Here is a 112,073-nt window from a genome sequence, read left to right on the forward strand (position 1 = left end):
CGAAGCACTCGTCCTCGACCACGAGAAGCCGAAGCCGATCGGGCCTCTCCTGTCCTGACATCGCCTGGTCCCCGCCTCGGCCGGCGCATCCCGCACGGACGCCGCCCGAAGGCACACCATCACGACCGGGCCGGCTCAGGCCGCGAGCTCGGCCACCACGGCGTTGAGCACCGGCGCGCCCCTCGGAGTCGCGGCGAGGCGGCCGTCGACCTTTCGCGCGACGAGCCCGGCCGCGACCAGCCCGGCGATGCGGTCCGGGTCGAGGGGGCGGCCCTTGAGGGCGGCGTAGCGAGCAGGGTCGATGCCCTCGCGCAGGCGCAGGCCCATCATCAGGAACTCGTCGGCCTGGTCGCCCGGGCTCAAGCGTTCCGTCTCGACGATGCCGTGGCCCTCGCCTTCGGCCTTCGCGAGCCAGGCTTCCGGGTTTCGCTCGGTCGAGGTACCGGTGCGGCCCTCGGGGAGCACGAGGCGGCCATGGGCGCCGGGGCCGATGCCCACATATTCGCCGTAGCGCCAATAGAGCAGGTTGTGGTGCGACTCAGCGCCCGGTCGGGCGTGGTTCGAGATCTCGTAGGCCGGCAGGCCGGCGGCCTCGCAGACCTCCTGCGTCACGTCGTAGAGGATCCGCGCGGTGTCATCGTCCGGCACGGTGAGCTTGCCGGCGGCGGCGAGCCCGTAGAACGGCGTCCCCTCCTCGATGGTGAGCTGGTAGAGCGACAGGTGCTCCGCCGCCCGGGCGATCGCCCCGCGCAGTTCCGCCGCCCAGGCCTGCGGCGTCTGATGCGGGCGGGCATAGATCAGGTCGAAGGAATAGCGCTCGAAATGGGCGGCGGCGGTCTCCACCGCCCGCATCGCCTCCTCGGTGCTGTGCAGCCGGCCGAGCGTCCTCAGCGAGGCGTCGTCGAGGGCCTGGACCCCGAGCGAGACCCGGTTGACCCCCGCCGCCCGGTAGCCGCGGAAGCGGCCGGCCTCGACGCTGGTCGGATTGGCCTCCAGCGTCACCTCGACGTCCGGCGACACGCTCCAGGCGCCCGCCACCGCGTCGAGGAGCGCACCCACCGTCTCCGGCTCCATCAGCGAGGGCGTACCGCCGCCGAGGAAGATGCTGGTCACGGTCCGCCCCGGCGCGAGGGCGGCCGCGTGGGCGATCTCGCGCGCGAAGGCGGCGCGCCAGCGCGCCTGGTCGAGGCGCCCGTGGCGGACATGGCTGTTGAAGTCGCAATAGGGGCACTTCGCGGCGCAGAAGGGCCAGTGCAGGTACACCCCGAAGCCGACGTCACGGGTCGGATGATCGATCATCGGGCGGATGTGAACGGCTTGCGCCTGCGGCGCAAGGGGCTGACGCGTCAGACCGGCAGGCCGTGATGCCGCCGGGCGATCAGGCATTCCGGGTCGCCGGGCTCGCAGGTGCGGCAGACCTCGGGGCGCACTGCGTAGACCTTGCACGCCACGCGCTCGCCGACCTTGCCGTCGAGGGCGCTGCACCGCTCGCCCTCGCAGCGCATCCGCCCGGCCGGATCGTCGATGTAAATCTCTGGAATCCGGGCGATGTCGGCATCGTCCTCGGTGCTGAACCGGGGCCATTCCGCCGAATAGGCGCAGCAGGCGCCGCATTCCTGGCAAACGAACGTGTCCGGATCGGCCGGGCTCACGGACTCACGCCCGGCGCCGCCGGCGGGATCGGGCGCGGGCGGCCCTCGTCGTCGATCGCCACGAAGGTGAACACGCCGACCGTCACCTTCTCGCGCGTCTGCGTGCGGAAGCGCCGGGCCCAGGCCTCGATCTGGATCCGCATCGAGGTCCGGCCGGTGGCGACCACCTGGGTGTAGACGCAGAGCACGTCGCCGACCCGAACCGGCCGCAGGAAGGTCATGCCGTCCACCGCCACCGTAACGACGCGTCCTTGCGCCCGCTCGACCCCGGCGATGCCGCCGGCCTGGTCCATCTGCGACATCACCCAGCCGCCGAAGATGTCGCCGTTGGCGTTGGTGTCGGCCGGCATGGCGATGGTCCGCACCGTCAGGTCGCCCTGCGGCCGGGCCGCCTCTTCGGTCGTCGCGTCGGTGGTCATGATCCCCGCTGCCCCCCTTTGCCCCTGGTCTCCGGCGCGAGCATAGGGCATCGAGGCGGCGGAGCGCGAGCGCCCCGATTCGAAGGCCCCGCGGTTTCTTCGTCCCGCGGATGGACCTAGTGTCGGCGGCACGCCATCAGCCGGAGGACGCATCATGATCCAGGGCCATCCCACCAGCGGCGCCGAAGCCGACCGCGACTGCCCGGTCCCGCTGGCGACCCTCGGGGAGATCTACCGGGCCGAGCCGGAGGACCTGCCGGACCTCCTCGACGCCCTGCCGGTGGAGACCCGCGCCAAGCTCGCGGGCTACCTCTACGCCAAGAGCCACACCCACAAGCTCGGCCTCACCGTCGCCCGCACCTGCGGCAAGGACGACCTGGTGAAGGCCTTGGGCGAGATCGGCGCCGTGGTCCACGGCCAGGCCCACCTGCCGCCGCCGAAACCCGTCCAGGCCGCCCCGGCGGCGCCCCAGACCCGCAAGATCAGCCTCGGCGGGTCGGGCACGAAGCGCAGCTTCGATTGATCGGCGGTTCGATCGGCACGATAAAATACGGGACTCCACTCGCGACCTCATCCTGAGGTGTCAGTCGATCGAAGATCGACCGACCTCGAAGGAGGGCTCCAGGGATTGCCGTGGTCTCCGGAGCCCTCCGTCGAGGCTGCCGCAAGCGGCAGCACCTCAGGATGAGGTGGTGGGTCGGATCGCCGTCACGACACGGATTCCGTCCCGCACCACTCGGCGACGAACAGCGCCATGGCGGTGGTGATGCGCTTCAGCGAGGCGAGGCTGACCCGCTCGTCGAAGCCGTGGATGTTCTCGCTCTTCGGCCCGTAGCAGAGCGCCGGCACCCGGTCGTAGAGGGCATGGACCCTCGTATCGAGGTAGCCCGCGGTCATGAAGCTCTTCAGCGCCGTTCCCGTCGCCGCCTCGTGCGCTTGGGCCAGCACGGCTTCCGCCTCCGAGCCTTCCTCCAGCACGTAGCCCTCCGAGAAGAAGCCGTGGAAGGTGACGCTCGGCGGGCTGTTCGAGAGAAAGGCGTCGTCCCGGGCGAAGGCCTGGACCGCCGCCTCGATCTCGCGCGCCGCTTCCGCTGCGCTGGTCCCCGGATAGATCGCGATGCGGCAGTCGATCCGGCACCAGGCCGGCACCGAGGAGGCCCAGTCGCCGCCCTCGATCCGCCCGATATTGAGGTTGATCGGGTGCGCCTCGCCCTCGAAATGCGGGCGGCCGGCCTTGTCGGCGTTCCAGCGCTCCTCAAGGGCGCGCAACGCCCCGATCACCCGGTAGGCCGCGTCGATGGCGTTCGCCCCCGTGCCCATCTCGCGGACATGGACCGGCCGGCCCCGGACCTCGACCCGGAACCACAAGACGCCGGTATTGGCGCGCACCAGCATCTCCTCCTCCGGCTCGGGGATCAGCACCGCGTCGGCGCGGTAGCCGCGCAGATGGGTCATCAGGGCGCCGTTGCCGGTCGATTCCTCTTCCACCACCGATTGCAGCGTCACGGTGGCCGCAGGCTGGAGCCCGATGCGGCGGAGCGCGTCGAGGGCGAACAGGTTGGCGGCGTGCCCCGCCTTCATGTCGGCGCCGCCGCGGCCGTAGAGCCAGTCGCCCTCCACCACCGGCTCGAAGGGCGGGTGTGTCCAGAGGTCGGCGGGGCCTGCCGGCACCACGTCGACATGGGCCTGGAGGATCAGCGAGCGCCCCCGCTCCTCCCGCGGCCGGTGGATGCCGACGACGATCGGCGCCTCGGAATGCTCGGGACTGAACTTGGCGCCGCCCGGATGCGCCTCGATCTGCGCCCGCTCCATCGCGAAGCGGTCCATGGCGTAGCCGCGCTCGCGGAAGGTGCGGAAGACGAAGTCCTGGATCGCCTGCTCCTCGCCGCGGGTCGAGGGGAAGCGCATCAGCGCTTGCGTGTGAGCGACCTGCGCGGAAAAATTCTCGGCGATTGCGGCGACGATGCGGTCGCGCAGGGCGGGATCCAGGGGCATCGGGGGCTCCTCGAAGGCAGGGACGCCCCCTGCATAGCCGGGACGCGGCGCTGGCGCGATGCACGGCGCCGCAAGCGGGGGTGCCGGGCGATGCCGGGCTCGGGGAGCTCTCCCGCTAAGAGATTGACTCGACTGAACTTCCATTTCTACTGGAGCGCTCCGCGGCCGGGGGCGAGCCTCGCCCGTCCTGCCCGGACGGTCCCGCCGGTGACGGGCGGGCGTGGACTCGAATCCCGACGATCTGGAGCGCTCCGGCATGGCGAAGATCGTCGCTCTCCACTATTTCGCGGTCGTCACCCGCTGCACGTCGCTGCGCGACGCCGCCGCCCAGCTCGACATCCATCCCAACGTGCTGGCGCGGCACATCTCGCAGCTCGAATACTACATGAACGCGCCGCTGCTCGAACGCGGGCCGCTCGGCATCCGGCTGACCGCGGCGGGCGAGTTGCTCGCCGCCAAGCTCGACCGGACGATCAACGAGCTCGACCACGTCGTCCGGCTGATCGACGACCTGAAGGGCCTGCGCGGCGGCCTCGTCGGCGTCCACGCGGCGGAGGGCGTCGCCTCGGCGATCCTGGTGCCGGTGCTCGCCGCCTTCGCGGCCCGCCACCCGCAGGTCCGCGCCCGCCTGCGCACCGGGACCGCGAAGGAGGCGGTGCGGGCGATCGAGGACGCCTCCTGCGACCTCGCCCTGACCTTCTTCGCTCCGGCCTCCGACGCGATCGCGGTGGTCAAGCGGGTGCGGCTGCCGCAATTCATCATCGCCCCACCCGGCCATCCGGTGACGCGACGAGACGGCGCGACCTGCGCGGCGCTCGAAACCTATCGCTGGGTGCTGCCGGGACCTGAATTCGGAGTGCGCACCTTCCTCGACCGGGCGGCGGCGGAGGCCGGGTGCCGGATCTTGCCGACCTTCGAGGCCGCCTCCCTCGACCTCCAGCGCACGCTGATCGGGCAGGCCGGCGCCCTCGGGGTGCTGCCGCGCGTCGCCATGGCCGAGGAGATCGAGGCCGGCACGATGGTGGCGGTACCCTTCCCCGACACGATGCCGGTCGAGACCTTCCTCGACCTCTGCGTGCCCGCCGCCCGCCAGCCGAGCTATGCCGCCGAGCGGCTGCGTCGCGAGCTGGAAGCCGCGCTGCTCCGGGTTCGGGCCTGACGGCCCGAGGGTGCCACGAAAAGCGGTGCACCCCTCCCCCGATTTCGTCGTAGTCAGCTCAGGCTCCCTCCCGCATCCTGTGATGCGTCTGCAGCGGCATGGTCTCACGAAGACCTGCGCGGCCCCGCCTCTGCTGTCCAGAGACTTCACCTGAGCCGAATTCTTCGGCGCAACCGATCGGCTTCGGCTGTTGCGGCCGAGCTGGTCTGTCGATTGCATGGCTTGCGCGGCGGGCATCGGGCCCCGCGCCCCGACTGGATCGCCGCACGGCGACATCGCGAGGAGACAATTTGATGGCGTTTCGTCGGTCCGTTCTCGGCCTCCTCGCGGCAAGCGCGGCCCTCATCGCCCCCGCGGCCGCACCGGCGCAGACGCTCAAGGCGGTGATGCATTCGGACGTCAAGATCGTCGATCCGATCTGGACCACCGCCTACATCGTCCGCAACCACGGCTACATGATCTACGACACGCTGTTCGCGCTCGACGGCAAGGGCGAGATCAAGCCGCAGATGGTCGACACCTATACCGTGTCGCCCGACAACCTGACCTATACGTTCACCTTGCGCGACGGGCTGACCTGGCATGACGGCAAGCCGGTGACGGCGGAGGACTGCGTCGCCTCGATCAAGCGGTGGAGCGCCCGCGACTCCCTCGGCCAGAAGCTGATGACCTTCGTCGACGGGATGACCGTCGACGATGCGAAGCGCTTCACCGTCAAGCTCAAGTCGCCGACGGGGCTGCTGCTGTTCGGCCTCGCCAAGCCGTCCTCGAACGTGCCGTTCATGATGCCGAAGCGGGTCGCCGAGACCGACCCGAACCAGCAGATCTCGGACTTCACCGGCTCCGGGCCCTTCGTGATGAAGACCGACGAGTGGAAGCCCGGCGACAGAATCGTCTACACCAAGTTCAAGGACTACAAGCCGCGGCCCGAGCCGGCCTCGGGGCTCGCCGGCGGCAAGGTGGTCAAGGTGGACCGGGTCGAGTGGCTGGCGATCTCGGACCAGCAGCAGGCGGTCAATGCGCTGCTCGCCGGTGAGATCGACCTGATCGAGCAGCCGGCCTACGACCTGATTCCGCTGATCAAGGGTGACGATGGCGTCAACCTGGTCGATTACAACCCGCTCGGCCTGCAATATGCGATGCGGCCGAACCACCTGATCAAGCCCTTCGACAATCCGAAGGTGCGCCAGGCCCTGACCTACGCCCTCAACCAGACCGACTTCCTCCAGGCGGTGGTGGGCGATCCCGATTACTATAAGCCGTGCAAGGCCCTGTTCGTCTGCGGTTCGCCGCTCGCCACCGACAAGGGCATGGACGGGCTGCTCGAATCCAATTTCGCCAAGTCGAAGCAGTTGCTGAAGGAGGCGGGCTATGACGGAACGCCGATCGTCCTCTTGCAATCGACCGACCTTCAGACCCTGACCAATCTCGGCCCCGTCGCCAAGCAGCTCCTCGAGAAGGGCGGCTTCAAGGTCGACATGCAATCCTCCGACTGGCAGACCGTGGTGTCGCGCCGTGTGCGCAAGGATCCGGTCGACAAGGGCGGCTGGAACCTGATGAACACGTCCTGGGTCTCGGCCGACATCCTGAACCCGGTGATGTCGAGCTTCATGAACATGAGCTGCGACAAGGCCCCGTTCGGCTGGCCCTGCGATGCCGAGATGGAGAAGCTTCGCGACGATTTCGCCCGCGAGGTCGATCCGGCCAAGCAGAAGGTGATCGCCGAGGCCGTGCAGACCCGCTGGCGCGAGGTGGTGCCGTACATCCCGCTCGGCCAGTTCTACATCCCGATCGCCGCGCGCAAGAACGTCACCGGCATCCTGACCGCCGCCGTGCCGGTGTTCTGGAACGTCGAGAAGAAGTAGGGCGATGGCCGGCTATATCCTGCGGCGGTTGCTCGCCGCCATCCCGGTCCTGGCGATCGTCGCGGTGCTGGTCTTCCTGATGCTGCGGCTCACCCCCGGCGACCCGGCGGCGGTGATCGCCGGGGACAACGCCTCGAGCGAGCAGATCGCACAGGTGCGCCAGAAGCTCGGCCTCGACCAGCCGCTGCCGGCGCAGTTCGCGATCTGGATCGGCAACCTCCTCCACGGCAATCTCGGCGAATCGTTCTTCTTCAAGAAGAGCATCGGCGAGCTGATCCTCGGGCGGATCGAGCCGACCCTGTCGCTTGCCGCCGCCACGATGCTGATCGCGGTCTGTCTGGCGATCCCGCTCGGCGTCGTGGCGGCCTACCGGCACGGCTCCTGGCTCGACCGGATCGTGATGGGCGTGTCGGTGCTCGGCTTCTCGGTTCCGGTCTTCGTGATCGGCTACGGGATGATCTACCTCTTCTCGATCACGCTCGGCTGGTTCCCGGTCCAGGGCTACCAGCCGCTCTCCGGGGGCTTGAGCGGCTACCTGCACCGGCTGGTCCTGCCGGCCGTGACCCTGTCGGTCGTCTACATCGCACTCATCGCCCGGATGACCCGGGCGAGCGTGCTGGAGGTCCTGAACGAGGATTACATCCGCACCGCCCGGGCCAAGGGCCAGGTCGAGCGCAAGATCCTGTTTCGGCACGCCCTCAAGAACGCCGCGGTGCCGATCGTCACCGTGGTCGGCATCGGCATCGCGCTCCTCATCGGCGGCGTGGTGGTGACCGAGAGCGTCTTTGCCATCCCCGGCCTCGGCCGCCTCACGGTCGATGCGGTGCTGGCCCGCGACTACCCGACGATCCAGGCGCTGATCCTGATGTTCTCGGGCGTCTACGTCCTCATCAACCTCCTGATCGACCTGACCTACAGCCTGTTCGACCCGAGGATCCGCCATTGAGTGCCGAGCCGACTCTGCTGGCGGCCGCCGCGGCAGCGCCCCTGCCGCCCGGCCGCACCCTCGCCGCCCGCCTCGTGCGCAACCCGGTCGTCGCGATCGGCGCCGGCTTCCTTCTCCTGATGGCGCTGATCGGTGCCTTCGCGCCGCTTCTCGGCACCCTCGACCCGGCCGCGATCAACCCGGCGACCCGCAACCGCCCGCCGGGCTTCGAGCGCACGCTCCGGGCCGAGGATGGCACGGCCACGACCTATCGTCACCGGATGGGCACCGACAGCCTGGGGCGCGACGTCTACAGCCGGGTGCTCTACGGCGCCCGGGTCTCCCTCGCCATCGCCGTCTCGGTGGCGGCGCTGTCGCTCGCCATCGGTCTCTTCCTCGGCCTGGTGGCCGGCTACATCCGTCCCCTCGACGGGCCGATCATGCGGCTGATGGACGGCTTGATGGCGATCCCCGGCATCCTGCTGGCCATCGCGGTGGTGTCGCTGTTCCGGGCCGGTCTTCCGGCGGTCATCGCGGCGATCGTGGTGCCGGAGATCCCCCGGGTGGTCCGGCTGGTGCGCTCGATCGTGCTCTCGGTGCGGGAGGAACCTTACGTCGAGGCCGCGATCATGGCCGGCACCCGCCTGCCGCTGCTGATGGCGCGCCACATCCTGCCCAACACCATCGCGCCCTTGATCGTGCAGGGCACCTTCATCGCCGCCTCGGCGATCCTGGTCGAGGCGGTCCTGTCCTTTCTCGGCATCGGCATCCCGCCTGAGATCCCGAGCTGGGGCAACATCATGGCGGAGGGGCGCAACCTGTTCCGGGTCTATCCGCACAACATCCTGTATCCGGGGATCTTCCTCGGCCTGACGGTGCTCGCCGTGAACATGCTGGGCGACGGCCTGCGCGACACCCTCGATCCGAAGATGACCGGCCGATGAGCACCGCATCCTCCCCCGTTCTCGACGTCGAGAACCTCGCCATCGCGCTTCCCGGCGGCGGCGACCGGCTCCGCGCCGTCGACGGCGTCTCCTTCACGGTCGCCCCCGGCGAGATCGTCTGCGTCGTCGGCGAATCCGGCTCGGGCAAGTCGGTCACCGCCTTCTCGGTGATGGGGCTCCTCGCCAAGGTGCTGAAACCCGTCGCCGGCGCGATCCGGCTCAACGGCGAGGACGTGCTGACGGCAAGCCCGCAGCGCCTGCGGGCGCTTCGCGGCGACCGGATGGCGATGATCTTCCAGGAGCCGATGACGGCCCTGAACCCTGTGCTGACCGTCGGCGACCAGATCGAGGAAGTCCTGCGCATCCACACCGACCTCGGGGCGTCGGAGCGCCGGGCCAAGGTGCTGGCGATGCTGGAGGCCATGCACCTGCCCGATCCGGAGCGGATGCACGCCTCCTATCCCCACCAGCTTTCCGGCGGCCAGCGCCAGCGGGTGATGATCGCGGCGGCCCTGATCCTCGATCCCGCCCTTCTCATCGCCGACGAGCCGACGACGGCGCTCGACGTCACGACGCAAGCGCAGATCCTGCGGTTGATCCGCGAGATGCAGGCGCGGCGCGGCACCGGCGTCCTGTTCATCACCCACGATTTCGGCGTGGTGGCGGAGATCGCCGACCGGGTGGTGGTGATGCAGCACGGCCGCATCGTCGAGCAGGGGCCGGCGATGCAGGTTCTGGGCAACCCGCAGCATCCCTACACAAGGATGCTGATCGCCGCCGTGCCGACGATGGCGCCCGCAAGGCGGCCGCCGGTGACCGGGGCGCTCGCGCTCGAGACGGCGGCCCTCGCGAAGACCTATCGCAGCGGCGGCCTGTTCAAGAAGACTCGCGAGGTCCACGCCGCCGCCGAGGTGGCACTCCGGATCCGGCGCGGCGAGACGGTCGGCATCGTCGGCGAATCGGGCTCGGGCAAGTCCACGGTGGCGCGCTGCATCGCCCGGCTGATCGCCCCGAGCGGCGGGCAGATCATGGTCGCCGACCGGGACATCGCCCGCCTTCCCGAGCGAAAGCTCCGGCCGTTGCGCCAGAAAATCCAGGTCGTGTTCCAGGACCCGTTCCGCTCGCTCAACCCGCGCCGGACGGTGGGCGCCTCGATCGTCGAGGGGCCGGTGAATTTCGGCATGAGCCCCGATGCGGCGATGGCGAAGGCGCGGGAGCTGATGGGCCTCGTCGGGCTCGACCCGTCGGCGCTCGCCCGCTACCCGCACCAGTTCTCCGGCGGCCAGCGCCAGCGCATCGCGCTCGCCCGGGCGCTCGCCATGGAGCCCGAGATCCTGATCGCCGACGAGGCGGTCTCGGCCCTCGACGTCTCGGTGCAGCGCCAGGTGCTGGCCCTCCTCGACGACGTGCAACGGCGCTTCGACCTCGCGATCCTGTTCATCACGCACGACCTGCGGGTGGCGGCGCAGATCTGCGACCGGCTGATCGTGATGCAGCGCGGCCGGATCGTCGAGGAGGGCCCGACGGCGGAGGTCTTCGCCCGGCCGCAGGCGGCCTATACCCGCGCGCTGATCGAGGCGGCGCCTGGGCGGGAATTCGGGCGGGGGGAGCATCTTCCCGAAGCGGCTTCCGCCTGATGCAGACGAACAAGGATGAAGCACTTCCCCTCCCCCCTGTGGGGAGGGGCAGGGGTGGGGGTGGTGCCGGATAGACCTCGGCGGTGCCTTCTGCTCTACCCCCACCCCTAACCCCTCCCCACAAGGGGGAGGGGAAGCGCTTTGTCTTGAAACGATCTTCATAACAAAAACAGGACCACACCAATGACCCTCGCCATGACCTGGGAGGAATGGGCGCAGCACGATGCCTGCGGGCTCGCCGCGCGGGTGCGCGCCGGGGAGGTGACGGCGGCGGAACTCGCCGCGCAGGCGGCGGCCGGCGTGGCGCTGACCAACCCGGCGACCAGCGCCGTGATCGAGCTGTTCGACGATTGCGTCGCCGACCCGGCCCGGGACGGAACCGACCTCGACGGCGCCTTCGCGGGCGTGCCGTTCCTGATGAAGGATCTCGGGCCGACCCTCAAAGGCCGGCTCCAGGAGATGGGCTCGCTGCTGATGCGCGGCCATCGCGCCTCGTCGGACAGCCATCTCACGGGCCGGATGCGCAAGGCCGGCTTGAACCTCATCGGCCGCACCACCACGCCGGAATTCGGCGTGTGCAGCTCGGCGGAGAACCCGGCGGTCTACGTCACCCGCAACCCGTGGAACCTCGACTACACCACCTGCGGCTCCTCGGCCGGCTCGGCCGCCGCGGTGGCCTCGGGCGTGGTGCCGATGGCGCATGCCACCGACGGGGGCGGCTCGATCCGCATCCCGGCCGGCGTCAACGGCAATCTCGGGCTCAAGCCCTCCCGCGGCGTGTTCTCGATCGCGCCCTACGGGTCGGATCTCACCAGCGTCGTGTCGATCCAGGGCTGCCAGTCGCGCAGCGTGCGCGACACCGCGACCTTCGTCGACCTTTGCCGCGGCGGGGCGCCCGGCGAGTTCATGCCCTACTGGACCGCGCCCGAGCCCTACGCCACGCTGATCGAACGCGATCCGGGCCGGTTGCGCATCGCGCTCTCGCACGAATGGGGCGATTACCGCGCCGTGCCCCACCACGTCGCCGAACTGGAGCGGATCGGGCGCTTCCTCGAAGGGCTCGGCCACCAGGTCGAATGGGCGCTCCCGGCGGTCGACATCCGGGCCGCCTTCCGGGCCCAGACCACCTGCTACATCACCAACTTCGCCCAGACCATCAACGGGCTCCTCGCCCTGAAGGGCCTCGAGCGTCCGCCCGAAGACCTGATCGAGCCGATGAACATCCGGATCTGGGAGGCCGGGCGGCACGCGAGCTACGCCGAGCGCACGGCGATGCAGGCGACGTTCAACGCCACGGCGCGGGGCTTCGGCGCCTTCTTCGAGGACTGGGACATCATCCTGACCCCGATCACCGCCCTTCCGACGCCGAAGGTCGGCACCATCGAGTACCTGACGATCAGCGACGAGCCATCGGTCTACGCCTGGTTCGAGAACCTGTGGCGCAACTTCGCCTACACGCCGCTCGCCAACCTGTGCGGCCTGCCCGCCCTGTCGATGCCGCTGGCCTGGAACGAGCACGGCCTGCCGCTCGGCATCCAGGCCCAGGCGGCGCAAGGGCGGGACGGGTTGCTGCTGCAGCTCGCCGCGCAGGTGGAACGGGCGATCGGGGGGAATTGGAACGACGGGCGGCGGCCGGGGGTGCATGTCGCAGCGAAGGGCTGATGCGCCTCACGACGTAGCGAAGAAAGACCTGCTTCATCCCACCCGCGACCCCCTCCTGAGGTGTCAGTCCATCATCGATGGACTGACCTCGCAGGAGGGGTCCAGGGATCGCAGCGACTTCTGGAGCCCTCCTTCGAGGCTCAGCGATCTCCGATCGCCCGCACCTCAGGATGAGGTCGTGGGTAGGATGGACCGTTCTGAGCGAGCAGGCGTCGCAGCCGCTCAGACGGCGGCGCTCGAACCTGTCCAATCCCAGTCGATCATCAGGAGACCCAACCCGTGAAGCTCTTCATCGCCGCGCTCGGCACCGAGACCAACACCTTCTCGCCGATCCCGACCGGGCGCGCCGCCTTCCTGGACGACCTCTACGTCGAGACCGGTGCCTCGCACGGCTCGGATCACTGGTTCGCGGGCCCGATGCGGGTCTGGCGCGCGCTCGGTGAGGCCGCCGGCTACGAGATCGTCGAGAGCCTGGCCGCCTTCGCGCCGCCCGGCGGGCCGACGCGCCAGGACGTCTGGGTGGAGTTGCGCGACCGCGTGCTGGGCGATCTGCGTGCCGCCGGTCCGGTCGACATGGTCCTGTTCAACCTCCACGGCGCGATGATCGCCGACGTGCAAGACGATTGCGAGGGCGAGCTCGTCGCCGCGGCGCGGGAGATCGTGGGGCAACCGGTGACGATCGGGGTCGAGCTCGACCTGCATTGCCACCTGACCGACCGGATCGTCGCGGCCTGCGACGTGCTGCTCACCTACAAGGAATATCCGCATATCGACGTCGACGACCGGGCCCGCGACCTCTTCCGCCTCTGCGACGACACCCGGCACGGGCGCATCCGGCCCGTGATCGCAGTCGCCGATTGCCGGATGCTGGCGGTGTGGCGCACGCCCAACCAGCCCACCCGCGGCTTCGTCGACCGGATGAGCGCGGCCGAGGGGCGGGACGGAATCCTGTCCCTGTCGCTGGCCCACGGCTTCCCCTGGGCCGACATCCCGGATGTCGGCGCCAAGGTGGTGGCGGTGACCGACGGCGATCCGGACTGGGCCAAGACGACGGCCGAGGCGCTCGCCCGCGAGCTGTGGGAGATGCGCGAGGCGACCACCGACCGACTGCTGACCCTCGACGAGGCGGTGCAGGCGGCGCTCTCGCCCGAGGCCGGCGTGACGGTGCTGGCCGACGTCTCGGACAATGCCGGGGCGGGCTCGGCGAGCGATTCGACCGTTCTGCTGCGCGCGCTCGTCGAGGCCGGCGCGACCCGGTGCGCCATCGGCAGCTTCTGGGACCCGGTCGCGGTCCGGCTCTGCCGCGAGGCCGGCGAAGGCGCGCGCCTCAGCCTCCGCATCGGCGGCAAGACCGGCCCGATGTCGGGCGATCCCGTCGATCTGACGGTGCAGGTGCTCGGCATCCGGCCCGACGCGGTCCAGACCTACGGCAACGGCAAGCAGCCGATGGGCGATTGCGTGATGGTCGAGGCGGGCGGCCTGCACATCGTGCTCAACGCCTCGCGCACCCAGGTCTTCCAGCCGAGCGTGTTCGAGCAGTTCGGCGTAGCACTGACCGACTACGCCACCGTGTTCGTGAAGTCGGCCCAGCACTTCAATGCCGGCTTCGCCCCGCGGGCCGACCGCATCCTCCACGTCGCCGTGCCGGGCAGCGCCAATCCCGATTTCGCGCGCTTGCGCCTGCCGAGGGCGTCGCGCCCGCTCTGGCCGATCGTCGCCGATCCGTTCCGCGAACCGGCCTGATCCCGGCACCAACCTGAGGCCCCCGTCCGCGACCTGGTCCCAACGTCGCGGACGGGCGTGGCAGCCGACGCCGCGCGACACTCCCCATCGATCGCGCCCGCCGCATCGGCATGGCAAGATTGGCATCCCGAGAAGAATGTCGCTGTCGGATCGCCAAGTCTTGCAACGCCGTCCCAGCAATCCGCGAGACAAAACAATCCCGTTTCATTGACCGATCGAATCGAAGACGACAAGATCAAGGCCTCTCGACAAGGCGGGTACGGCGCATGGCGGCGTGCCCATTGCATGGGGCCGGCATGATGTCGCTCGACGAAGACTTCATGGACAAGCGCGCGGCGTTGGCGGCGCGGAGGGTGCGAATCGAGGCCGGCCGCATGGGCCGTTCGCGGCACGCTCGAGCCTGAGGCCCGAAAAACTCCCGCTCGAGCCGCCCGACACGCCCTCCCCTGTCCACCGGAAGCCCCCGGACGATGACGCTCCCCCACCCCACGCATCCGGAATCCCGCCGCCGCTTCCTCGCCCGCGCCGCGGCCCTGGGTCTCGCGACACCTTTCGGCCTCGTCGGCTCCCCCTCCTCGGCCGGGCTCCTGCCGGTCCCCGACCTCCCCGGCACGCCGATCTGCCGGGTTGCCGCCGAGGGGCCGGCGCCGAAAGGCACGCCGCGGCCGATCAAGCTCGCCTGGAACGCCTCGGCGATCTGCACCGCGGCCGCGCCCGTCGCCAAGGAGAGCGGGGTGTTCGCCCGGCACGGTCTCGACGTGGAGTTCGTCAATTTCGGCGGCTCGACCGAGCAATTGCTGGAGGCGATCGCCACCGGCAAGGCGGATGCCGGCATCGGCATGGCGCTGCGCTGGCTCAAGCCCCTGGAGCAGGGCTTCGACGTCAAGGTCACGGCCGGCATCCACGGCGGCTGCATGCGGCTGCTCGGCGCCCAATCCGCCGGCGCAACCAGCCTGGAATCGCTGAAGGGCAAGGTGATCGCGGTGAGCGACCAGGCCTCGCCGGCCAAGAACTTCTTCAGCCTGCTGCTCGCCAAGCGCGGCATCGATCCCGAGCGCGAGGTCGAGTGGCGGGTCTATCCGATGGATCTCCTCAACCTCGCGGTCGAGAAGGGCGAGGCGCAGGCGCTGGCCGACGGCGATCCGCGCACCTTCCTGTGGGCGAAGGACGCCCGCCTGACCGAGATCGCCAACAACCTCTCGGCCGAGTACCACGACCGCACCTGCTGCATCCTGGCGCTTCGCGGCGCCCTGGTGCGCGACGAGCGTCCGGTGGCTGCGGCGCTGACACGGGCGCTGCTGGAGGCCGGCACCCGGGTCGCGCACGATCCGGACTATGCGGCCAAGATCTATGCCGGCTATGGCGGCAAGGGCTCGGTGGACGAACTCGCCGCGATGCTGCGCAGCCACACGCATCATCACCACCCCCTCGGGGCCGAGCTGAAGCAGCAGATCGCCGCCTATATCGACGAGCTGAAGACCGTGAAGGTGATCCGCGCCCGCACCGACGCGAAGCAATTCGCCGAGCGCGTCTATGCCGACGTCCTGAGCTGAGGCGCTGCCCATGAGCGACATCGCGCTTCCCCGGGCGGAGGGCACCGTCCGGCGCCCCGCCTTCCTGCCCGCCCCTGCCTCCGTCGCGGCGTCGGCCGCCTGGTTCGGGCTCGCCGCCCTCGTGGCGCTGCCGCCCGACCTCGGCGATTTCGGCCTCACCCGCGAACTCGCCATCGGTCTCGCCGGGTTCGGAGCCCTGGTCCTGGCGGCCGGCTTCCTGCGTCCCGGCGAGGCCGGCCCGATCCACCGGATCCAGGGCTGGTCGCCCTGGCTGATCGTGCTCGCCGCCCTGCTGGGCCTATGGGAGGTGGCGACCGCCAAGCGCGCCTGGCTGCCGATGCCGTTCTTCCCGCCGCCGCAGGCGATCCTGGAGGTCTTCGTCGAGGATTACGCGCGGCTCGCCGACAGCGTCTGGCATTCCCTGCGGCTGCTGGCCGGCGGCTACGCCCTCGGGGCGCTCGCCGGCTTCACCCTCGGGGTCGCGGTCGGCTGGTCGCGGAGCGTCGGCTACTGGGTGCATCCGGTTTTGCGCTTCGTCGGCCCGCTGCCGGCCACCGCCTGGCTGCCGCTCGCGTTCTTCGTCTTCCCGTCGAGCGGCGCGGCCTCGACCTTCCTCGTTGCGCTTGCCACCGGCTTTCCCGTCACGGTGCTGACCTGGTCGGGCATCGCCGGGGTCAACAAGGCGTATTACGACGTCGCCCGGACGCTCGGCGCCCGCGAAGGCTTCCTGATCCTCAAGGTGGCGATCCCGGCGGCCCTGCCGCACGTCTTCGTCGGGCTGTTCATGGGGCTCGGCAGCTCCTTCGCGGTGCTGGTGGTGGCCGAGATGCTGGGCGTGAAAGCCGGCCTCGGCTGGTACCTGCAATGGGCGCAGGGCTGGGCGGCCTACGCCAACATGTACGCGGCGCTGGCCGTGATGGCGCTGGCCTGCTCGGGCCTGATCACCCTGCTGTTCCGGCTGCGCGACCGTCTCCTGTCCTGGCAGAAGGGCCTCGTCCAATGGTAGCCGGCCTGGTCGCCCCGTCCCGAACTCCCGCCCGAACCCCCGCCTCCGTGGCGCCCGCCCCGGTCCCGGCGGAGGGCGCCGCTCTCTCGCTGCGCGACGTGCGCCACGCCTTCGCCCTGAAGAAGGCGCCGCTCCCGGTCCTCGACGGCGTGTCGTTCGACGTCGCGCCCGGCGCCTTCGTGGCCCTGCTCGGGCCCTCGGGCTGCGGGAAGTCGACCCTGCTGCGCCTCGTCGCCGGGTTGGAGCCGCCGAACGAGGGCCGGATCGCCGTCGACGGCGCTCCCTTGCGCGGCCCGCATCCCTCCCGCGGCCTCGTGTTCCAGGACCCGACGCTCTATCCCTGGCGCAGCGTCATCGGCAACGTCGCAATCGGCCCCGAAGCCCGCGGACGCCTGAGGGCGGAACGCGGGCGCGTCGAGGAGGCGCTCGCTCTGGTCGGGCTCTCCGGCTTTGCCGACGCCTTCCCGCACCAGCTCTCGGGCGGCATGGCGCAGCGGGTGGCGCTGGCCCGGGCCCTCGTCAATGCGCCGCCGCTGCTGCTGCTCGACGAGCCTCTGGGCAAGCTCGATTCGCTGACCCGCCTGGCGATGCAGGCCGAGCTGGTGCGCCTGTGGCGGGACAAGGGGTTCACCGCGCTCCTCGTCACCCACGACGTCGAGGAGGCCCTGATGCTGGCCCAGCGCATCCTGGTCTTCTCGGACCGCCCGGCCCGGATCAGGGCCGACATCGCATGCGACCGGCCCTATCCGCGCCACCGCGAGGATCCGGGCGTCGTCGCCGACCGACGCGCCATCCTGGACCTTCTGGGCACCGCCTGATGGGCCGGAATCGAGATGATGCGGAATCCTGAAGATGACTTCCGGATTTCGTATCATCAGCCCGCGCGGCGCCTGAGCGAGGCCGCTTTCCGTATCGCGAAGCGATCGATCGGAAAGCGTATGAGAAGCCGTTCGATCAGGGTCCGGGGCGGAGTCCTAATCCGCCTCGACCCGGACCCTCGCCTCGCCCGGGTTCAGACTGGCGATGAGTCTTTCCAGCCGCGACCGGACATGCGACCGGATCTCCTCTCCGGATTGGTCCGTCGCGCTCTCCGTGAAGTCGAGCCTGCGCCGTGCTTGAACCGTCATCGCGTCGACCCTTCTCGATACAGGGGAAGCCTTACGTCTACGCCACCGATACAGCACGGGAATGAATCGGACTCATCGGAATGATGCATGTTGAATACATCAGAGGAGAGACTGACTCGATCGTCCGCCTTTCACCTCGCAGAGTGGCGGAGGTTTGTTGCGCCAGTATTACGTGCGGGTTCGCCGAATGATCGTGTCGCGCATGGGTGATCGACCACCGTCCGGATGAGGGATGTCGGTCCGCCGGATCGTGGGAGCCGGATTTTCGCATAAGTGAAGCGCCGGGCGCCGCGGTTTCCCGTCCGCATCGCGGATGCGGCAACGGTCGCCTCGCCGCCGTGACCCAGATTGACCTCGACCCAGGTTGACCTCGACCCGGATCAACGCTCGACCGCCACCAGCCGCCCGCCCGCATCCATCCGGCAGCGGACCCACTCGCCGTTGGCGAGGCTGCATCCGGTGACCGCCATGATGAATCCCCAGTGGCACACGACCAGGGTGTGGGCCCAGTCGGGATCACCCTCCATCCCGGCCCGGAAGGACGCGGTGCGCGCGTCGAACAGGTGATCCGGCTCATGGTCGGCCTCGTCCTCGGCCTCCCGCCACCAGACCTCGTCCAGGTGGTTCAGGTCGAGATGGGGCCAGGCGCGGGCGAGGTCGGTGCGGCAGGTGCCGATGTCGCAGCTCGCGCCGCGGCGCTCCCGCACCGTCGGCGTGACCAGGACGGGGAGGTCCAGGCGCGACGCGACCGGGGCGGCGGTCTGGAGCGCACGGGTGAGCGGCGAGCACAGGATGCGCCGTACCCCCTCCCCCGCGAGCGCGCGGGAGGCGGCCTCCGCCTGTTCGTGGCCGAGCGGCGTCAGGGGCGCATCGACGATGCCGGGATCGACGCCGGTGGCGTGGAAGTGGAGGTTGAACTGGCTCTGGCCATGGCGAAGCAGGATCATGACGGTGAAGGTAGGGCACCGGCGCGATTCGGCCTCGCGGCGCGGAGCCGCGCCGTCACGGCGCCGCCGCCCGATCCGGCGCCTCCGCCGCCTCGTTCCCCACCCCCGGGCTCATCAACCCGCGCAGGGTCGCCGCGAGATCCGCCATCCCTAAGCCCGCCTTCGGCAGGATCCGGTCGGCCTGGCCGGCGAGGCGGCGGCGGTCTTCCGCGGTGACGTCCTTGGCGGTCAGCACGACGACCGGGATGTCGCGCCAGTCGGGCCGGTCGCGCAAGGCGCGCAGGAACCCGAACCCGTCGAGTTCCGGCATCATCAGGTCGAGGAGGATCAGGCCGGGTTTGCGCACCCCGACCGCCTCCAGGCCGGCCAGCCCATGCTCGGCGGTCGCCACCCGCCAGCCCTCGCGGGTCAGCATGGTGGTCATGCGCTCGCGCACGTCCGGGTCGTCGTCGACCACCAGGACCGGTCCCTCGTGGATGGCGGGCCGGAAGCGCTCCATCGCCTCCTTGAGCGCCCCCCACTCGACCGGCTTGTGCAGGTAGTCGGTGGCGCCGAGCGAGAAGGCGAGGTTCTGCTCGTCGAGCACCGTCACCATGATGACCGGCGTCGCGCCGAAATCCGGGTCGGCGCGCAGCGCCCGCAGCACCGACCAGCCGTCCATGCGCGGCATCGTCACGTCGAGAAGGACGACCCGGGGGCGCAAAAGCCGCGCCTGCTCCAGGCCGGCGCGACCGTCCGCGGCGGTCGCGACCGTGAACCCGTCCCGGCGCAGGAAGCGGGCGAGGAGGTCGCGGGTCGCCGGGTCGTCGTCGACGACGAGGACGAGGTTGGAGCCGGTATCGGGACGCGCCCCGGCGGCCGCCGGCGCCTCGGGCACGACCGGGCCGGCGGGCTCGGCCGAGCCGCGCTCCTCGTAGAGCGCCGGCAGTTCCAGGGTGAAGGTGGTGCCCTCACCCAACCGGCTCTCGACGGCGATCTCGCCGCCGAGCATCTGCGCGAAGGCGCGGGTGATGGCCAGCCCGAGCCCGGTGCCGCCGAAGCGGCGGGTGGTCGAGGCGTCGGCCTGGGTGAAGCGCTGGAACAGCCGGGCCTGCTGCTCCTCGCTCATGCCGATGCCGGTGTCCGATACGGTGAAGCGCAGCCGGTCGCCGCCCTCGCGGTGCTCGCGTTCGGCGCGAAGCGTGATGGTGCCGCCCTCGGTGAACTTGGCGGCGTTGCTCAAGAGGTTGATCAGGCACTGCCGCAGCTTCGTCGCGTCGGTATGGGCCCGTCCGAGATCGTCGCCGAGGGTGAGGCTCAACGAGTTGCCCTTCTTCACCACCAGGGCGTCGACCGTGGTGGCGACCTCCCGGACGGTCTCGGCGACGTCCAGGTCCTCGGCGAAGACCTCCATCCGCTCCGCCTCGATCTTCGAGAGGTCGAGCACGTCGTTGATGAGGCCGAGCAGGTGGCGGGCATTCGCCTCGATCTTGCGCATGTCGGCGAGCAGGTTCTCCTCGCCGAGATCCTCCATCTCCTCCTGCAGCATCTCCGAATAGCCGATCACCGCCGAGAGCGGGGTGCGCAATTCGTGGCTCATGTTGGCGAGGAACTGGCTCTTGGCGCGGTTGGCCTCCTCCGCCGCCTCCTTGGCGGCTTCCAGCGCCAGCTCGGCTTCCTTGCGGGCGGTGACGTCGGCATGCGCCCCCACCCATTCGCGCACGCGGCCATCCGCCTCCAGGATCGGCACGGCGCGGCCCTCCATGTGGCGCCACACCCCGTCGTGGCGGCGGACGCGGTGCTCGATGGCGTAGAGCGCGCGCGAGGCCACCGCCCGCTCCCAGGCGTCCCGCGTCGCCTCCCGGTCGTCGGGATGGATCGCCGCCAGGAAGCCCTGGCCCGCAGCCTCGGCGGGGGCCTGGCCGGTGAAGCGGGTCCATTCCGAGGTGATCTCCCGGAAGGCGCCGTCCGGCGTGGTGGTCCATACGATGGCGGAGGTCGCCTCGGTGAGCGAGCGGAACCGTTCCTCGCTGTCGACGAGGCGGCGCTCGGCGAGTTTTCCCAGGGTCACGTCGTCCATGACGATGCCGACGCCGTCGGCCCGCTCGCCGTCGGGCCCGCCGCCGCGGCGGCGCAAGGGAAAGAAGCTCGCCTCGAAATGGCGGATGCCGCCCGGTGCGCTCGGGGCCGGCACCGCGACCTCGACATTGGCGGTGACGAGCCCGCTGTCCCGGGCCGCCGCGAGCTTCGGCCCGAGTGCGTCGCGCAAGGACGGCAGCAGCGCCCAGATCGGCGCGCCGAGATCGGCGCCGAAGCCGCGCTCGCTCATGTTGCCGAGCGCCCGGTTCATGTGACGCAGGTTCAGGTCGCGGTCGAGGAAGCCGAGGCCCACGGGCGCGTTCTCCAGGACGCTCTCCAGCAGGTCGGCCATGCGCTGGCTCTCGCGGCGGCGCATCAGGGCGAGGCGGGCCAGGAGGCCGAACGCCGCGAGCGCGCAGGCGAGCGTGACGAGGGACAGGAGCGGCGAGCGCAGAGCGTCGGCCTCGGCCAGGTGGCGCAGGTCGGTGGCGGCCCGGTCCTGGACCTCCCGCGTCGTCTCGCGCACGGCGTCCATGACGCGCTTGCCCTCCCCGGTCTGGATCAGGCTCAGTGCCGCCTCCTGGCCGCCGCTCCGGCGGGCGGCGACGACGCGGGCGGCGTAGTCCTTCTCGGCCGCGATCACGCTGCGGCGGCGCTCGCGGACAGTCCGGTCGGGCGTCACGGCGTCGATGGCGGCGAGCTCGCCGTCGATCCGGGCGAGCGCCGCGTCGTAGGGCTGGAGGTAATCCTCGCGGCCGGTCAGCACGTAGCCGCGCTGGCCGGTCTCGAGATCCTTCATGCTCGACAGCACATGCTCGCTCAGCGCCATGACCCGACCCAGCCGCTCGGCCTCGGCCCGGCTGCGGGCACCCGCGACGGTGTTCCAGCCGCCGGCCGCGACGGCCAGAGCGAGGAGGAGGAAGGCCAGCGGCGAACCCGGCAGGCGCCGTCCGGGGGCGAGGAAGCGCCAGCGTTGCGTGGAGGCGGTTGTGCTGCTCATGTCACCTTGCTCTCGCGGCTCCGAACGGGCGCCGCGTCGTCCCCGATCTTCGTCATGAAACGCCCGACCGCCGGCATCGCCCCGCCCTGCGGGCGTCGGTCCGGCGGAATTTTCACGGGAGGCGACGGAGCGCGCGGCGGAGGGCGACGGATCGCGCGGGAAGCGGTCGCGAGCGTCTACCGCCGACCTCCCTCCCCGGCGTCGAGAACCCGCCCGCGCGTCTCCGGCAGCATCCATGCCGCCACCGTGCCGACGAGGCTGAAGGCGGCGAGGTAGTAAGCCGGCGCCATGCGGTCGCCGGTGGCCGCGATCAGCCAGTTGATCGCGTAGTTGGTGCTGCCGCCGAACACCGAGACGGCGAGCGCGTAGACGATGGCGAGGCCCGAGCTGCGCACCGCGCGCGGCAGGGCTTCCGGAATGCCGACGATCACCGCCGCTGCGTTGATCGAGGACAGGGCCGAGAGCAGGAAGGTCACGGCGTAGACGGCGAGCGGTCCCGGCGCCCGCAGGAGCCAGGCGAAGGCCGGGACCGCCAGGACGAGGATCAGGGCGCGCGGCCAGATCATCACTGGGCGGCGGCCGTAGCGGTCGGCGAGGTATCCGCCCAGCAGCGGGAAGGCCACCGAGGCGAGGCCCAGCGCGATCGGCACCGCGGTCGCGACCGTCTCGCTCAACCCCAGGGTCGCGCCGGCATAGACCGGCATGTTGGTGCCGACCGCGTTCGAGACCGTCGAGGCGGCGACGACCAGGAAGGTCAGCCCGAGCAGGCGGCCGTGCTCGCGCACGAGCCGCCCGATCACCGCCCCGGTCGAGGCCGCGGCGGTCGGGTCCTTTTCGACGCCGCCGGTCTCCGGCAGGTGGCTGCGGATCACGAGGCCGACCGGCACGACGGCGAGGCCGACCAGGAACATCACCCGCCAGCCCCAGGCCGCCATGGCGGCCTCGCCGATCGTCAGCGCGAGCGCCGTCGCCAGCAGGCCGGCGAAGAGGGCCGCGCAGCCCTGGCTGGCGATCTGCCAGCTGGTGACGAAGCCGCGATGCTTTACCGGCGCCGCTTCCAGCAGGTAGGCGGTCGAGGGGCCGACCTCGCCGCCGAGCGCCAGGCCCTGGATCAGCCGGCCGGCGATGACGATGGCTTGCGCCCAGCCGCCGATCTGCGCGTAACCGGGACAGGCGGCGAGCATCAGCATGCCGAGCGCCATCAGCACGATGGTGACCAGCATGGCGGGCTTGCGCCCGGACCGGTCGGCGAGCGCCCCGATCAGGGCGCCGCCGATCGGCCGCATGACGTAGCCGACGCCGAACAGGGCGAGCGAGGCGAGCAGGCTGTGGCTCGCGTCCGAGGCCGGGAAGAACGCCTCGCCGATCGCCTTGGCGAAGAAGGCGTAGACGGTGAAGTCGTAGAATTCGAGGGCGTTGCCGAGCACCACGGCGCCGACCGCCTTGCGGTCGAGGCCCGGGCGGACTGGATTTCGCGCGTCCATGCCGGGGGATCAGCGGCCCGGTTCGCGCTTGAGGCCGCCGGTCACAGGCTCCGCCCCCGCCGCCACGGCCTCGTCGTAGCCGGCAAGCCAGCGCTCCCGCGCCTCCGTGCCCTCGGCATAGGGGCAGGCCGCGCGGGCGAGGCCCTTGTCGGGGGCAGCCCGACCGAGGGCGTGGGCATCGAGGTTGTCGGGCGGGGATTGCATCGGGTCTGCCGGGCTCCTGTCGGGCGGTGCGGATCGCAGATGCACGGCCGAGTACCCGAACCGCCGGCGGCGCCGGACGTTCCCGCCGGGCAGCCCCCGCGGCAGGACATGAGGCGGCGTGGCGGGTCGGACGGGACAGGCCTATACGGCACGCCATCCGCTCCCGAAGGACATGCCGCCGTGCCCCACTCTCCGCCCGCCCCCTCCGCCGCCGAGGCCGGCACCAAGGCCGAGCGTCGCACCGCCTTCCTCGCCGGGTGCGGACCGGAGACGCAGGCCATCCACGCGCCGATCCTCGACCTCGCGGCCTCGCGCGGCCACCTCAACCCGGGCGGCCTCGGGGAGGCCCGCGCCTTCTCGGACCTCGGCTCGCTCGGCCAGAGCAGCGTCGGCTTCGAGACGCTCGGCGACTACGAGGCGGCCGATGCGGCGGGCCGCGCGCCCTATGGCGGTGCCGAATACGGCGTCGTCCTGTCGCCGGAGGCCGAGGCGGTCTGCGCGAAGTTCACCCGATTGCATGGCGGGGCCGGCGCGATCGTCTGCGCCTCCGGCCTCGCGGCGATCGCGACGGTCGTCGACGCCTTCGCCCCGAAGGTCGTGCTGATCCCGGACGCCATCTACTTCCCGGCCTGGCGCTACCTGTCCGAGACGGGGCGCGCCGCGCTCATGACCTATCCGTCCGGCGCCTCGGGCGAGGAGGTCGCCGCCCTGATCCGCGAGGCCGGAACGCGCGTCGCGCCCGCCGAGACGATGCTCTACCTCGAGGCGCCGGCGAGCGGGACCTTCGAGATCCCGGACATCGCCGGCATCGTCGCGGCGGCGCGCGCGGCCGGCATTCGTACGGTGATGGACAATACCTGGGGAAGCCACGTCCGCTTCCGGCCCCTCGACCACGGCATCGCCGTCGCGGTCCAGGCGACGACGAAGTACGAGGGCGGCTACGGCGACACGCCGAGCGGCATCGTGGTGGCGCGCGAGGCGGCCGACCTCGCCCGCCTGCGCCGGCAGTTGCGGATCAGCGGCAACGGGGCGGTCTCGCCCCAGACCTGCACCCGTCTGTTCCACCGGGTCGACAGCGCGGAGAGCCGCCTGGAGCGGCACGCGGCTTCCGCCGGGTCGCTGATGGCTTGGTTCGAGGACAAGCCGTTCACGGCCGACATCTTGAGCCCGGCCCGGGCGGCGAGCCCGTACCATGCCCGCTTCCGACAGTATTTCGGCGCCGGCAACAGCCTGTTCACGGTGGCGTTCGACGAGGGACTGCCGGCCGAGCGGGTCCAGGCCTTCGTCGATGCGCTGCTGCTGTTTCGCGTCGCCGAGAGCTGGGGCGGCCACGTCTCCCTGGTGCTGCCGGTCCATCCGCGCCGCGATCCGGCGACGCTACAGAGGGGCGCGATGTTTCGCTTCAATGCCGGGCTGGAGGAGGCCGGCGACCTGATCGCCGATCTGGAGCAGGCGGCGCAGACGGCTTTTCTGCAAGAGCCGGTGTGACTGTCTCCGACAGTGATCACACCCACCGGGTCATTCCGGGGCCGCGAAAGCGGAACCCGGAATTCAGAACCGCTGATGGTGCGGGATAAACCGGAGATCGTCCCATCTTCTTTGGAAGCACCTGTGTTTCTGGATTCCGGGCACCGCTTTCGCGGCCCCGGAATGACGAGGAGGATGTCAAGACTGTCGAGTCATCCCGATCCGACGGGCTCGCGCCCTACGGATAACCGTAGCGCGACCGGGCCGCAGCCAGCAGGTGCAGGGCCTCACCGTCGCGGCCGGCCGCGCAGGCGGCGGAGGCTTGGGCGAGATCGGCGGAGAAGCGCTTGCCGACCGGGGCGTTGAGGTTGCCGGTGGCGACGTCGCTGTCGACGATGGCCTGGGTGCGGGCGATGGCGGGGCCGCAGCCGGTGCCCGCAGGCAGCGCCCCGGCGGGCAGCGCGGCGACCGGGCCGAGCGCGGCGGCGGGCGGCGGCACGGCCGGCTTCGACTGGCAGGCGGCGAGGGCGAGGAGGGCCGCGACGGCAAGCCCGGGCTTCCAATACGACACGGGGAGGCTCCACCTTGGGATCGGTTGCGTAAAGCCGAGCTTGTCGCAAGCACGGACGGGGCGGTCAATCGCCGGACGACGCAAGGGGTGATCGCGGATCGTCATCGCTACCGCGTCATCACGCCCTTGTCATCGATCCTCCGGCCCGGTACACAAGCGACCCTCGCCCCGGGTCCAGCACCCTTCAGGAGACGCGAGCCGTGGCTCATGCCGGCTCCCCGCTGACGCTTCCCAAGACCGCCCTTTCGGCGGCGCGGGCGCGCGCGCTCCTCCTCGGCGGCCTTCTCCTCCTTACCAGCCCCTGAGGGCCGTCCGGGCGTGCGCCTGGGCCCTTGGGGGATCGAGGACCGAGATACCTTTTCCCGACACCTTCCTCTGACGACGCGCCCGCGCGACCCCTGATCCCGGGCGAACCAGGATTCCAGAGCCATGACCGACCAGACCGCCCGTACCGCGACTTCGGCCGAACGCGTGCTGATCTTCGACACCACCCTGCGCGACGGCGAGCAATGCCCCGGCGCCACCATGACGCTGGAGGAGAAGCTGGCGGTGGCCGAGATGCTTGACACGATGGGTGTCGACATCATCGAGGCCGGCTTCCCGATCGCCTCCAACGGCGATTTCGAGGCGGTCGCGGAGATCGCCCGCCGCGCGAAATCCGCGGTGATCGCCGGCCTGGCGCGTGCGATCCCCGCCGACATCGCCCGGGCCGGCGAGGCGGTGCGCTTCGCCAAGCGCGGGCGCATCCACACCTTCGTGTCGACCTCGCCGATCCATCTGGCCCACCAGATGCGCAAGACCGAGGACGAGGTCCTGGAGATCATCCTGAAGACCGTGGCCCAGGCCCGCGACCTCGTCGAGGACGTCGAGTGGTCGGCCATGGACGCGACCCGCACGCCGATCGACTACCTGTGCCGCTGCGTCGAGGCGGCGATCCGGGTCGGTGCCACCACCATCAACCTGCCCGACACGGTCGGCTACGCCACGCCCGAGGAGTACCGGGCGATGTTCCGCTCCGTCCGCGAGCGGGTGCCGAATGCCGACAAGGCGGTCTTTTCCGTCCATTGCCACAACGACCTCGGCCTGGCGGTGGCGAACTCGCTGGCCGGCATCGAGGGCGGCGCGCGCCAGATCGAGTGCACCATCAACGGCATCGGCGAGCGGGCCGGCAACGCCGCGCTGGAGGAGATCGTGATGGCGATCAAGACCCGCGCCGACGTGCTGCCCTACGCCACCGGCATCGACACCACCCAACTCGTGCGCGCCTCGAAGCTGGTGGCCGGCGCCACCCACTTCCCGGTGCAATACAACAAGGCGATCGTCGGCCGGAACGCGTTCGCCCACGAGAGCGGTATCCACCAGGACGGGATGCTGAAGAACCAGACCACCTACGAGATCATGACGCCGGAATCGGTCGGCGTGCACAAGACCTCGCTGGTGATGGGCAAGCATTCCGGCCGGGCCGCCTTCCGCTCGAAGCTCGACGACATGGGCTACCGGCTGTCGGACAACCAGTTCCAGGACGCGTTCGAGCGGTTCAAGGCGCTGGCCGACCGCAAGAAGCACGTCTACGACGAGGACATCGAGGCCCTGGTCGACGAGAACCTGGCCACCGCGCACGACCGCATCAAGCTCGTCTCCCTGACGGTGATGGCCGGCACCCGCGGCCCGCAGCGGGCGACGATGAAGCTCGACATCGAGGGCCGCATCGTCACCGAGGAGACCGACGGCAACGGGCCCGTCGATGCGGTCTTCAAGGCGATCCACGCCCTGGTGCCGCACGAGGCCGCGCTCGAGCTCTACGACGTCCACGCGGTCACCGAGGGCACCGATGCCCAGGCCGAGGTCTCGGTGCGCCTGCGCCAGGACGACCGCATCGTCACCGCCCGCGGCGCCGACCCGGACACCCTGGTCGCCTCGGCCAAGGCCTATCTCGCCGCGCTGAACAAGCTGATGGCCGGCGCCAGCCGCCTCCACGCCCAGCACGCCGCCGCGGAGTGACCCGGGCCGAGTAGGCGAGGTCGGCGAGCCAGCCGGCAAAAAATCGACGGGTCGGCGGGATCGGGGCTGGACAGCCCGGCGCCGGCCCCTTAAACGACCCTCACCGCCGGGGCGGTTTGGTGGCTTCCCCGGAGGCGCTCTTGTGAGAGCGGGCGCATAGCTCAGTTGGTAGAGCAGCTGACTCTTAATCAGCGGGTCCTAGGTTCGAGCCCTAGTGCGCCCACCACAAGACCCAAGTTACTCTCGCGGTAGCTTGAACCGGGTGCTCTCAGGAGCAGCCGTCACCTGAGGAACGGTTGGTGGCCGTTCCCCTCTCGCCCTCGGGCGACGGGCGCATAGCTCAGTTGGTAGAGCAGCTGACTCTTAATCAGCGGGTCCTAGGTTCGAGCCCTAGTGCGCCCACCATTCCCCTCCCCTGACGATCACGGATCGAACCGGCTGCAAGGCAGCAACGGCGAGAGATCCGGTTCGAGACGCAGATGACCGTGGTGCTGCTGCACGGCCTGGGGCGCACGAAGGCCAGCATGGCGCGACTCGCCGCGCGTCTCATCGCGGCCGGCTACCACGTCGAAAATCTCGGTTACCCGTCCCGCCGCCTCGGCATCGCGGCCTGCGCGGAGCACCTGCGTTCCGTCGTCTCGGGGATCCGGCAGCGGGCCGACGGCCCGATCGTCCTCGTCGGGCATTCCATGGGCGGCCTCGTCGCCCGCTCCCTCGCCGCGGCGGAGCCCGAGCTCGCGGCGGGCCTCGTGATGCTGGGTACCCCGAACCGCGGCAGCGAGGCGGCCGACTGCGTCGCGGCCTTCCGGCTCGGGCGGGCTTTGTTCGGTCCGGCACTCCGCGACCTGCGCACCGACGCGTCCGGGGCGATTCCGATCCCGGCCTGCCCGATGGCGGTGGTGGCGGGCACGCGGGCGCTCATCCCGTTCTTCCGCGCCCGAATCCCGACACCGCATGACGGCCTCGTCAGCGTGGAGCGCGCCCGCCTCGGCGTCGGCGAGCGATGGTGCGCGGTGCCGGCCCACCATACCTGGCTGATGAACCATCCGGCGACGGTCGCAGCCGTGCTGGACGCCCTGTCGGCCTGGCTGCCATCCGCCGACCGGGCGGGATGATGGCGTCGCGGCCGCGCCCGACGGCGGATGCGTGGCGGCCCCTCGAGCCTCGACCCCGACGGAGAGTTACGGCGCAGATCGTGTTTCTGCTCGGTCATGCAGAAATAGAGAGAAAGAAATGGCGATGGCACGCGTCGTTTTCATCCCTTGCGCACGTTTTTGCGACTATCGATGTAAATCCATGCCAGCGAAGGATTTTTCTCGACAGGTCGACGTTTTCCTGATCCTCTTGCGTCAGACGGGCCGGGAGAGTGGCCGCCATGTGACAGGCGCCGCGTGAGCGCGCGCGCATACAGGCGGGACTTGCGACCGACCTTGTCGAGCCCCCTGCGATGCGCGTCCTGCTCACCCTGATCCCCCTAGCCGGCTTCGCGGCCGACGCGCTCGCGGCGGATCTGCCCCTTCGTGCGGCCCCACCCGTCGCAGCCGTGCCCGTCTTCACCTGGACCGGCCTCTACAGCGGCCTGTTCGCCGGCTACGGTCATCTCGACAACCGGACGAGCCCGGCCTGCATCGGCGCCGACGGCCGGGCGAACGGCCTGCGTTGCCCGGTGCGGCCTGCGCTCTCGCCGAAGGCCGACGACGTCGTCGCCGGGAGCGAGATCGGCTACACCTACCAGCTCGCGCCGGGGCCGGGCCTCGTCGTCGGCGCGGCGGCCGATTACCAGTTCACGCCGATCCGCTCCTACGGCCTCACGACCGGCGCCTTCGCGCAGGCGGGCCAGCCCGGCGCCGTCTATCCGGGCGGCGTCTACCATGCCGGGCAGCGCCTCGACTGGCTCGCCACGGCCCGGGGCAAGGTCGGCTACGCGTTCGACCGGGTCTTCGTCTACGGCACCGGCGGCGTCGCCTTCGGCGGCGTGCGGATCGACACCACCACCACGGCGGATGCCGGAATCTTCGGCGAGCGCGTCAACCGGCCCGATTTCGACGGGCGGAAGGGCGCGTTGCGCACCGGCTGGGTCGCCGGCGGCGGCGTCGAGGTCGCGATCAGCCCGCATCTCTCGGTCAAGGGCGAAGCGCTGTACTACGATCTCGGCGCCCGCACCGTACTCGCCGGCGATGCGACCGGGTTCCGGCCCAACGTCTCCGCCGGCACCCGCGTCGAGACGAGCGGCATCCTCGGCCGGATCGGCCTGAATTACCGCTTCGACGACGGCCTGCCGGTCATCGGTCCGGTCGTCGATGTCGCGAAGGCACTGATCGACCCGGTGCCCTACGTCCCGCCCGTCGCGCAGGAATGGGGCTTCGAGATCGGCACCCGCTACGTCTACAGCTCCGGCAATTTCCGCAAGTCGCTCTACCGGCCGGCCAACGAGACGATGATCTCGCGCCTGACCTATCGCGACTTCGACGCCCATTCCGGCGAGACCTTCGCCCGCCTCGACCACAACCCGACCGGCCTGTTCGCCAAGGGCTTCCTCGGCTCGGGCTTCGTCACCTCCGGCGGGCGGCTCAACGACGAGGATTTTCCGCCGGGCATCCGCGGCAACGTCTACTCGAACACCCTGTCCAAGATCCGCGACGGCGACGTCGCGCTCTCGGCGATCGATGCCGGGTACGATGTCCTGCGCTCCGACAGCTACCGGCTCGGCGCCTTCCTCGGCTACCAATCCACGATCGAGCGCGCCAATGCCGGCGGCATCGTCCAGCTCGCCGCGAATCCGGTGATCGGCGCCCGCGGGGTGCCGGCCGGCGTCGCGGTGCTGACCCAGGACAATCACTGGAACGCGATGCGCGTCGGCCTCGCCGGCGAGGCCCGCTACGACCGGTTCACGCTGTCTCTCGAGGGCGCCTATCTCCCGGTGGTCGGCCTCGACGCCTACGACCGGCACTGGCTGCGCCCCGACATCAACGCGCAGCGCGAGCGCGGCACCGGCAGCGGCTATTTCCTGCAGGGCCTGATCGCCTACGATCTGACCCCGCGGATCAGCATCGGCATCGGTGCCCGCACCTGGCGCATGGAGGTCGGCCGGCAGGACGGCACGGCCCGCTTCCCCACCCTGGCCGAGCCGGCGAAGTTCGCCAGCGAGCGCTACGGCGCCTTCGCGCAGATCTCGTACCGGTTCACCGATCCGGGCCTCGACCTGGGCGGGCCGGCGTCGAAATAGTTCCGCGGACATTCCGCTTGACGAGGGGTGCCGGCGGCGACACTGTCCCGCCCCATGATCGGGAACCGGACCCTGTGCGATCGACGCCGACGCCGCCTCCACGCGGCGGCTATCCGGCTGCGCGTCGACCGGCGTCCTTCCGAAGGGTAGCGGCTTCACGCCGTGCCACACCCGACCGGAAGCGGACCCTCGGCCCGCAATCCCGAACCAAGCCCCCGCAGCCCCCGGCTCCGGGGGTTTTCTTTTGCCCGAACACCGAGAAGGACACCCCACCCATGAGCATTCGCGTCGGCATCGTCGGAATCAGCGGCTTCGGCGGCGGCGAGGCGTTGCGCCTGATCGCCGGCCACCCGTCCTTCGAACTCGTCTACGCCGCGGGCGAGGGCAGCGCCGGCAGCCGCCTCAAGGACCGCTTCCCCGGCGTGCCGGCGCGACTCGCCGACCTCGTGATCGAGAAATGGGATCCTGCCTCCCTGCCGCCGCTCGACGTGCTGTTCGCCTCGCTGCCCACCGGCACCTCGGCGGCGGCGCTGGCGCGCGTGCCTGCGAGCGTGAAGATCGTCGATATCGGCGGCGACCACCGCTACGTCGAGGGCTGGACCTACGGTCTCGCCGATATCTGGCCGGACCGGATCGTGGGCATGAGCCGGATCGCCAATCCCGGCTGCTTCCCGGCGGCGACGCTGACCGCCCTGGCGCCGCTTCTCGCCGAGGGCCTGATCGAGCCCGGCTCGATCGTGATCGACGCCAAGACCGGCATTTCCGGCGCCGGCCGGGGCGGCGGCGACAGCCGGTTCGGCTATGCCGAGAGCAACGAGAACCTGGTGCCCTACGGCCTGCTCAAGCATACCCACATGCCCGAGATGGAAGCGACGATCGAGCGGCTGAGCGGTGGTAGCGCCGCCGGCCTCGTCTTCACGCCCCACCTGGTGCCGATGACCCGCGGCATCCTCGCCACCATCTATGCCCGCGGCCGCGCCAGCACGGCCCAGTGCCTGGATGCCGCCCGGCGCTTCTATGCGGGCCGGGCCTTCGTCCGCGTGACCGACGCGCCGCCGCAGACCAAATGGGCGACCGGCTCGAACCTCGCCTTCGTCAGCTACGCGGCCGATCCGGAGCGCAACCTGGTGATGGCGTTGGGCGTGGTCGACAATCTCGGCAAGGGCGCGGCGGGCCAGGCGGTGCAGAACGCGAACCTGATCTGCGGATTGCCGGAAACGGCGGGGCTGGAGGGCGCGCCTGTCTGGCCGTGATGGATGCGGATTTGGGGCGTTGAGCAGGTGATGTGACCGCGTCACCGTCCCGCGCAAGGTGGTCCGGGGAACGGAATGGCGCGGGTTTTCCCTCTCCCCGCGGGCGGGGAGAGGGCCGTGTCGCTGTTCAAGAGACATGGCAAGCGCAGGCGAAGCCGGAGCGGGGGTGAGGGAGTGTCTCCGGACGAGGCTCTTCCGGAAACACCCCCTCACCCCCGCCATGCGGGCTCCCTAAGCCCCTTCGGAGCTCAGGCCTCTCCCCACCCGCGGGGAGAGGAGAACACCTGCGCCTCCGCATTCCCGCGGACGGACCCGGCGGCGCCCGCGAGAAAGCTTCAGGCCGCCCGCACCGTATCGAGGAAGCGATGCACCTCGGCCGCAAGATGCTCGGACTGGCGCGACAGTTCGCTCGCCGCCCCCAGCACCTGGCTCGCCGCCGCGCCCGTCTCTTCCGCAGCCCCCGCCACTCCAGAGATGTTGCCCGTCACCTCGCCGGTGCCCTGGGCCGCCTGGGAGACGTTGCGGACGATCTCCTGCGTCGCCGCCCCCTGCTGCTCCACCGCCGCCGCGATCGAAGTCGCGACCTCGCTGATCTGCGCGATCCGCGTGGTGATCTGGCCGATCGCACCGGCCGCCTGGCCGGTGGAAGCCTGGATCGCCGCGATCTGGCCGGTGATCTCCTCGGTGGCCCGTGCCGTCTGGCCGGCCAGTTCCTTGACCTCGGCCGCCACCACGGCGAAGCCCCTGCCCGCCGCGCCGGCGCGGGCCGCCTCGATGGTGGCGTTCAGCGCCAGCAGGTTGGTCTGGGCGGCGATCGACGAGATCAGCCCGACCACGTCGCCGATGCGCGCGGTCGCTTCCGTGAGCGCCCGCACCTGGTGTGCGGTCTGGCCCGCCTCGGCGACGGCCGCCTGGGCCAGCCGGGCCGAGCCGTCGACCTGGCGACCGATCTCAGACACCGAGGCACCCAGCTCCTCGGCCGCCGCCGCGACGGTGCCGACATTCGACGAGGCCTCCTCGGCCGCGGCCGCCACGGCGGTCGATTGCGCGGCGGTCTGGGTCGCGGTGGCCGTCATGACCTGGGCCGTGGCCTGGAGTTCGGTGGCCGAGGCCGAGACCTGGCCGACGATGCCGCCGACCGCCCGCTCGAAGGCGTCCGCCATCTGGCGCATCCCGGCGCGGCGCTGCTCCTCGGCCGAGGCGCGGGCGAGCACCGTCTCCTCCTCGAGCGCCCGGGCTCGGATCAGCCCGTCCTTGAACACCTGCACGGCGGCCGCCATGGCGCCGATCTCGTCGCGCCGGCCGGCTCCCGGGATCGCCACCGCGAGGTCGTTGCCGGCAAGGCGCCCCATCGCGGCGGTCATGCGGGCGATCGGCCGGGCGATGCCGAGGAGGCTGAAGAGGCCTGCGCCGATCGCCGCCGCGAGCGCCAACGCCGTCATGATTCCCGCCGCCAGGATGCCGGTATCGGCGCTGGCGCTGCTGTGTTCGGCGCTCGCCTGGGCGGCGGCGGCATTCATCGCGACGATCGCCTTCAGGGCGCCGGTCGCCTCGGCATTGGCGCCGGTCATCTGCGGACTGGTCAGCGTGGCGAGCGCCGAGGCCTGGTCGCCCGCCGCCATCGCCCCCGTCACCATCTTCTGGCCTTCGAGGTAGTCGCTCCACCGGGTCACGAAGCGCCCGAACGCCGTCCGCTCCTCCGGCCCGGACATCAGCGGCGCGTATTGCGCCTGGAGATCGACGACGGCCTTGCGGCTGTCGGTCAGGGCCTGCTCGTTGCGGTCGTAGGCGGCATCGTCGGTCGAGGTCACCACGAAGCGGTAGAGGTGGATGCGGTAACTCTGGGTCTCGGCGTAGATCTGATTGATCAGGTTCGATGCCGGGATCCGGGTCTTGGCGACATCGACGATATCGTCCCGCAGCGTCACCAGCCGCAAGATCCCGTTGCCACCCTGCGCCACGCTGAACAGCATCAGCGTCATGATCGTCCCGATCAGGACGTGTTTGATCGACAACTTCATCCTGCGACTGCCCGGCATCGATGGACCCGCCTCGGGTGTCGAGGCGCATCTATGCTATAGAAGTCGCTTCGTTAGTCCTTGATGAAGAAAAAAGTCTCTGGCGCACGAAGCGCCAGATCACCGCAAATTTCAGCACCGGCGCCGGTCGTCCGGGCAGGGGATGCCCGCTTCGCGAGCGGCGCGGGGCAGCTCCGCCCGGATTCTCGCTTCTGCGTCATTCCGCCCCCACCTGGTGCGGCCGCGGCCGGGCCTTGCGCCGCAGGGCGATCTCCTGCTCGCGGGCCTTCGGCAATTCGCGGTGGGCCTGGTCGCGGCCCGGGCGGTAGGGCTTCGGCCAGGATTGGGTACGGGCATCGTACCAGGCGGAGGCCTGGCGGCAGAAATTCGGGTTCCACAGATGCGGCCGGCCGAGCGCCACGATGTCGGCCCGTCGGGTATGCAGGATGGTGTTGACCTGGCCGGCTTCCGTGATCGCGCCCACCGCCATCACGGCCATCGGCGCCTGGTTGCGGCCACGGTTGCGGATCGCGTCCGCGAACTGGACCTGGAACATCCGGCCGTAGACCGGCTGCTGGTCGGCGACGGTCTGGCCGGCCGAGACGTCGACGAGGTCGCAACCCGCCGCCTGCAGGGCCTCGGCGACCGCGACCGTATCGGCCTCGCTCATGCCGCCCTCGGCCCAGTCGGTGGCGGAGATGCGCACCGACATCGGCCGCTCCGCCGGCCAGGCCGCCCGCATCGCCGAGAAGACCTCGAGCGGGAAGCGCAGGCGGTTCTCGATCGACCCGCCGTAATCGTCGGTGCGGGTGTTGGTCAGCGGCGAGAGGAACGAGGCCATCAGGTAGCCGTGGGCGCAGTGCAGCTCCAGCATGTCGAAGCCGGCCCGCGCCGCCCGCTGCGTCGCCTGGACGAAGTCGTCGCGCACCCGGTCCATCCCGGCCCGGTCGAGTTCCCGCGGCACCTGGCTCACGCCGTCGAGATAGGGCAGGGCCGAGGCCGAGACGATCGGCCAGTTGCCCGCGGGCAGCGGGTGGTCCATCCGCTCCCAGCCGACCTGGGTCGACCCTTTGCGCCCGGCATGGCCGAGCTGCATCACGACCTTGGTGTCGCTATGGGCATGGACGAAAGCGACGATGCGGGCCCATTGCGCCTCGTGCGCGTCGGTCCACAAACCCGGGCAGCCGGGGGTGATGCGGGCCTCCGCCGACGGGCAGGTCATCTCGGTGAAGAGCAGGCCGGGGCCGCCGAGCGCGTGCGAGGTGTAGTGCACGAAGTGCCAGTCGGTGAGGTTGCCGCCCTCGTCGGCCGAGTACTGCGCCATCGGCGCCATCGCGACCCGGTTCGGGATCCGCATCTCGCGTAAACGGAGGCCGGTGAACATCGGCGTCGGCCGGCTCTCCCGGTAATCCTCGCCGGTCTCGGCCTGGAGGCGGGCATAGAACGCGTCGTCGACCGCCGCCACGTAGGCGGGATCGCGCACCACCAGGTTGTCGTAGGTGACGGACTTCGCCCGGCACATCACCACCATGGAGAACTGCTCGGGATCCATGTCCCAGGAGCGGTTCATGTGCTCGAACCAGGCGAGCGACACGTCGGCATTGTGCTGGATGACCTGACACGGCGTGCGGCGTGCCCGGTCATAGGCCGCGAAGGCCGCCGGCACGTCCTCCTCGCCCTTCTCCACCAGGGCATCCGAGAGCGCGATGGCGCATTCCATCGCGAGCTTGGTGCCCGAGCCGATCGAGAAATGCGCCGAGGCCTTGGCGTCGCCGAGCAGCACGATGTTGCCGTGCGACCAGGTCTCGCAGAAGATCCGCGGGAAGCGGCGCCAGGTGGAACGGTTGAGGAGCAGGCCGTGGCCCTGCAGTTCCTCGGCGTACATCGCCTCGAGGATCCGGCGCGCGCCCTCCTCGTCGGCCTCGGTGAAGCCGTGGCCCTGCCAACAGGCCTCGTCCATCTCGAACACCCAGGTCGAGCGGCCCGGCTCGTACTGGTAGGTATGGGCACAGACGATGCCGTGCGGCGTCTCGCGGAAGAAATAGTTGAACTCGTCCATCGGCCGGGTCGAGCCCATCCAGCAGAAGCGGTTGGACTTGATCTCGACCTCGGGCCTGAACGCATCGCGAAAGTGCTCGCGGATGCGCGAGTTGATGCCGTCGCAGGCGACGATGACGTCGGAATCGGGGAAGCGGTCCGTGAGCTGGTCGGGCGGGACGCTCTCGCCGAAATGGAGTTCCACGCCCTCCTCGCGGCAGCGCTCCTGCAGGATCCGGAGCAGCCGCATCCGGCTGACCCCGGCGAAGCCGTTGCCGCCGCAGCGCATGACGCGGCCGTCCTTGTGGATCGCGACGTCGTCCCAGTACGAGAACGCGTCGCGGATGCGGGCGAAGGAGCGGGGATCGCGCGACAGGAACTCGTGCAGGGTCTCGTCGGAGAAGACCACGCCGAAGCCGAACGTGTCGTCGGCCCGGTTCTGCTCGTAGACCTCGACCTGCCAGCCGGGCCGCCGCTTCTTGGTCAGGAGCGCGCAATAGAGCCCGCCGGGTCCGCCGCCGATCACCGTGACGCGCATGGAGGGCTCCTTCTCGTGATGCCGGATTCGCCGATCGAGAAACTTTATACTTGAAATATCCGGACGCAAGGGGGTGCGGCGGCGGAGGGCGCCACCGCCCGGGAAGGCGCGCCGCCATCCCCGGCCGCGATCGTGAGCGCCCGTTCGATTGTTGCGGCGCAACACAAGAAAAGGCTTGTTTCTCAGCACTCTGCTTGCCGCATTGCACAAGGTTGCGGCAGGGCTGAAAAATCACCAGGAGGCGGTTGCCAGACGATATTTCATGCGTAAAGTATTCCTCACGAGGCGGGTCGGGATCCGACGAAAGAGCGCCGGTTTCGCTCGACGCACCGACTCGACTTCGGCCGCGCCGCACCGGACAAGTGCCGTCGATGCTCTCGACAGAGAAGGGACACACGGGATGAATCCGATCCGGAACGCCAGCTGCCTCGCGACCGCGCTCCTGGGCGCCACGCTGCTGGCCGGCCCCGCCGCCGCGCAAGGAGGCGAGAAGGTCCGGGTCGGGCTGATGTTCACCCTGTCGGGTCCCTCGGCCGTGCTCGGCGAGCAGGGCCGCGACGGCTTCCTGCTGGCCCTCGACACCCTGGGCAAGAAGCTCGGCGGGCTCGACGCCGAGGTGGTGACGGTCGACGACGAGCTGAAGCCGGACGTCGCCACCAACAAGGCGCGGGAGCTGGTCAAGCGCGACAAGGTCGATTTCGTGGTCGGGCCGACCTTCTCCAACGTGCTGCGCGCGGTGGTGCGCCCGGTGACCGACAGTGGCGCCTTCCTGATCTCGCCCAATGCCGGCACGTCGAACTATGCCGGGGCGGAGTGCAACCCGAACCTGTTCGTCTCCTCCTACCAGAACGACCAGGTGCACGAGGTGCTCGGCAAGTACGCGCAGAACAAGGGCTACAAGCGCCTCGTCCTGCTGGCGCCGAACTACCAGGCGGGCAAGGATTCGCTCGCCGGCTTCAAGCATTCGTACAAGGGCGAGGTGGTGAACGAGATGTTCACCCCGCTCGGACAGCTCGACTTCTCGGCGGAACTGGCCCAGATCTCGGCGGCTCAGCCCGACGCGGTCTTCGCCTTCATGCCCGGCGGCATGGGCGTCAACCTGGTGCGCCAGTACCGCCAGGCGGGCCTCAGCACGATCCCGTTCCTCTCCGCCTTCACGGTCGACGAGAGCACCCTGCCGGCCCAGAAGGACGCGGCGGTGGGCTATTTCGGCGGCGCCAACTGGGCGCCCGACCTCGACAATCCGCAATCCAAGGCCTTCGTCGCCGCCTACGAGAAGAAGTACGGCAGCGTGCCGGGCACCTACGCCATGCAGGCCTACGACGCCGCCCTGATGATCGACGCCGCGGTCAAGCGCGCCAAGGGCGACCTCAAGGACAAGGATGCGATCCGCGCCGGCCTCAAGGCCGCCGAGTTCACCTCCCTGCGCGGCAATTTCAAGATCGGCAACAACCACTATCCGATCCAGGATTTCTACCTCGTCAAGGCGGCCAAGCGGGCGGACGGGAAGTATGAGACCCAGATCGCCGAAAAGATCTTTTCGAATTATCAGGACAATTATGCGGCCGAGTGCAAGATGAAGTGACTTTCCTGCTGACGGAAGCCTGACCCTCCACGTCATCCCGGGGCCGCGAAAGCGGAACCCGGGATCCATAACCGCCGAGGTTGCCGGATGATGCGGAACCGTCCCCCCTGTGCTGGCTGCGTCAGCGGTTCTGGATCCCGGGCTCCGCAAGGCTGTCCGGGGAACCGGAGAAGCGCGGGTTTCTCCTCTCCCCGCGGGCGGGGAGAGGGCCGTGTCTCCGTTCAGGAGATACGGCTAGCCCGCAGGGCGAGGGTGAGGGGGTGTTGCCGGAGGAGCCTCATCCGTCGAAACCCCCTCACCCTCGCTCCGGCTGCGCCTACGCTTGCTGTGTCCCCGGCAAGGGGGACACAGCCCTCTCCCCGCCCGCGGGGAGAGGGGGAACCCGCGTTCCTCCGGTTCCCCGAACAGCTCTACGGGATGACGCGGAGGGTAGCACGTGCCTTTGGGCAAACCCCGCGCGATCGGGTCGTGTGATGCTCAACCTGTTCCTGATCCAGGCGCTGAACGGCGTCCAGCTCGGCATCCTGCTGTTCCTGGTGGCGGCGGGGCTGACGCTGATCTTCGGGGTGATGGACCTCATCAACCTCGCCCACGGCGCGCTCTACATGATCGGCGCCTATCTCGCGGCGAGCTTCACCGCCGCCACCGGCAGCTTCGGCCTCGGGCTGCTGCTGGCGCTCCCGGCGACGCTCGTCTTCGGCCTCGCCCTCGAAGTCTTGGTGGTGCGCCACCTCTACGGGCGCGACCACCTCGACCAGGTGCTCGCCACCTTCGGGCTGATCCTGATCCTCAACGAGGGCGTGCGGATCGTCTGGGGCGCCGCCCCGATGAGCGTGCCGGTGCCGGACGCCCTGTCGGGCTCGGTCCATCTCGTCGGCACCCTGCATTACCCGCTCTACCGGGTCGCGATCATCGCCGCCGGCCTCGCCACCGCGCTCGGCCTCCACCTCCTCGTCAACCACACCCGCCTCGGCATGCGCCTGCGGGCCGGCGCCAGCAACGGCCCGATGGTGGCGGCGCTCGGCATCGACATCCGCCGGCTGTTCCTGGTGGTGTTCGGGCTCGGTGCCATGCTGGCGGGCTTCGCCGGCGCGATGGTGGCGCCGATCCTGTCGGTCGATCCCGGCATGGGCGATTCGGTGCTGATCCTCACCTTCGTGGTCATCGTCATCGGCGGGGTCGGCTCGGTGCGGGGCGCCTTCGTGGCCGGCCTCCTCGTCGGTCTCGCCGACCAGCTCGGCCGCACCTTCGGGCCGATCCTGCTGCGCAGCGTCATGGATGCCTCCGCGGCCTCGCAGACCGGGCGGACGCTCGCCCCGATGCTGATCTACATCCTGATGGCGGCCATCCTGTTCTTCCGGCCCTCCGGCCTGTTTCCGGCGCGGGGGTCCCGATGACCGCCCTCGTCGCCCGCGTCACCGCCGAGCCGCCCCGGCGCCGGGCCGTCTTTTCCGGCACGGCCCTCGCCGGGCTGGTCCTGGCGGCGCTCGCCGCCCTGCCGGTCGCGGCGGAGGCCGCCGGCCTGCCCTTCCTGGTCGTCACCGCGACCCGGATGATGATCTTCGGGCTCGCCGCCCTCTCCCTCGACCTCGTCCTCGGCTACGGCGCGATGGTGTCGTTCGGCCACGCCGCCTTCATCGGGCTCGGGGCCTACGCGGTCGGCATCCTCGACGCCCACGGCATCCGCGACTTGGCGATCCAGGCGCCGGTAGCGGCCCTCGTCTGCGCCCTCTTCGCCCTCGTCACCGGGGCAATCTCGCTTCGCACCCGCGGCGTCTACTTCATCATGATCACGCTGGCCTTCGGGCAGATGGCGTATTTCTTCATGGTCTCGCTCGCGCCCTACGGCGGCGACGACGGCTTGCCGCTCTCGGGCCGCTCGACCCTGTTCGGGATGCGGCTGATCGAGGGCGATCCGGCCCTGTTCTACCTCGTGCTGGCGGTGCTGGCGGTCGCGCTGCTGGCGTTGCGCCGCGTCGTCGCCTCGCGCTTCGGCCGGGTGCTGCGCGGCAGCCGCGACAACGCCGTGCGGATGCAGGCGATCGGCTTCTCGCCCCTGCCCTACCGGCTCACCGCCTACGTGATCGCCGGTGCCGTCGCGGGGCTTGCCGGGGTGCTGCTGGCCAACCAGGCCGAGTTCGTCTCGCCGGCCTACATGAGCTGGCAGCGCTCGGGCGAATTGATCGTCATGGTGGTGCTCGGCGGCATGGGCACGCTCATCGGACCGGTCGTCGGGGCGGCCGCCCTGATCGCGCTGGAAGAGGTGCTGGCGCATTACTCCGACCATTGGCGCCTCGGCCTCGGGCTGATGCTGGTCGCGGTGGTGCTGCTGTCCCGCGGCGGCCTCGCCGGGCTCGCGGCGAAGCTCGGGAGGCGCGCGTGACCCCGCTTCTCTCCGTCCGGAACCTCCGGAAATCCTACGGTGCCCTGAGGGTGACCGACGGCGTCAGCCTCGACGTCGCGGCGGGCGAATTGCACGCCATCATCGGCCCGAACGGCGCCGGCAAGACCACGCTGATCCACCAGCTGTCGGGCAGCCTTGCCAGCGATTCCGGCACCGTGCATCTCGCCGGCGAGGACGTGACGGCTTTGCCGATGACGGCGCGGGTGCGGCGGGGCCTCGCCCGCTCGTTCCAGATCACCTCGATCCTCGACGGGTTCTCGGTGCTGGAGAACGTGGCGCTCGCGGTCCAGGCCCGCTCCGGCTCGAGCTTCCGCTTCTTCCGCCCGGCCGTGCGCGAAGCGGACCTCAACGCCGAGGCGCTTGCCGCGCTCGGCCGCGTCGGCCTCGCCGACCGCGCCTCGCGCCGGGCCGGCAGCCTGTCGCATGGCGAGAAGCGCCAGCTCGAACTGGCGGTGGCGCTCGCGACGAAGGCCCGCCTGCTCCTCCTCGACGAGCCGCTCGCCGGCACCGGCCCGGAGGAATCGGCGATCCTGGTCGGGCTGATGCGCGAGCTGAAATCCACCCACACCATCGTGCTGATCGAGCACGACATGGAGGCGGTGTTCGCGCTCGCCGACCGGATGAGCGTGCTGGTCTATGGCCGCGTCATCGCCAGCGGCGCGCCCGAGGCGGTCCGCACCGATCCGGCGGTGCGCGCCGCCTATCTCGGCGAGGAGGAGGCGGCCTGATGCTCACCGTCGAGGGTCTTGAGAGCGCCTACGGTGATTCCCGCATCCTGTTCGGGATCGACCTGTCGGTGGCGAAGGGCGAGGTGGTGACGTTGCTCGGCCGCAACGGCATGGGCAAGACCACCACGGTCAAATCGATCTTCGGCCTCCTGAAGCCCCGGGCCGGCCGCATCCTGATCGACGGCGAGGACATGGCCGGGCGTCCCTCCCACCTCGTCGCCCGCCGGGGCCTCGGGCTGGTGCCGGAGGGGCGCCAGGTCTTCCCGACCCTCTCGGTCGAGGAGAACCTGGTCGCGACCCATCGCGGCGGCCGGAGCGCCAAGTGGAGCCTCGAGGCGGTCTACCGCCTGTTCCCGCGCCTCAAGGAGCGGCGCCGCAACGGCGGCGACCAGCTCTCGGGCGGCGAGCAGCAGATGCTGGCGATCGGCCGGGCGCTCATGACCAACCCGCGCCTCGTCGTCCTCGACGAGGCGACCGAGGGGCTGGCGCCGCTGATCCGCGAGGAAATCTGGGCCTGCCTGCGGGCGATCAAGGACGAGGGCGAGGCGATCCTGGTGATCGACAAGAACGTCGATGCGCTGGCCCGCTTCGCCGACCGCCACGTGGTGATCGAGAAGGGCCGCGTGGTCTGGACCGGCACGAGTGCGGCGCTTCGCGAGGCGCCGGAGGTGAAGGACCGGTTCCTTCATGTGTGAAACATCTGTCGACGGAGTAGGCCCATGACCCCCATGACCGCAGGCATCACCCGCGCCGGTGAAGGCATCGAGGGCGTCCGCTGGAACATCCTCGGGCAGATCTACGTGCCCAAGCAGCATTCCGAGAGCTCGCTGTCCTGGCACGCGACCTTTCCGCCGGGCACCTTCGTGCCGCCGCACATCCACCCGACTCAGGACGAGTTCCTCTACATCCTGCAAGGGCGCCTGACCGCCGTGCTCGACGGGCAGGAGAGCGTGGCCGAGCCGGGCGATACGATCCGGCTGCCGCGGGGCCAGCCGCACGGGCTGTTCAACCGCTCGGACGCCGACGTGAAGTGCGTGTTCTGGGTCTCGCCGGCCCGCCGCCTCTACGACCTGTTCTGGGCCCTGCACAATCTCGGCCCCCAGGCGAATCCGGCCGACGTGGTGGCGATCTCGGCCAAGCACGAGGTCGATTTCCTGCCGCCCCCGGATGCGGAGTGAGGCCATGCGCGTCATCATCGTCGGCGCCGGGATCGGTGGCCTCGCCACCGCCCTGATGCTCCACCGGCGCGGCATCCGCGCCACGATCGTCGAGCAGGCCTCCGAGGTGCGCGAGGTCGGGGTCGGCATCAACACCCTGCCGCACGCGATCCGGGAACTCGCCGAGCTCGACCTGCTGCCGGCCCTCGACCGGGTGGCGATCCGCACGAAGGAACTGGCCTACTACAACCGCCAGGGCCAGGAGGTCTGGCGCGAGCCGCGCGGGATCGATGCGGGCCATCCGGTGCCGCAATTCTCGATCCATCGCGGGCGCTTGCAGGCGGTTCTGTATGACGCGGTGCGCGAGCGGCTGGGTCCCGACGCGGTGAAGACCGGGCTGGCGCTCTCCGGCTTCCTGCAGGACGAGGGCGGGGTCACCGCGCACTTCACCGATTCGCTGAAAGGCGATGCCGGCCGCACCCTGCGGGGCGACGTGCTCATCGCCTGCGACGGCATCCACTCGGTCGTGCGGAAAAAATTCTTCCCCGACGAGGGCCCGCCGCGCTGGGACGGGGTGCTGATGTGGCGCGGCGCCACGGAATGGGCGCCCTGGGGCGACGGCCGCACCATGGCGATCGGCGGCGGCATGGGGGCGAAATGCGTCCTCTACCCGATCGCCGAGGCCGAGGGCGGGCGCCAGCTGATGAACTGGGTGGTGTTCGTGAAGATGGCGGATGGACGAGTCTCGCCGCCGCCCAAGGAGAGCTGGTCGCGCCCCGCCCACCGCTCGCAGGTGCTGCCTTACGCCCGTCGCTTCGCCCTGCCGGATTTCGACCTCGCCGCCCTCGTCGAGGCGACGCCGCAGATCTTCGAATACCCGATGTGCGACCGCGATCCGCTGCCGCGCTGGACCCACGGCCGGGTGACGCTGCTCGGCGACGCCGCCCATCCGATGTACCCGGTCGGCTCCAACGGCGCCTCGCAGGCGATCCTCGACGCCCGGGCGCTCGGCGATGCGCTCGCCCGGTCCGAGCATCCGATGCAGGCGCTCTCGTCTTACGAGGCCGAGCGCCGGCCGAAGACCGCCGAGATCGTGATGCTCAACCGCAAGGGCGGGCCGGAGCGGGTGATCGACGAGGTCGAGAAGCGGGCGCCGGCGGGGTTTTCCCGGATCGAGGACGTGCTGAGCCACGCCGAGAGGCAGGCGATCGTCGGCGGCTATGCCGGCAAGGCCGGCTTCGCGGTGGCGGGGAACGTGAGCCCGCTCCGGGTGGCGGTGTAGCTCCTTCCCCTCCCCCCTGTGGGGAGGGGTCATGGGGATCGAAGATCCCACGTGGGGGTGGTGCCGCGTAGAGCGCGCGGTCAATCCGGCGCCACCACCACCCCTAGCCCCTCCCCACAGGGGGGAGGGGAAAGTGCTCTACGAGAACGACCCACGCCCAAATCCTTTAAGGTTGAAATATCCATGACCCACCTCTCTCCCTGCCACATCCTGGTCACCGGCGCCACCCGCGGCATCGGGCGGGCGATCGCGGCCGGGTTCGTGGCGGCGGGGGAGCGGGTGACGGTGCTCGGCCGCACGCCTTCGAGCGCCGAGCGGGCCAAGGCCGAACTCGGCGCCGCCCAGGCCGTCGCGGCCGACGTCACCGACGCGGCGGCCCTGGAGCGCGCCCTGGCGCAGGCCGCCGAGCAGGCCGGCCCGGTCGCGGTGCTGGTCAACAATGCCGGCGGCGCCGAGACCGCACCGCTCGCCCGCAGCGACGTCGACACCCTGCGCCGGATGATGGCGCTCAACCTCGAACCGGTGCTGGTCGCCGCCCGGGCGGTGGTGCCGGGCATGAAGGCGCAAGGCGGGGGGCGGATCGTCTCGGTCGCCTCCACGGCGGGCCTCAAGGGCTACGCCTATGTGGGGGCCTATTGCGCCGCCAAGCACGCGGTGGTGGGCCTCACCCGGGCGCTGGCGCTGGAACTCGCCGCCACCGGCATCACCGTCAACGCGGTCTGCCCCGGCTTCACCGATACCGACCTCGTCGGCACGGCCATCGACGGGCTGGAGGCGAAGACCGGTCGCACCCGCGACGACCTCCTGACCGAGTTCACCCGCCACAACCCGATGGGCCGGCTGGTCCGCCCGGAGGAAGTGGCCGATGCCGTGATGTGGCTTGCGGGCCCGGGCGCCGGGGCCGTGACCGGCCAGGCCATCGCGGTGGCGGGAGGCGAGCTGTGAACGCCCCCCTCGACATCCCCTCGGAGCTGCCGACCCACCGCACCGAGTTGCGGCTGTGGCTGCGCCTGCTCACCACCGCCAACACCATCGAGGCGGAGATCCGCCGCCGCCTGCGCGACCGGTTCGACACCACGCTCCCCCGCTTCGACATGATGGCGCAGCTGGAGCGCGCGCCGGACGGCCTCCAGCTCGGGGAATTGTCGCGCCGGATGATGGTGTCGAACGGCAACGTCACCGGCCTCGTCGAGCGGCTGGCGCAGGAGGAGCTGATCGACCGCCAGGTCTCCGAGGCCGACCGCCGCGCGGTGCAGGTGCGGCTCACGCGCCAAGGCCGCGCGGTCTTCGCCGAGATGGCCCGGGCCCATGCCGACTGGATCGCCGAGCTCGTCGGCGCCCTCGATCCGGCCGAGCAGGACGCCCTGTCGACCCAGCTCTCCGCCCTCAAGGCCTCGGTGCGGCCGGGGGGCACTCCTACGAAACCCAGACAAAAACGCCAGGGAGGCACCATGAGGCGCCAGAACGCCATCGCGGCCCCGCTCGAGGGCTTCACGCCGCAGCATTTCGGCTTCGCGATCGAGGGCGGCATCGCGACCGTGACGCTCAACCGGCCAGAGAAGAAGAACCCGCTCACCTTCGAGAGCTACGCCGAACTGCGCGACACCTTCCGGGCCCTGCGCTTCGAGGAGAGCGTGACGGCGGTGGTGATCACCGGGGCCGGCGGCAACTTTTCGAGCGGCGGCGACGTGTTCGAGATCATCGAGCCGCTGACCGCCATGGGCGCGGCCGACCTCCACGCCTTCACGACGATGACCGGCGACCTCGTCAAGGAGATGCGCGCCTGCCCGCAGCCGGTCGTGGCGGCGGTCGAGGGCGTCTGCGCGGGAGCCGGCGCGATCATCGCCATGGCCTCCGACCTGCGGGTGGCCGCGGCCGGCGCCAAGGTGGCGTTCCTGTTCAACAAGGTGGGCCTCGCCGGCTGCGATATGGGCGCCTGCGCGATCCTGCCCCGGATCGTCGGCCAGGGCCGGGCCTCGGAGCTTCTCTATACCGGCCGCTTCATGAGCGCCGAGGAGGGCGAGCGCTGGGGCTTCTTCAACCGCCTGGTCCCGGCGGGCGAAGCGCTGGCGGCGGCCCGGGAGACCGCCCGCGCCCTGGTGCAGGGCCCGGCCTATGCCAACGGCCTGACCAAACGGATGTTGCACATGGAATGGGCGATGGGGGTGGATGCCGCCATCGACGCCGAGGCGATGGCCCAGGCGCTCTGCATGAAGACCCAGGATTTCCGCCGCGCCTTCGAGGCCTTCGCCGGCAAGTCCAAGCCGGTCTTCGAGGGGAATTGAGCCCATGGCCCTCGGAATCCAGCCCTGTCCCACCCTCGACCTCATCCTGAGGTGCCCACGCAGTGGGCCTCGAAGGAGGGCTCTAGACATCGCTGTGGTCCCTGGAGGCCTCCTTCGAGGTCAGTCGATCGACGATCGACTGACACCTCAGGATGAGGTTGTGGGTGTGATGAACCAAGTGGAAGGGCTTTGACCATGCCCGATCGCAGCTTTCTCGACTGGCCGTTCTTCGAGCCCCGCCACCGCGACCTCGCGGCGGAGGCCGACGACTGGGCCGCCCGCACGGTGCCCGACCTCGTCGACCACCACGACGTCGACGCCTCGTGCCGGCGCCTCGTCGCCGCTCTCGGCGAGGCGGGGTTCCTGCACTACGCCGCTCCCGAGGACGGGCGGTTCGACGTGCGGGCGCTCTGCCTCTTGCGCGAGACCTTCGCGCGCCATGACGGGCTGGCCGATTTCGCCTTCGCCATGCAGGGGCTCGGCACCGGGGCGCTGACGCTCGCCGGCACGGCGGCGCAGCGCGAGGCGGTGCTGCCGGGGGTGCGGGCGGGCCGCCGCATCGCCGCCTTCGCGCTGACCGAGCCGGAGGCCGGCTCCGACGTCGCCCAGATCGCGCTCGCGGCGACGCCGATGCCCGACGGCACGGTGCGGCTTACCGGCGAGAAGACCTGGATCTCGAATGGCGGCATCGCCGACCAGTACGTCGTCTTCGCCCGCAGCGGCGAGGGGCCCGGCGCGCGCGGCCTCTCGGCCTACCTCGTGCCGGCGGACACGCCCGGCCTGGGGATCGCGGAGCGGCTCGACACCATCGCCCCCCACCCGCTCGCCCGGCTGCATTTCGAGGATTGCCGGGTGCCGGCGGAGAACCGCATCGGCGAGGCCGGAGCCGGGTTCAAGGTCGCGATGGCGACGCTCGACGTCTTTCGCTCCACCGTCGGCGCCGCGGCGCTCGGCTTCGCCCGCCGGGCCCTCGACGCGTCCCTGGCGCGCACGCAATCCCGAAAGCTGTTCGGGGCGCCGCTCGCCGCGATGCAGCTGACCCAGACCAGCCTCGCCGAGATGGCGACGGCGATCGATTCCGCGGCGCTCCACGTCTACCGCGCCGCCTGGACCCGGGATTCCGGGGCGCCGCGCATCACCCGCGAGGCCGCGATGGCCAAGATGGTGGCGACGGAAGCGGCCCAGGAGGTGATCGACCGGGCGGTGCAGCTTCATGGCGGCGAGGGCGTCCGCTCCGGCTCGGTGCCGGAGACGCTCTACCGCGAGATCCGGGCGCTGCGGATCTACGAGGGCGCGACCGAGGTCCAGAAGCTCGTCATCGCCCGCCAGATTCTCGCCTGAGAGGAGGTTTGTCCGATGGAGGCTGCCGTGCAGAACGCCCCTATGCCGGAGATCCCGGCCGTCGCGCATCCCACCGGGACGGGGTCCCGCCCCGGCGGGAGCCCGTGGGCCCGGCAGCCCGACACCTTCGTGCGGGACAACCTGCCGCCGCCGGACCGGATGCCGGACTTCGTCAACCTCGACCGGCTCGGCTACCCCGAGCACCTGAACGCCACGGTCGAGCTGGTCGACCGGCACGTGATGGAGGGGCGCGGCGACCGGGTGGCCCTCGTCGGCCCGGACGTGACCTGGACCTATGCCGAGCTGGCACGCCAGATCGACCGGATGGCGAACGTCCTCGTCGATCGGCTCGGCCTCGTGCCGGGCGGGCGGGTGCTGCTGCGCTCGGCCAACAACCCGACCAAGGTCGCACTCTACCTCGCCATCATCAAGGCCGGGGGGATCGTGGTGGCGACGATGCCGCTGCTTCGCGCCCGTGAACTGACCCAGATCCTCGACAAGGCCCGCATCCCGCTGGCGTTGTGCGATGCCGGCCTGATCGACGAGATGGCGAAGGCGGCGGACGGGCGCAGCGATCCGGTGCGGGTCGTCACCTGGCGCGGCACCGCCGGGGGTGAACTCGGTGACCTGCTCGACGAGGCGGGCGACCGGTTCGAGCCGCCCCCGACTCGCGCCGACGATCCGTGCCTGCTCGGCTTTACCTCCGGCACCACCGGCCTGCCGAAGGCGACGATCCATTACCACCGCGACCTCCTGGTGATCTGCGACTGTTACGGGAGCGAGGTCCTGCGGGCGACCGAGGACGACGTGTTCATCGGCTCGCCGCCGCTCGCCTTCACCTTCGGCCTCGGCGGGCTGGTGCTGTTCCCCTTCCGGGTCGGCGCCCGGGCGGTGCTGCTCGAGAAGGCGGGACCGGCCGACCTCGCGGCAGGAATCGAGCGCCATCGCGCCACGGTGCTGTTCACCGCGCCGACCGCCTACCGGGTGATGCTGGGGCTGATCGGCCAGCACGACCTGTCGTCATTGCGAAAGTGCGTCTCGGCCGGCGAGACCCTGCCGGCGCCGACCTGGCACGCCTGGTTGAAGGCGACCGGGATCAAGCTGATGGACGGCATCGGCGCGACCGAGATGCTGCACATCTTCATCGCCTCGCCCGAGGACGAGATCCGACCCGGCGCCACGGGACGGCCGGTGCCGGGCTACGAGGCGCGGGTGATCGACGAGGCCGGCCGGCCCTGCCCGCCCGGGTTGCCGGGACGGCTCGCGGTGCGCGGGCCGATCGGCTGCCGCTACCTCGCCGACGAGCGCCAGACCGTTTACGTCCAGGACGGCTGGAACGTCACCGGCGACACCTACCTCCAGGATGAGGACGGCTATTTCTGGTTCCAGGCCCGCAACGACGACATGATCGTCTCGGCCGGCTACAACATTGCAGGCCCCGAGGTGGAGGCAAGCCTGCTCGCCCATCCGGCGGTGGCGGAAGTGGGCGTCGTCGCCGCGCCCTGCCCCGAGCGCGGCCGCATCGTCGCCGCCTACGTGGTGCTGAATCCGGGATTCGCCGGCGACGACGCGCTGACCAAGGCGCTGCAGGACCACGTCAAGAACGACCTCGCGCCCTACAAGTACCCGCGGGCGGTGCATTACGTGCCGAGCCTGCCCAAGACCGAATCCGGCAAGCTGCAACGCTTCGCCCTGCGCCGGCAGGCCGAGGCACAAGCCGCGGCAATCCAGGGAGAGACCGCATGACCGCCAGCCCGATCCCGCTCCACCCCGGGAGCACCGCCGAGACCCCTGCCCTCTCCACCCTCCAGCCCCCCGGCTGGAAGAAGCCGCGGGGCTACGCCAACGGCATGGCCGGCCGCGGCACCGTGGTGATGACCGGCGGCCTGATCGGCTGGGACGAGAACGAGGTCCTGGCCGAGGGCTTCATCCCGCAGGTCGAGCAAACCTTACGCAACATCCTCGCCGTGCTGGCCGAGGCCGGGGCCGGGCCGGAGCACATCGCCCGGCTCACCTGGTACGTGCGCAGCGTCGACACCTACCGCGCCGCGCTGCCCGATCTCGGGCCGGTCTACCGCCGGGTGATGGGGCGCCACTTCCCCGCCATGGCGCTGGTCGGCGTCGCGGATCTCGTCGAGGCCGGCGCGCTGGTCGAGATCGAGGCGACCGCGATCGTGCCGGACGCCGCGTGATGCAGGCGACCGGCTGGACCACCGGCGGCGCGGTCGGCGACATCGACCGCGCCTACGACAATCTCGGGGCGATCCCGGATGCCAAGGCCTATCCGCCGCGCTGGATCGAGGCCGCCGCGGCCTTCCGCGACCGGCTCGCGGGGCAGGGCCGCGCGCGGCTCGGGCTGCCCTACGGGGCGGGCCCGCGCCACGCCTACGACCTGTTCCTGCCGGAAGGGGCGCCCGCCGGCCTCGCGGTGTTCGTCCATGGCGGCTACTGGAAGGCGTTCGACCGCTCGGTCTGGTCGCACCTCGCCGCCGGGCCGCTGGCCCACGGCTTCGCCGTCGCCCTGCCGAGCTACACGCTCTGCCCGGAGGCGCGCATCTCAAGGATCACCGCCGAGATCGCGGCCTTCCTCGACCGGGCGAGCGCCGAGGTTGCGGGGCCGGTCCATCTGTCGGGCCATTCCGCCGGCGGCCACCTCGTCACCCGGATGCTCTGCAGCGATGTCGCGCTCGCCTGCGCCGATCGCCTCGCCCGCGTCGTCTCGATCAGCGGCGTCCACGACCTGCGCCCGCTCCTCGCGACGCAGATGAACCAGGTCCTGCACCTCGATGCCGAGGAGGCGCGGGCCGAGAGCCCGGTGCTGCACGCGCCGCGCCCGGGGGCCCGGCTGGTCGCCGTCGCCGGCGGAGACGAATTGCCGGAATTCCGGCGCCAGAACCTCCTGTTGCCGACGATGTGGCACGGGCTCGGGGCCGAGACGCGGGCCTGCGAGATCGCGGGAACGCATCATCTGAGCGTCATCGCGGGTCTGGCCGAGGCGCAGAGCGATCTGACCCGGATGCTGGTCGGCGCTTGAGCCCGGGTACCGCCTGCTTCATTGGCACGACACATCAATAGTCTCCGCGTCATTCCGGGGCGGCGAAAGCGGAGCCCGGAATCCAGAAACCCTGGTGGACAAAGATAAAGCGGAACGCGATCCGCCCTTTTTGGCGCCCTCCGCGGCTCTGGATTCCGGGCTCCGCTGCGCGGCCCCGGAATGACGCGGAGGGTGTCAAATCTGCAGGACCAAGTCACACAGATTCCGGAGCCCGCCGAAACCAGCACTTGCCTGCAAACGCCGATGCGAAACGAGTCGGTTCACGCACCCGACCCGGCGCGTGACACCAAGATCGACGCGCCCCGCGGCCCTCACCGCGGATCCACCCCCTGGTGCGGCCGCGGCGTGCCGCCGTGGTGGTCGGTGAAGCTCGAGCGCTCGCCGGTCTCCTTGGCGCGCTGGACGCGCATCCGCTGCCAGATCAGGAACAGGATGACCAGCGCGAAGGTCGTGAAGGCGAGCATGTAGATCAGGCCGGAATCGCCCATGGCCGTTGCCTCCGGAAGATGCCCTGGAACGGGCGGGGGTTGACGGGCGCACGGGCGAAAGACCGCCGTCGCACGTATCCATCCAACTCCGCGAGTCCTTGATTCCGCCGATGCGGCAAATCGTCATGAGATGATCCCAAGTCTGCGCGCAACCCGGGATGCCGGAAATACATGCCGGTTGCAGGCAATCGATTGCGCGTCATCGGTCTGTGCGGTCTATGACGGAGCCTTCGGAGGGGCGCCCGCCTCTCCCACGCACAGCCTCATCCTGAGGTGCGACCGAAGGGAGCCTCGAAGGAGGGTTCCAGGGATCGCGGAGCCTGCTGGAGGCCTCCTTCGAGGTCAGTCGATTTTCAATCGACTAATACGATTTCCGGCTGATCGCTTCGCGATGCGGAAATCGGCTTCGCTCAGGCGCCGCGCGGGCTCGTGATACGAAATCCGGAAGGGATCTTCCGGATTTCGTATAACACCTCAGAATGAGGTCGAGGGTGAGAGAGCTTGACCTCGAAGCTTGGCCTATGCGTCCCCCAGTGTCTATCGCGTACCGGCATCGGTCCGTCGGACGTGACGAGGCCCCGGTTCCTCGCGAAACCGGGGCCTCGTCGGGTGATCCTGATGGCAGCCCCTACTTCGCCGCCGGCATCGGCCCTCCGGCAAGCTCCGGATAATCCTTGAGCATCTGGGCGCCGTTGAGGGGCTTCGACAGGCCCTGGTGGCAGGTGGTGCAATTGGCCTTCGGCGGATCGCCCTCCGGTCCGAGCCGGGCCTCGGGCAGGACCGGCGTCAGCGGCGTGATGTAGTTGCCGTTGATGTCGCGCACCATCCGGATGCCGTGCCAGGCGGTGACGCGCTTCGGGGTGCTCTCCTCCCAGGACGAGAAGGCGCGGCTGTTGTGGCAGAAGGTGCAGTTGACGCCGAGGCCCTCCGCCATGTGGATCATCAGGGCGTAGGTCTTCTCCGTCGTCTGGAGCGGTTTCGACGGGCTGGTGGGCAGGGCGGTCTTCGCCGCGACCCGGATGGCGTTCTGGTCGATGGTCTGATCGTCGAGCAGGCCCTGGAACGGATCGACGTTGAGCGAGGTCAGGCCGGCCTCCGGGGCCGGATGGTTCTGGCCGTTGGCGCGGGCGGCGAAGCCCTGCGCGTGGGGCGGCCCGGGATTGTCGTGCCAGACCGCCTTCGGCACCGGGTTGCCGCGGTGGCAGGTGTAGCAGGTCACGCCGGTCTCGCCGACGTGGTTCTTCCAGTCGGCGTTGATGTGCCGGACCATCCGGAGCATCGAGCGCGCGACGGTCTTCGCGTAGACGCTGTCGTCGGCCATGTTCTCGACGTTGTGGCAATAGGCGCAGCCCTGCTCGGGGGCGACCCACTCGGTGATCGAGGCCATCACGCGGTTGAACTGGTCGGTCGAGAGGTCGGTCAGCACCTTGACGTTCTGGTAGGTCTGGGTCGCGGGATCGCCGCCGGGAGGAACCGGGTCTTGCGGCGCCGGGGCGGCGTTCTCCTCGAGCTTGACCGCCAGGGTACGGGGATTCTGCACCTGCACCATGCCGGTGCCGCGGAATCCGGTCTGCTCGGAGCGGACCGGGGGCCGGGACCAGCCCGCGGTGCCGAACATCGCGCCGGTGAGCAGGACCGCCACCACGACGCCGAGGATTTGGAGCGCGATCTTCATGGCGTGCCTCCCGGGCTGGCGAGCGGATCCACCACCGGGCCGTAGATCTGCGGGTAATGCGGCGCGACGCCGTGCTTGACCGCCCAGAGGTACCAGTTGTCGACGACCGTGCCGGTGAGCAGGATGCCGATGCCGCCGGTGAGCGTGGTGAGGAAGGCGAACCACCACAGCCAGCGGTGGACCGATTCCATCGTGGCGTTGAAGCCCATAGTCCAGCGCCAGAACAGGGCGGCGCGCTCGGTCGCGGTGCCGCGATCGACGATCTGCTCGATCTCACGCTCGCCGCCGTAGCGGCTCACCGCCAGGATGGTGGCGCCGTGCATGGCAAACAGCATCGTCGATCCGTACAGGAAGACGATCGAGAGCATGTGGAACGGGTTGTAGAACAGGTTGCCGTAGCGCAGCGAGAACGCCGCGGTCCAATCGAGATGCGGGAAGATGCCGAACGGTACCGCCTCGCTCCAGCTCCCCATCAGGATCGGCCGGATGAAGCCGAGCACCAGGTAGAGCCAGATCGCCGAGGCGAAGGCCCAGGGCACGTGGTAGCCCATGCCCAGCGCCTGGGCGCGGCGGAACAGGCGGACCCACCACAGCAGGATCGAGGCGGTGAGGAAGAAGCCGGCGATCAGCCACCAGCCGCCCTCGGCGAGCGGCGGCAGGATCGTGAGCCCGTATTCCGGTCGAGGCGGCTCGAGGGCGAGCCAGGGCAACTGGCGGATGAACTGGATCGGATCCCAGTTCACCGAGGCCCACATGTTCAGCCCGATGATCTCGATGGCGATGAAGCCGCAGGCGAGCGACATCGTGCCGAGAGTACCGAGATAGATCGGGCCGATCTGGGCGTTGCCGACGAGACCGGCGAGATAGCTGAAGCCGCCCTTGCCGGCACGATTGTCGATCTCCGGAATCTCGACCCCGGCCTCGGGGTGGAGCGGATGGACCTGAACCTGGGTGTAGATGTTCTGGTAATACCCCATGGCGGCGGATGCCTTCTGAAGGGTGGTGTCGTGCGAACGCGGGTGAGACTCAGCGCCAGATCGGCAGGCTCAGCCACCAGCCCCACCATTCGGGCCAGCCGCGGGTCCAGAACGGGCCGCTGATGACGATGCAGACCGCGCTCCAGAACCCCGCCGAGAGGGCGAGGAACAGGCCGAGCCGGTGGATGCCGATCGTGCCGATCGAGTAGCCGATCGTGTCGCGGAAGAAGGTGTCCTCGTGCTCGGGGGTCTTGACCACCTGGCCCTTCGGCGGGTTCGTCGAGGACAGGATCAGCGAGCCGTGCAGCGACAGCGCGAAGGTCGTCGTGAAGAAGAACGTCACGCCGAGCATGTGCGCCGGATTGTAGTGGAAGTGGAGATACTGGTAGCCGACGTTCGACACCCAATCGAGGTGGCTGAGGATCCCATAGGGAAAGCCATGGCCCCAGGCGCCCATCAGGAACGGGCGGATCACCACCAGGGTCACGTAGGCGAAGATCGCGACCGAGAAGGCGAAGGGCACATGATAGCCGATGCCGAGCTTGCGGCAGATCTCGACCTCGCGCAGCGCCCAGCAGGAAAACGACCCGACGGCACAGAAGGTGATGATCTGCCACAGGCCGCCTTCACGGAGCGGCGCCAGCGCCAGCCCGTATTTGAGGTCGGGGGGCGCGATGTTGATCTGCCAGATGTTCCAGGTCGGGCCCAAGGCCGCGCCCCAGACGATCAGGCCGGTGCCGAGCAGGGTGAAGAACAGCCCCAGCACACCGAAGAAGCCGACATAGAACGGCCCGACCCAGAAATCGAACAGGTCGCCGCCGAGCAGAGTGCCGCCGCGGACCCGGTATTTGCGCTCGAAGTTCAGCATGGCCATGGGCGCGGCCCTCCCCGTCCGCGAAAGCGTGGTGGCCGCGGGCGGGCCCGAGGCCCGTCCGCGGTGCGAGGGCACTCCCGTGAGGGGCGCCCGGTCCGCCGGCCGGTCAGGTCGGCAGGACGTGCATCTGCGCGATCTCCGCCTTCTTCGCCGCCGGGCCTTCCAGCCAGTTGAACCGGTTGGTGCTGAGCAGGATGAAGTGGATCAGCAGCGCGAGGACGAACAGGAAGGTGAAGAGCGCGACGAGCGTGCGGCGCGGATCGAAGAGAAGCCAGACCTTGTGCATGGCGGTCACTCCTTGCCTACGAGAAGAAGGGCAGGATGCTGGTGGCGGCGACCTTCACGCTGCTTTCCAGCGCCGAGTAGCCGTTGGGCCCGGGCAGCCAGGGCCGCCACAGCCAGACGAGGAAGTGCGCGACGACCGCGATCGCCGTGAAGATGATGAAGCTGGTGACGAAGATGCCGTGGAACTCCTTCGCCTCCTCTTCGGTGAGTCCTGACAGTACGCTGGGTTTGTCCATGCCGTTGGCCATTGCCGAACCTCCGGATGCGGATCCGCGCGGGGGCTCCCGCGCGGCTTTGCCCGGCCGTGACGGACGGGCGGTCTCTCCGCCGCGCGGGACGGCGACGGAAACTCGGATTCGACGGGAGGGCCGCCCGGGGCATCTCGCCCCGGACGGGCCTCACCCCATGAAGGCGAAGGGGATCGCCGAGAGCGCCATCGCCCGGGCCTCGACGAAGACCGAGCGGCGCGGCTCGGCGGCGGGGCGCAGGCGCTGCACCAGGGCGGCGGCCAGGAAGACCGGGTAGGTCGCCGCCAGGAAGGCCCGGAACTGGACCGCTTCCGAACGGGACCGCGAAACCGTGAAGAACGAACGGGACATGGTTCCAGCTCTCATGATTTCCTCCCTGGCCCGCGGGATTCGCGCGGCGTCTTCCGTGGCCGACGCGGCGGAGGCCGCGCCGGAAAAGCTTCGGCGTCAGGCTGCCGCAAGGGCGAGGCGGGCGCGCTCGACGCACATACCGGTGACGCTGTCGGAGCCGGCGCGCGTGGCCTCGCGCTCGGCGGCGTCGCGCAGGCGCTTGGCGAAGGAGATGCGCACCAGGACCGGGCTTTCCTCCACCGAGGCGTCGAGGCGCTCGCGGGCCTCGTCGTCCCACGGCAAAGCGCGGTGAGCGCGGGCGGGCGTCGCCTCGACGGCGTCCATGTCGCGCGACAGCGGCAGGATGTGAAAGAGCGCGTCGAACAGCGCGTTGCAGACTTCCTGGACCAGGTAGGTGGCGCCCGAATAACCCATGAACGGCGTGCCGGTATGGCGCCGCACCACCGCCCCGGGGAACGAGGCCGGGATGAAGACCGCCCTTCCCCCGCTCTCGGCGAGGTAGAGGCGCTCGTTGTAGGAGCCGAACAGGACCAGCGGCGGCGTCTCGCGGATGGCCTGGCGGACCGCCGCGTTGTCGGGCTTGGCACCGGCCTTGCGCGAAAAGCTGAACCGGCACGGCAGGCCCATCTCGTCTTCGAGAAAATTTCGCAGGCCCCGCGCATAGGTATCGGTCGCCACCACGCCGAAGCTCGCCGAGGCGAAGAAGTCCTGCGTGACCGAGCGCCAGAGGTCCCACAGGGGCTTCAGGGTCGTGTGCTTCTCCCGCTCGATGAACGGCTCGGGATCGACGCCCAAGATCTCGCCGAGCGCACGCAGGAACTTGGTGGTGCTGTGGACACCGATCGGAGCCTGGAGATAGGGCCGGTCGAGGGCTTCGCAGAGCAGCCGCCCGAATTCGCGGTAGAGGCAGATATTGGCGTCGGCCTCGACCAGGCGCGGGATGTCGGACAGGTGGCTGCCCAGCGGAAACACCAGGTTCACCTCGGCCCCGATCCCCTCGACGAGGCGCCGGATCTCGGCGAGGTCGGAGGGCATGTTGAAGGTGCCGTAGGCCGGGCCGATCAGGTTGACCCGCGGCTTCACCCCCGGCGCCCGCTCCGGCCGGGGCGGGATCACGCCTTTCTTGGCCGCCTTCTTCGCTCCGTACTCGGCCCAGAGCCAGGACATCGCCCGGTCGGCGGATTGCCACTGGTCCTCGTCGATGGTGCGGGGCAGGAAGCGCTGGAGGTTGGTACCCTCCGGCGTCACGCCACCGCCGATCATCTCGGCGATCGAGCCGGTGACGACGACGCTCGGCTCCTTCGGATCGAGCGTCGCATGGGCGCGGCGCATCGCACCCTCGGTGCCGTGGCGGCCGAGCTCCTCCTCGGCGAGGCCGGTGACGACGATCGGCAATTCGTGCGGCGGCAGCGCGTCGGTATAGTGCAGCACCGAGGTCACCGGCAGGTTCTCGCAGCCCACCGGACCGTCGATGACCACCTGGAGGCCCTTCACCGCGGTGAAGACGTAGACGGCGCCCCAATAGCCGCCGGCGCGGTCGTGATCGAGGACGAGCATCAGGCCATCTCCCCGACCGGCTTCTCGGGCGCGGCCCGCTTCACCGCCGCCCGCTTCTTCGGCACGTCTTCCCAGATCCCGGCGGCGTGGCCGGTGCCGACGCCGGCGAAGAACGACCGCATGGCGTCGAACCGGTCGCGTTGCGCCATGGCGCCGTTGATCACCTGGGCCAGCGAGCCGGCCCCGGCGACGCCCATCAGCGGGCGGGCCGAGATCAGGTTGGTGAAGTAGAGCGCGGGAATCGCCCGCTCCTTGGCCTTCTGCACCACCGGCGTCGTGCCGATGGCGAGGTCGGGCCCGTATTCCTCGACGGCCTGCAGGTCCTGCTCCAGGGAGGCGCGGAACTGCACCCGGGCGCCATGGGCCTCGAGCCAGTCGCGGTCGGCCTCCGAGTGCTTGGTGCGCGGGCAGGCGGTGCCGACGTAAGGAACCTCTGCGCCGCTCTCGATGAGGAGGCGGGCCACCAGCAGTTCCGAGCCCTCGTAGCCGGTGAGCGTGATCCGGCCGCGGATCGGGTTGGCGGAGAGAGCGCCGCGGATCGCCGGCAGGAACCGGTTCTTCGCCGCCGCGACCATCGCGGGGGAGATGCCGCAGGTCTCGCCGATCGCGTCGAGCCAGGCGGCGGTGCCGTCATGGCCGACCGGGGCGGAGGCGACCGCCGGGCGGCCCGCCGCCTCGAACTCGCGCAAGGAGGCGGTGTAGAACGGGTGGATCGCCGCCACCGCCGTGCAGTCGAGCGCCGCGTAGAGCTCGCGCCATTCCCGCGTCGGCACGACCGGGCCGGCGCTCAAGCCCAGCGGATCGAGGAGCGCCCCGATCTGCATCGGATCGGCCGGGAACATCTCGCCGAGCAGCGCGATCGTCGGGCGGCCGTCGCGGGGCTGGCGCGGGGCGGCGACGGGGCCGTGCTCCGCCTCACCGCGCGCGACCTTCAGCATCGCGCCGGCGAGCACGTCCTTGGCCTCGGCATGGGTCGGCACGCCGAAGCCCGGAACGTCGATGCCGATGATCCGCACCCCGTCGATCTCGCGGGGCAGGAGCCGCAGCGGCACGCCGGAGGCGGTCGGAACGCAGAGATTGATGACCACGACCGCGTCGTGAAGCGCCGGATCGGCGGTCTCGCGCACCGCGTCGCGGATGTCCTCGAACAGCTTGCCGGTGACGAGCGTCTCGGAATTGAACGGCACGTAGCCGACGGTCCGCCGCGCGCCGTAGAAATGCGAGGTGAAGGTGAGGCCGTAGACGCAGCAGGCCGAGCCCGACAGGATCGTGGCGGTGCGGCGCATTCGGAGGCCCACCCGCAGCGACCCGAAGGCCGGGCACATGCTCTGCGGCTGGTCGTGGGGACCGGTGGGGTAATCGCGCTTCAGGGCGTCCAGGGTCTCGCCCATGCCGGCGGCTTCCGCCGCTCGGGCCATCGTCTCCTTGCCGGAATGGCAGCCGAGCCCGTCCTGGCGCGTCGCCTCCAGGTTGACCGGGGCATCGACGGGTTTTCGGGCGCGCAGCGCCTTGAGGTCGAGGGAGGCGCCCATGGTCACACCGCCTCGTAGACGACTTCGAGGGAGGGTTTGCGCTCGACGGCCCGGCCGCGCATGTCGGCGTCGCTCGCCGGATCGAGCACCACGCCGCGTCCGACCGCCTCGCCCTTGAACAGGCCGAGGAGTTGGTCCTGGCTGAGCGGCGTCGGGCGATGCGGCAGGGCGGTGCCGATATTGTCGGCGAGTTCGGCAAAGAGCGGGCCCCAGCGCCCGTCCGGCCGGCCGATGATCTCGTAATTCGCGCTCTTCTTGCGGATGTCGTCGTCGGCGGGGATCGAGGCGAGGATCGGGATGCCGGCGGCCTCGGCGAAGGCCTGCGCCTCGCCGGTGCCGTCGTCCTTGTTGATGACGAGGCCGCCGACGCCGACATTGCCGCCGAGCTTGCGGAAGTATTCCACCGCCGAGCAGACGTTGTTGGCGACGTAGAGCGATTGCAGGTCGTTCGAGCCGACGACGATGACCTTCTGGCACATGTCGCGGGCGATCGGCAGGCCGAAGCCGCCGCAGACCACGTCGCCGAGGAAGTCGAGCAGGACGTAGTCGAAGCCCCATTCGTGGAAGCCGAGCTTTTCCAGAAGCTCGAAGCCGTGGATGATGCCGCGCCCGCCGCAGCCGCGGCCGACCTCCGGCCCGCCGAGTTCCATGGCGAAGACGCCGTCGCGCTTGAAGCAGACGTCGCCGATCTCGACCGATTCGCCGGCGAGCTTGCGCTTGGTCGAGGTCTCGATGATCGTCGGGCAGGCGCGGCCGCCGAACAGCAGCGAGGTGGTGTCGCTCTTCGGGTCGCAGCCGATCAGCAGCACCCGCTTGCCCTGCTGCGCCAGCATGTAGGACAGGTTGGCGAGCGTGAAGCTCTTGCCGATGCCGCCCTTGCCGTAGATCGCGATAATCTGGGTCTCGCGGGTCGCGGTGGTCGGCACCGGGTCCGGCGGGATGGCGGCCTCGGCCCGCAGGATCGAGGCCTGGAGGGCGGCGCCGGTCAGCGAAGCGTTCATGGCTGGGCTCTCCAATCGAGGATCATCTTGAGGCAGTCGGGATCGCCGAAGGCTCTGCGGTAGGCGTCAGGCGCCCCTGCTGCCGGGCGGCGATGGGTGACGAGGCGGTCGAGGGACAGGGCGCCGGTGCCGGCGAGCGCCGCCACCGCGTCGAGGTCGTGCGGCTGCCACTGCGCCGCGACGCGGATCCGCGCCTCGCGTAAGAAAGCCGGCGGGAAGGCGAAGGCGAGCGGCGCCTCGTAGAAGCCCGCCAGCACCACCTCGCCGCCGGGCTGGAGCCGGGCGATCAGGGTATCGAGGAGACCGGCATCGCCGCTCGCATCAATGATGCGGGCGTATCGGGTGTCGTCCTGGCTCGGGTCGATCACCGGGTAGTCCTCTTGGCCGCGGCGGGCGGGATCGCGCTCCCACACCACCGGGTCGAGGCCGGAGACCCGCATCAGGCGAGCGAGGAGCCGGCCGAGCACCCCGTGCCCGACGACGAGCTGGCGCCCTTCCGCCGCGCTGCCTTCGAGGGCGTGGCGCGCGGTGGCGGCGAGCGCGAGCAGGATGCCACGTTCGCCGAGACAATCGGGGATCGGCCGCAGCCGGTGGCCGGCCGAGACGAGATGCGAGGCCGCGCCGCCGAACAGCCCGCGGACCGGCCCGAAGCAGCGGGCGCCCGGCACGAACACCGTCTCGCCGACGCGGCGGCCGGATTCGGGCCCGGCCTCGACGACGATTCCGACCGATTCGTAGCCCGGGACCAATGGATAGCCCATGCCGGGAAAGTCCGGCATCCGCCCCGACCAGAGCAGGCGCTCGGTGCCGGTGCTGATGCCGCTCCAGGCGACCTCCACGGTCGCATCAGAGGGGCCGGGCGCGTCGAGAGCGAGGTCGGCGAGGCCGAGCCGTTCGGGACGGTCGAGGATCACGGCCTGCGCGTGCATGCGGTACGGCCCTCCCCTGTTCGCGAAACTGCCGTTCTGGGCGGCAATCGTCATCTTAGATGGACGGCGATAGGCGTCAAGTTTACTTTACACTTTTGCGGCGGATGGCTCCCGGGGGGCCGTGGCGACGAGCAGGCGGACCAGCATCGGGCGCCGGGTCCGGCACTCGCGCACCCGCGCGAATCCGGCGGCTTCCAGCATCGCGGTCAGTTCGGCCGCCGTTCGCGGCCGGCCGCTGCCCATGGCGAGGAGGTAGAACCCGAAATAGGCGTCGCCGATCGGCTCGGCGCCCGGGGTGCCGGCCATCGGCTCGGCGAGCAGCAGCGTGCCGCCGGGCGGGAGCGCCTCGCGGGCCGCCCTCAGGAGGGAGAGGGCGGGTCCGTCGTCGTGGTCGTGGATCACGCGCACCAGCGAGACCGCGTCGGCGCCGGGCAGTCGCCCGTCATGGAAGCTGCCGCCGCGGGCGGTCATGCGTCCCGCCAGCCCCTCGGCGGCAAAGCGCCGTTCGGCCCGGGCGGCGACCGGCGGCAGATCGAACAGCGTGACGTGCAACTGGGGGGCGCTGCGCGCCGCCTCGACCGCGAAGGCGCCCTCCCCGCCGCCGACATCGAGGAGATGGGCGTGAGGCTTGAGCGGATAGGCCTCGAGGATGTCGCGGGCGACCAACGCCTGCGATGCGCCCATCAGGGCACTGTAGGATTCGACCGAAGCCGCATCGATGGCGGCCGGGTCGTCCGTGCCCGCATAGGCCCAGTAGCCCGAGAGCCGCGTCGGCCCGTGCGTGCCGCGGAGCAGCGCCACTGGATCGCGCAGGTCGTCGTAGAGCATGGCGTGGTGGGCGACCATCGCGGCGACGGACGGGTTGCCGAGGAGCGCCGCGCCGAGATCGCCGAGGGCGAAGCGCCCGTCGCGCAGGGCGGTCAGGAGGCTCAAGGACGCGGCGGCGCGCAGGAGGCAGAGCGCCCGGTCGGGCGGCAGGTCGAGGCGGCGGGCCAGATCATCCGGGGTCATCGGCCCGTCGGCGAGGATCCGGAACAGGTCGAGGCGCAGGCAGGCCGCGAGCACCTGCGCATAGACGAAGCCGGCGCAGAGATCGAACAGGGACCGGGCGTTGCGTCGCGCGATTCGACGGGTGAGCGGGAACGCGGCGGCGAAGCGCTGGAAGCGTGGGCTGGCGATCAGGCGGTGGCGCCAGGCGAGGAGGCGGTCGCGCCAGGGCGGTGGAGCGACCGGGGTGGCCGGAAGGGCGTGCGGGGCGGGCTTCATGGCCCTCCCCCCTTTGCGCAGGGCTGTCCGTGGAAAGGTCTGTCGCGGGCAATCTCCTCTCCCCGCGGGCGGCTATCGCATTCACATATCTCGGTTCGAGCGTTTTTCCCCTTTGAAGGTAGCGCGCCTCTCCTCCCCAGGCGATCTCGGGCTTGCCCGAGATCGCTCAAGCTTGTGGGGAGGAGCTGGAGGTGGGGGTGGTGCAGAAGGCACCGCAAGCCATACGCGGCACCACCCCCACCCCTAACCCCTCCCCACAAGGGGGAGGGGAAAGCGTCCGCTTTTAAAAAGGGTCGGACGTCAGAGGCGTTGTGTGAATCTGCAAGCCGCGGGCGGGGAGAGGGCCGACGACACCTTGTCGTGTCGTCGGCAAGCGCAGGCGCAGGCGGAGCGAGGGTCAGGGGGTGGTGCCGGAGGAGTCTCATCCGGAAACACCCCCTCACCCTCGCCCTGCGGGCTCGCTGCGAACCCAACAAGGGGTTCGCAGCCCTCTCCCCGCCCGCGGGGAGAGGGGAAACCCGCGCCTTTTCCTGTCCCCGGACAGTCCTTTGCAGAAGGGGGAGGGTTCGGGGGCGAGCCACCCCGGCCATCGCCTACGCCACCAGGCTCTGCGCCAGCCGCGCCGGCAGGAACAGCCGGGTCTGGGCCAGGATCTCCTCCCGCAACGCCGCGACGCCGGGGCAGTCCGGGATCACCTCCATCGCCTCGTGGGCGAGGTCGGAGAGGCGGCGCAGCGCCCCGTCCATGCCGAGGAGCGCCGCCGCGTTGGGCCGCCCGAGGGTCACGTCGCGGCCGACCGGCTTGCCGATCTCCTCCTGCCGGCAGGCGACGTCGCGCAGGTCGTCGGCGACCTGGTAGGCTTCGCCGAGATATTCGCCGAGGAGCCGCCAGCCCATCGGCTCGGCCCCGGCGGCGGCGGCCCCCGTCACGGTGGCGGCGGCGAACAGCGCGCCGGTCTTGGCCTGCTGGTAGACCGAGAGCCCGACCTGCGGTTCGGATTCCCAGGCCTGCCCCGCCACGATGCCGGCGGGCGAGCCCACCGCCCGGGCGACCAGCCCGACGAGCGCCGCGAGGCGCATGGGCCGACGCACCGTCCCGCGGGCCAGGGTCTCGAAGGCCAGCACGATCAGGGCGTCGCCGGTGAGGAGCGCCACCGGCTCGCCATAGGCGACGTGGACCGTCGGCTTCTGGCGCCGCAACGCCGCGTCGTCGAAGCAGGGCAGGTCGTCATGGACCAGCGAGGCGCAGTGCAGGAGCTCGATCGCGGCCGCCGCCGCATCCGCCGTCGCCGGATCGTCGTCGCCGCAGGCACGCGCCACCGCGAGGCAGAGCCGCGGCCGGATGCGGTGCCCGCCCGGGAACACCGCGTAGCGGATCGCCTCCGCCAGGCGCGGCGGCGCGCCGGGCGCCTCCGCGTAGGACACGGCGACGTCGAGGGCCCGCTCGATGCGCCGGCCGTCATCCATGAGTCCGTTCGCGAGGCCGTCCGTGAGGAGTTCCATGGCGTCTCTCCCGCGTGTCATTTCGTTTGAACATCTCGCAGTGTCAACTTAGATTGACACTGTTGCGGCGGGAGATCAACGGCGTGGCCGACGAACGGGTGGTGGTGATCGGGGCGGGAATCGGCGGGCTCGTCGCCGCGCTGACGCTCGCCGCCGCCGGACTGCCGGTGACGCTGGTCGAGAAATCGGCGCGTCCCGGCGGCAAGATGCGCCGGGTCCCGGCCGGGCCGTGCGCGGTCGAGGCCGGCCCGACGGTCTTCACCATGCGCTGGATCTTCGAGGAGATCTTTTCGGAGTGCGGCGCGGATCTCGGCGCCCGGGTGGCTCTCGCCCCCGCCGAGATCCTCGCCCGCCACGCCTGGAGCGGGCCCGAGCGCCTCGATCTCTTCGCCGATCCGCAGCGCTCCGCGGCGGCCATCGCCGATTTCGCCGGCGCGCGGGAGGCGGAGGGCTTCCGGCGCTTCCGCGCCCGGGCGGGCGAGATCTACCGCACGCTCGACGAGCCGTTCATCCGCGGCCAGCGGCCGGGGCCCGTCGATCTCGCGATCCGGGCCGGGCCGCGGGGCCTCGGCGGGCTGATGCGCATCCAGCCCTTCACCACCCTGTGGTCGGCGCTCGGCGAATACTTTCACGATCCGCGCCTGCGCCAGCTCTTCGGCCGCTACGCCACCTATTGCGGCTCCTCGCCGTTTGCCGCTCCCGCAACCCTGATGCTGGTCGCCCATGTCGAGATGGAGGGCGTGTGGACCGTCGCGGGCGGCCTCTCCCGGCTGGCGGAAGCGGTCGCGGAGCTTGCGGGCGAGCGCGGGGCGGATCTCCGCTACGGTATCGCCGCGACCGGCATCACGGTCGAGGGCGGACGGGTGACCGGCGTCACCCTCGACACCGGCGAGCGGCTGCCGGCAACCCGGGTGGTGGCGAATGCCGACGCCGCGGCGCTGGCCGACGGGCTGTTCGGGGAGGCCCCCGCCCGGGCGGTCGATCCGGTCCCGATCCACGAACGCTCGCTCTCGGCCGTGACCGTCGCGGTGGCGGGCCGGCCCGACGGCTTCGACCTCGTGCGCCACAACGTGTTCTTCTCGGGTGACTACGCCGCCGAGTTCGCCGACCTTCGCGCCGGCCGCCTGCCGCGCGATCCCACCGTCTATGTCTGCGCGCAGGATCGGGGCGACGACGGCGTGCCGTCGACGACGCCGGAAGCCTTGCTCTGCCTCGTCAACGCGCCGGCCACCGGCGCCGCCCTGTCGTCCGAGGAGATCGCCCGATGCCACGACACGATGAGCCGGCGGCTCTCCGCCTGCGGCCTGACGATCGCCGAGACGGCGCGGACGGTCACCGGGCCGGCGGAGTTCGAGACGCTGTTCCCGGCGACGGGGGGAGCGCTCTACGGCCGGGCCTCGCACGGCTGGATGGCGTCGTTCCGCCGGCCGGGGGCGCGCACGCGGCTGCCGGGCCTGTATCTCGCGGGGGGCAGCGTCCATCCGGGACCGGGGGTGCCGATGGCGGCGCAATCGGGCCGGCTCGCGGCGGCGAGCGTGTTGCAGGACCTCGCTTCGACTTACCCGTCGCGCCGGGCGGCTATGCCTGGTGGTACGTCGATGCGGTGAGCGACGACGGCGCGCACGGCCTGACCGTCATCGCGTTCCTCGGCAGCGTGTTCTCGCCCTACTACGCCTGGAGCGGGCGCGGCGACCCGATCAACCATTCCGCCGTCAACGTGGTGCTGTACGGAAGGCCCAAGGCCTGGGCGATGACCGAGCGCAGCCGGCGCCACGTCAGCCGCACCGCGACCTCGCTCGCCATCGGCCCGAGTTCCCTCGACTGGGACGGGACCACCCTGACGATCCGGGTCGACGAGGTGACGACCCCCCTGCCGGCCCGGCTCTCCGGCACGATCCGGGTCCGGCCCGGCGGGTTCACGCCCGGCCCCTTCACCCTCGACGGCGAGGGCCGCCAACGCTGGTGGCCGCTCGCGCCCTCCTCGCGGGCCGAGGTCGCGTTCGACAGGCCCTCGCTCAACTGGAGCGGCCACGCCTATTTCGACACCAACGACGGCGACGTGCCGCTGGAACAGTCGTTCAGGAGCTGGACCTGGTCGCGCTCGACGCTGACGCACGGCGCGGCGATCCTGTACGACGTGGAGCGGCGCGACGGCAGCCGCCAGGACCTGTCGCTGCGCTTCGACCCCGACGGCACCCCGCGCCCGATCGCGCCGCCGGTCCCGGCCGCGCTCCCGCGCACGCTCTGGCGCCTGCCGCGCGCCACCCGCAGCGACGACGGCCGGGCGGCGTTGCTGCGCCGCTTCGAGGATGCGCCGTTCTACTCGCGCTCGCTGCTCGCGGCGCGGATCTGCGGCGAGGCGGTGCGGCCGGTCCACGAATCGCTCGACCTCGACCGGCTCACCCACCCGCTGGTGCGGTTCATGCTGCCCTTCCGCATGCCCCGCCCGCAAGGCTGAGCCGGCGCGCCCGCCCATCCCAAGGCCGAGCACCGTTCCCCGGAGACCGTCATGGTGGAGACCGCGAAACTGGAGAAAGCCGAGAAGGAGGGCGGATGGCTCACCCGGCTCTCCGCCTTCGTCTTCCTGCACACCGAGCACGCGATCTACGCCGCGCTGGGCGTGCTCCTGGCGCTGACCGCCGTGATGGCGCTGATCGATGCCGCCGGCATGACCCTCAAGGCGGTGACGTCCGTCGGCGCCGCCGCGCAGCTCCTCGACGTGGTCGACCGGCTGCTGTTCCTGCTGATGCTGGTCGAGATCCTGCACACGGTGCGGGTGTCGATGCGCTCCGGCCGGCTGACCTGCGAGCCGTTCCTGATCGTCGGGCTGATCGCCTCGATCCGGCGCGTCCTCGTGCTCACGCTCCAGACCGCCGAGCAGATGCATGCCAGCGAGTGGAACGCGCAGAAGGAGGCGCTGTTTCGCGCCTCGATGATCGAGCTCGGCGTTCTGGCCGGGCTGATCCTGGTGATGGTGGTGTCGATCTTCCTGCTCCACCGCGCCCGGGACAGCGACGAGCCGGCCGGGTCCGAGTAGGGCGCGGCTCGACCCACGGTCCGGCGTGCAACCCCCGCCGGCCGCGCGGCATTGATGGGGTTGAGCATGATGCAACCGAAGGGAGGCTCGTGATGGGCTTGCTGTTCTTCCTGGTCTTCGTCTGTCCGTGGATCGCGGTGGCGTTCCTGTCCGGCCGCGGTTCGTTCGGAGCGCTGACGAAGCTGAAGCCGTATTGAGGCAAGGCCGTGCGGGATGCCGGTCTCCGGCATCCCGCATCAGACCCCGCGCAGGAGCCGTTGCCACCACGCAAGCCGTCCCGCACCCGATCGCCGGGCCTGCTCCTCGTCCGCCTCCCGCGTCAGGCGGTGGACCAGCGGGTTGCACGCCTCCTGGTCGGCGACGCGGGCCGAGGCCGGCCGGGTCGGCAGGCCGTGGCGCGCGCGATAGGCGGCCGCGTCGAAATCCGGCGACGAATCGAGGTCCCGCCGCGCGCCGTGCCGGAGCAGATGCGCGAAAGGGTCCCGGTTGGGGCCGATCTCGCCGCCGTAGCGCGCGAGGTAATGGGCGAGGTCGAAGCGGGCATTGGGCGCGTAGAGCTGGCTGCGGCGATGCGCGAGGTAGTGCCGCAACGGCGAGGCGCCCCGGCGCAGGCGATAGGTGCGCGCGTACCAGGCCGGCTCGAAATAGGGGAGCGGCCGCAAGCCCGCCCGCTCGCCGATCCGGATATAGTGGCAGAGCGGGTTCACGTCTTCCGGATTTCCGTCGAGATACAGGGCCGCGTACCAGCCCGGATCGCAGTAGAGGTTCGGGCGCCTTCCCTCGCGGGCGCCGAACCGGCAGAAATGCTCCAGCGGATCGGCGCCGTCGGCGACGACGTCGGGCGATTCGAGCAGGTAATGGTTGGTGTCGAACAGCCCCGAGCGGGCGATGAGGTCGTAGTCCCTCGAGGTCGTCATGGCGGGCCGGAGGTCACGGCGCCGCTGGCGCCTGCCCGGACCAGTAGGTCGGCAGGTCGCTCGGCGCGATGCCCGGGCGCGTCGTGTTCAGGAAGCCGCGGCGCGGGTCGAGGGGGACGGGCATCCGCTCCAGGGCGCGCCGGGCAGTGACGGCGAAGCGCTTGCGCTCCGCCTCCGGCGCCGTCGGGCAGGCCATCAGGTCGAGGCTGGCCGCGAGGGCATGCCAGTCGCGGCCGGTCTCGTAGGCGTTGAGGGCGTACTCCTCGCGCAGGGCCCAGGCGTAGATCCACGGCATGACGAACAGCCCGGCCTCCGGCGGGCGCAAGGACAGGCCGGCCTCGGCGAAGTGGAACCCCTCCTCGCAGCGTCCGGCGAGACGGCAGGCGCGGGCCGCGGAGAAGCGGGCCTCCGCCCGGTGCGGGCCGAGCGCGATGGCGCGGCGACAGGCTGCCAGGACCTCGTCCACGGGCCGATCGAGTTCCGCCATCAGGTCGGCGGCGGACACGAGGGCGACGTAGGCCTCGTCCGGCCCGAAGCCGAGCTCGGCCCGCCGCAGATAGGCGTCGATCGCCTCCGCCCGGGCTCCGTCGCCCCGGTAGCTCTGGCCGAGATAGAAGGTGTAGCGCGAGACGAGGAACGGATCCGTCTCCGTCCGCAAGGCGGCCTCCAGGATGGCGATGTCGCGCCGAAAAGTCCCGGGCTCGCGCCGGCGGGCGCCGTCGTGGTGGCGCCGCATGGCGACGTCCAGGAAGGCCGGGGGCCGCGCCTCGGGGCAGGTGATGATCTCGTGCAGCACCCCGCGGTAGCGCCACGGCAGGGTGTTGCGTACCGCTTGCGTCCGCCGGAAGCTGTGCGGGCCATTCGTGACGGTGACCTCGTAGGCGTCCGCCGTCAGATCGGGCAGGACGAAGCCCTCGGGCAGGAGCAATTCGTCGTCGGCGTCGATGACCAGGGTGTAGGTGCCGTGCGGACGCGCCAGCGCGAGGCTCTCGGAGCGGTTATGGGCGAAATCGACCCAGGGACGCTCGACCAGCTCGCCCGGCCGATCGGCCAGGATCTCCCGCACCAGGTCCTGGGTCCCGTCGGTGGAGCCGGTATCGACGACGATCCAGTGGTCGATGAGCGGACGCACCGACTCCAGGCACCGGCGGATCACCGGCGCCTCGTTCCTGACGATCATCGCGAGGCAGAGGGTCTGGCCGGACGGGGTCATGCGAGGTCCTGGTGAAGGGCGCGGGCGGTCGCTTCGAGATCAGGAGATCGGCGGCCTCCTCACGAGGCCACGACGGACGCATAGTAATGCGTCGTCTCGAAGTGCAGCTCCACCCGCGTGCCGGCGATCCAGTCGGTCTCATAGAATGTCTGGCCGCGGCACCGGTCGATGAGGTCGGCCCGCTCGTTGGGGATCGCCACGTGGTCGGTCGGCCACTCGTTGCGGATCCGCATGAGGCTGTAGCCGAGCCCGAGCAGGTGCTCGATCACCGCCTTCGAGCTCGATCCGTGCCGGCGCAGGTGATGCTCCTCGATCTCGACGAACAGTACCGGGCGGTCGCGGGCGATGAGGGCCTGCATGCCGGCGAGCGCCGCGGCTTCCGCGCCCTGGACGTCCATCTTGATGAAGGCGACCGGCGGCAGGGGCAGGTCGTCGAGCCGGACCGTGAAGACGAGGTCGCCACCCTGCCCGATCCCGGTATGGCCGATATTGACGGTGCCGCCCGCCGTCAGCGTCGCCTCCAGCGGCTCCATCTCGACCGTGTCGCCGGACCGGTCTGTGACCGCCATCTTGTAGGTGCGGACGTGGTCGCAGCGATTGGCCAGCACGTTCTGCTGCAATTGCGCGTAGCACAGGCCGAGCGGCTCGAAGGCGTGGACCGAGCCGCGCGGGACGAGCCCGGCGAGCCGGACGGTGTGATAGCCGAGATTGGCGCCGAGATCGACGACGTGGGAGGTCTCGTCGAGGAACAGGCGGGCGAACTCGATCAGATGCGGCTCCCACTCGCCGGTCTCGAGGATCGTCCGGCCGATGAAGTCCTGCTCCACCACCACGAAGGTGCCGTGCCGCGCCTCGACCCTGCGGAAGGTCGGGGTGAAGCGGGGGCTCGGCGCCGGGGCGGTGAGTCCGTCGATGAGCGAAAGCCACTCGGGCACCCGCACGCGCCAGTCGTAGGTCTGCCGGCAATGCTCCTGCTGCGCCGCCGCGCGCTCAGGGTATCCCTGCCACGGATCGGCCAGTTCCCCGGCCAGGAGGTCGGCGAAGGCGCGGGCATGCTCGGCCGGATCGGCGACGTGAGGGTAGAGGCGGGCGAATCCGGCGGTGGTCTCCGGCAGCGCCCCATGGCTCGGGCAGATCACCCGGCAGCCCGCCGCCATCGCCTCGATGACGGCAAGGCACGAGGTCTCCGCGAAGGTGTTCGGATAGGCCAGGATGTCGATGTCGGCGAGTGCGGCGCGCAGCTCGGCGTTCGGCAGGAGCCCGTGGTAATGCACGTTCGGCAGCGAGCGGGCGCGGGCGTAGAGCTCGGCGTAAGGAGCGTCGTCGGCGCCCGGGCCGTAGAGCTTGTGCGACGACCAGACGTGCAGCTCGGCCGCCTCGGGCGCGGCCTGCGCCCAGGCCTCCAGCAGCACCGAGAGCCCCCGGTAGGGCGTGCTGGTATAGGCGACCTTGAGCGGGCGGCGATGACCGGGCACGCGGTTGCGCTCGGGCACCTCGGTGGCGTTGCGCAGCACGATGCAGCGCTCGGGCGGCAGGCCGAAGGTCGCCAGGAACTGCGCCCGCTGCCACTCCGAGACGAAGACGAAGCGCGCCACGCGGGCGACCCGGGCGGCGTCGCGCAGCCAGGCCACCGCCGGCTGGTCGGGTGCGTGATGGATCCAGACCACGAGCGGGCGCCCGTCGACCCGGCCCTCGTCGTAGCCGTTGAGGCAGAGATGGATGCGCTGGAGCGCCGCTCCGAGGCGCCGGGACAGGCCCTCGTGCATCAGCTCCGTGCCGCCCTGCGGGCGCGTCGGCAGCCAGGGCCCGGTACGTGACAGGCCGGACCAGAAGTCCGGCAGGTCGCTCGGGCCGATGCCCGGGCGGGTCGTCGACAGGAAGCCGCGCCGGCCCTCGATGGGGATCGGCAGCTTCTCGAGGGCGAAGCGGGCATTGGCGGCGTAGCGCTTGCGCTCGCCCTCCGGCGCCGTCGGGCAGGCCATCAGGTCGAGGCAGGCGGCGAGGCTGTGCCAGTAATGGCCGGCCCAGTAGGCGTTGACCGCGTATTCGTCCCGCAGGCCATACTCGTAGAGCCAGGGCTCGACGAACAGCGCGCCCTCCGGCGGCTTCAGGGGCAGGGCGGGCTCGGCAAAGCGAAAGCCCTCCTCGTAGCGCTCGGCGAGGCGGCAGGCGTGGCTGGCCGAGTAAGCGGCTTCGGCCCGATGCGGGCCGAGCGCGATGGCTCGGCGGTAGACCGCCAGTGTCTCGTCGAGGGGGCGCCCGAGGCCCGGCATCAACCGGGCGGCGGCGAGGAGGGCGATATAGACCTCCTCCTGCCAGTATCCGAGATCCGCCCGCCGCAGGTAGGCGGCGACCGCCTGCTCGTGGGCGCCGCAATCGCGGTAGCTTTGGGCAAGGTAGAAGGTGTAGCGGGCGATGAAGAACGGGTCCGTCTCCGTCGCGAGCGCCGCCTCCAGGATTGCGGCGTCGCGCCGGTAGGTCTCGCCGTCGCGGCGGCGGGCGCCGTCGTGGTTGCGCCGCATGGTGATGTCGAGGAGGGCGCGGTTCGTCCCGTCCGGGCATTCGACGAATTCGTGCAGTACCCCGCGGTAGCGCCACGGCAGGGTATTCTTCACCACCTGGATCCGCCGGTAGCTCAGCGGGATATCCGTGATCGTAACCTCGTAGGCATCCGCCGTGAGGTCGGGCAGGACGTAGCCCGGCGGCAGGAGCAGTTCGTCGTCGGCGTCGATGACCAGGGTGTAGGTGCCGTGCGGGCGCGCCAGCGCCAGGGCCTCGGACCGGTTGTGGGCGAAATCGACCCAAGGCCGCTCGACCAGCTCTCCCGGCAGGCCGGCCAGGATCTCCCGCACCAGGTCCTGGGTGCCGTCGGTGGAGCCGGTATCGACGACGATCCAGTGGTCGATGAGCGGGCGCACCGAATCCAGGCACCGGCGGATCACCGGTGCCTCGTTCTTGACGATCATCGCGAGGCAGAGGGTCTGGCCGGACGGGGTCATGCGGGGTCCTGGTGAGGGCGCGCGTGCGGTGCCGCCGGGTGAAGTGGGGGCGGGCGCCGAGGATCGCCGGGAGAGATGATGCCAGAATGAGTCCGGGAGGCGGCCGGGCCGGGAGTGCCGCTTCCCCGATGCCCTCACGACGAGGCCCGCGGCGCGCCTTTCGGGGCGCCGCGGGCCGGGTTCGTCTCGGGAGGTCGGGCCGGCCCCGGGGGCCGGCGCGGCGTCTTACGCCCGCCGCAAGAGGCGCGCGAGGACCGACCGCTCGGCCTTGACCTCGACCTTGGCGGCGAGCCGTGCCCGGACCCGGTCGACGACCGGGCCGTGGAGGACGACCGGCGCGCAGGCCAGTTCCAGGTTCAGCGCCGAGGCGACGAGGTCCGGATGCAGGGTGACCGGGCCGTCGTGGTTCTCGAAGGTGCCGCGGTTGCCGCAATCGAGGTAGCTCTCGGCGGGCATTCCGTCGGCGACCAGCACGTCGTGCACCGGCAGCTCGACGTGGTGGTACATGACCTCCGCCTGGTCGAGTTGCACCACCGACGTGCCGTTGACGAGCACACCGGCCGGGATCAGCACGCCCTCGACGAAGAGCGCGTGGCCGGGCGAGACGACGAGGTCGCGGTGCGGCAGGCCGGGGCCGAAGGCGTGCGCGGCGACCCGGACCGGCTTGGCCCGCTCGGGCTGCGGATGGCGCCGCAGGTCGAGGTGGCGGTGACCCACCCAAGCGACGGAGACCGTCTCGCCCGAAGCGGTGACGACGGCGTCGCCGGGCCGCAGGGCCTCGACCGGACGCTCACCCTCCGGCGTCAGGATCATCGTTCCGGACGCGAAGCAGATGACAGGGCCGGTCGGGCCGGTAGCACCCGTGGCACCATCGGCACCCGTCGGACCGGTGGCACCCTGCGAGCCCGTCGCACCCTGGGAGCCGGTGGCACCCTGGGCACCCGTCGCACCCTGGGAGCCGGTGGCACCCTGGGAGCCCGTCGCACCCTGGGAGCCGGTGGCACCCTGGGCACCCGTCGCACCCTGGGAGCCGGTGGCACCCTGGGAGCCCGTCGCACCCTGGGAGCCGGTGGCACCCTGGGCACCCGTCGCACCCTGGGAGCCGGTGGCACCCTGGGAGCCCGTCGCACCCTGGGCACCCGTCGCGCCCTGGGAGCCGGTGGCACCCTGGGAGCCGGTGGCACCCTGGGCACCCGTCGCACCCTGGGCACCCGTCGCGCCCTGGGAGCCGGTGGCACCCTGGGAGCCGGTGGCACCCTGGGCACCCGTCGCACCCTGGGCACCCGTCGCACCCTGGGAGCCGGTGGCACCCTGGGAGCCCGTCGCGCCCTGGGAGCCGGTGGCACCCTGGGAGCCCGTCGCACCCTGCGAGCCTGTGGTGCCCGGCGCACCTTGCGAGCCGGTCACACCCTGCGCGCCCTGTTCGCCGGTGGCACCCTGGGAGCCGGTCGCGCCCTGTGCACCCGTCGCACCTTGAGAGCCGGTCACGCCCTGCGTACCGGTCGAACCTTGTGAGCCTGTCGCACCCTGGGAGCCGGTGGCGCCCTGCACCCCTGTCGCACCCTGGGCACCGGTGGCACCCTGGGAACCGGTCGTGCCCTGTGCGCCCTGGGAGCCGGTGGCACCTTGAGCGCCGGTGGCGCCCTGCGCGCCCGTCGTCCCCTGGGCACCGGTCACGCCCTCGGCACCGGTGGAGCCCTGGACGCCCGTCGCGCCCTGAGCGCCGGTGGCACCCTGGGCACCGGTCACGCCCTGAGCGCCGGTGGCACCTTGGGAACCGGTCGTACCCTGTAGGCCCTGGGAGCCGGTGGCACCTTGAGCGCCGGTGGCGCCCTGCGCGCCTGTCGCCCCCTGTGCGCCCGTCGCGCCCTGTGCGCCGGTGGCGCCCTGAGCACCCGTCGCGCCCTGTGCGCCGGTCACGCCCTGGGCACCGGTGGTGCCCTGAGCGCCCGTCGCGCCCTGTGCGCCGGTGGCGCCCTGAGCACCCGTCGCGCCCTGTGCGCCGGTCACGCCCTGGGCACCGGTGGTGCCCTGAGCGCCCGTCGCGCCCTGGGCACCGGTGGCGCCCTGAGCACCCGTCGCGCCCTGTGCGCCGGTCACGCCCTGGGCACCGGTGGTGCCCTGTGCGCCCGTCGCGCCCTGGGCACCGGTGGCGCCCTGCGCACCCGTCGTACCCTGGGCACCGGTCACGCCCTGCGCGCCGGTGGTGCCCTGCGCGCCCGTCGCGCCCTGCGCGCCGGTGGCGCCCTGCGCACCCGTCGCGCCCTGTGCGCCGGTCACGCCCTGGGCGCCGGTGGTGCCCTGAGCACCCGTCGCGCCCTGCGAGCCGGTGGCGCCCTGCGCACCCGTCGTACCCTGGGCACCGGTCACGCCCTGCGCGCCGGTGGTGCCCTGCGCGCCCGTCGCGCCCTGCGCGCCGGTGGCGCCCTGCGCACCCGTCGTACCCTGCGCGCCGGTCGCACCTTGAGCTCCGGTCACGCCCTGGGCGCCGGTCGTGCCCTGCGCGCCCGTCGCGCCCTGGGCGCCGGTGGCGCCCTGCGCGCCCGTCGTACCTTGAGCCCCGGTCACGCCTTGAGCGCCGGTGGTGCCCTGGGCGCCCGTCGTGCCCTGGGCACCGGTGGCGCCCTGTGCACCCGTCGTACCCTGGGCGCCGGTCGTGCCCTGCGCACCGGTGGCGCCCTGGGTGCCCGTCGCGCCCTGTGCGCCGGTGGCACCCTGGGCGCCGGTCGCACCCTGGGCACCGGTGGCGCCCTGCGGGCCTTGGGTCACGTTCACCCGGGTGGCCGTCAGGCTGTAGCCGGCGGCCGGTGACGTCGCGCTGCCGTCATTCACGGTATCGCTGAAGGTGAGGTTGTTGGCGGCGTCGTATGCCGTATATTGTTGGGTGCCGTCTTGTACGGCGGCCGCGGTGGCATCGTCCGCAATATACTGAAAGCTGAACTGATAGGGCGAGCTGAACGAGCCGCCATTCGAATTCAATCCAGGAACAGTGCCAAGATAATTGGATTGACTCGTCGAGTTTCCATAAAAAAAACTGATCGAATTGCCATCGACGTTGGTCGTCCCCGACAGTGTAACCAGCCTCTGGACCATTGCAATCCCCCAAAAATCTTTGCACGCCCGTTCGATCTTGTCGAAGCAGGCGGAATGGCCATGCGGCGCATCGATCGTTCGGCAAAATGCCCGCGAGCAATCCATAACGGAAGGCAGAAAAACAGATTTTCGCGGCTGCCATCCATCAAACTCGCCGCACGTGACATTTGCGCCATATTCATGATCTTGTGGTATAATGAGATGTTCTATATTTATATTATCAGTAATATACATACTAATATATCAAATATAATAGGTCAAACTAAGCGCGATATGCTGAAATTGCCAGCCTGGGATTTTTTTCGCAATCTATCGGATATTTTCGCCTTCGATGGCGATCTTGTCCCGGCCGATCATGGAAGAACGCCGGAACAAGCCCCAGTCGTCGTTCGGTCGACATGCCGGGCAAGCCGCCCAATCCGGACCGCAATGAAAGGCCGCACGATGAGGAAAGTGTCGTCTTACCGGTGACGCCGCGGTTGTCCATCCCAATAGCTAGCCATGATGAGCAGATAAGCTCGCCCTAGCGATCGTTTTGCCGGTTCAGCGTTAGCTCCAGGCGGCATGGCGCCTGGCATCAGTTTTCCAAAGATCCCCTTGCCGAGAGGCGGTGGCGTCGTCTAACAGTCTAAGTGCAGGGCGAATCGCCAGCTGCAAGTGATTCGTCTGCATCCGTCGTACCGCACGGCACAATCCATTAAAGGAATTTTATCATGGAAGCGATGACGAGCATGATTTTCATGGTGCCGTTCACTTGGGCGCCGGACGGCTGGCTTTCCTGCCAAGGGCAGATATTGAACATCCAGCAATATCAAGCTGTGTTCTCCCTCATCACCAACATGTATGGCGGCAACGCCTCAACGACTTTCGGCCTGCCGAACCTGTCGGGCCGCGCGGCCATCGGCGCGGGCCAGTCCACGGTCACCCCCACCACGCAATACGCCGTCTCCAAGGTCTACGGCACCGAGACGACGACGCTGGCGGCCGCCAACCTGCCGCCCCACGTCCATCCGGCGACGTTCGCTCCGACCATGGGCAGCCAGAACATCACCATCCCGGCACAGACCGGTCCCCTGAAGGTGGCGGTGAACGTCTCGAATGCGCCGGGCGGCGCCGCCCCCGGGACCGGGACCGTGCTGGGATCGGGCACGAGTTCGTCGAAGGTCTACGCAGCCTATCCCCCGACTGCCCCCAATGCCATGACGGCCCTCAACGACGCATCGACCACGGTGACCGGCACCCCGGCAATCCCACAGCAGACCGTTGCCATCAACACGGTGACGGGCGGTACGGTGACGGTCGGCCCGAATAGCGGCGGCACCCCGTTCAGCACCATGCAGCCCTCGCTGGCGCTGAACTTCATCATCACGATGTTCGGCCTCTACCCGCAGCGGCCGAATTGATGGCCGATTCGCTCAGCACCCTGTCCGCCGGGCTGTTCACCCCCGCCGTGGGAGAGACGTTCACCTTCCGGGATCTGAATGGCTCCGCCCTGACGGCGACGCTGGCGCGGTGCGACGAGTATCCGCGTGCGACGATGCCGGGCAGCGCCCGCACGGCGTTCGGGCTGATCTTCACCTGCCCGGCGGACGCGGTCGGCGACTATGGCGGCGGCCACGGCGTGCTGTCTCATCCGACGCTCGGCGAATTCGGGCCGCTCTACGTCGAGCGCGTCCTGCCCGTCGGCTTCCCGCCGGGCACGGCCTCCTACCAGGCCGTCTTCTCCTGAGCGGCGCGGGGCGGCCCCGGCCGGGGATCAGTCCCCACTCGGGCACGGCGGCCGCCTCTCCGATCTCCCCCGACGGGACATCCGCCGGAGGGGGAACGATGCCGGATCTCGTCCGTGGACGGCAGGGTCGCGGGATGGCGAATCGCAGTCGGCGGCAAAGCTCCGGCCGTCGGACGGCGGCCCGGGCATCGATCCCTCCCGGTCTACCCCCTCATGCGGTCGCTGCGTCATCGCCATCGACCATCACCGCGCGATCATGTGCGGATTGCCGTTGTCATTCACTAGAGCTCCTGATAACAATCGAATCGATATCTCATTCGTTTTCTACGACATTTCAATTCGACCAATCGAAAATCTCCAGGGGGAACTCGCAATGGAAGCTTTTCTCGGAACTATCCTGACGGTCGGATTCAATTTTCCACCGAACGGCTGGGCACAGTGCCAGGGGCAGCTCCTGCCCATCAATCAGAACACGGCGCTGTTCTCTCTCTTCAGTACGTATTACGGCGGCAACGGCACGACGACTTTCGGCCTGCCGGATCTGCGCAGCCGCATTCCCCTGGGCGTCGGCCAGGGCTCCGGCCTGCAAAACTACAGCATCGGGATGCCGACCGGCACCGAGACGACGACGCTGACCGTCGCCAACATGCCGATGCACACCCATCAGGCGACGTTCGCGCCGACCACCGGCAGCCAGAACATCACCATTCCGGCGCAGACCGGCCCCCTGAACGTGGCGCTGAACGTCGCGAGCGGGAGCGGCAGCGTCAACCCGGGGGCCGGGACCGTGCTGGCAGCGGGCACCTCGACAGGAAAAATCTACACGGCCTATCCCCCGGCCTCCCCCGCCACCATGACGACCCTCAACGCCGCGTCGATCACGGTGTCGGGCACCCCGGCGATCCCGGAGCAGACCGTCGCCGTCAATACGGTGACCGGCGGCACCGTGACGAACGCGGTGGCCGGCGGCAACCAGGGCTTCACCAACCTGCAGCCCTCGCTGGCGCTGAACTTCATCGTCGCGCTGACCGGCATCTATCCGAGCCGCCAGTGAGCGCCTCGCTCGACACCCTGTCGGCAGGCGTCTTCGCGCCCCTGGTGGGGGAAGCGTTCGGGCTGCACGGCCCGGACGGGCACGACCTGGCGGTGACGCTGGCGCATTGCGACGAGCATCCCCGCGCGACCATGCCGGGGAGCCCCCGCACGGCGTTCAGCCTGACCTTCGCCGGTCCCGCGGCCGGCGCCTCCCCGGGTGGCGAGTGCGTGCTGTCGCACCCCTCGCTCGGCACGGTCGGGCCGCTCCATGTCGAGCGCGTCATGCCCATCGGCTTCCCGGCGGGCAGCGCCGTGTACGAGGCGGTCTTCGCCTGATCGCCCTCGCGCCTCCGCAGCCCGCCTGCAGGGGCGCCCTCGTTCCGTTTTCTCCCGACAGGACATCCCGCCGCATGGTCGCTTATGCCGGCTCCATCCCGCTGCTCGGAGGCCTGGGGCTCCGCCCCATCCGCCCGACGGACCAGGACTTCCTGCTGCAGCTCTTCGTCGAGTCGCGCCCCTGGCTCACCTGGGCCGCCGACGACCGCGACTTCCTGCAGACGCTCTACGAGCAGCAGTTCAAGGCCCTGCGGACCGGGCTCGAGACGGTCTATCCCGAGCATCTGGACTTCATCCTCGAGCGCACGGGCCAGGCGGTCGGGCGCCTCGTGGTCGATCTCGGCTACCATGACTGGCGCATCACCGAACTGGCGATCGTCGCGGCGGCCCGCGGCAAGGGCATCGGGACCGACCTCGTGCGCAGCCTCCAGATGGCGGCCGAGCAGCAGCGCCTGCCGATCACCCTCTCGACCCCGATGGCCGGCGCCACCGACGGGCGGAGCCTCTACGAGCGCCTGGGCTTCCAGGTCACGGCCGTGCGCCCGCCGCTCTACGAGATGGCCTGGCTCCCCGCCTGCCTGCGGGCGCCTCAGCCGGCCGGCGCTTGACATCGCCCGCGCGCGGCGGATGGTCGGCCCGAGGCCCGAGGCCCGAGGCCGCGCCGCGACATCGGCGGCCCCCAGGAGATGATTCGATGGACTGGGCCGCCGCTTCCTACCGGGCGCGTCGGCTGGTCCGGGCCCGCCAGCGTCTCGTCCCGGAGCGGATCTCCCTCGCGCTGATCGATGCCTTCGCGGCGCAAGGAACGGTCACCGCGGCCGGGATGCGGGCGCTCGTGCCGCCAGAGCGGGTCGCTACCATCCTGGGCCTCGTGACGACGGCCGTCCACGGCACCGGCCACGTGCCGGCGAAGAGCGGCTGGTACCGGCGCGACGAGAACGGCGCCTTCGTCATCGATCCCGGCTTCGCCGTCGCCTGGTTGGCCGCGCGGGCCTGCGACGCCCCGCTGCCCGGCCCGGCCGGGGCGCGGTGAGGCGGCGCGGGGTCGATCTCCCGAAAACCGAAATCATACCAACGGTCGTTGAAAACGGTCGTTGGTTCTGTTCTCGAATTTACGCCAAGCCCGAGGTCCCGGACTTCTGGGCTTGGTGTCGAAAGCTCGAGATGGGTCGACGGCCCCGTCGACCTCGGGCTTGCCCGAGATCGAATCGATGCGTCAGCATCTTGGGCCGTTGGTATCAGGCGTGCGATACCCTATTCTCCCAACCTCATCCTGAGGTGTCGGCGATCGGAGATCGCACAGGATCTTCGATCGACCGACCTCGAAGGAGGGCTCCAGAAATCGCCATGGTCTCTGGAGCCCTCCTTCGAGGCTCCCTGCGGTCGAATGCGATCGTCGATCGCCAGCACCTCATCCTGAGGTCGCGGGTGGGATGCCCGAATACCCGTCGGCCCAATCACCGCCGCTCATACGAAATCCGATTGATTGCTTCGCAATGCGGATTTCGGCTTCGCTCAGGCGCCGCGCGGGCTGGTGATACGAAATCCGGAAGGGATCTTCCGGATTTCGTATCACGCCCCCCTCCCCGCCGCCAGGGCGGCGCGGACGAGCTCGGCCAGGCTCCCGGCCTGCATCTTCGCCATCACGTTGGCGCGGTAGATCTCGACCGTGCGCGGGCTGATGCCGAGATCCTGGGCGATGACCTTGTTGGGCTTGCCGGCCACCAGTTCGTCGAGCACCTGTACCTCCCGCTCCGACAGCGAGGCGACGCGCTGGCGGATCCCGGCCGCGGCGGCGTCCCGCTCGGCGCTCCGGCGGCCGGATGCGAGGGCGGCGCGCACCGCGGCGAGGAAGACCTCGTCGTCGAACGGCTTCTCGATGAAGTCGGCCGCGCCCTCCCGCATCGCCGCGACGGCGAGCGGCACGTCGGCGTGGCCGGTCATCACGATCACCGGCGCCGCCTCGCCGCGGGCCTTCAGGCGGCGCAGGAGCTCGATCCCGTCGAGGCCCGGCATCCGCACGTCGGTGACGATGCAGCCCGAGACCCGCGCGACCGCCTCCAGGAAGGCCGTGGCGGAATCGTGCAGGCGCACCGGGATCCCGTCCGAGGCGAGCAGGAAGGCGAGCGACTGCCGGACCGCCCGGTCGTCGTCGACCACGTGCACCAGCGGCTCATCGGGCATCGTCCAGCTCCCTCCTGTCCACCGCCCGCAGGCTGAAGCGGAACTCGGTCCCCTGCCCTTGCCCCTGACCGTGCCGGGATTCGGCGCGGATCTTGCCGCCATGCGCCTCCACGATGGTGCGGCAGATCGAGAGCCCGACCCCCATCCCCTGCGGTTTGGTGGTCACGAAGGGCTGGAACAGGCGCGAGGCCACCTCCGGGGCGAGGCCTGGGCCGGTATCCGCGACGCCGATCTCGACGAGGCCGTCCCCGGGCAGCGCCCGGGTCGACACGCGCAGCTCGCGCCGGGGCGAGTCCTGCATCGCCTCGATGGCGTTGCGGATCAGGTTGAGCAGCACCTGCTGCACCTGGATCCGGTCGGCCAGCACCAGCGGCGCCGCCGGGTCGAGGGCGAAGGTGACGTGGACGCCGCGCTCCTTGGCGCCGACGAGGGCGAGCGCGCTCGCCTCCTCGATGAGCTTGGGCAGTTCCTCGATGTGGCGCTCGCCCTCGCCGCGGGCGACGAACTCGCGCAGGTGGCGGATGACCTGACCCGCCCGCAGGGCCTGGTCGGCGGCCTGGTCGACCGCGCCGGCGAGCATCGCCATCTCGGGGGGCGGCGTGCCGGCGCCCTGCATCCGGTCGATGAGGCGGCGGCAGCCCTTGAGGTAGCTGGCGATGGCGGTGAGCGGCTGGTTGATCTCGTGGGCGAGCGTCGAGGCCATCTCGCCCAGCGCGGTGAAGCGCGACATGTGCACCAGCTCGGATTGCAGTTCCTGCAGCCGGGTCTCGGTGCGCTGGCGCTCGGTGAGGTCGCGGATGAAGCCCGTGAAGTAGCGCGCGCCCGAGGAGCGCATCTCGCCGACCGCCAGTTCCATCGGAAAGGTCGAGCCGTCCCGGCGCTGGCCGACCACGACGCGGCCGATGCCGATGATGCGCCGCTCGCCGGTGGCGAGGTAGCGGGCCATGTAGGAATCGTGCCGGCTGCGATAGGGCTCGGGCATCAGCAGGCTGATGTTATGGCCCACCACCTCCTCGGGGGCGTAGCCGAACTGGCGCACGGCGGCGGCGCTGAAGGACTGGATCCGGGCCGCCTCGTCGATCACCACCATGGCGTCCGGCACCGTCTCGAGGATCGAGCGCAGATGCGCCTCGCGGGCGCGCAGCTCGGTCTCGGCCTGGCGCTGCGCCCGGATGCTGAACACCACCCCGCGGTGGCGCAAGGGTCCCCCCTCCGGGTCGATCTCCACGGTCCCGCGGGAGCGCAGCCAGTCGGTCTCGCCGTCGGGACGCACGACGCGGTAATCGACCTCGTAGCTGCCGCCCCGGTCCAGCGCCCGCCGGATGACGCTCGCCCGGGCCTCGCGGTCGTCGGGATGGACCAGGCTTTGCGTCGCCTCGAAGGTGCCCAGGCGCTCGGGCGGCACGCCGAACAGCCGGGCGCCGCTCGGCGAGACGGTGATGCGGCCGGTGCCAGGATCGAGCGACCAGAAGCAGATGCCGACCTCGTCGAGCGTCTGGCGCAGCTCCTCGGCGTTCGGGGCGCCGGGAGGCGGCGTCTCGGGGGCGGCGGTCACGGCCGAAGTCGGGCCGCCGGGACCTCTTCCGGTCGAGACCCGCCGCACCGCCCGCATGCCACGCCCATCGAATCCCCGTCCCTCGTCATGCCTGGGTGCCGCTCTGCCCCCGGCGCGGCGCAAGGTGCCCCAGGCCGGGCGGGAATGCCAGTCCGGCCGGCCGTCCCTGTCAGGTCTTGGGGTTACTCGTCCGACAGGGCCCGCAGCTCGGCGCCCTCGATGTCGTCGTACTGGCCGGAGCGCAACGCCCACAGGAAGGCGGCAAGCCCGAGCCCGCCGAGGCCGAGCGCGATCGGGATGACGAGGAGAAGCACGCTCATTGGAGTCGATCCTCGGATGATTCGGGACCAGGTAAGTCGGGATAAGAGTCTGCTTGGATGATCGGCATCGTTTGTCCCGTCCACAACCTCATCCTGAGGTGTCAGTCGATTGAAGATCGACTGACCTCGAAGGAGGGCTCCAGACGACGCAGAGGTTCCTGGAGCCCTCCTTCGAGGCTGCTGCAGGCAGCAGCACCTCAGGATGAGGCCGCGGGTGGGATGGAGAAATGCTTCGCCATGCTCTCCCTGAACCTCAAACAGGCTCTCCGATGACGTGTGCGCCAGGGTCCGCCGCCGGCGCGGCTTCGGGCTCCGGCCTGACCGGCAGCGGGCCCCGCGCCCGCAGGGCGTTGAGCGTGACGACCACCGACGAGCCCGACATGGCGAGCGCGGCGATCAGCGGCGTCAGCCAGCCGGCGGCGGCGAGCGGCACCGCGACGAGGTTGTAGGCGGCGGCGAGCCACAGGTTCTGGAGCATCAGGGTCCTGGCCCGCGCGCCGACCGCCAGCACCGACAGGACCGGGGCGAGGTTGCGGCCGAGGAACAGGGCGTCGGCGGCGGCCTGGCTCACATGGGCGGCGGTGACCGGCGAGAGCGAGGCATGCGCGGCGGCGAGCGCCGGCGCGTCGTTGAGCCCGTCGCCGACCATCAGCACCCGCCGGCCGGCCTGCTCCAAAGCCGCGATGCGGGCGATCTTGTCCTGCGGGGTCAGGCCGGCCTCCCATTCCGCGACGCCGAGCCGCCCGGCGATCGCCGCGACCGCGGAGGCGCGGTCGCCCGACAGGACGACCACCCGGCGGCCCGACGCCCGCAAGGCCACCACCACCTCCGCCGCGTCCGGGCGCAGGGCCTGGCGGACCGGATAGGCGACGGGCTCCCCCTCCCCGGCCCGGAAGCAGATCACCGAGGCCTCCGGATCGGCGGAGAGCGACGTGGCGGCCTGGGCTTCGGCCCCGCAGAAGGCCGGGGAACCGAGGCGGAGTTCGACGCCGTCGACCACCACCCGCACGCCGAATCCGGCCGCCTCCTGCGCGCCCGGCCAGGGCTCGGCGCCGGGGACGGTTCTCGCCAGCGCCGCCGCCATCGGATGGCGGCTCGACAGGGCGAGGCGTGCAGCCTGCGCCAGGATCGCCGGGTCCCCGGATACGGCCAGGATCGGCTCCGGCAGGGTGAGGGTCCCGGTCTTGTCGAACACCACCGTGTCGACCTGCGCGAAACGCTCCAGGGCGGTGCCGTCGGCGAGCAGCACGCCGTCGCGAAACAGCGCCCCCGCCGCGACCACCTGGACGGCGGGGATCGCCAGACCGAGCGCGCAGGGGCAGGTGACGATCAGGACCGCGACCGCGATCATCACGGCGGCATGCGGGCCGGCACCCGCCAGGAGCCAGGCGACGAAGGCCAGGGCGGCGGCGGTGTGGACCAGGGGCACGTAGAGCCGGGTCGCCCGGTCGGCGAGCACCAGCGCGCGGGAGCGCGCCTCGAGGGCCCGGCGCATCAGCCCCTCGACCTCGTCGAGGAGCGTTCCCCCCGCGACGGCCGTGACCGCGACGACGAGGGCCCCGTCGCCGTTGAGGGCGCCGGCATGGACCGCCTCGCCCTCCCCGACCGGCACGGACGCGGTCTCGCCGGTGACGAGGCTGCGGTCGAGGTCCGAGCGCCCGTGCTCGACGATCCCGTCGACCGGCACCCGCTCGCCCGGGCGCACCAGCACGCGGTCGCCGGGAGCGAGGTCCGGGAGCGGCACGTCCCGCACCGATCCTTCGGCGTCGATGCGGGCGGCATTCTCGCTGCGCAGGGCCGCCAGGTTCTCGGCCAGCGCCCGGGTGCGCCGGCGCATCGCCTGGTCGAGCACCCGGCCGATCAGCAGGAAGAACAGCAGCATGATCGCGCCGTCGAAATAGGCGTGGGTCGCCCCCCGCGCCGTCTCGACCACCGACATCACCAGCGTCAGCACCACGCCCAGGGTGATGGGGACGTCCATGGTGATCCGCCCGGCGCGCAGGCCCCGCAAGGCGCCTTCGTAGAACGGCCGGCCAGCATAGGCCGCCGCCGGCAGAGCGACCAGGGCCTGGATCCAGTGGAAGAGGTCGCGATTCTCCGGCGTCATGTCGGAGACGTTGCCGGCCCAGACCGAGATCGCGAGCAGCATCACGTTCATCGACGCGAAGCCCGCCACCGCCATGGCGCGGATCAGCCGCTCGGTCTCCGCCGCCTCGGCATCGGCGGGCCGGCGCGGATCGAAGGGATACGCAGCGTAGCCGAGGCGGTCGAGCCGCTCCAGGACCGCGCCGATCTCCGCCTCGGCTCCCGGCGCCCAGGCGACGGCGAGGCGCCGGTCGGAGAGGTTGAGGCGCGCGCTCGCGACGCCCGGCACCTCCGACACGCCGCGCTCGATCGCGCTCATGCAGGCGGCGCAGCGCACGCCCTCGACGGCGAATTCCGCCCGGGCGATGCCCGTGGGGCCACGGGAGACGAAGGCCTTGTAGTTGCGCCCGAGGGAGGGCCGGGTATTCGCCTCGCTCCACGAGGCATGGGCCTCGACATAGGCCAGCGCGGCATCGGTGCAGCACATCGGATCGCCTCGGATTCTCACAGCATGCTTGGGTTGCGCGCCCAGCACCGCAACGAAATTGCCTGTCCCATCCGTGACCTCATCCCGAGATGCTGGCGATCGGAGATCGCAGACTGAAAGGAGCCTCGAAGGATGGTTCCAGAGATCGCAGAATTTTCTTGACCCCTCCTTCTAGGTCAGTCGATTTTCAATCGCGTGCGATCTTCGATTGCCAACACTTCAGGATGAGGCTGTGGGTGGGATACAGTACGTCGATCAGTCAAACAGGTTCTCAATCGAGGGTCAGGCGGCGTTCGCGCCGCAGCTCGACCCCGTCGGGGCCCCACACCTCGACGACGAGGCGCCACTGGCCGCCCGGCAAGTCCTCGACCCGGCCCGCATAGGTGCCGGGTGCCGTCTCGGCGAGGGCGAGGCTCCGGTCGGCGCGGGCATCGGTGGGGCGTTCCAGCCGGGCGCGCAGGTCCTTGCCCGCCAGGAGGTCCCCGGTCTTCGCCCGCACCAGGACGGCGAGCGTCGCGCCCGTGCCGGCCCGGGCGACGGCGCTCTCCAGCTGCCAGCCGCGCGCGTCCTGCGCCCGCGCCCGGGCGAGGTCTGAATTGTAGACCTGGCCGGCATGGTAGGGCGATGCGACCTCGAGCCCCGACCAGGTGCGTAGCGCGGACGTGACCAGGAAGGCGTCGGCGCTCGCGACCGTGCCGAAGAAGCCGACGAGGATGAGGAAGATGCGCCGCCCGGTCAGGCGGAACGGTGCGGCGGTGGGGGCGTGCATGGTCAGGGCGCCTTGAAGTGGTCCTGCGCCAGCGCGGTCTCGCCCGAGACCGGATCGGCGAGGCGGAAGGTCAGCGGAATCGAGCCGGCGGTGCCGGGCGGCGCGAAGACGAGGACGCGGATCTCCCGCGTCGCGTCGGCCGGCACCGCGATCTCCCCCTCCGGCGCACCCACGATGTCGGTGCGGGCGCCGGGCAGACCTTCGACGGCGAGGGTCAGGTCGCGCGCGAACGGGCGCTTGTTGATGACCCGCACCGTGTAGCCGTTGCGGATGCCGCCCTCCGAGAGCGTGACGAAGAGCGGGTTGCGGTCGTGGAGGACGTTGACGCCGGTGAAGCTGCGGGTCGCGAGCGTGGTCAGCATGAATCCGCCGATGCCGGCCACCAGCAGCCCGTAGGCAATGGTGCGCGGGCGCAGGATCTTCCGGACCGGCGGCTGGCCCGCGGCCCGGCGCCGGCAATTCGCTTCTGTGTCGTAGGCGATGAGCCCAGTCGGGCGCCCGAGCTTCACCATGACGGCGTCGCAGGCATCGGCGCAGAGGCCGCACTGGATGCAGGGCATCTGGAGCCCGTCGCGGATGTCGATCCCCGCCGGGCAGGCGGTGACGCAGGCGAAGCAATCGACGCAGTCGCCGGCCGGCTCTCCGGCGGCGCGCAGGGCTCGCGACCGCTTGACCGAGGCACGCGGCTCGCCGCGATCGACCCGGTAGAGGATGTTGAGCGAGTGCTCGTCGGTGAGCGAGCCCTGGATGCGCGGCCAGGGGCACATGTAGGTGCAGACCTGCTCGCGCATGTGGCCGGCGAGGACGTAGGTCGTCGCGGTCAGCGTCAGGATGGCGAAGACGGCCTGGGGCTGGGCCTGGAAGGTCGCGAGCCGGTGCACCAGCGTCGGCGCGTCGGCGAAGTAGAGCACCCAGGCGCCGCCGGTCCACCACGCGATCAGGAGCCAGATCGCATGCTTCATGGTGCGCAACGCGACCTTCTCGATCGACCACGGCGCGGCGTCGAGCTTGAGCCGCGCCCGGCGGTCGCCCTCGACCAGGCGCTCGACCGCGAGGAAGAGGTCGGTCCACACCGTCTGCGGGCAGAGATAGCCGCACCAGATCCGGCCGGCGACCGCGTTCATCAGGAACAGGATCAGGGCCGCCAGGATCAGCAGGCCCATGACGTAGGTGACCTCCTGCGGCCACAGCTCGATGAAGAAGAAGTAGAACCGGCCCCGGTCGAGGTCGATCAGCACCGCCTGCGACGGCGCGCCCGGGCCGCGGTCCCAGCGCAGGAACGGCACGATGTAGTAGATGGCGAGGGTGACCGCCAGGATGATCCACTTCGCGGTACGGAAGCGCCCGCGCACGGCTTGCGGCTGGATCTTGCGCCGCGCCTCGTAGAGCGCGCCGTTCGGCGCCGACACCATTCGCCGGGTCGCCGCCTGGCCGAACTTCTTGGTGCGGCCCTCGATCAGGGTCGTGCGAGACCTGGCCGAGGTGGTGGTTTGGATCGTCCGCACGGGTTCCGTCGAGGCCATCGCCGCTTGTCCAGCCGCCCGGGAACGGGCGCTCGATGTCTTCGGCCGGCAAGCGGCTCCGGGCATTGATCTCGCGCAATCGGCGGGGCGGCCTGGGCGCCCACAACCCGGGTCTGGACGACGAACACCGTCATTCGGGCAGGCGATGGCACGACCCGTTCGCCTCTGATGCGGCAGCTCGTACCGGATGACGTCAGCTTGGCCGACGAACTGATCGCCGATTGGCGCGCCAGAACCCTCCCCCCTCTGCGGGGGAGGGTGCCCCACGGAGTGGGGCGGGAGAGGGGACGACGCTTCCGGACAAAGCTGAAGCGTTCTGACGGGCGCCACCTGGATCAGCGTCGCGCTGCCCCTCTCCCGTCTCGCTCCGCTCGCCACCCTCCCCCGCAGAGGGGGGAGGGGTCATGCTCTCGGCCGTTGCTGCCGCACCGCGGAACTTGCTGATTCAGCTACCGCGGAGTTCCAAGACCAGGAACGGTGAGAACTCGGAGAGCGTCAGATTCGAGGGGAATGCCCCGCTACTTCCCACCCCCGAGCCCATGAACGTAGACCGCCAGCGACTTGATGGTGGCCGCATCCAGCCTCCCCTCCCAGGTCGGCATCACGCCCTTGCGGCCGCCCTGGATCGTCGCCACCACCTCCTGCGGCGCGGCGCCGTAGAGCCAGACCGCGTCGGTGAGGTTGGGAGCGCCCATCTCCGGATTGCCCTTGCCCTGCTCGCCGTGGCAGGCGGCGCAGTTCTGGGCAAAGAGCGCGGCGCCCTTCTCCAGGCTGAGAGCCGGCGCGAAGGCCTTGCCGGACAGGGACAGGACGTAGTTCGCCACCGTCTCGACCTCGTCGCGCTTCAGGATCCCGTCGCGGCCGAAGGCCGGCATCTCGCCCGTGCGGGTGTCGGCGTGGCCGGAGCGGATGCCGACGCGGATCGTCTCGGCGATCGTCTCGAGGCCCCCGCCCCAGAGCCAGTCGTCGTCCTGGAGGTTGGGGTAGCCGGCCCGGCCGGTCGCGGCGGTGCCGTGGCAGGCGGCGCAATTGTCGCCGAAGGCCGCCTTGCCGGTGGCGAGGGCCAGCGGCAGCAGGGTCGGATCGGCCTCGATCGCCGCGAGATCGGCGGATGCGAGCTTGTCCTGGCCGATCGCCGCGCGGGCCGCCCGGGTCGTGGCCACATCGGCCAGCACCGCGGCGCGGGACGAGTAGCCGAGCAGGCCGCGCGTGTGGTCGAAGACCAGCGGCCAGGCCGGATAGGCGATCCAGTAGCCGAAGGCCCAGACGATCGTGGCGTAGAGCGAATACAGCCACCAGCGCGGCAGCGGGTTGTTGTACTCGGCGATGCCGTCCCACTCGTGGCCGGTGGTCTCGGGGGTGGATGTGGTGTCGGTCACGAGGCTCACTCCTCGTCGAGGGGCAGGCGGGCGGCGGCGTCGAACCGGCCCTGGTTGCGCGGCCAGAGCGCGTAGAGGGTGGCTCCGGCGAACAAGGCGACGAAGTAGAGAAGGCCGCTCGTCTGGGCGAAGCGGGAGGCGAGGTCGTAGGTCACGGGCATCACCTCAGGTTCTTCTTGTCGTCGTAGAGCTTGAAGTCGACCATCGTGCCGAGCACCTGAAGGTAGGCGACCAGGGCGTCGAGCTCGGTGACGCGGCCCTTCTCGCCGGGGGCGTGCAGGACGGCGCCGGGGTAGCGCTGCTGGAGACCCGCATCCGCGCCCTCGGGGTCGAGCTGGGCGGCGAGATCGCTTCCCGCCCGCAGGATCATCTCCGGGCCGTAGGGCACGCCGAGCCTGGCATTCGCCGTCAGGTCGTCGGCGATCGCCTCGGCGTCGAGGGGCCGGTCGAGGAAGCCGTAGGCCGGCATGATCGAGCCGGGGACGACGGCGCGCGGGTCCTTCAGGTGCTCGCGGTGCCAGGCGTCGGAATACTTCTCCCCGACCCGGGCGAGGTCGGGCCCGGTGCGCTTCGAGCCCCACTGGAACGGGTGGTCGTACATGGATTCGGCGGCGAGCGAGAAATGGCCGTAGCGCTCGACCTCGTCGCGCATCGGCCGCACCATCTGGCTGTGGCAGAGATAGCAGCCCTCGCGCACGTAGATGTTGCGGCCGGCCAGTTCCAGCGGCGTGTAGGGCCGCACGCCCGCCGCCGCCTCGATGGTGCTCTTCAGGTAGAACAGCGGGACGATCTCGATCAGGCCGCCGATGGCGACGACGATCAGGATGCCGATCAGCAGCAGGATCGAGTTTGTCTCGAAGAATTCATGCCTCTTCCAGAGGCCGGGCTGGGCGATGGCCATGGCCGGGGTGCTTTCGCTTGCGATGAGGTGACGGGGCCCGCCGGCGGGCGGGCCCGGGAGATCACTCGGCCGGGACCAGGGCGGCGTCGGCGACGGAATTCCGCTCGCCCGCCTCGTGGCCCAGGATCGTCATGGCGAGGTTGTAGGCCATGATCAGCGCGCCGATCAGGAACAAGACGCCGCCGAGCGCCCGCACCAGGTAGTAGGGCTGCATCGCCTCGACGGTCTCGACGAAGGAATATTCGAGGAAGCCGAAGCTGTTAGTGGCCCGCCACATCAGGCCCTGCATGATCCCGGCGACCCACATCGCGGTGATGTAGAGGACGATGCCGAGCGTCGAGACCCAGAAGTGCCACTCGACGAGGCGGAGCGAATAGACCTCGCGGCGGTTCCACAGCCACGGCACCAGGCAGTACAAGGCGCCGAAGGACACGTAGGCGACCCAGCCGAGGGCGCCGGAATGGACGTGGCCGATGGTCCAGTCGGTGTAGTGGCTGAGCGCGTTGACCGCCTTGATCGACATCATCGGCCCCTCGAAGGTCGCCATGCCGTAGAAGGCCAGCGACACGACCATCAGGCGCAGGATCGGATCGGTGCGAAGTTTGTCCCAGGCGCCCGAGAGCGTCATCAGGCCGTTGATCATCCCGCCCCAGGACGGCATCCACAGCATGATCGAGAAGGTCATGCCGAGCGTCTGGGCCCAGTCCGGCAGCGCGGTGTAGTGCAGGTGATGGGGCCCCGCCCAGATATACATGAAGATCAGGGCCCAGAAGTGGATGATCGACAGCCGGTAGGAATAGATCGGCCGCCCGGCCCGCTTCGGGATGAAGTAGTACATGATGGCGAGGAAGCCGGCGGTGAGGAAGAAGCCGACGGCGTTGTGGCCGTACCACCACTGCACCAGCGCGTCCTGCACGCCGGAGAAGATCGGGTACGACTTCGAGCCGAACACGGTCACCGGCAGGCTGAGGTTGTTGACGACGTGCAGCATCGCGATGGTGACGATGAAGGCGAGGTAGAACCAGTTCGCCACGAAGATGTGCGGCTCGCGCCTCTTCGCGAGGGTGGCGAGGAAGACCGCGAGGTAGACGACCCAGACCACCGTCAGCCAGAGGTCGGCGTACCATTCCGGCTCGGCATATTCCTTCGACTGGGTCACGCCCATCAGGTAGCCGGTGCCGGCCACGACGATGAACAGGTTGTAGCCGAGCACCACGAACCACGGCGCGAGATCGCCCGCGAGCCGCACCCGGCAGGTCCGCTGCACCACGTAGAGCGAGGTCGCGATCAGGACGTTGCCGCCGAAGGCGAAGATCACCGCCGAGGTGTGCAGCGGGCGCAGGCGCCCGAAGGTGGTGTATTCGAGCCCGAGATTGAGCGAGGGCGCCCAGAGCTGGAAGGCGATGATGCAGCCGACCAGGAACCCGGCGAGGCCCCATCCCATCGCGGCGATGGCGGCGAACTTCACCGGACCCAGGTTGTAGTTCGGCTTGCCGCCGATCTCCTGCGGGATCGGCTCGGGGTCGCGGGCGGCGTAGCGGCGCAGGATCGCCACGATGCCGGCCACGGCGGCGAGCGAGAACAGGCCGGTATGCAGACCGTAAGCCGGATCGACCGCCTTGGCCGAGGCGATCAGGCACAGGAGGGCGGCAAGGCCCAAGGCGGCGCACAGGCCCGCCTCCCCTTCGGTCATGTATTTGGGTGCGGGACTGGCGGACATGGCTGGATCGGTTCGCTCCAGGCGCGGATGCGGGACGAACCCGATGTGCTGGTGGCGCGGGTCTGGAGCCTTGATCTGCGTCAATCGCCCTGGGACGCTCCGCGCATCAAAAGCCTGCCCGTTAAAAGATGAGGCGCGTGTTTTCCCCTCTCCCCGCGGGCGGGGAGAGGACTTCATCGACCTTGTCGTCGATGAAGTGAGCGCAGGCGAAAGCCGGAGCGAGGGTGAGGGGGCGGTGCCGGAAGAGTCTCATCCGGAGACACCCCCTCACCCTCGCCCTGCGGGCTCGCTGCGAACCCGACAAGGGGTTCGCAGCCCTCTCCCCGCCCGCGGGGAGAGGGGAAACCCACGCCTGTTCTTTCCCCGAACAGCCCTGAGCAGTGTGGAGAAGCAAACAGTTATTATTCCAGAATCCGGAATGATGAACTGCCGAATGCGCGCATTCTCGATGGCGCCCGATCCCCGCATGGTACGGGGGCGGTTCGGGCAAGGCCGGGCCACGGAAACGAGGATCCGCGATCATGAAGCTCTATCACCACCCGCTCTCGGGCCATGCCCACCGGGCCCGGCTGTTCCTCGCGCTGCTCGGCGTGCCGCACGAGGCGGTCGAGGTCGATTTGAGGGCGGGGGCGCACAAGCGGCCCGACTTCCTGGCCCTCAACCCCTTCGGCCAGGTGCCGGTGCTCGACGACGACGGCATCGTCATCGCGGATTCGAACGCCATCCTGGTCTACGTGGCGAAGAAGCTCGGCCGGACCGACTGGCTGCCGGAGAACGCAGAGGCCGCGGCCGCCGTGCAGCGCTGGCTGTCGGTCGCTGCCGGCGAGCTGGCCTACGGCCCCGCCGCCGCCCGGCTCGTCACGGTGTTCGGCGCCGATTTCCGCCCCGAGGAGGTGATCGGACGGGCCCATACCCTGCTGCGGCGCCTGGAGGCGCACCTGACCGGCCGCGACTGGCTGGTGGGCGGGCATCCGACGATCGCGGATGTCGCGCTCTACAGCTATCTGGCGCGGGCCCCCGAGGGTAACGTCGACCTGTCGGACTATCGGAACGTCGTCGCGTACTTGCGCCGGATCGAGGCCCTGCCGGGCTTCCTCCCCTTCGCGGAGACCCCGGCCGGCCTCAGCGCCGCCTGACCCCACCTGTCCGGGCGCGCCGTCAGGCTGCGCCCGACCGAACCGGACGGGAGATGCATCATGAGCGATGGTTCGACGATGACGGGGCCTTCCGCCCCCCAGGCTTCGCCCTGGCACCCGGGCGAGACGGCCATCCAGGAACAGGTCGGCGTCGCCGCGCGGATGGCGGAGGTCGGCCGGCGCGTGGTGCGGGACTTCATGCCCGAGCAGCACCGCGCCTTCTTCGCGCAGCTCCCGTTCCTCGTCGCCGGCAGCGTCGACCCGCAGGGCGACGCCTGGGCGACGCTGATCGCCGGCACGCCGGGTTTCGTCGCCGCGCCGGGCCCGAGGGCGCTCACCATCGCGGCGCGGCCCGAACCGGGCGACCCGGCGAGCGCGGGCCTGCGCGAGGGCGAGGCGATCGGTCTCCTCGGCATCGAGCTGCACACCCGCCGCCGCAACCGGGTGAACGGCGTCATCCGCGGATCGGCGGAGGGCCTCCTGCGGGTCGAGGTCGAGCAGAGCTTCGGCAATTGCCCGCAATACATCCAGCTGCGCGACGGCGCGGCGATCCGTGATCCGCAGCAGGCCGTCGCGAGCGCCGTCGAGGAGAGCGCCGCCCTCGACGAGGCGGCCCGCGCCACGATCGCGGCCGCCGACACCTTCTTCGTCGCCTCCTACACCGAGCAGAACGGGCGTCGTCAGGTCGACGTCTCGCATCGCGGCGGCAAGGCCGGCTTCGTGCGGGTCGCCGCCGACGGCACGCTCACGATTCCCGATTTCGCCGGCAACCTGTTCTTCGCGACCTTGGGCAACATCCTGCTCAACGGCAAGGCCGGCCTGGTCTTCGCAGATTTCGCGACCGGCGACCTGCTGCAGCTGACGGGGGACGCCGAAATCGTCCTGTCCTCGCCCGAGATCGCCGCCTTCCAGGGTGCCGAGCGGCTCTGGACGGTCCGGCCGCGCCGGGTGGTGCGGCGGCGCGGCGCGTTGCCCCGGCGCTGGACTTTCCGGCCGGACGGCTGGTCGCCCAATTCGCTGATGACCGGCGACTGGCGTGAGGCCGCCGACCGGCTCCGTGCCGCCGACCTCGCGACGCGGTGGCGCCCGTTCACCGTCACCCGGATCGTCGACGAGAGCCGGACGATCCGCTCCTTCCATCTCCGGCCGGCGGACGGGGCCGGGCTCGTCCCGCACCGGGCCGGGCAGCACCTGCCGATCCGCGTGACGCTGCCCGGGCAGGAGACGCCGGTCATCCGCACCTACACGCTCTCGGTCGCGCCGTCGGATGCGACGTACCGGATCAGCGTCAAGCGGGACGGCGCGGTGTCCCGCCACCTGCACGAGACCTTGCGGGTGGGAGATGAGATCGAGGCCCGCGCCCCGGCCGGCGGCTTCACCATCGACGCGCAAGGCCGGCGCCCGGCCGTTCTGCTCGCCGGCGGGGTCGGCATCACGCCGCTCCTCGCGATGCTGCGCCACGTCGTCTACGAGGGCCTGCGGACTCGGCGCGTCCGGCCGACCGTTCTGGTCCAGGCCGCCCGGTCCCGGGAGGACCGGCCCTTCGCCCGCGAGTTGGCCGAGCTCGCCGCCGCTTCCGGCGGCGCGGTGCGGCTCGTGCGGGTGCTCAGCGAGCCCGGCGACGCCGTCGCGGGGGTCGATTACGACGTCGCCGGCCGGATCGACAGGGCGCTGCTGGCCCGCCTCCTGCCGTTCGGCGATGACGACTTCTATCTCTGCGGCCCGCCCGCCTTCACGCAAGGACTCTATGACGCCCTGCGCGGCCTCAACGTCGCCGACGACCGCATCCACGCCGAGGCGTTCGGCCCCTCCTCGCTCGTGCGCAGCGGGCCGACCGCCGCGACGGTGCCGGAACGCCCGCCTGCCGCGGCGGAGCCGGTCGCGGTCGCTTTCCTGAATTCCTCCAAGGAGGCGCGCTGGACGCCGGAATCCGGAATGCTGCTGGACCTCGCCGAGGCCCGCGGCCTCAGTCCCGAATTCAGCTGCCGGGAAGGCTCCTGCGGGACCTGCAGGACCCGGCTGCTTGCCGGCGCCGTCACCTACGCCAAGGAACCCGCGGCGGCGGTCGCGGCGGACGAGGTCCTGATCTGCTCGGCCGTCCCGGCCATGGGCAGCGGGCCCGTGCATCTCGCCCTGTGAGTCTCGCCCCGGCGGCCGTCGACCCGGCCGCGTCCCTCGGCCACTCTGTCCCGATCCCGTTAGCTCCAGAGGAGTCCCCGATGTCCCGTCCCCCGCTGCCGCCCTTCACCGAGGCGAGCGCCATCGACAAGGTCCGCCTCGCCGAGGACGGCTGGAACGGCCGCGATCCGGCCAAGGTCGCCCTCGCCTACACCCTGGACACGCGCTGGCGGAACCGCGCAGAGTTCCTGAACGGCCGCCAGGAGGTCGAGGCCTTCCTGACCCGCAAGTGGAACCGCGAACTCGACTATCGCCTGATCAAGGAGATCTGGGCGTTTTCCGGCAACCGCATCGCGGTGCGCTACGCCTACGAGTACCACGACGACAGCGGCCAGTGGTTCCGCGCCTACGGCAACGAGAACTGGGAATTCGCCGAGGACGGCCTGATGCGCACCCGGCATTCGAGCATCAACGAGCACCCGATCCGCGAGGAGGAGCGCCGGTTCCACTGGCCCCTCGGCCGCCGGCCGGACGACCATCCGGGCCTCAGCCATTTCGGATTCTGAGACGATCGTACTCGTATCACCGGCCCTGCGACGGCGGCGCGTCGCCGCCGCAGGACCAGGAGGGGAACCATGGATCGCCTGCAGGCCATGCGCATCGTCGCGACGGTCGCCGAGGCGGCGAGCTTCGCCGAGGCCGCGCGGCGGCTGCACATGAGCCCGCCGGCGGTGACGCGGGCGGTGGCGGCCCTGGAGGAGGCGATCGGCGCCCGGCTGTTCGTGCGCACCACGCGTTCGGTGAAGCTCACCGAGGCGGGCGGCCGCTACCATGAGGATTGCCGCCGCATCCTCGCCGACATCGCCGAGGCGGAGGCCGCGGCCGCCGGCTCCTACGCCACGCCGTCCGGCGCGCTCGCCGTCACCGCCTCGGTCCTGTTCGGCGGGATGCACGTCCTGCCGATCGTGACCGAGTATCTCGACCTCTACCCGACCATGACCGCCCGGACCCTGTTCGTCGACCGGCAGGTCAACATCGTCGAGGAAGGGATCGATGTGGCGATCCGCATCGGCCACCTGCCGGATTCCGGCTTCACGGCGGTCCGGGTCGGGGCGGTCCGCCGGGTCGTCTGCGGCGCTCCCTCCTATTTCGCGACGCACGGGATGCCGGCGACGCCCCAGGACCTGAAGCATCACCGCCTCGCCATGTCGACCGGGTCCTGGGCCTCGACCGAGTGGCGCTTCGGACAGGATCAGCGCGTGACGGTCCAGCCCGCGCTCCTGAGCAACACCAACGAGGCCGGCATCCAGGCGGCGCTCGCGGGCTGGGGGCTGACGCGGGCGCTGTCCTACCAGGTCGGGCCCGCCCTGCTCGACGGCCGGCTGCTGGTCGCCCTCGCCGAATACGAGGAGGCGCCGCTCCCCATCCACGTCGTCCATCCCGACGGGCGGCAGGCGCCGGCCAAGGTGCGCACCTTCGTCGACCTCGCCGTGGCGCGGCTGCGCGCGAACCGGTTCCTCGGCTGACGCTCAGGTTGCCGCTCGCGCGTTCGGCCGACCCGGCGCGACCAGAGCCCGCCGGCGATCGCCGACGTGTCGAGCGGGCGGATGTCCTGGGAATAGTGCCCGGTATAGGGATTCACGATCATCCGGTCGCGGCACTCCCCCACCCCGGTCCGCGATTCTTGATGGCCGAGAGCGAGCCGACCTGCCCTTCGAGGGCGCTTGACCGCTCGTGGGTCGCGCCGAGATCCGCCTCCAGCTGCGCCTCGGCGGTGCGGGCGATGCGCTCGTTGCGGATCTGGAACAGCTCGGCACCCTCGGGAACGGCGGTCCCGACCTTCGGGGGCGGGTCGGACACGACGCGATCCGGTAGCGTCGTCAGCCGATGTAAGGCCAGGCCCGCAGCGGGCAGGCGCCGCCTGGATGCGACGCGGCCCCGGCCGCTCCCTCCCGGTCGATCGGGACGATATGCGCCGCCATGACGGGCCTCGCAGGGCTCGCGCCGGCGAGGATGGCGGCGGCCGTGACGATCCGGAGGATGGTGAGCATCGTGCCTGCCCCTGCTGCCTGGACTTTCGCAGCCGCGATCGGCCGTCGGTGGCGAGGCGTATAGGAGGCGGGCATTGCCTGCGTGTTGCGTGCCCCGTTGCGTGGGCGGAACCGTGACGCCTCCGGTCTAAGCAGATTTCGCAAAAGTGGCCGCCGGTTTTGCGGAAAAAATCTGCGATAAAACAAGGATCTAAGCGGACGAAGCGTTGGCCTGCCAACGCAAGTCTGCTTAGGGCGCTTCACGATCGCGTTGCAATCGCGAAGCTCTCTAGGCCTTTGTTTTGACGCATTTTCTGCGACGAACCGGTTTCCACTTCGTCGGAAAATGCTCTTGCCGGACCGATGCGCCCCCGAGCGTCATCGGCCTCCTTTCCGTCGATCGCGGCCCGGATTCGGGGTGCGACGATCCGGTCACGAGCGCGCCGGCACGAGCGGCGCGGCCGGAAACGAGGCATTATCGGCCTGCCGGATGGCGGCACCGCTTGTTAGGCTTTGCGGGCCCCATGGCGTCGCGCGCCGAAAGGGGCGGCCCTCCCGGGCCGCCCCTTTCGGCGCGCGGAACACGGCCCCCGATCTCGTGCGGACGGATCGCCCGGCTCGTTCGAAATCACGAGGGACCGGTGTCGCTCACCGGATGCACGGGGCCGCGACGGGTCCCCTGCCAAGAAACCTGCAACTCTAAATCTGCAGCTCCAAACCTTCAGCTCTTCTTGGCCCGCGCCTTCGGGGCGACCTTGGTGACGGTTTTGGCGCCGGTCTTGGGAGCGGCCTTCGCGGCGGCCTTGGAGGCTGCCGCGGCCTCATCCTCGGCCTCACGGGCGAGGCGCAGGGCCTTGAGGCGAGCCGTATTGTCGTCGCGGCTACGCTCCGCATTGGCAAGGTCGGACCAGGCCTGCGCCGCCATCTCGGCCTGCATCTGGGCCCGCGCCGCGCGGGTCTCGGCCTGTCCGCGCGCGGTGCTGTCTTGGGTCGCCATGACGTCATCCCTCTTGCGAGGCGCGGGCGAGCCGCGGCCTCGGAGGGCGCCGGGCCGAACGTGCCGCCGAGTGCGGCCCGCCCCCGGCGCCCTCCCTGCATGTAGGGCGCGGCGGACGATTGTCATGGTCTCACGGCCACGGAGCAGGGGTGGTCCAGTGTCGCGACGGCCTCAATGGGCGTTCGGCGTCCCGTGCCACGGCTCCTCGGGCGCGTCCCCCGCCAGGGCCTCGGCGAAGGGAAATTCGAGCACCACCTCGCCGGCCTCGTCGGTCACCACCAGGCTCGCGGCAAGCAGCCGATCCTGGTTCTTCGGGTCGTCCATCATCGAGCGGATGATCGCGCGCGAGGCCTCCCAGGCATGATCGGGATCACGCAATTCTTCACCGCTCAGATCGGTGATGACGTCCTGGCCGATGTGAGTGTTGAAGAAGTATCGGGGCATGGGCAGTCCTTCCGGCCGAGCGTCGGCTCTACCTGCCCTGTTCGTCCCTCCGGGACCAGTCCCCTGATCGGGGGATGCCATGCCGATTTCGACGCGATGGCCCGATTGGGGGTCGAGAATGACGAGTCCCATCGTCAACTCCTGTGCAACGCGCCCCGCCGCCCATGCCCAGTGAGACCGCAACTTGTGGCAGAGATGAGGCCCGTCGCGTGGGCCGTCCCGCGCGGACGCCGGGTGCCGCGGAAAACCGTCGATCAGCCGGCTATGGTCTACTTGCGCCGGGACCGGGATTCGGCTTTGCTGACGTTGGGCAACCGACGCAACGCAAGGTCGCGGAATACCGGCGGCGTTCGGCCTCGTCCCAGGGAGCCTCGAGACGTCCGATGCTGTGGCGCATCACACCATGGAGCCGCAAGGCCGACGCACCTGCCCTCGTCGGCGGGTTCGACCCGATCTACTATCTCGGCAAGAATCCGGATGTCGCGGCCGAAGGCTGCGATCCCCTCGAGCATTACCTGCATTTCGGCTGGCGCGAGGGGCGCGATCCCTCCGCCGAGTTCAGCACCAGGGGCTACCTCTCGGCCAATCCCGACGTGGAGCGAGCGGGGATCAATCCGCTGCTCCATTACCGCGAGCACGGCCTGGCCGAGCGCCGCCGGGGCTGGCAGAAGCCGGGCGCCTGATGCGGTTTCCGGACGATCCGTTCGGAAACCGCATCAGCCAGCCCGCGCGGCACCTGAGCGAAGCCGGTTTCCGCATCGCGAAGCGATCAATCGGAAACCGGATGATCCGTCAGCTGCCGCGATAGGTGCTGTAGGAGTAGGGCGCGATCAGCAGCGGCACGTGGTAGTGGCTCAGGCCGGACCGGACCACGAAGCGCACCGGCACCTCGTCGAGGAAGTCGCCGGCACCGTCGTCGCCCGCGCCCGCGAAATAGGCGCCGACCGCGAAGACCAGCTCGTAGATGCCGGGCACCAGGGCCTCCCCGGCGAGCAGCGGCGCGTCGCAGCGCCCGTCCGCGTTGGTGAGGGTGCGGGCGACCTCCTCCCGCGCGCCGCCGGCCAGGCGCCAGAGCTGCACCGCCACCCCGGCGGCCGGACGGCCACGGGCGGTGTCGAGCACGTGGGTGGTCAGGCGCGGGGTCTCGTGACTCGACGCGGTGTGGCTCGACATGGCGGGATCTCCGGTCTCGGCGTCCCGGGGTGCCCGACGGCTGCCGCTTGGTCAAGCGCCGCTTGACCCGCGGCCTCCCCGGCGCCCAGCATGCCGGTCCCGACCCGCCGGAGCCCCCGCATGGCCACGCTTCTCCTGCGCAACGCCGACCGCCTCGTCACCATGGACGAGGGCCGGCGCGAGATCGAGCACGGCTTCGTGCTGGTCGAGGACAACCGCATCGTCGCGGTCGGCGGGCCGGAGGCGGTGCCCGACACCGCCGATACGGTGATCGACCTCGCCGGCCACGTGCTGCTGCCCGGCCTCGTCAACACCCATCACCACATGTACCAGTCGCTTACCCGCGCCGTGCCGGAGGCGCAGGACGCGGATCTGTTCGGCTGGCTGAAGGCGCTCTATCCGATCTGGGCCCGGCTCACGCCCGAGATGGTGCGAGTCTCGACGCAAACCGCGATGGCCGAGCTGATCCTCTCGGGCTGCACCACGTCGAGCGATCACCTCTACCTCTATCCCAACGGCTGCCGCCTCGACGACAGCATCGAAGCGGCCGACGAGATCGGCCTGCGCTTCCACGCCGCCCGCGGGGCGATGAGCGTGGGCGAGAGCGCCGGCGGGCTGCCGCCCGATGCGCTGGTGGAGGACGAGGCCGCGATCCTCACGGACACCCGCCGGTTGATCGAGACCTGGCACGACCCCACGCCTTACGCGATGCGCCGGATCGTGGTGGCGCCGTGCTCGCCCTTCTCGGTCAGCGAAGGCCTGATGCGCGATGCAGCCGTGCTCGCCCGGTCCTACGGCGTCTCGCTCCACACCCACCTTGCCGAGAACCAGGACGACGTCACGTATAGCCGCGAGCGATTCGGGAAGACACCGGCCGAATACGCCGCCGATCTCGGCTGGGTCGGGCCGGATGTCTGGCACGCCCATTGCGTCAAGCTCGACGAGGACGGCATCCGGCTGTTTGCCCGCACCGGGACCGGGGTGGCGCATTGCCCGTGCTCGAACATGCGGCTCGCCTCCGGCATCGCCCCGGTGCCGCGGATGCGCTGCGAGGGCGTACCGGTCGGCCTCGGCGTCGACGGCTCGGCCTCGAACGATGGCGGGCACCTGCTGGGCGAGGCGCGCCAGGCGATGCTGCTCGCCCGCGTCGGCTATGGGCCAGCCGCCATGACGGCTCGGCAGGCCCTGGAGATCGCGACTCTGGGCGGGGCGAAGGTGCTCGGGCGCGACGATATCGGCGCGCTCGCGCCCGGCATGGCGGCCGATTGCGTCGCCTTCGACCTGCGGGGGCTCAGCCTCGCGGGCGCCCTGCACGACCCGGTCGCGGCTCTGGTGTTCTGTGCGCCGCCGGGCGTGGCTTTGAGCGTCGTCAACGGACGGATCGTGGTGCGGGACGGGCGGTTGCTCACGCTGGAGACGGAGCGGCTGGCGGAGCGGCACAACGCGCTCAGCCGGCGGCTGGTGAACGGCAATTAGCCGTCCGCCAGCGCCCAATCCACCGCCGCCTCGGCATGGATCGCCGTCGTATCGAAGAGCGGCACCGGGCTGTCCTCCGGCCGCACCAGCAGCATGATCTCTGTGCAGCCGAGGATGACGGCCTGCGCGCCCCGCGCGACCAGCCGGGCGATGACCGCCCGGTAGGCCTCGCGCGAGGCCGGCAGCGCCCGGCCCCGGACCAGTTCCTCGTAGATCACCCGATGCACCTCGGCCCGGTCCTCGGCCTCGGGCACCAGTACGTCGAGGCTGTGGCGCGCAGCGAGCCGGCCCTTGTAGAAATCCTGCTCCATGGTGAAGGCGGTTCCGAGCAAGCCCACTCGGGACAGGCCGGCGGCGCGGATCCGCTCCGCGGTCGGGTCGGCGATGTGCAGCAAGGGCAGGCCGATCGCCGCCTGCACCGCGTCGGCCATGCGGTGCATGGTGTTGGTGCAGATCACCACGATATCGGCCCCGCCCCGCTCCAGCCGCCGGGCGGCGTCGATCAGCGCGGCCGTCGCCTCGTCCCAGCGGCCGGCATGCTGCAAGGCTTCGATCTCGCCGAAATCGAACGACCACATCAGGCAGCGCGCCGAGCGCAAACCCCCGAGGCGGTCCCGCACCGTCTCGTTGATGATGCGGTAATACTCGGCCGAGCTTTCCCAGCTCATCCCGCCGATCAGGCCGATGACCTTCTGCTGCATCGTCAGGCCCTTCGCGATCGAGGACATGTCACGCGATGACCTGCCGCCGGCGGTCCGGCGGCAGGCGTGGGCCGTCCTACTTCGCGAGAGCCGCCAGGATCCGCGCCCAGGAGCGGGTCCCCTTGTGGAAGCTCTGGAGGTCGTACTTCTCGTTCGGCGAATGCACCCGGTCGTCGTCGAGGCCGAAGCCGACCAAGAGCGTGTCGAGGCCGAGCGTGCGCTTGAAGTCGCCGACGATCGGGATCGAGCCGCCCGAGCCGATGGTCACCGGGGCCCGGCCCCATTCCTCGGCGAGCGCGCCCTTGGCGGCCTCCAACGCCGGCATGCCGTGGGGCAGAGCGAGCGCCCGCGAGCCCTTGTGGGTGACGATCTCGACCGAGCAATCGGCCGGGATGCGCTCTTTCACGAAGGCGCGGAAGTTGCGGTCGAGCGCCTCGGGGTCCTGGTCGCCGACGAGGCGGAACGAGATCTTGGCACTGGCCTTCGCGGCGATCACCGTCTTGGTGCCTTCGCCGGTATAGCCGCCGATGATGCCGTTGGCGTCGCAGGTCGGGCGGGACTGGATCTGCTCGATCAGCATCCGGTCGCGCTCCCCCGCCGGCAGGTTCAGGCCGACGGTGCCGAGGAAGCTCTCGGGCGTCAGGTTCAGGCCGCGCCACTGCTCCAGCACCGCGTCCGGCGTCTCGTGGACGCCGTCGTAGAAGCCCGGCACGGTGACCCGGCCCTGCTCGTCGTGCAGGTCGGCGATGATGCGCGAAAGCACCCGGATCGGGTTGGCGGCAGCCCCCCCGAACAGACCCGAATGCAGGTCGCGGTCGGCGCACGCCACCGTGACCTCGAAATAGGCCAAGCCCCGCAGCGACGAGGTGATGGCCGGGGTATCGCGGTCCCACATCCCGGTGTCGCAGACGAGCGCCACGTCGGCCTTCAGCTCCTCGCGATTCGCCGCGACCCATTCGGGCAGGAACTTCGAGCCGTCCTCCTCCGCCCCCTCGATCAGCAGGGTGACGCCGACCGGCAACGCGCCGTCGATCGCCTTGAAGGCACGGCAGGCCTCGACGAAGGTCATCACCTGGCCCTTGTCGTCGCAGGCGCCCCGGGCAACGATGGCCTTGCGGCCGTCCGGCAGGGTCGCCATGCGCGGCTCGAAGGGCGGCGTCTCCCACTCATCGAGCGGATCGACCGGCTGCACGTCGTAATGGCCGTAGAACAGCACGTGCGGGGCGCCGGGCTTGGCGTAATGCGCGAGCACCACCGGATGGCCGCCGGTCTCGCGCAGGGAGGCCTCGAAGCCCATGGCGGAAAGATCGCCTTTGAGCCACTCCGCCGCCTTCCGGCATTCCGCCGCATAGGCCGGATCGGTCGAGATCGACTGGATGCGCAGGAAGGCGAAGAGCCGCTCCAGGGAGGTGTCGAGGTCGCGGTCGATGTCGTTGAGGATCCGGTCAAGCGCGGCCATGCGGTGTCTCCGGGTTCGCGTCGTAGCGGGCGCGGGGACGGGTGTCCGGCCGCGGTGACGCCATCACTAGCGCAGCGGCGCGGCGGCCAGAAGCGGCGAGGTGCGGGCGATGGACGGCGTCGGGTGCATGGCGCGCTTCGCGCCCCGATACCCCCTCGGGGAACGACCCCACCTTGGAACGGTTATCGGGTATGCCGCCCGGCCCAGGGTCGCGCGCCCTCTCGGTGCGCGCCGGTGCCGGGCCCCCTCTCGATCGATGGCAGATCCATGCTGAGCGAAAGCGGCTCCTCCGCCCCACCGGGCACGATCCCGGTCACCCTCACGGTCAACGGGCAGGAGCGGCGGCTCCAGGTCGCGCCCTGGACCACCCTGCTCGACCTCCTGCGCGAGGAGCTCGATCTCACCGGCACCAAGAAGGGCTGCGACCACGGCCAGTGCGGCGCCTGCACGGTGATCGTCGACGGCAAGCGCATCAATTCCTGCCTCGCGCTGGCGGTGCAGAAGGACGGTGCCACGGTCACCACCATCGAGGGCCTGTCCTCGGGGGCCCTCCATCCGGTCCAGGCCGCGTTCGTCGAGCACGACGCGTTCCAGTGCGGCTACTGCACGCCGGGCCAGATCATGTCGGCGGTGGCGCTGATCGAGGAGGGGCGGGCCCGCTCGCGGGAGGAGATCCGCGAGCACATGAGCGGCAACATCTGCCGCTGCGGCGCCTATTCCAACATCGTCGACGCCGTCGAGGACGTCCTGAAGAGCAAGGCGTCGTCGTTCCGGGAGGCCGCGGAATGAACCGGTTCGAGTATACCCGCGCCGGCACCGTGCAGGAGGCCGTGCAGGCGCTCGCCGCCGATCCGGCGGCGCGCTTCATCGCCGGGGGCACCAACCTCGTCGACCTGATGAAGTACAACGTCGAGCGGCCGGGCCGGCTCGTCGACATCACCCGCCTGCCCCTCGACGAGATCGTCCAGCACGAGGGCGGCCTGCGTCTCGGCGCGCTGGTGCCGAACGCCACCGTCGCCTACGACCCGCTGGTCAACGAGCGCTATCCGCTGCTCGCGAGCGCGCTCCTCGCCGGCGCCTCGCCGCAACTACGCAACGCCGCCACCACCGGCGGCAACCTGCTCCAGCGCACCCGCTGCTATTATTTCTACGACGAGGGCACGCCCTGCAATAAGCGCGAGCCCGGCAGCGGCTGCCCGGCGATGACCGGCGTCAACCGCATCCACGCCATCCTCGGCGCGTCGGATAAGTGTATCGCCACCCATCCGTCCGACATGTGCGTGGCACTCGCGGCGCTGAACGCGACCGTGCAGGTCGAGGGGCCGAACGGCCGCCGCAGCATCCCCTTCGCCGAGTTCCACCGCCTGCCGGGCGACGAGCCGCACCGCGACACCACGCTCCGCCACGGCGAGATCGTGCTGTCGGTCGACCTGCCGGACGAGGACTTCTCGAAGCACTACACCTACCTGAAGCTGCGCGATCGTCTGTCCTACGCCTTCGCGCTGGTCTCGGTCGCGGCAGTCCTCGAGATGGACGGCGACACGATCAAGACCGCGCGCCTGGCGCTCGGCGGCGTCGCCCACAAGCCCTGGCGCAATGCGGAAGCCGAGGCTCGCCTGGCCGGCAAGCCCGCGACTCCGGAGACGTTCCGCGAGGCCGCGGACGTGATCCTGGCCGAGGCCCGGCCCTATTCCCACAACGCCTTCAAGGTCGAGCTGGCGCGGCGCGCCATCGTGCGGGGCTTGGTCCAAGCCGCCGCCGGCACGCCGCAATCCCAGACCGACAAGCGCATCGCCTAGAGGATCGCCATGGCAACCCCCTCGCATTATGTCGGCACCGCGCGGAGCCGGCTCGACGGCCCCGCCAAGGTGACGGGCGCCGCCAAGTACGCCGCCGAGTTCACTGCCCCCGACCTCGCCCACGGCGTGGTCGTGTCGAGCGCCATCGCCAAGGGCCGCATCACGGCGATCGACACAAAAGCCGCCGAGGCGGTGCCCGGCGTGATCAAGGTGTTCACCCACGAGAACAAGCCGCGCACCGCCTGGCTCGACTATAATTACCGCGATCAGGTCGCGCCGCCCGGCTCGCCGTTCCGGGCGCTGAACGGCCCCGAGATCGTCTATGGCGGCCAGCCGGTGGCGCTCGTCGTCGCAGAGAGCTTCGAGCTCGCCCGCCACGGCGCCAGCCTCGTCAAGGTGACCTATTCCGAGGAAGCCCCGAACACCGACCTCGAGAAGAACCGTGACGCGGCTTACGTGCCGCCGAAGAAGCGCTCCGGCATCAAGCCGCCGCCGGACCCGCGCGGCGACGCCGCCGGCGCCTACGACGCGGCGCCGATCCAGCTGCGGCAGGAGTACAAGCAGCCGATCGAGCACCACAACCCGATGGAGCCGCACGCCTCGACGGTGGTCTACGAGGCCGACGGCAAGCTCACCATCCACGACAAGATCCAGGGCGTGAACAACTCGCAGGCCTATGTCTGCAGCGTGTTCGGCCTGAAGCCCGACGACGTTCGGGTGATCACCCCTTACGTCGGCGGCGGGTTCGGCTCGGGGTTGCGGCCGCAATACCAGCTCTATCTCGCGGTCTCGGCCGCCCTCGACCTCAAGCGCTCGGTTCGGGTGGTGCTGACCCGCGACCAGATGTTCACCTTCGGCTACCGGCCCGAGACCTACCAGAATGTGGCGCTCGGCGCCGACAAGGACGGGCGGCTCCAGGCGCTCACCCACGACGCGGTCGCCGGCACCTCGACCTTCGAGGATTACCAGGAAGCGGTCGTCAACTGGTCGGGCCTGCTCTACCACTGCCCCAACGTCACGCTCGACTACAAGCTCGCCAAGATCGACACCTATACCCCCTCCGACATGCGGGCGCCCGGTGCCGTCACCGGCATCTTCGCCCTCGAATCGGCGATGGACGAACTCGCCTACGCCACCGGCGTCGATCCGCTGGAATTGCGCCTGCGCAACTATGCCGAGCGCGACGAGGGCGAGGACAAGGAGTTCACCTCGAAGGCCCTGCGCGCCGCCTACGAGCAGGGCGCGGCGAAGTTCGGCTGGGGCAAGCGCAAGCCTGAGCCGCGCTCGATGCGCGACGGGCGCGAGCTCGTCGGCTGGGGCATGGCGACCGGGGTGTGGGAGGCGATGATGATGCAGTCGAGCGCGAGCGCCACGCTCACGCCCGACGGCAAGCTCGAACTCGCCTGCTCCACCGCCGATCTCGGGACCGGCACCTACACGATCCTGGCCCAGATCGGCGCCGACGCCCTCGGCCTCGACCTCGACCATGTCACCACCCGGCTCGGCGACACGGCGTTGCCCGAGGCGCCGCTCGCCGGCGGTTCCTGGACCGCGGCCTCGTCCGGGGCGGCGGTGCAGGCGGCCTGCCGGACGGTGGCGGAGAAGCTGTTCGGCTATGCCCGCGGCATGGCCGACTCGCCGCTCGCCAATGCCGATTTCGCCCATGTCACCTTCGCGGGCGGCGAGATCCGGCTCCAGGGCGACCCCTCGCGAAAGGTGGGAATCGCCGATGCGATGCGGGCCGGCGGCGTCGAGCGGGTCGAGGCGACCGAGACGGTGAAGCCCAGCATGCTCACCAACATGCGCTTCTCGGCCTACACCCACTCGGCGGTCTTCGCCGAGGTGAAGATCGACGAGGATCTCGGTGTGGTGCGGGTGACGCGCATCGTCAGCGCCATCGCGGCCGGGAAAATTCTCAACCTCAAGACCGCCCGCAGCCAGATCCTCGGCGGGGTGGTGATGGGGATCGGCGCGGCGCTCGAAGAGGAGTCGATGCTCGACCACAACCTCGGGCGGATCATGAACCACAATCTCGGCGAGTACCACGTGCCGGTGAACGCCGACATCCACGACATCGAGGTGATCTTCGTCGACGAGCACGACGACAAGGTCAGCCCGCTCGGCGTCAAGGGTCTCGGCGAGATCGGCATCGTCGGCGCCGCCGCCGCGGTGGCGAATGCGGTGTTCCACGCCACCGGCAAGCGGATCCGCGAGCTGCCGATCACCATCGACAAGATCATCGCCTGACCCATCTGAGGCTTCAGGGGTGCATGGGGCGGGACCTTCGCGGGTCCCGCCCCTTAGCGTTTCGTGTACGGGGGAGTAGTGCCCATGGACGTCAACAGCGTCACGGCCGGCGAGGTCGAGATCACCTACGAGGCTTCCGGCCCCGACATGGGCCAGCCCGTCCTGCTGCTGCACGGCTGGCCGGACGACCCGCGGACCTTCGACGGCGTGGTGCCGTTGCTGAACGCCGCCGGCTGGCGCACCATCGTGCCCTATTGGCGCGGCTGCGGCCCGACGAAATTCCTGAACCCGGAGGCCCCGAGGACCGGCGAGACGGCGGCGCTCGCCACCGACATCCTGGCCTTCATGGATGGCTTGGGCTTCTCGCGCCTGCCGGTGGTCGGGCACGATTGGGGGGCGCGCGTCGCCTACACGCTCGCCGCGGCCCGGCCGCAGCGGGTCTCCTCGCTCGCCGCGCTCTCGGTGCCGTGGGCGCCCGGCCGCATCGGCGTGCCGCCGCTGCCGCAGGTGCGGGCCTTCTGGTACCAGTGGTTCATGAACACCGCGCCGGGCGCCGCCTTCGTGCGCGAGAATCCCCTCGCCTTCGCCCGCGAGCAATGGGTGGCCTGGAGCCCGCCCGGCCCCTGGTTCACCGACGAGACCTTTTCGAAGACCGCTTCATCGTTCCAGAACCCGGACTGGGCCGCCGTCACCCTCAACTTCTACCGCTCGCGCTGGGGCGCCGACGCAGCCGATCCGCGCTTTGCCGAGTTGCGGCAGGCGGCCGAGGCAGCCCCGAGCATCGCGGTGCCGACCCTGGTGATCCACGGCGCAACCGACACCTGCGTGCTGCCGGCCTCGTTCGAGGGCCAGAAGCAGTTCTTCACCGCGGCCTACCGCCAGGTGGAGCTGGAGGGGGTCGGCCACTTCCCGACCCGCGAGGCACCGGAGAAGGTGGCCGAGGCGCTGCTGGCGCATCTGGGCGAGGTCGGGGAGCACTGACGGGCGGCTGCCGCAGGCGTATCAACCGTTGCCCGACCGGGTGCGCATCCGCTCCGCCAGGAAATCGACCAGGACGCGCACCCGTGCCGGCACCGTGGCGCCGCCGACGAAGACCGCATGGATGCTCTCGCGGTCCTGCGGGTTGTAGGCTTCGAGGAGAGGGACGAGCCGGCCGCTCGCCACCTCCTCGCCGATATGGAAGGTGCCCACCCGGGTGATGCCGACCCCCTGGACCGCCAGCTGCACCAGCGTCTCGCCGCTATTGGCCGTCAGGTTGCCCCGCACCGCGAGCAGCGCGTCGCGTCCCGCCTCGCGGAACGGCCAGCCCGGCTCGATGCGCCGGAAGCTGAAATCCAGGCAATTGTGCCGGGCGAGATCGGCCGGGACCCGCGGCACGCCGGCCCGGGCGAGGTAGGACGGGGCCGCCACCACCATGCGGCCGGTCTCGCCGAGGCGGCGGGCGGTGAGCGGGCTGTCGGCCAGCGGCCCGAAGCGGATCGCCACGTCGACCCGGCCGCCGAGCACGTCGGCGATCTGGTCGCTGAGATCGATCTCGACGGTGATCTCGGGGTAGCGCGCGACGAACTCCGCCAGCAGCGGCACGACGACGAGGCGCCCATGGGCGGTGGCAGCGCTGACCCGGACCCGGCCGCGCGGCGAGGCCTGGTCGGCGATGGTGCTCTCCACCTCGTCGAGATCGGCCAGCACCCGGCACGCCGCCCGGGCATAGACCTCGCCCTCCGCCGTGAGGTGCAGGCTGCGCGTCGTGCGCACGATCAGGCGCACGCCGAGCCGGGCCTCGATGCGCGCGACGATGCGGCTGACCGCGGAGGGGGTCAGGCCGAGCGCCCGCGCGGCGCCCGACAGGCTGCCGGCCCGGACCACCGCGGCGAAGGCCGCCATCTCCCCGGCCCGGTCGGTCGCGTCGCGCGCCATTCGTGACTCCCACGCACAGATCCTGGTCCGCGAGCCCGGCTACCGCCCTCCTCGCGGTCGACGTAATTCCGGCCTGGAACAACCGGGGAGCTTTCCATGACGATTCGTCCGACGGTGATCAACCCACCCCTTCTGGCGCTCGCGATCGGCGCCTTCGGCATCGGGGTCACCGAGTTCGCCCCGATGGGCATGCTGCCGACCATCGCCGCCGATCTCGGGGTCTCGATCCCGGCGGCGGGCCTGCTGGTCAGCGCTTACGCGGTCGGCGTCCTCGTCGGCGCGCCGCTGATGACGCTGCTCTTCGCCCGCACGCCGCGCCGCGCCCTGCTGATCGGCCTGATGGGCGTGTTCACCCTCGGCAACCTGCTCTCGGGCCTGGCCGGCGGCTACGGCACGCTGCTCGCCGCCCGGGTCGTCACCTCGTTCAACCACGGCGCCTTCTTCGGCATCGGCGCGGTGGTCGCGGCGGGTCTGGTGGCGCCGCAGCGGCGCGCCTCGGCGGTCGCCGCGATGTTCTCAGGATTGACGATCGCGACGATCGGCGGCGTGCCGCTCGCCGCCTGGATCGGCGAGGCTTTGGGCTGGCGCCTCGTCTTCCTCGGCATTGCGGCGATCGGCGGCGCGGCCATGCTGGCCTTGCGGCTCTCGCTGCCGCCGCTGCCGGTCGAGGCCGGCTCCGACATGCGGGCGGAGCTGCGCGCGCTGCGGCACGGCCCCGTCCTCGCCGCCCTGCTGCTGACCGTGCTCGGCGCCAGCGCGATGTTCACCGTCTTCACCTACATCGCGCCGATCCTGCGGGGGGAGACCGGGGCCGGTTCCGCCTTCGTCACGGCGATGCTGGTCGTCTACGGGCTGGGTCTCGCCCTCGGCAACTGGCTCGGCGGGCGACTGGCGGACCGCTCCCTCGACGGGACGCTGCTCGGTTCGCTGGCGGGCCTCATCGTGCTCCTGGTGCTGTTCGCGGCGGGCATGCGCTCGGAATGGGCCAGCGTGCCGCTGATCTTCCTGTGGGGGGTGGCGAGCTTCACCATCGTCCCGCCGCTCCAGATGCGGGTGGTCGCCGCGGCCGCCGCGGCGCCCAACCTCGCCTCCGCGATGAATATCGGTGCCTTCAACCTCGGCAACGCGATCGGGGCGGCGTTGGGCGGCGCGGTGATCGATGCGGGTCTCGGCTTCCCGGCGGTGTCGCTGGCCGGCGCCGCGGCGGCGGCAACCGCCCTCGCCCTGCTGCTGGGCCTGCGGCGCGGACGGCAGCGCCCGGAACCCGCCTGCGCGTCGGCTTGACCCCGCGGAATCCATGGCCCGGCTCTTGATAGGGTTGCGATCTCTCGTCGCCGATCCGGAGCGCCCCATGGATTCCGCCACCCTTCTCGCCTTCGCGGCCGCCTTCCTGGTCTTCGCCGCGAGCCCCGGGCCCGACAACATGACCATCGTCGCCCGCACCCTGTCGCACGGGCCGGCCGCCGGGATCGCCTACGGGCTCGGGATGGTGGCGGGCATCCTGGCCTTCCTCGTGCTGGCCGCCACCGGCCTCGCCGTGGTGGCGCGGGAGATGGGGACGCTCATGACGGTGCTGCGCTATGCCGGTGCGGCCTACCTGGTCTGGACCGGGATCCGGCTCTGGACCGCGGAGCCGGTGCTGCCGGCCGAGCGCGCGGACGGCAGTCGGCCGGGCCTCGCAGCGGGCTTCCTCACCGGTATCGCCCTCAATCTCGGCAACCCGAAGATGCCGCTGTTCTATCTGGCCCTGCTGCCGAACGTCGTCGGCGCCGCGCTCACGCCACCCCAGGTCGGGCTCCTGGCGGCGGTCATCGTCGCGGTCGAGGCCCTGGTGATCGGCGGCCACGTTCTCCTCGCCGGACGGCTGCGGCGCGCGCTTCGCACCCGCGCGGCGGTCCGGCGGGCGAACCGGGTCTCCGGCGGCGTCATGGTCGGCGCCGGCATGGCGGTGGTTGCGGTTCGCTGACGCGCGGGGGCTTCCGTTCGCGCACCCCGTCTGCGACGACGCGACGTCCGATCCGCGCGAGCCTGCCTCGATGTCCCGTGCCGAACGCCTGCTCGACCTCATCCAGGTCCTGCGCCGCCACCGCGGCCCGGTCAGCGGCCGGCACCTGGCCCAGGAGACGGGCGTCAGCCTGCGCACCCTCTACCGCGACATTGCCAGCCTCCAGGCGCAAGGGGCGGCGATCGAGGGCGAACCGGGCCTCGGCTACGTCCTGCGCCCCGGCTTCACCCTGCCGCCGCTGATGTTCCGCGAGGAGGAGATCGAGGCCCTGGTCCTCGGCATGCGCTGGGTGGCGGCGCGGACCGACGACCCCCTGGCGGCGGCGGCGGGCGATGCGCTGGCGAAGATCGCTGCCGTCCTGCCACAGGCGCTGCGCGAACGGCTCGATACCTCGACGCTGATCGTCGGCCCGGCGGAGGCGGTTCCGGAGCGCATCGACCTCGCCGCCCTGCGCGGTGCCATCCGGGCGCAGCACAGGGTGGCGATCCGCTACCGCGACGCCGGCGGGGCGGGATCGGAGCGGGTGATCTGGCCCTTCGCCCTCGGCTTCTTCGAACGGGTGCGGGTCGTCGTCGCCTGGTGCGAGACGCGGGACGACTTCCGCCATTTCCGCACCGACCGGATCGAGGCCCTGACCCTCACCGGGGAGCGCTATCCCCGCCCCCGCCATGCCTTGATGCGGGAGTGGCGGGCGCTCCAGGGCATCGCGCCCGCCGCGTGATCGCTGCTGCCGGAATCTGTCAGCGGGGCCGCGTAGATCCCGGGGCGTCGCACCAGACGGGAACCCCGACGATGCTCCAGCCGACCTACACCCTCCTCTACGTCGACAACCCCGAGGCGAGCGGGCGATTCTACGCCGCCCTGCTCGGCCGCGCCCCGGTCGAGGCGGGCCCGACCTTCGTGCTGTTCGCCTTCGAGACCGGGCTGAAGCTCGGCCTGTGGTCCCGCCACACCGTCGCGCCGGCCGCTTCCGTCACCGGCGGCGGGACCGAGATCGCCGTCACGGTGGTGGACGACGCCACCCTGGAGGCTACCCACGCGGACTGGGCGGCAAGGGGCCTGTCGATCCTCCAGCCGCCGACCGACCTGGATTTCGGCCGCACCTTCGTGGCCCTCGATCCCGACGGACACCGGCTGCGGGTCTTCCGACCGCACTGATGCCTGTCCTTTTTCGTCCGCTTCCGGTCCGGGCGCGGCCTTTCGGGTCTCGGGACGGTGCCTATCCTGGCGCCGTCCCACCCGCTAAGGATCAGCCCCATGCCGGACATCGCCATCCTCGTCATCGACGTGCAGGAATCCTTTCGCCACCGCCCCTACTGGGACGAGGCGGACCTGCCCCGCTTCCTCGATCGCCAGCAGGCCTTGATCGACGGCGCCGTGGCGCGAAACGTCCCCGTCGTGCAGATCTTCCACGTCGAGGACTCCCCTGTCGAGAACCCGGGACCGTTCTCCCTCGCCTCCGGCCATGTCCGTCCCCTGGAGCCCTTGCGGATCGCGCCGGACGCGGTGTTCCACAAGCGGCGCCACTCCGCGCTGGTCGGTAGCGGGCTCGACGTCTGGCTGACCCGCAACGGCATCCGCCGGCTGATCGTCAGCGGCATCCGCACCGAGCAATGCTGCGAGACCACCACACGCCACGCCTCCGATCTCGGCTACGGCGTCGATTACGTCGGCGAGGCGACGCTGACCTTCGCGATGACGGACGCCGCCGGGCGGCGTTGGAGCGCCGAGGAGATCCGGGCCCGCACCGAACTGGTGCTGGCCGGACGCTTCGCCCGCATCGCCACGGTCGAGGAGGCGCTGTCCGGACCGGCGCCCCGCCTCGCCGCGTGAGCGGGCCGGCCGAGATCGCGGTCGTGCCAGAGATCGCGGTCGTGGTGGTGTGCCCGCCGCGCACCCTGCTCCTCGACGTGGCCGGGCCGGTCGAGGTCCTGCGCAAGGCCAACCTGATCCAGGACCGGATCCGCTTCCGGGTCGGCCATGTCGGGCCCTGCCCCGAGGTGACGAGTTCGATCGGACTCGGGCTCTCGGGGCTCGCGCCCCTGCCGTCGCCGCTGCCGGAAGGAGCGATCGTGTTGCTCGCCGGCACGGCGGAACTCGTGCTGGGCGATCCCTCGCCCCCGGGCGCGGACGAGCGGGCGGCCGAAGCGGCGATCGTCGCCTGGCTGCGGGCCGAGGTGCGACCGGGCCACCGCCTGGTCTCGATCTGCTCCGGCGCCCTGCTGGCGGCTCGGGCCGGGCTCCTCGACGGGTATGCCTGCACCACCCATCACGGG

At 70.7% G+C, this 112,073-nt stretch carries 101 protein-coding genes, 2 tRNA genes and 1 pseudogene (2 of these 104 cut by a window edge); 57 read left to right on the top strand and 47 right to left on the bottom strand.

The features are described from left to right. The 4 genes from AC3AOF_RS25390 to yciA all read right to left on the bottom strand — a co-directional run. Positions 1-61 carry the 5' end (the start) of a response regulator gene (locus AC3AOF_RS25390; RefSeq protein ID WP_488346837.1) on the bottom strand. 311 nt of this gene lie to the left of the window's left edge, so the window shows 61 of its 372 coding nt (coding positions 1-61); the start codon lies at positions 59-61; its stop codon lies off the left edge, out of view. A gap of 74 nt (positions 62-135) precedes the next feature. Beyond that, a complete protein-coding gene (gene hemW, locus AC3AOF_RS25395) occupies positions 136-1,299 on the bottom strand; it encodes a radical SAM family heme chaperone HemW (RefSeq protein ID WP_488346838.1) in 1,164 nt (387 codons plus the stop codon). A gap of 47 nt (positions 1,300-1,346) precedes the next feature. Continuing rightward, a complete protein-coding gene (locus tag AC3AOF_RS25400) occupies positions 1,347-1,652 on the bottom strand; it encodes a YkgJ family cysteine cluster protein (protein WP_236988255.1) in 306 nt (101 codons plus the stop codon). Continuing rightward, the gene (gene yciA / locus AC3AOF_RS25405) at positions 1,649-2,071 is read right to left on the bottom strand and encodes an acyl-CoA thioester hydrolase YciA (RefSeq protein ID WP_236988254.1); all 423 of its coding nucleotides are present in this window, start codon (positions 2,069-2,071) and stop codon (positions 1,649-1,651) included. The genes AC3AOF_RS25400 and yciA overlap by 4 nt, the downstream gene beginning before the upstream one ends. Positions 2,072-2,225: 154 nt before the next feature. On the opposite strand from yciA, the gene AC3AOF_RS25410 reads away from it, so the two are divergent. Then, complete coding sequence (locus AC3AOF_RS25410) at positions 2,226-2,594, top strand: hypothetical protein (protein ID WP_236988253.1); 369 nt, start codon at positions 2,226-2,228, stop codon at positions 2,592-2,594. Between the two features lie 185 nt (positions 2,595-2,779). Here AC3AOF_RS25410 and AC3AOF_RS25415 read toward each other — a convergent pair whose 3' ends face one another. Further along, the gene (locus AC3AOF_RS25415) at positions 2,780-4,066 is read right to left on the bottom strand and encodes an ArgE/DapE family deacylase (protein WP_488346839.1); all 1,287 of its coding nucleotides are present in this window, start codon (positions 4,064-4,066) and stop codon (positions 2,780-2,782) included. A 220-nt stretch (positions 4,067-4,286) separates the two neighbouring features. On the opposite strand from AC3AOF_RS25415, the gene AC3AOF_RS25420 reads away from it, so the two are divergent. From AC3AOF_RS25420 to AC3AOF_RS25465, 10 genes are all read left to right on the top strand, one after another. Then, complete coding sequence (locus AC3AOF_RS25420) at positions 4,287-5,225, top strand: LysR family transcriptional regulator (RefSeq protein WP_488346840.1); 939 nt, start codon at positions 4,287-4,289, stop codon at positions 5,223-5,225. 293 nt (positions 5,226-5,518) lie between these two features. Beyond that, complete coding sequence (locus AC3AOF_RS25425) at positions 5,519-7,090, top strand: ABC transporter substrate-binding protein (RefSeq protein WP_236988250.1); 1,572 nt, start codon at positions 5,519-5,521, stop codon at positions 7,088-7,090. Between the two features lie 4 nt (positions 7,091-7,094). Then, the gene (locus tag AC3AOF_RS25430) at positions 7,095-8,036 is read left to right on the top strand and encodes an ABC transporter permease (protein WP_236988249.1); all 942 of its coding nucleotides are present in this window, start codon (positions 7,095-7,097) and stop codon (positions 8,034-8,036) included. Continuing rightward, complete coding sequence (locus AC3AOF_RS25435) at positions 8,033-8,959, top strand: ABC transporter permease (protein ID WP_442919226.1); 927 nt, start codon at positions 8,033-8,035, stop codon at positions 8,957-8,959. The genes AC3AOF_RS25430 and AC3AOF_RS25435 overlap by 4 nt, the downstream gene beginning before the upstream one ends. After that, positions 8,956-10,596 carry an ABC transporter ATP-binding protein gene (locus AC3AOF_RS25440; RefSeq protein ID WP_236988248.1) on the top strand — a complete coding sequence of 547 codons (1,641 nt, stop codon included), beginning with the start codon at positions 8,956-8,958 and terminating at the stop codon, positions 10,594-10,596. Before AC3AOF_RS25435 ends, AC3AOF_RS25440 begins: the two co-directional genes overlap by 4 nt. 183 nt (positions 10,597-10,779) lie before the next feature. Continuing rightward, entirely contained in the window at positions 10,780-12,258 is a 1,479-nt protein-coding gene (locus AC3AOF_RS25445) for an amidase (RefSeq protein ID WP_488346841.1), read from the top strand. 279 nt (positions 12,259-12,537) lie between these two features. Continuing rightward, on the top strand, positions 12,538-14,001 hold the full coding sequence (locus AC3AOF_RS25450) for a M81 family metallopeptidase (RefSeq protein ID WP_488346842.1): 1,464 nt from the start codon (positions 12,538-12,540) through the stop codon (positions 13,999-14,001). Positions 14,002-14,471: 470 nt separating this feature from the next. Continuing rightward, positions 14,472-15,554: an ABC transporter substrate-binding protein gene (locus AC3AOF_RS25455; protein WP_488346843.1), complete on the top strand. Its 1,083-nt coding sequence runs from the start codon at positions 14,472-14,474 to the stop codon at positions 15,552-15,554. Between the two features lie 10 nt (positions 15,555-15,564). Then, complete coding sequence (locus AC3AOF_RS25460; RefSeq protein WP_236988244.1) at positions 15,565-16,560, top strand: ABC transporter permease; 996 nt, start codon at positions 15,565-15,567, stop codon at positions 16,558-16,560. After that, positions 16,554-17,378 carry an ABC transporter ATP-binding protein gene (locus AC3AOF_RS25465; RefSeq protein ID WP_236988243.1) on the top strand — a complete coding sequence of 275 codons (825 nt, stop codon included), beginning with the start codon at positions 16,554-16,556 and terminating at the stop codon, positions 17,376-17,378. Before AC3AOF_RS25460 ends, AC3AOF_RS25465 begins: the two co-directional genes overlap by 7 nt. Positions 17,379-18,067: 689 nt before the next feature. Here AC3AOF_RS25465 and AC3AOF_RS25470 read toward each other — a convergent pair. The 4 genes from AC3AOF_RS25470 to AC3AOF_RS25485 form a co-directional block, all read right to left on the bottom strand. After that, positions 18,068-18,634 carry a histidine phosphatase family protein gene (locus AC3AOF_RS25470; RefSeq protein ID WP_236988242.1) on the bottom strand — a complete coding sequence of 189 codons (567 nt, stop codon included), beginning with the start codon at positions 18,632-18,634 and terminating at the stop codon, positions 18,068-18,070. Between the two features lie 55 nt (positions 18,635-18,689). After that, positions 18,690-21,692 carry a response regulator gene (locus AC3AOF_RS25475; protein ID WP_488346844.1) on the bottom strand — a complete coding sequence of 1,001 codons (3,003 nt, stop codon included), beginning with the start codon at positions 21,690-21,692 and terminating at the stop codon, positions 18,690-18,692. 176 nt (positions 21,693-21,868) lie between these two features. After that, positions 21,869-23,176 carry an MFS transporter gene (locus tag AC3AOF_RS25480; protein ID WP_488346845.1) on the bottom strand — a complete coding sequence of 436 codons (1,308 nt, stop codon included), beginning with the start codon at positions 23,174-23,176 and terminating at the stop codon, positions 21,869-21,871. Positions 23,177-23,185: 9 nt separating this feature from the next. Then, positions 23,186-23,380 (bottom strand): ribosome modulation factor, encoded by a 195-nt coding sequence (locus tag AC3AOF_RS25485; RefSeq protein ID WP_236988239.1) that lies wholly within the window; start codon positions 23,378-23,380, stop codon positions 23,186-23,188. 180 nt (positions 23,381-23,560) lie between these two features. On the opposite strand from AC3AOF_RS25485, the gene AC3AOF_RS25490 reads away from it, so the two are divergent. After that, complete coding sequence (locus AC3AOF_RS25490) at positions 23,561-24,868, top strand: PLP-dependent transferase (protein WP_236988238.1); 1,308 nt, start codon at positions 23,561-23,563, stop codon at positions 24,866-24,868. Between the two features lie 217 nt (positions 24,869-25,085). Here the strand turns inward: AC3AOF_RS25490 and AC3AOF_RS25495 are convergent, their stop codons facing one another. After that, complete coding sequence (locus AC3AOF_RS25495; protein WP_236988237.1) at positions 25,086-25,418, bottom strand: hypothetical protein; 333 nt, start codon at positions 25,416-25,418, stop codon at positions 25,086-25,088. A gap of 429 nt (positions 25,419-25,847) precedes the next feature. On the opposite strand from AC3AOF_RS25495, the gene AC3AOF_RS25500 reads away from it, so the two are divergent. From AC3AOF_RS25500 to argC, 6 genes are all read left to right on the top strand, one after another. Continuing rightward, complete coding sequence (locus AC3AOF_RS25500; protein ID WP_236988236.1) at positions 25,848-27,419, top strand: 2-isopropylmalate synthase; 1,572 nt, start codon at positions 25,848-25,850, stop codon at positions 27,417-27,419. Between the two features lie 150 nt (positions 27,420-27,569). Further along, positions 27,570-27,645: transfer RNA gene (locus AC3AOF_RS25505), tRNA-Lys, on the top strand. A gap of 103 nt (positions 27,646-27,748) precedes the next feature. After that, a tRNA-Lys gene (locus AC3AOF_RS25510) sits at positions 27,749-27,824 on the top strand. 74 nt (positions 27,825-27,898) lie between these two features. Beyond that, positions 27,899-28,534 (top strand): alpha/beta fold hydrolase, encoded by a 636-nt coding sequence (locus AC3AOF_RS25515; RefSeq protein ID WP_236988235.1) that lies wholly within the window; start codon positions 27,899-27,901, stop codon positions 28,532-28,534. Between the two features lie 332 nt (positions 28,535-28,866). Continuing rightward, a complete protein-coding gene (locus tag AC3AOF_RS25520; RefSeq protein WP_488346846.1) occupies positions 28,867-30,645 on the top strand; it encodes an omptin family outer membrane protease in 1,779 nt (592 codons plus the stop codon). A gap of 275 nt (positions 30,646-30,920) precedes the next feature. Continuing rightward, positions 30,921-31,898, top strand: a complete 978-nt coding sequence (gene argC / locus AC3AOF_RS25525; RefSeq protein WP_488346847.1) for an N-acetyl-gamma-glutamyl-phosphate reductase — start codon at positions 30,921-30,923, stop codon at positions 31,896-31,898. 335 nt (positions 31,899-32,233) lie between these two features. On the opposite strand, the gene AC3AOF_RS25530 is transcribed toward argC, so the two are convergent. Together AC3AOF_RS25530 and AC3AOF_RS25535 are read right to left on the bottom strand one after the other, a co-directional pair. Then, positions 32,234-33,919 (bottom strand): methyl-accepting chemotaxis protein, encoded by a 1,686-nt coding sequence (locus AC3AOF_RS25530; protein ID WP_236988232.1) that lies wholly within the window; start codon positions 33,917-33,919, stop codon positions 32,234-32,236. A gap of 214 nt (positions 33,920-34,133) precedes the next feature. Further along, a complete protein-coding gene (locus tag AC3AOF_RS25535; protein ID WP_488346848.1) occupies positions 34,134-36,491 on the bottom strand; it encodes an oxidoreductase in 2,358 nt (785 codons plus the stop codon). 400 nt (positions 36,492-36,891) lie between these two features. On the opposite strand from AC3AOF_RS25535, the gene AC3AOF_RS25540 reads away from it, so the two are divergent. From AC3AOF_RS25540 to AC3AOF_RS25605, 14 genes and pseudogenes are all read left to right on the top strand, one after another. Continuing rightward, positions 36,892-38,076 (top strand): ABC transporter substrate-binding protein, encoded by a 1,185-nt coding sequence (locus AC3AOF_RS25540; protein WP_488346849.1) that lies wholly within the window; start codon positions 36,892-36,894, stop codon positions 38,074-38,076. 473 nt (positions 38,077-38,549) lie between these two features. Further along, a complete protein-coding gene (locus AC3AOF_RS25545; protein WP_488346850.1) occupies positions 38,550-39,473 on the top strand; it encodes a branched-chain amino acid ABC transporter permease in 924 nt (307 codons plus the stop codon). Further along, positions 39,470-40,459, top strand: a complete 990-nt coding sequence (locus AC3AOF_RS25550; RefSeq protein WP_488346851.1) for a branched-chain amino acid ABC transporter permease — start codon at positions 39,470-39,472, stop codon at positions 40,457-40,459. Before AC3AOF_RS25545 ends, AC3AOF_RS25550 begins: the two co-directional genes overlap by 4 nt. After that, positions 40,456-41,208 carry an ABC transporter ATP-binding protein gene (locus tag AC3AOF_RS25555; protein ID WP_488346852.1) on the top strand — a complete coding sequence of 251 codons (753 nt, stop codon included), beginning with the start codon at positions 40,456-40,458 and terminating at the stop codon, positions 41,206-41,208. Before AC3AOF_RS25550 ends, AC3AOF_RS25555 begins: the two co-directional genes overlap by 4 nt. After that, positions 41,208-41,903, top strand: a complete 696-nt coding sequence (locus AC3AOF_RS25560) for an ABC transporter ATP-binding protein (protein WP_488346853.1) — start codon at positions 41,208-41,210, stop codon at positions 41,901-41,903. Before AC3AOF_RS25555 ends, AC3AOF_RS25560 begins: the two co-directional genes overlap by 1 nt. Before the next feature lie 24 nt (positions 41,904-41,927). Further along, a complete protein-coding gene (locus AC3AOF_RS25565; RefSeq protein WP_091888912.1) occupies positions 41,928-42,386 on the top strand; it encodes a cupin domain-containing protein in 459 nt (152 codons plus the stop codon). Positions 42,387-42,390: 4 nt separating this feature from the next. Beyond that, entirely contained in the window at positions 42,391-43,647 is a 1,257-nt protein-coding gene (locus AC3AOF_RS25570; RefSeq protein ID WP_488346854.1) for a flavin-dependent oxidoreductase, read from the top strand. Positions 43,648-43,830: 183 nt separating this feature from the next. After that, positions 43,831-44,592, top strand: coding sequence for an SDR family NAD(P)-dependent oxidoreductase (locus tag AC3AOF_RS25575; protein WP_488346855.1), 762 nt, complete (start codon positions 43,831-43,833; stop codon positions 44,590-44,592). Positions 44,593-44,744: 152 nt separating this feature from the next. Next, positions 44,745-44,840 (top strand): annotated as a pseudogene (locus AC3AOF_RS25580) (MarR family winged helix-turn-helix transcriptional regulator); the annotation flags it as partial. Positions 44,841-45,098: 258 nt separating this feature from the next. Next, entirely contained in the window at positions 45,099-45,932 is an 834-nt protein-coding gene (locus AC3AOF_RS25585) for an enoyl-CoA hydratase family protein (RefSeq protein ID WP_488349053.1), read from the top strand. Between the two features lie 195 nt (positions 45,933-46,127). Continuing rightward, positions 46,128-47,273, top strand: a complete 1,146-nt coding sequence (locus AC3AOF_RS25590; RefSeq protein ID WP_488346856.1) for an acyl-CoA dehydrogenase family protein — start codon at positions 46,128-46,130, stop codon at positions 47,271-47,273. 159 nt (positions 47,274-47,432) lie between these two features. Beyond that, positions 47,433-49,019 (top strand): AMP-binding protein, encoded by a 1,587-nt coding sequence (locus AC3AOF_RS25595; protein ID WP_488349054.1) that lies wholly within the window; start codon positions 47,433-47,435, stop codon positions 49,017-49,019. Beyond that, positions 49,016-49,465 (top strand): RidA family protein, encoded by a 450-nt coding sequence (locus AC3AOF_RS25600; protein WP_488346857.1) that lies wholly within the window; start codon positions 49,016-49,018, stop codon positions 49,463-49,465. Before AC3AOF_RS25595 ends, AC3AOF_RS25600 begins: the two co-directional genes overlap by 4 nt. Continuing rightward, on the top strand, positions 49,465-50,307 hold the full coding sequence (locus AC3AOF_RS25605) for an alpha/beta hydrolase (protein WP_488349055.1): 843 nt from the start codon (positions 49,465-49,467) through the stop codon (positions 50,305-50,307). The genes AC3AOF_RS25600 and AC3AOF_RS25605 overlap by 1 nt, the downstream gene beginning before the upstream one ends. Before the next feature lie 332 nt (positions 50,308-50,639). Here AC3AOF_RS25605 and AC3AOF_RS25610 read toward each other — a convergent pair whose 3' ends face one another. The 13 genes from AC3AOF_RS25610 to AC3AOF_RS25670 all read right to left on the bottom strand — a co-directional run bounded on the left by AC3AOF_RS25610 (position 50,640) and on the right by AC3AOF_RS25670 (position 62,977). Next, positions 50,640-50,816, bottom strand: a complete 177-nt coding sequence (locus tag AC3AOF_RS25610; RefSeq protein WP_206289885.1) for a hypothetical protein — start codon at positions 50,814-50,816, stop codon at positions 50,640-50,642. 628 nt (positions 50,817-51,444) lie between these two features. After that, on the bottom strand, positions 51,445-52,491 hold the full coding sequence (pufC, locus tag AC3AOF_RS25615; RefSeq protein ID WP_488346858.1) for a photosynthetic reaction center cytochrome PufC: 1,047 nt from the start codon (positions 52,489-52,491) through the stop codon (positions 51,445-51,447). Further along, positions 52,488-53,468 carry a photosynthetic reaction center subunit M gene (pufM, locus tag AC3AOF_RS25620; protein ID WP_236988219.1) on the bottom strand — a complete coding sequence of 327 codons (981 nt, stop codon included), beginning with the start codon at positions 53,466-53,468 and terminating at the stop codon, positions 52,488-52,490. The genes pufC and pufM overlap by 4 nt, the downstream gene beginning before the upstream one ends. Before the next feature lie 49 nt (positions 53,469-53,517). Further along, a complete protein-coding gene (gene pufL, locus AC3AOF_RS25625; RefSeq protein WP_236988218.1) occupies positions 53,518-54,342 on the bottom strand; it encodes a photosynthetic reaction center subunit L in 825 nt (274 codons plus the stop codon). A gap of 106 nt (positions 54,343-54,448) precedes the next feature. Continuing rightward, entirely contained in the window at positions 54,449-54,628 is a 180-nt protein-coding gene (gene pufA / locus AC3AOF_RS25630; RefSeq protein WP_236988217.1) for a light-harvesting antenna LH1, alpha subunit, read from the bottom strand. Between the two features lie 16 nt (positions 54,629-54,644). Next, on the bottom strand, positions 54,645-54,875 hold the full coding sequence (gene pufB, locus AC3AOF_RS25635; RefSeq protein WP_236988215.1) for a light-harvesting antenna LH1, beta subunit: 231 nt from the start codon (positions 54,873-54,875) through the stop codon (positions 54,645-54,647). 150 nt (positions 54,876-55,025) lie between these two features. Then, entirely contained in the window at positions 55,026-55,241 is a 216-nt protein-coding gene (locus AC3AOF_RS25640; protein ID WP_236988214.1) for a hypothetical protein, read from the bottom strand. Positions 55,242-55,322: 81 nt separating this feature from the next. After that, complete coding sequence (gene bchZ, locus AC3AOF_RS25645; RefSeq protein WP_488346859.1) at positions 55,323-56,783, bottom strand: chlorophyllide a reductase subunit Z; 1,461 nt, start codon at positions 56,781-56,783, stop codon at positions 55,323-55,325. Continuing rightward, the gene (gene bchY / locus AC3AOF_RS25650) at positions 56,783-58,315 is read right to left on the bottom strand and encodes a chlorophyllide a reductase subunit Y (protein WP_488346860.1); all 1,533 of its coding nucleotides are present in this window, start codon (positions 58,313-58,315) and stop codon (positions 56,783-56,785) included. Before bchY ends, bchZ begins: the two co-directional genes overlap by 1 nt. Before the next feature lie 2 nt (positions 58,316-58,317). Then, the gene (locus tag AC3AOF_RS25655; RefSeq protein ID WP_488346861.1) at positions 58,318-59,316 is read right to left on the bottom strand and encodes a chlorophyllide a reductase iron protein subunit X; all 999 of its coding nucleotides are present in this window, start codon (positions 59,314-59,316) and stop codon (positions 58,318-58,320) included. Then, entirely contained in the window at positions 59,313-60,245 is a 933-nt protein-coding gene (gene bchC / locus AC3AOF_RS25660) for a chlorophyll synthesis pathway protein BchC (protein ID WP_488346862.1), read from the bottom strand. The genes AC3AOF_RS25655 and bchC overlap by 4 nt, the downstream gene beginning before the upstream one ends. Before the next feature lie 87 nt (positions 60,246-60,332). Beyond that, a complete protein-coding gene (locus AC3AOF_RS25665) occupies positions 60,333-61,511 on the bottom strand; it encodes a methyltransferase (RefSeq protein ID WP_488346863.1) in 1,179 nt (392 codons plus the stop codon). Positions 61,512-62,104: 593 nt separating this feature from the next. Beyond that, positions 62,105-62,977 (bottom strand): polyprenyl synthetase family protein, encoded by an 873-nt coding sequence (locus AC3AOF_RS25670; RefSeq protein ID WP_488349056.1) that lies wholly within the window; start codon positions 62,975-62,977, stop codon positions 62,105-62,107. Between the two features lie 119 nt (positions 62,978-63,096). Here AC3AOF_RS25670 and crtD point away from each other — a divergent pair, with 119 nt between their 5' ends. Genes crtD through AC3AOF_RS25685 form a run of 3 tightly spaced genes read left to right on the top strand, consistent with a single transcriptional unit; the run spans position 63,097 to position 66,050 of the window. After that, positions 63,097-64,620, top strand: a complete 1,524-nt coding sequence (gene crtD / locus AC3AOF_RS25675) for a 1-hydroxycarotenoid 3,4-desaturase CrtD (RefSeq protein ID WP_488346864.1) — start codon at positions 63,097-63,099, stop codon at positions 64,618-64,620. Beyond that, entirely contained in the window at positions 64,617-65,471 is an 855-nt protein-coding gene (locus tag AC3AOF_RS25680; protein ID WP_488346865.1) for a carotenoid 1,2-hydratase, read from the top strand. The genes crtD and AC3AOF_RS25680 overlap by 4 nt, the downstream gene beginning before the upstream one ends. 51 nt (positions 65,472-65,522) lie before the next feature. Next, complete coding sequence (locus AC3AOF_RS25685; protein ID WP_236988206.1) at positions 65,523-66,050, top strand: phosphate-starvation-inducible PsiE family protein; 528 nt, start codon at positions 65,523-65,525, stop codon at positions 66,048-66,050. A 236-nt stretch (positions 66,051-66,286) separates the two neighbouring features. Here AC3AOF_RS25685 and AC3AOF_RS25690 read toward each other — a convergent pair whose 3' ends face one another. From AC3AOF_RS25690 to AC3AOF_RS25705, 4 genes are all read right to left on the bottom strand, one after another. Next, a complete protein-coding gene (locus tag AC3AOF_RS25690) occupies positions 66,287-66,967 on the bottom strand; it encodes a hypothetical protein (RefSeq protein WP_488346866.1) in 681 nt (226 codons plus the stop codon). 13 nt (positions 66,968-66,980) lie between these two features. Then, entirely contained in the window at positions 66,981-68,180 is a 1,200-nt protein-coding gene (locus AC3AOF_RS25695) for a glycosyltransferase (protein WP_236988204.1), read from the bottom strand. A gap of 59 nt (positions 68,181-68,239) precedes the next feature. Then, positions 68,240-71,179 carry an FkbM family methyltransferase gene (locus tag AC3AOF_RS25700; RefSeq protein ID WP_488346867.1) on the bottom strand — a complete coding sequence of 980 codons (2,940 nt, stop codon included), beginning with the start codon at positions 71,177-71,179 and terminating at the stop codon, positions 68,240-68,242. Between the two features lie 225 nt (positions 71,180-71,404). Continuing rightward, a complete protein-coding gene (locus AC3AOF_RS25705; protein ID WP_488346868.1) occupies positions 71,405-74,011 on the bottom strand; it encodes a Hint domain-containing protein in 2,607 nt (868 codons plus the stop codon). Between the two features lie 974 nt (positions 74,012-74,985). On the opposite strand from AC3AOF_RS25705, the gene AC3AOF_RS25710 reads away from it, so the two are divergent. The 6 genes from AC3AOF_RS25710 to AC3AOF_RS25735 all read left to right on the top strand — a co-directional run bounded on the left by AC3AOF_RS25710 (position 74,986) and on the right by AC3AOF_RS25735 (position 78,405). Then, positions 74,986-75,675, top strand: a complete 690-nt coding sequence (locus AC3AOF_RS25710) for a phage tail protein (RefSeq protein ID WP_236988201.1) — start codon at positions 74,986-74,988, stop codon at positions 75,673-75,675. After that, complete coding sequence (locus AC3AOF_RS25715) at positions 75,675-76,001, top strand: DUF6916 family protein (RefSeq protein ID WP_236988200.1); 327 nt, start codon at positions 75,675-75,677, stop codon at positions 75,999-76,001. Before AC3AOF_RS25710 ends, AC3AOF_RS25715 begins: the two co-directional genes overlap by 1 nt. A 373-nt stretch (positions 76,002-76,374) precedes the next feature. Further along, on the top strand, positions 76,375-77,055 hold the full coding sequence (locus AC3AOF_RS25720; protein WP_236988199.1) for a phage tail protein: 681 nt from the start codon (positions 76,375-76,377) through the stop codon (positions 77,053-77,055). Then, positions 77,052-77,372 (top strand): DUF6916 family protein, encoded by a 321-nt coding sequence (locus AC3AOF_RS25725; RefSeq protein WP_236988198.1) that lies wholly within the window; start codon positions 77,052-77,054, stop codon positions 77,370-77,372. The genes AC3AOF_RS25720 and AC3AOF_RS25725 overlap by 4 nt, the downstream gene beginning before the upstream one ends. A 74-nt stretch (positions 77,373-77,446) precedes the next feature. After that, positions 77,447-77,980: a GNAT family N-acetyltransferase gene (locus AC3AOF_RS25730; protein WP_488346869.1), complete on the top strand. Its 534-nt coding sequence runs from the start codon at positions 77,447-77,449 to the stop codon at positions 77,978-77,980. An 86-nt stretch (positions 77,981-78,066) separates the two neighbouring features. Further along, on the top strand, positions 78,067-78,405 hold the full coding sequence (locus AC3AOF_RS25735) for a hypothetical protein (RefSeq protein ID WP_236988196.1): 339 nt from the start codon (positions 78,067-78,069) through the stop codon (positions 78,403-78,405). Between the two features lie 539 nt (positions 78,406-78,944). Here AC3AOF_RS25735 and fixJ read toward each other — a convergent pair. The 10 genes from fixJ to ccoN form a co-directional block, all read right to left on the bottom strand. After that, complete coding sequence (fixJ, locus tag AC3AOF_RS25740; RefSeq protein ID WP_236988195.1) at positions 78,945-79,556, bottom strand: response regulator FixJ; 612 nt, start codon at positions 79,554-79,556, stop codon at positions 78,945-78,947. Next, positions 79,546-81,168: a PAS domain S-box protein gene (locus tag AC3AOF_RS25745; RefSeq protein WP_442919225.1), complete on the bottom strand. Its 1,623-nt coding sequence runs from the start codon at positions 81,166-81,168 to the stop codon at positions 79,546-79,548. The genes fixJ and AC3AOF_RS25745 overlap by 11 nt, the downstream gene beginning before the upstream one ends. A 125-nt stretch (positions 81,169-81,293) precedes the next feature. After that, positions 81,294-81,431: a cbb3-type cytochrome oxidase assembly protein CcoS gene (gene ccoS, locus AC3AOF_RS25750; protein ID WP_488346870.1), complete on the bottom strand. Its 138-nt coding sequence runs from the start codon at positions 81,429-81,431 to the stop codon at positions 81,294-81,296. A gap of 253 nt (positions 81,432-81,684) precedes the next feature. Beyond that, positions 81,685-84,003 (bottom strand): heavy metal translocating P-type ATPase, encoded by a 2,319-nt coding sequence (locus AC3AOF_RS25755; RefSeq protein ID WP_488346871.1) that lies wholly within the window; start codon positions 84,001-84,003, stop codon positions 81,685-81,687. 271 nt (positions 84,004-84,274) lie between these two features. Beyond that, positions 84,275-84,772, bottom strand: coding sequence for a FixH family protein (locus AC3AOF_RS25760; protein ID WP_488346872.1), 498 nt, complete (start codon positions 84,770-84,772; stop codon positions 84,275-84,277). A 2-nt stretch (positions 84,773-84,774) separates the two neighbouring features. Continuing rightward, a complete protein-coding gene (gene ccoG / locus AC3AOF_RS25765) occupies positions 84,775-86,184 on the bottom strand; it encodes a cytochrome c oxidase accessory protein CcoG (RefSeq protein ID WP_488349057.1) in 1,410 nt (469 codons plus the stop codon). 629 nt (positions 86,185-86,813) lie between these two features. After that, positions 86,814-87,674: a cytochrome-c oxidase, cbb3-type subunit III gene (ccoP, locus tag AC3AOF_RS25770; RefSeq protein WP_488346873.1), complete on the bottom strand. Its 861-nt coding sequence runs from the start codon at positions 87,672-87,674 to the stop codon at positions 86,814-86,816. A 5-nt stretch (positions 87,675-87,679) separates the two neighbouring features. Next, positions 87,680-87,835, bottom strand: coding sequence for a cbb3-type cytochrome c oxidase subunit 3 (locus tag AC3AOF_RS25775; protein ID WP_428913983.1), 156 nt, complete (start codon positions 87,833-87,835; stop codon positions 87,680-87,682). After that, positions 87,835-88,575 carry a cytochrome-c oxidase, cbb3-type subunit II gene (gene ccoO / locus AC3AOF_RS25780; protein WP_488346874.1) on the bottom strand — a complete coding sequence of 247 codons (741 nt, stop codon included), beginning with the start codon at positions 88,573-88,575 and terminating at the stop codon, positions 87,835-87,837. The genes AC3AOF_RS25775 and ccoO overlap by 1 nt, the downstream gene beginning before the upstream one ends. A 61-nt stretch (positions 88,576-88,636) precedes the next feature. Further along, positions 88,637-90,295 carry a cytochrome-c oxidase, cbb3-type subunit I gene (gene ccoN / locus AC3AOF_RS25785; RefSeq protein WP_488346875.1) on the bottom strand — a complete coding sequence of 553 codons (1,659 nt, stop codon included), beginning with the start codon at positions 90,293-90,295 and terminating at the stop codon, positions 88,637-88,639. 521 nt (positions 90,296-90,816) lie between these two features. On the opposite strand from ccoN, the gene AC3AOF_RS25790 reads away from it, so the two are divergent. The 4 genes from AC3AOF_RS25790 to AC3AOF_RS25805 all read left to right on the top strand — a co-directional run bounded on the left by AC3AOF_RS25790 (position 90,817) and on the right by AC3AOF_RS25805 (position 95,075). Further along, on the top strand, positions 90,817-91,431 hold the full coding sequence (locus AC3AOF_RS25790) for a glutathione S-transferase family protein (protein ID WP_488346876.1): 615 nt from the start codon (positions 90,817-90,819) through the stop codon (positions 91,429-91,431). 60 nt (positions 91,432-91,491) lie between these two features. Further along, positions 91,492-93,570, top strand: coding sequence for a 2Fe-2S iron-sulfur cluster-binding protein (locus AC3AOF_RS25795; RefSeq protein ID WP_488346877.1), 2,079 nt, complete (start codon positions 91,492-91,494; stop codon positions 93,568-93,570). 80 nt (positions 93,571-93,650) lie between these two features. Further along, on the top strand, positions 93,651-94,115 hold the full coding sequence (locus AC3AOF_RS25800) for a nuclear transport factor 2 family protein (RefSeq protein ID WP_488346878.1): 465 nt from the start codon (positions 93,651-93,653) through the stop codon (positions 94,113-94,115). 69 nt (positions 94,116-94,184) lie between these two features. After that, entirely contained in the window at positions 94,185-95,075 is an 891-nt protein-coding gene (locus AC3AOF_RS25805; RefSeq protein WP_488346879.1) for a LysR family transcriptional regulator, read from the top strand. A gap of 118 nt (positions 95,076-95,193) precedes the next feature. On the opposite strand, the gene AC3AOF_RS25810 is transcribed toward AC3AOF_RS25805, so the two are convergent. The 4 genes from AC3AOF_RS25810 to AC3AOF_RS25825 form a co-directional block, all read right to left on the bottom strand. Further along, positions 95,194-95,409 (bottom strand): hypothetical protein, encoded by a 216-nt coding sequence (locus AC3AOF_RS25810; RefSeq protein WP_236988182.1) that lies wholly within the window; start codon positions 95,407-95,409, stop codon positions 95,194-95,196. Between the two features lie 20 nt (positions 95,410-95,429). Continuing rightward, positions 95,430-95,600 carry a hypothetical protein gene (locus AC3AOF_RS25815; RefSeq protein ID WP_236988181.1) on the bottom strand — a complete coding sequence of 57 codons (171 nt, stop codon included), beginning with the start codon at positions 95,598-95,600 and terminating at the stop codon, positions 95,430-95,432. A 700-nt stretch (positions 95,601-96,300) separates the two neighbouring features. Further along, positions 96,301-96,576, bottom strand: coding sequence for a hypothetical protein (locus AC3AOF_RS25820; RefSeq protein WP_488346880.1), 276 nt, complete (start codon positions 96,574-96,576; stop codon positions 96,301-96,303). Positions 96,577-96,747: 171 nt separating this feature from the next. Then, complete coding sequence (locus AC3AOF_RS25825) at positions 96,748-97,020, bottom strand: DUF6894 family protein (protein ID WP_236988178.1); 273 nt, start codon at positions 97,018-97,020, stop codon at positions 96,748-96,750. Between the two features lie 383 nt (positions 97,021-97,403). Between AC3AOF_RS25825 and AC3AOF_RS25830 the strand changes: the two genes are divergently transcribed. Further along, the gene (locus AC3AOF_RS25830) at positions 97,404-97,703 is read left to right on the top strand and encodes a hypothetical protein (protein WP_336886927.1); all 300 of its coding nucleotides are present in this window, start codon (positions 97,404-97,406) and stop codon (positions 97,701-97,703) included. Positions 97,704-97,812: 109 nt separating this feature from the next. Here the strand turns inward: AC3AOF_RS25830 and uraH are convergent, their stop codons facing one another. Beyond that, positions 97,813-98,193, bottom strand: a complete 381-nt coding sequence (gene uraH / locus AC3AOF_RS25835; RefSeq protein WP_236988177.1) for a hydroxyisourate hydrolase — start codon at positions 98,191-98,193, stop codon at positions 97,813-97,815. A gap of 120 nt (positions 98,194-98,313) precedes the next feature. Here uraH and AC3AOF_RS25840 point away from each other — a divergent pair, with 120 nt between their 5' ends. Continuing rightward, positions 98,314-99,669 (top strand): 8-oxoguanine deaminase, encoded by a 1,356-nt coding sequence (locus AC3AOF_RS25840; protein WP_488346881.1) that lies wholly within the window; start codon positions 98,314-98,316, stop codon positions 99,667-99,669. Here AC3AOF_RS25840 and AC3AOF_RS25845 read toward each other — a convergent pair. Both AC3AOF_RS25845 and AC3AOF_RS25850 read right to left on the bottom strand, forming a co-directional pair. Further along, on the bottom strand, positions 99,666-100,397 hold the full coding sequence (locus tag AC3AOF_RS25845; protein WP_236988175.1) for an aspartate/glutamate racemase family protein: 732 nt from the start codon (positions 100,395-100,397) through the stop codon (positions 99,666-99,668). The two genes, AC3AOF_RS25840 and AC3AOF_RS25845, sit on opposite strands and share 4 nt — an antisense overlap. A gap of 49 nt (positions 100,398-100,446) precedes the next feature. Further along, entirely contained in the window at positions 100,447-101,829 is a 1,383-nt protein-coding gene (locus tag AC3AOF_RS25850; RefSeq protein WP_236988174.1) for a M20/M25/M40 family metallo-hydrolase, read from the bottom strand. 267 nt (positions 101,830-102,096) lie between these two features. Here AC3AOF_RS25850 and AC3AOF_RS25855 point away from each other — a divergent pair, with 267 nt between their 5' ends. The 4 genes from AC3AOF_RS25855 (at position 102,097) to AC3AOF_RS25870 (ending at position 106,856) form a co-directional block, all read left to right on the top strand. Then, complete coding sequence (locus AC3AOF_RS25855) at positions 102,097-102,618, top strand: (2Fe-2S)-binding protein (protein WP_236988173.1); 522 nt, start codon at positions 102,097-102,099, stop codon at positions 102,616-102,618. Beyond that, entirely contained in the window at positions 102,615-103,628 is a 1,014-nt protein-coding gene (locus AC3AOF_RS25860) for an FAD binding domain-containing protein (RefSeq protein ID WP_236988172.1), read from the top strand. Before AC3AOF_RS25855 ends, AC3AOF_RS25860 begins: the two co-directional genes overlap by 4 nt. A 9-nt stretch (positions 103,629-103,637) precedes the next feature. Further along, positions 103,638-105,875, top strand: coding sequence for a xanthine dehydrogenase family protein molybdopterin-binding subunit (locus AC3AOF_RS25865; RefSeq protein WP_488346882.1), 2,238 nt, complete (start codon positions 103,638-103,640; stop codon positions 105,873-105,875). A gap of 84 nt (positions 105,876-105,959) precedes the next feature. After that, positions 105,960-106,856 carry an alpha/beta fold hydrolase gene (locus tag AC3AOF_RS25870; protein ID WP_488346883.1) on the top strand — a complete coding sequence of 299 codons (897 nt, stop codon included), beginning with the start codon at positions 105,960-105,962 and terminating at the stop codon, positions 106,854-106,856. Positions 106,857-106,877: 21 nt separating this feature from the next. On the opposite strand, the gene AC3AOF_RS25875 is transcribed toward AC3AOF_RS25870, so the two are convergent. Then, positions 106,878-107,792 carry a LysR family transcriptional regulator gene (locus tag AC3AOF_RS25875; protein WP_488346884.1) on the bottom strand — a complete coding sequence of 305 codons (915 nt, stop codon included), beginning with the start codon at positions 107,790-107,792 and terminating at the stop codon, positions 106,878-106,880. A gap of 96 nt (positions 107,793-107,888) precedes the next feature. Here AC3AOF_RS25875 and AC3AOF_RS25880 point away from each other — a divergent pair, with 96 nt between their 5' ends. The 6 genes from AC3AOF_RS25880 to AC3AOF_RS25905 all read left to right on the top strand — a co-directional run. Continuing rightward, positions 107,889-109,076, top strand: a complete 1,188-nt coding sequence (locus AC3AOF_RS25880) for an MFS transporter (RefSeq protein WP_488346885.1) — start codon at positions 107,889-107,891, stop codon at positions 109,074-109,076. A gap of 67 nt (positions 109,077-109,143) precedes the next feature. Next, positions 109,144-109,758, top strand: a complete 615-nt coding sequence (locus AC3AOF_RS25885; protein WP_488346886.1) for a LysE family translocator — start codon at positions 109,144-109,146, stop codon at positions 109,756-109,758. A gap of 70 nt (positions 109,759-109,828) precedes the next feature. After that, positions 109,829-110,518, top strand: coding sequence for a helix-turn-helix transcriptional regulator (locus AC3AOF_RS25890; protein WP_488346887.1), 690 nt, complete (start codon positions 109,829-109,831; stop codon positions 110,516-110,518). Between the two features lie 71 nt (positions 110,519-110,589). After that, positions 110,590-110,955, top strand: a complete 366-nt coding sequence (locus tag AC3AOF_RS25895) for a VOC family protein (protein WP_236988165.1) — start codon at positions 110,590-110,592, stop codon at positions 110,953-110,955. A gap of 99 nt (positions 110,956-111,054) precedes the next feature. Then, complete coding sequence (locus tag AC3AOF_RS25900) at positions 111,055-111,630, top strand: isochorismatase family protein (RefSeq protein WP_488346888.1); 576 nt, start codon at positions 111,055-111,057, stop codon at positions 111,628-111,630. Continuing rightward, a protein-coding gene (locus AC3AOF_RS25905; protein ID WP_488346889.1) for a GlxA family transcriptional regulator crosses the window boundary here: on the top strand, positions 111,627-112,073 show its 5' portion. Its footprint extends 561 nt past the window's final position; 447 of the gene's 1,008 nt are visible here — the first part of the coding sequence; it begins with the start codon at positions 111,627-111,629; the stop codon falls past the right edge of the window. The genes AC3AOF_RS25900 and AC3AOF_RS25905 overlap by 4 nt, the downstream gene beginning before the upstream one ends.

The sequence above is a fragment of the Methylobacterium sp. 142-1Y genome (assembly GCF_057747795.1).

What these genes read in the sequence shown, in the direction of transcription:
- hemW (WP_488346838.1), bottom strand. Translation starts at nt 1,299, where the DNA reads ATGATCGATCATCCGACCCGTGACGTCGGCTTCGGGGTGTACCTGCAC.
- yciA (WP_236988254.1), bottom strand. Translation starts at nt 2,071, where the DNA reads ATGACCACCGACGCGACGACCGAAGAGGCGGCCCGGCCGCAGGGCGAC.
- AC3AOF_RS25410 (WP_236988253.1), top strand. Translation starts at nt 2,226, where the DNA reads ATGATCCAGGGCCATCCCACCAGCGGCGCCGAAGCCGACCGCGACTGC.
- AC3AOF_RS25415 (WP_488346839.1), bottom strand. Translation starts at nt 4,066, where the DNA reads ATGCCCCTGGATCCCGCCCTGCGCGACCGCATCGTCGCCGCAATCGCC.
- AC3AOF_RS25425 (WP_236988250.1), top strand. Translation starts at nt 5,519, where the DNA reads ATGGCGTTTCGTCGGTCCGTTCTCGGCCTCCTCGCGGCAAGCGCGGCC.
- AC3AOF_RS25430 (WP_236988249.1), top strand. Translation starts at nt 7,095, where the DNA reads ATGGCCGGCTATATCCTGCGGCGGTTGCTCGCCGCCATCCCGGTCCTG.
- AC3AOF_RS25440 (WP_236988248.1), top strand. Translation starts at nt 8,956, where the DNA reads ATGAGCACCGCATCCTCCCCCGTTCTCGACGTCGAGAACCTCGCCATC.
- AC3AOF_RS25445 (WP_488346841.1), top strand. Translation starts at nt 10,780, where the DNA reads ATGACCCTCGCCATGACCTGGGAGGAATGGGCGCAGCACGATGCCTGC.
- AC3AOF_RS25455 (WP_488346843.1), top strand. Translation starts at nt 14,472, where the DNA reads ATGACGCTCCCCCACCCCACGCATCCGGAATCCCGCCGCCGCTTCCTC.
- AC3AOF_RS25460 (WP_236988244.1), top strand. Translation starts at nt 15,565, where the DNA reads ATGAGCGACATCGCGCTTCCCCGGGCGGAGGGCACCGTCCGGCGCCCC.
- AC3AOF_RS25465 (WP_236988243.1), top strand. Translation starts at nt 16,554, where the DNA reads ATGGTAGCCGGCCTGGTCGCCCCGTCCCGAACTCCCGCCCGAACCCCC.
- AC3AOF_RS25470 (WP_236988242.1), bottom strand. Translation starts at nt 18,634, where the DNA reads ATGATCCTGCTTCGCCATGGCCAGAGCCAGTTCAACCTCCACTTCCAC.
- AC3AOF_RS25475 (WP_488346844.1), bottom strand. Translation starts at nt 21,692, where the DNA reads ATGAGCAGCACAACCGCCTCCACGCAACGCTGGCGCTTCCTCGCCCCC.
- AC3AOF_RS25480 (WP_488346845.1), bottom strand. Translation starts at nt 23,176, where the DNA reads ATGGACGCGCGAAATCCAGTCCGCCCGGGCCTCGACCGCAAGGCGGTC.
- AC3AOF_RS25485 (WP_236988239.1), bottom strand. Translation starts at nt 23,380, where the DNA reads ATGCAATCCCCGCCCGACAACCTCGATGCCCACGCCCTCGGTCGGGCT.
- AC3AOF_RS25500 (WP_236988236.1), top strand. Translation starts at nt 25,848, where the DNA reads ATGACCGACCAGACCGCCCGTACCGCGACTTCGGCCGAACGCGTGCTG.
- AC3AOF_RS25515 (WP_236988235.1), top strand. Translation starts at nt 27,899, where the DNA reads ATGACCGTGGTGCTGCTGCACGGCCTGGGGCGCACGAAGGCCAGCATG.
- AC3AOF_RS25520 (WP_488346846.1), top strand. Translation starts at nt 28,867, where the DNA reads ATGCGCGTCCTGCTCACCCTGATCCCCCTAGCCGGCTTCGCGGCCGAC.
- argC (WP_488346847.1), top strand. Translation starts at nt 30,921, where the DNA reads ATGAGCATTCGCGTCGGCATCGTCGGAATCAGCGGCTTCGGCGGCGGC.
- AC3AOF_RS25530 (WP_236988232.1), bottom strand. Translation starts at nt 33,919, where the DNA reads ATGAAGTTGTCGATCAAACACGTCCTGATCGGGACGATCATGACGCTG.
- AC3AOF_RS25535 (WP_488346848.1), bottom strand. Translation starts at nt 36,491, where the DNA reads ATGCGCGTCACGGTGATCGGCGGCGGACCCGGCGGGCTCTATTGCGCG.
- AC3AOF_RS25540 (WP_488346849.1), top strand. Translation starts at nt 36,892, where the DNA reads ATGAATCCGATCCGGAACGCCAGCTGCCTCGCGACCGCGCTCCTGGGC.
- AC3AOF_RS25545 (WP_488346850.1), top strand. Translation starts at nt 38,550, where the DNA reads ATGCTCAACCTGTTCCTGATCCAGGCGCTGAACGGCGTCCAGCTCGGC.
- AC3AOF_RS25550 (WP_488346851.1), top strand. Translation starts at nt 39,470, where the DNA reads ATGACCGCCCTCGTCGCCCGCGTCACCGCCGAGCCGCCCCGGCGCCGG.
- AC3AOF_RS25560 (WP_488346853.1), top strand. Translation starts at nt 41,208, where the DNA reads ATGCTCACCGTCGAGGGTCTTGAGAGCGCCTACGGTGATTCCCGCATC.
- AC3AOF_RS25565 (WP_091888912.1), top strand. Translation starts at nt 41,928, where the DNA reads ATGACCCCCATGACCGCAGGCATCACCCGCGCCGGTGAAGGCATCGAG.
- AC3AOF_RS25570 (WP_488346854.1), top strand. Translation starts at nt 42,391, where the DNA reads ATGCGCGTCATCATCGTCGGCGCCGGGATCGGTGGCCTCGCCACCGCC.
- AC3AOF_RS25575 (WP_488346855.1), top strand. Translation starts at nt 43,831, where the DNA reads ATGACCCACCTCTCTCCCTGCCACATCCTGGTCACCGGCGCCACCCGC.
- AC3AOF_RS25585 (WP_488349053.1), top strand. Translation starts at nt 45,099, where the DNA reads ATGAGGCGCCAGAACGCCATCGCGGCCCCGCTCGAGGGCTTCACGCCG.
- AC3AOF_RS25590 (WP_488346856.1), top strand. Translation starts at nt 46,128, where the DNA reads ATGCCCGATCGCAGCTTTCTCGACTGGCCGTTCTTCGAGCCCCGCCAC.
- AC3AOF_RS25595 (WP_488349054.1), top strand. Translation starts at nt 47,433, where the DNA reads ATGCCGGACTTCGTCAACCTCGACCGGCTCGGCTACCCCGAGCACCTG.
- AC3AOF_RS25600 (WP_488346857.1), top strand. Translation starts at nt 49,016, where the DNA reads ATGACCGCCAGCCCGATCCCGCTCCACCCCGGGAGCACCGCCGAGACC.
- AC3AOF_RS25605 (WP_488349055.1), top strand. Translation starts at nt 49,465, where the DNA reads ATGCAGGCGACCGGCTGGACCACCGGCGGCGCGGTCGGCGACATCGAC.
- AC3AOF_RS25610 (WP_206289885.1), bottom strand. Translation starts at nt 50,816, where the DNA reads ATGGGCGATTCCGGCCTGATCTACATGCTCGCCTTCACGACCTTCGCG.
- pufC (WP_488346858.1), bottom strand. Translation starts at nt 52,491, where the DNA reads ATGAAGATCGCGCTCCAAATCCTCGGCGTCGTGGTGGCGGTCCTGCTC.
- pufM (WP_236988219.1), bottom strand. Translation starts at nt 53,468, where the DNA reads ATGGGGTATTACCAGAACATCTACACCCAGGTTCAGGTCCATCCGCTC.
- pufL (WP_236988218.1), bottom strand. Translation starts at nt 54,342, where the DNA reads ATGGCCATGCTGAACTTCGAGCGCAAATACCGGGTCCGCGGCGGCACT.
- pufA (WP_236988217.1), bottom strand. Translation starts at nt 54,628, where the DNA reads ATGCACAAGGTCTGGCTTCTCTTCGATCCGCGCCGCACGCTCGTCGCG.
- pufB (WP_236988215.1), bottom strand. Translation starts at nt 54,875, where the DNA reads ATGGCCAACGGCATGGACAAACCCAGCGTACTGTCAGGACTCACCGAA.
- AC3AOF_RS25640 (WP_236988214.1), bottom strand. Translation starts at nt 55,241, where the DNA reads ATGAGAGCTGGAACCATGTCCCGTTCGTTCTTCACGGTTTCGCGGTCC.
- bchZ (WP_488346859.1), bottom strand. Translation starts at nt 56,783, where the DNA reads ATGCTCGTCCTCGATCACGACCGCGCCGGCGGCTATTGGGGCGCCGTC.
- bchY (WP_488346860.1), bottom strand. Translation starts at nt 58,315, where the DNA reads ATGGGCGCCTCCCTCGACCTCAAGGCGCTGCGCGCCCGAAAACCCGTC.
- AC3AOF_RS25655 (WP_488346861.1), bottom strand. Translation starts at nt 59,316, where the DNA reads ATGAACGCTTCGCTGACCGGCGCCGCCCTCCAGGCCTCGATCCTGCGG.
- bchC (WP_488346862.1), bottom strand. Translation starts at nt 60,245, where the DNA reads ATGCACGCGCAGGCCGTGATCCTCGACCGTCCCGAACGGCTCGGCCTC.
- AC3AOF_RS25665 (WP_488346863.1), bottom strand. Translation starts at nt 61,511, where the DNA reads ATGAAGCCCGCCCCGCACGCCCTTCCGGCCACCCCGGTCGCTCCACCG.
- AC3AOF_RS25670 (WP_488349056.1), bottom strand. Translation starts at nt 62,977, where the DNA reads ATGGATGACGGCCGGCGCATCGAGCGGGCCCTCGACGTCGCCGTGTCC.
- AC3AOF_RS25685 (WP_236988206.1), top strand. Translation starts at nt 65,523, where the DNA reads ATGGTGGAGACCGCGAAACTGGAGAAAGCCGAGAAGGAGGGCGGATGG.
- AC3AOF_RS25690 (WP_488346866.1), bottom strand. Translation starts at nt 66,967, where the DNA reads ATGACGACCTCGAGGGACTACGACCTCATCGCCCGCTCGGGGCTGTTC.
- AC3AOF_RS25695 (WP_236988204.1), bottom strand. Translation starts at nt 68,180, where the DNA reads ATGACCCCGTCCGGCCAGACCCTCTGCCTCGCGATGATCGTCAGGAAC.
- AC3AOF_RS25700 (WP_488346867.1), bottom strand. Translation starts at nt 71,179, where the DNA reads ATGACCCCGTCCGGCCAGACCCTCTGCCTCGCGATGATCGTCAAGAAC.
- AC3AOF_RS25710 (WP_236988201.1), top strand. Translation starts at nt 74,986, where the DNA reads ATGGAAGCGATGACGAGCATGATTTTCATGGTGCCGTTCACTTGGGCG.
- AC3AOF_RS25715 (WP_236988200.1), top strand. Translation starts at nt 75,675, where the DNA reads ATGGCCGATTCGCTCAGCACCCTGTCCGCCGGGCTGTTCACCCCCGCC.
- AC3AOF_RS25720 (WP_236988199.1), top strand. Translation starts at nt 76,375, where the DNA reads ATGGAAGCTTTTCTCGGAACTATCCTGACGGTCGGATTCAATTTTCCA.
- AC3AOF_RS25730 (WP_488346869.1), top strand. Translation starts at nt 77,447, where the DNA reads ATGGTCGCTTATGCCGGCTCCATCCCGCTGCTCGGAGGCCTGGGGCTC.
- AC3AOF_RS25735 (WP_236988196.1), top strand. Translation starts at nt 78,067, where the DNA reads ATGGACTGGGCCGCCGCTTCCTACCGGGCGCGTCGGCTGGTCCGGGCC.
- fixJ (WP_236988195.1), bottom strand. Translation starts at nt 79,556, where the DNA reads ATGCCCGATGAGCCGCTGGTGCACGTGGTCGACGACGACCGGGCGGTC.
- AC3AOF_RS25745 (WP_442919225.1), bottom strand. Translation starts at nt 81,168, where the DNA reads ATGCGGGCGGTGCGGCGGGTCTCGACCGGAAGAGGTCCCGGCGGCCCG.
- ccoS (WP_488346870.1), bottom strand. Translation starts at nt 81,431, where the DNA reads ATGAGCGTGCTTCTCCTCGTCATCCCGATCGCGCTCGGCCTCGGCGGG.
- AC3AOF_RS25755 (WP_488346871.1), bottom strand. Translation starts at nt 84,003, where the DNA reads ATGTGCTGCACCGATGCCGCGCTGGCCTATGTCGAGGCCCATGCCTCG.
- AC3AOF_RS25760 (WP_488346872.1), bottom strand. Translation starts at nt 84,772, where the DNA reads ATGCACGCCCCCACCGCCGCACCGTTCCGCCTGACCGGGCGGCGCATC.
- ccoG (WP_488349057.1), bottom strand. Translation starts at nt 86,184, where the DNA reads ATGGTGTCGGCGCCGAACGGCGCGCTCTACGAGGCGCGGCGCAAGATC.
- AC3AOF_RS25775 (WP_428913983.1), bottom strand. Translation starts at nt 87,835, where the DNA reads ATGCCCGTGACCTACGACCTCGCCTCCCGCTTCGCCCAGACGAGCGGC.
- ccoO (WP_488346874.1), bottom strand. Translation starts at nt 88,575, where the DNA reads ATGGCCATCGCCCAGCCCGGCCTCTGGAAGAGGCATGAATTCTTCGAG.
- ccoN (WP_488346875.1), bottom strand. Translation starts at nt 90,295, where the DNA reads ATGTCCGCCAGTCCCGCACCCAAATACATGACCGAAGGGGAGGCGGGC.
- AC3AOF_RS25790 (WP_488346876.1), top strand. Translation starts at nt 90,817, where the DNA reads ATGAAGCTCTATCACCACCCGCTCTCGGGCCATGCCCACCGGGCCCGG.
- AC3AOF_RS25795 (WP_488346877.1), top strand. Translation starts at nt 91,492, where the DNA reads ATGAGCGATGGTTCGACGATGACGGGGCCTTCCGCCCCCCAGGCTTCG.
- AC3AOF_RS25800 (WP_488346878.1), top strand. Translation starts at nt 93,651, where the DNA reads ATGTCCCGTCCCCCGCTGCCGCCCTTCACCGAGGCGAGCGCCATCGAC.
- AC3AOF_RS25805 (WP_488346879.1), top strand. Translation starts at nt 94,185, where the DNA reads ATGGATCGCCTGCAGGCCATGCGCATCGTCGCGACGGTCGCCGAGGCG.
- AC3AOF_RS25815 (WP_236988181.1), bottom strand. Translation starts at nt 95,600, where the DNA reads ATGCTCACCATCCTCCGGATCGTCACGGCCGCCGCCATCCTCGCCGGC.
- AC3AOF_RS25820 (WP_488346880.1), bottom strand. Translation starts at nt 96,576, where the DNA reads ATGGCGACCCAAGACAGCACCGCGCGCGGACAGGCCGAGACCCGCGCG.
- AC3AOF_RS25825 (WP_236988178.1), bottom strand. Translation starts at nt 97,020, where the DNA reads ATGCCCCGATACTTCTTCAACACTCACATCGGCCAGGACGTCATCACC.
- AC3AOF_RS25830 (WP_336886927.1), top strand. Translation starts at nt 97,404, where the DNA reads ATGCTGTGGCGCATCACACCATGGAGCCGCAAGGCCGACGCACCTGCC.
- uraH (WP_236988177.1), bottom strand. Translation starts at nt 98,193, where the DNA reads ATGTCGAGCCACACCGCGTCGAGTCACGAGACCCCGCGCCTGACCACC.
- AC3AOF_RS25840 (WP_488346881.1), top strand. Translation starts at nt 98,314, where the DNA reads ATGGCCACGCTTCTCCTGCGCAACGCCGACCGCCTCGTCACCATGGAC.
- AC3AOF_RS25845 (WP_236988175.1), bottom strand. Translation starts at nt 100,397, where the DNA reads ATGTCCTCGATCGCGAAGGGCCTGACGATGCAGCAGAAGGTCATCGGC.
- AC3AOF_RS25850 (WP_236988174.1), bottom strand. Translation starts at nt 101,829, where the DNA reads ATGGCCGCGCTTGACCGGATCCTCAACGACATCGACCGCGACCTCGAC.
- AC3AOF_RS25855 (WP_236988173.1), top strand. Translation starts at nt 102,097, where the DNA reads ATGCTGAGCGAAAGCGGCTCCTCCGCCCCACCGGGCACGATCCCGGTC.
- AC3AOF_RS25860 (WP_236988172.1), top strand. Translation starts at nt 102,615, where the DNA reads ATGAACCGGTTCGAGTATACCCGCGCCGGCACCGTGCAGGAGGCCGTG.
- AC3AOF_RS25865 (WP_488346882.1), top strand. Translation starts at nt 103,638, where the DNA reads ATGGCAACCCCCTCGCATTATGTCGGCACCGCGCGGAGCCGGCTCGAC.
- AC3AOF_RS25870 (WP_488346883.1), top strand. Translation starts at nt 105,960, where the DNA reads ATGGACGTCAACAGCGTCACGGCCGGCGAGGTCGAGATCACCTACGAG.
- AC3AOF_RS25875 (WP_488346884.1), bottom strand. Translation starts at nt 107,792, where the DNA reads ATGGCGCGCGACGCGACCGACCGGGCCGGGGAGATGGCGGCCTTCGCC.
- AC3AOF_RS25880 (WP_488346885.1), top strand. Translation starts at nt 107,889, where the DNA reads ATGACGATTCGTCCGACGGTGATCAACCCACCCCTTCTGGCGCTCGCG.
- AC3AOF_RS25885 (WP_488346886.1), top strand. Translation starts at nt 109,144, where the DNA reads ATGGATTCCGCCACCCTTCTCGCCTTCGCGGCCGCCTTCCTGGTCTTC.
- AC3AOF_RS25890 (WP_488346887.1), top strand. Translation starts at nt 109,829, where the DNA reads ATGTCCCGTGCCGAACGCCTGCTCGACCTCATCCAGGTCCTGCGCCGC.
- AC3AOF_RS25895 (WP_236988165.1), top strand. Translation starts at nt 110,590, where the DNA reads ATGCTCCAGCCGACCTACACCCTCCTCTACGTCGACAACCCCGAGGCG.
- AC3AOF_RS25900 (WP_488346888.1), top strand. Translation starts at nt 111,055, where the DNA reads ATGCCGGACATCGCCATCCTCGTCATCGACGTGCAGGAATCCTTTCGC.